Genomic DNA, 115,343 nt, shown 5'->3' on the forward strand with positions numbered 1-115,343 from the left:
TCCGCTTCATTGAACAGGCCCGGAAAGAATCACCCGACAAACCCTTTTTCCTTTATCTTGCCTATAATGCACCGCACTCGCCGCTACAGGCATGGCCGGAGGATATTGCCAGGTACGAAGGCGTGTATGAGAAGGGCTGGGACCAGTTGAGGCAGGAACGTTATAACCGGCAACTGGCGCTGGGGCTAATCAAAAAAGAGTGGGAGTTATCGCCACGCCCAGGTAACATTCCGGCGTGGAACAGTTTAAATGCAGAACAGAAGCAACTCGAAGCGCGAAAAATGCAGGTTTATGCCGCGATGGTGGATCGGCTCGATCAAAATGTCGGGCGGTTACTCGAAAAAATGCACGAATGGAAGATCGAAGATAACACACTGGTGTTGTTTTTGAGCGATAACGGTGGCAGTCCTTACCATAGCCCTAACGCGGAAAAGGAACAGGTTCAAAAGGGCCTTTTACCTGGAGGAAGAGATGCACGTTGGGAATACGGTTTACCATGGGCTAATGTAAGCAATACACCTTTCCGGTTCTATAAACGGAATCAACATGAAGGTGGCAATGCCACGCCATTGATCGCAAGGTGGCCGGCGGTCATCAAAAACTGCGGGGGGCTGACGGACCAGGTTGGCCACATCATTGACCTTATGGCAACGTTTGCCGACGTGGCGGGCTTGGATTATCAAAAGGAGTTCGCCGGCCAGCCCACGCCACCATTCGGTACCAAAACATATGACGGTAAAAGGAATCTGCAGCAGTCAGGTGGTGATCCTATCCCGGAATTGCCTGGAAAGAGTCTGCTTCCAATTCTTGCGGGTCAGTCGTGGGAGGAGCACCAGGCGTTGTTCTTCCAACTTGTTAACCACCGTGCTGTGCGGGCCGGCAATTGGAAGTTGGTCTCGCATGATGGCCAGCCATGGGAACTTTATGATATTGCCGCCGACCGCACAGAGTTGCGCGATCTCACCGCACAACAAAGTGATAAGGCGCAATCTCTTGCGCAGCAGTGGGATGAATGGTGGCAGACCGTCGGGAACGGCGAAAAATATCGCGATAACCCCAGCAATCCTGGCAACTACAACCGTGAAGCAGACAAAGCTGCTAAAAGAGATGTAGGGAAGCGCAAACCAAAGGAATGATCAAGAGAAATGGGTCAGCATGAAGAAAAACATCAAAGAGAGCATAATAAATAATAAAGATGAAACTATCATTATTAACATTAGGAATAGGCATTTTGATTATAACAGCAAATTTTCAGCTTCCGCAGAAAAAAACGGGCATTACAACTTCAGCCCAGGAAAAAATTACCCTTGAGCAGCGTGTTTTAGGACCATCTAAAGAGAGGATTGGAACTAATACGGGAGGAACGGCTTTGAAGGTCTCTAAAGGTAGTGATAATTCAAATGTAAGGTATAGTAGAAGTTTCTCATTTTCTCCTCTGCCTCTCTCTGAGATTAAACCTAAAGGATGGATCAAACAACAAATGCTAAGGGATATCACTTCGGGCAATAGTTCATATCTTGAACAGATGCGAAAATTGGGTGCTCCTATTTCCATACTTTCTGAAAAAGGAGGGTATGGGGAATTCGAAGGAAACTTTATGGATGCGGTTGTTCGCAATGCTTTTTTGACAGGTTCCAAACCGTGGTTGGAGAAAGCAAAGGGAATTGCTGATTATCTTATAGCGCATCAGGATGCTTTGGGCTACATGGGTAGAAAGAACCCGGGAAATTTTAAATCTTTGGCTCAGATTGAAGGTGAGCTTTGGGGGCAATGTTGTTTTTTGCGTGCTTTTTTAGCCTTTTATGAGTACAATAAAGAGAAGAAATATCTGGATGCCGCTAAACGTTCGGTTGACAATATGATCTATCTTTTTGGAGAAAAATCTAATCGATATTTTGTTGGGGAGAGTAGTATGGAGGGAGGAGCCCGCGCACACGGATTAATGTATATTGAAGTACTTGAAAAACTGTTTCAGTTGACCGGTGATAAAAAATATGTAGATTTTGCCTTTCGGTTATACGAGGATTACAGTAATTCTATAAACTTGAAGAATATTGATAGCCAGATGGATTATCTGTTGGATGCTAACCTCCCCTATCTTTATCATGCCCCCCACGCTGCAGAACATGCCCGGGTAGTTTATTGGTTATCTACATTGAGTAATGATCCGAAGTTCAAAAAGGCAGCACAGAACAGTTTGAAAAAGCTCAAACAATCTCTTTCTCCATCAGGAGGATTGATTACTGATCCTAATATACTGGAAAGCGTAAATGGAAAATATGGTTCGGCTGATCTAAGATATGAGTATTGTTCTATTACAGAATCTGCAATCAGCTTAGAGTCTGCATTTCAGAAATTTGGGGATGTTTCTTTGGCGGAAGAAGCAGAAAATATCGTGTTCAATGCTGCGCAGGCTGCACGTTTCGCAGATGGTAAAGCCAATGCTTATTGCTCAAAGGACAATCAAATGGAGGCTGTAGGATCACCGGATAATCATACGTTCCGGTATCAATATGCTGCATGCCATCGTATAGCTTGTTGTGTCTATAATGTAGGTCGGGTAATGCCTCAATATGTGGCAAATATGTGGATGAAAGATGCCGATGAAAGAAGTTTAGTGGCTGCTTTTTACGGTCCATCTGTAGTGAATACACAAATTAAAGGAGTATTCGTTGGTATTGAACAGGAAACGATGTATCCTTTTGAAAACGAAGTGGAGATGATCGTTAATCCTTCCAAAATGGTTTCTTTTGATATTTTGTTGCGTAATCCATCCTGGTCAAAAAACACTAAAGTGTGGGTTGATGGAGCAATAATACATCATGAAGAAGGCTTTATTCGTTTATCGAAACAGTGGAAGAAAGGAGATAAAATAAAGATTTCTTTTGACCCTCGTATAAAAGTGAATTCAAGCTATAATAATGAGCTTTACGTCAAACGGGGAGCGTTGCTATATGGCCTTAAAATCAATGAGAAAAAGGAGGTCACCAAAATTTGGGATAATAGCGACTTTGCAAACTATGATATTGTTCCGACAGATAGTAAAGAGGTTGACAGATACAATGGATACAAATTGCCAGTGGATACTCATGTAAAAATACTAAGCGATACCACCCTGTTTATTTATAATAAAAACCTTGAAGCATCTCTGAAATTCCCTTTTGATAATCCTTACGGTAAAATAACGGGCAGTTTTCTATATAAAGGGAAAACCATACAAGATGAATTGGTACCGATTGGATCTACGATATTGAGAAGGACAACATTTTCTGCAGAAAAGATAATAAAGAATTAAACTATTAGTATATAAGATTAAAAAATATAAAGATGAAATCGATTCAAAAAGCTTTGTTAATATTGTTCGCCATGGTAAATGGGTCAATGATATATGCCCAGAGCGCAGAAAAGCGCAACTTTGTTATAATAATTGCGGATGATGCTGCATGGAATGATTTTGAGGCTTATGGAAACAAATCCATTCGTACTCCGAATATCGATCGTTTGGCAAATGAAGGTTTGAAATTTACAAATGCATTTTTAACAACAAGTTCATGCAGCCCAAGCAGGTGCAGTATAATGACTGGGCGATACCCTCATAATACAGGTGCTCCTAATTTAGGAATGCCCTTGCCGCCTGATCAGATTATATTTCCCGGGGAATTAAAAAAAGCAGGTTACTATACTGTTTCAGCAGGAAAATGGCATTTGGGCCCCCCACGTATGGAATTCGATACTATTTATGGAGGTGGTGGGCCAAGTGGTTGCGGATTCTGGGAAAAAGCGCTTCAAAATCGTCCCAAAGAACGGCCTTTCTTTATGTGGCTTGCGGCAATCGACCCTCACAGGCCTTATGAACCCAATATTATTCCTGATCCTCATAAGCCTTCAGATGTAATTGTTCCATCTTACCTGCCAGATAACGATTCTACACGTAAAGACTTGGCCTTGTATTATGATGAAGTTAACCGGCTGGATAGTTATGTGGGCAAGGTTATGACATTGTTGAAAAAACAGGGTGTTGACAGGAATACCGTTGTTATATTTATGTCTGATAACGGGATGCCCTTTCCGCGTGCCAAAAACCGGCTTTATGATAGTGGTATAAAAATGCCGTTTATTATACGCTGGCCGGATCGCATAAAACCTGGGACAGAGTCTTCCTCCATAATTAGTTCGATTGATATTGCCCCAACAATATGCGAGATGGCCGGATTGGAAATACCTGAGCCGGTTCAGGGGGTTTCATTTGCACCGATATTAAGTAATCAGAGTAAAATAACACGTGACGAAATATTTTCCGAGCACAATTTTCACGATTACCAGGCCCACGAGAGGGCAGTTCGTACTAACCGGTTTTTGTACATCAGAAATGCCTTTCCCGAATTGAATGCGAGTCCTCCTGCCGATGTAGTGAGGGGTATTACCTATCAGGAAATGATCAGGATTTATAAGAAAGGAATGCTCAAAGAAAACGAGACGGATTGTTTTATCAAGCTCCGGCCTTCTGAAGAGTTATATGATGTTAACAAGGATCCGGAGCAGTTAAATAACCTGGCAATAAAAAACAACTATTCCGATGTTTTGCAGAAAATGCGCCGGAAGCTTGATCAATGGATAGCAGAAACAAAAGATGTTATTCCTGCAAATCCAAAACCGGATGGAGCCGATCGCATGACAGGTATATCATTACGTAAATTGTAAATAAATTTAATCATTATGAAGCCAACATTAAATGCCGTAATTTATTCAACTTTAGCATTAAGTATTTTTACCTCCTGTGTCAGTATAAATAAGGATTCAAAAAAGGTTTTGAAAGAACCTAACGTGGTCTTTGTTTTTGCTGATCAGTGGCGGGCCCAGGCTACCGGTTTTGCAGGCGACCCCAATGCAATTACGCCGGCGATTGATCAATTAGCTACGGAATCAGTTGTATTTTCAAGAGCTGTTTCCAGCACACCTGTATGCTGTCCCTACCGGGCAAGCCTCCTTACAGGTCAATATCCGCTGACCCATGGAATTTTCATGAATGATGCACCGTTAAACCCGGAGGCAAATACCATGGGAAAGATTTTTAAGGGAGCAGGGTACAATACTGCTTACATCGGGAAATGGCACCTTGACGGACATGGGCGATCCAGTTATATACCAACGGAGAGAAGGCAAGGGTTTGAATACTGGAAGGTACTTGAATGTACACATGACTACAACAATTCCCTTTTTTATGCCAATGAAGAAACTGTTCCATCTAAATGGGAGGGGTACGATGCATTTGACCAAACTCTCGATGCGCAGAATTATATAAAGGAACATGCGATGGATAAAAAGCCGTTTTTGCTGGTTTTATCTTGGGGGCCACCTCATGATCCATACCATACAGCCCCGGAAAAGTATAAAGAAAAGTATAAAAATTTTGATATACAATTAAGGCCAAATGTACCGGACATAGATACATTAAAGGCAAAAAATGCGCTTAGGGGCTATTACGCTCACGTCAATGCATTGGACGATTGCCTGGATATGTTGTTGAAAACCATCGACCAGTCGGGAATTGCTGAAAACACAATTTTTGTTTTTACTTCTGACCATGGCGATATGCTGTATTCATATGGCGGAACCAACAAGCAGCAACCTTATGATGAATCCATTTTAGTTCCGTTTTTATTACGGTATCCTAATTTACATGGTAAGGAAAAGCGAATAATTGACGCTCCTGTTACTACACCTGAGATTTTACCAACTCTATTGGGCTTATGTAACATTAAAATTCCGAGATCGATAGAAGGCAAGGATTTGTCAAAGTATGTAAAAGGTGAAAAAGAGTTAAAGGATAACCCGGTTTTGATTTCATCCATTACTCCTTTTGGGCAATGGGACAGGAAAAGAGGGGGGACTGAATACCGGGGGATCCGAACAAAAAGATATACCTATGTTCGAAATTTGAATGGCCCATGGATGCTGTTTGATAACCAATCCGATCCTTACCAGCAAAATAATCTGATTGGAAATCCCGAATATTCGAAATTGGAAGGAAACCTTGAGAAAATCTTAAAACAAAAACTGAGAGATACCAACGATGAATTTTTACCGGGCCAGTCATATATTGAGAAATGGGGCTATGTTGTGGATGAAACCGGGACTATTCCCTGGAAATGGTAAAACTTTTAAAAAATGGTATAAAACATCCCACCCGTGTGGGTTATGGTATGATTAATAAGGATATATATTATGAAAACAGTGACTTTAATAAGTAGCATACTCTTTCTTGCGGTACAAGGCATGGCGCAGCCGCTTCAGGTACTGCCTTTAAATGAAATAAAACCAGATGGCTGGCTGAAAAATCAGATGTTGAGGGATATCACGGAAGGATATATTTCGGCCTATGACAAGATGCAACCGACCATGCAGCAAAATGTTTTTGGACCTAAGAAATCGAAGAACTATTCTATTGACAAGGATGGCAACTGGGAGGCTCGGCGTGAAACATGGTGGCCCGGGGAACACGAGGGCTATTTTGCGGATTTGGTTATCCGTAATGCTTTTCTGACAGGGCATAAAGCCTGGATTGAAAAAGCACGGCAAATTGTCGAATCTGTTGTCAAGTATCAGGAGCCCTCCGGTTACATCGGGATTTATGACGAAGAATGCCGTTTAGACAACTTATTAAACGAAAATGGCGAGTTATGGACCCAAAGCCGGATGTTGGGTGCACTGCTTGCCTATTATGAATTTACACATGAACAAAAGTATTTTGATGCAGCTAAAAGGGCGGTAGATTATACAATAGCCCGTTACACATCAAGCGGGAAATCATATTTTCAACAGCCAACACCCAATGGAGGGGGACTGACGCATGGATTAATGTATTGCGAAACTCTGGAATGGCTGTATAAACTGACCGGGGATAAAAAATATTTAGATTTTGCCCTTTGGTTATATGACGATTATAGTAAAGCAGAGCCAAAGCTAAAAAACATCGATAATCAAATCAATAATTTACTGGATAAAGATCGAATGTTCATGGAACACTCCGTACATGTAATTGAGCATTTGCGAGTTCCTTTTTGGCTGGCATCTGAAACAAATAATCTCAAATTGCTACAGGCAGTAGATAACGTTTTTCATAAACTCAAATTGTCTCAGGCTCCGACAGGGACAATAGTAATAGATCCGGTCATTCACGAGAGTGTTGCAGGAAATTACGGATCGCCATATTTACCGTATGAATATTGTTCAATCACAGAGACTGTAATAAGCGGTGCATCAGCATTACAGAAATTCAATAAGACTGCACTTGCTGATTTGATTGAAAATGTAACATTTAATGCTGGGCAGGGAGCAAGATTACCTGATGGCAGTGCGATATCTTACGCAACAACAGATAACAGGCTGGATGCTTTGGAAAAGAATGGGTTTAGATATCAAATTGCGGCTTGCCATAAAGTCGCATGTTGTAACCTAAATGCCGCAAAACTTATTCCTTATTACGTAAGTAATATGTGGATGAAAAGTAAAGATGAGAAATCAATCTATGCAGAGCTGTACGGTGCTTCAGAGGTAAATACAAAAATTAATGGTGTACAGATCAATATCAAAGAATCTACAGAATATCCTTTTGAAAACAGAATCACTTTTACGGTATCCCCGTCCGTTAGGAATGAATTTTCATTATACCTGCGCAATCCGGGGTGGTCAAAAAATACAAAGGTTACCGTAAAGGGAGGAATAGTAGTTAGAGAAGGAGGCTATTATAAAGTTTCAAAAAATTGGCAGAAAAATGATATGGTTGAGGTAGAATTTGATGCGCCGGTTGAGGTGAAACGATTTACCAATAATGAGTTTTATTTGAAACGTGGAGCGCTGATTTATGCTATGAATATTGATGAAAAAAAGAACGCCACAAAAGTATTTGATGAGGGTTTTTCCAATTACGACGTAGAACCATTAGAAAAATCGCAAGCGGATATTATATTTCAAAAATTACGATTACCAGATAATGCTGATATAAACTTTTTAAAAAACCCAAAAATGTTTACTTATGAACGCAATCCCAAATCAAATAATGAATATCCCTTTGATACCCCTTATGGTTATATCAAAGGTTTATTTGTGAATGCGGGCAAGAGTGACGAAAGATACTTAGTCCCTGTTGGATCTACAGTTTTGCGTAAAGTAACATTTAAAGAAAAAAGTAAATAAGTTGGCTTCCTTGTATCATTAAATTATAAAACTTTTGATTATGAAGCGAACATGAGATTTTAGCACACACAGGGGCATGTAAATAAGAGTTGGTAACTTTCTACAAACTAACATATTATGGAGAAAGTATCAGAATCAGCCCGGACTGTTGAATTTGAACAGTTGATCAAGCGGGGTTGTGGCTTGGACGTTCACGAAAAGAACGTTGTAGCGACCATAGATGGAGAAGGTCTGGTCAAGGAGACCAGAACGTTCGCCACCTACACCAGTTCTTTGAATGAATTACGCGATTGGTTACGCGAACATGGCGTTAGCCATGTTGCCATGGAAAGCACCGGGGGCTATTGGAAACCTGTCTTTAACATCCTTGAGGAAGATTTCAAGGTGATCCTGGTCAATGCCAGGCACCTGAAGAATGTTCCCGGCCGGAAGACGGACAAGAAAGACAGCCAGTGGATCTGCAAGTTATTGCTGGCCGGCTTACTGAAAGCGAGCTTTATTCCACAAGAGAAGATCCGTCAGTTGCGGGATATGAACCGATACAGTACCAAACTGACCCAGCAGTTGGCCTCAGAGAAGAACCGGATACAAAAGATCCTGGAAGACGCCAATATCAAGCTGAGCAGTGTGGTGAGCGATACCTCGGGAGTCGTTGCTACTGGAATCATCGATGGGTTAATGATTGGGCGAGAAGACCTGGAAGCTTTGATTGATGAACTCTACCATGGCAAGCTGAAAGTAAGCAAGGCAGAACTTTTACAGGCCATTACCGGAAGAATGACCGATCACCATCGGTTTATGCTGAAGCAGATCAAACACCATATGGCTTATCTGGGATCACAGATTGCCGTGCTACAGCAAGAAGTAGAGCGGCTTCTGGAAGAAGACCGGAAAAGCATCGAGCTGTTGAAGACCATACCTGGCATCAATACAGTAATGGCCGTAAAGATGCTGGCCGAGATTGGGACAACGGTTGAAGAGACCTTTGGTAGTCCCAAACGGTTGGCCAAATGGACCGGTATCTGTCCGGGTAACAACGAGAGTGGTGGCAAGAAGATGAGCGGACGGACGACACACGGCAATAAGTACCTGAAGAGTTTGCTGGTAGAGGCTGCCTGGGCAGCGACACGAACCAAGGGAACTTACCTGCGGGCCAAGTACGACAGCATGGCGGCAAGGAAAGGACGTAAAAAGGCGCTATTGATAATAGGACATAAGATCCTGAACGCTGCCTACATTGTTCTGACCGCCAGGCTGTCTTACATGGCTTATCCGGTGGAGGAATTCGAGAAGAGACGTAACCAAAAGCGTATCACCCATTTGCAAAACGAATTAAAGGGATTGGGCGTCAGCGTCTGATCCTGCTAATGAAAGCCGATTAGTTTAGGTTAGGCCCCGCTTATGAAACAGGTGTTGCACAGCTAAGCACACAGGGTTGAGCTTAGAGCTCGAAGATGAAATTTTACAACTCTTGGCTGTGCTTTATTAACAAAATTATAAACCCGTTGACTTTGAGTAGTCAACACAAAATTATTTATAGATGAAAAAACTATTAATTCTTTTAGTTGGTAGCTCCGTATTATCAGGATATATACCAGAAAAAAAGGAATCAATCATTGACAAAAAGCCTAATATTATATTTATTCTTACGGACGACCAGCGTTGGGATGCTTTGGGGTATGCCGGAAATACGATAATTAAGACTCCCGAGATGAATAAGCTGGCCAGGGAGGGAACATATTTTAAAAATGCATTTGTAACAACTCCAATCTGTGCCGCGAGCCGGGCATCCATATTAACAGGAATGTATGAGCGGACGCACGGATATACCTTCCAGCAAGGGCCATTAAAGGAACCATACATGCAACTCAGTTATCCGGTAACCTTGAAACAGCAAGGGTATTATACCGGCTTTTTCGGGAAACTCGGAGTCACCTATAAAGATGCTGTAAATCTTTTTAATGTTGCCGATATTTATGACCGCAATGATAAATATCCAAACAGGAAAGGTTATTTTTACAAGACCATTGGTCAGGATACAGTTCATCTTACCAGATATACCGGTTATCAGGCGCAGCAGTTTATTCAGAATGCACCTACAGATAAACCATTTTGCCTTTCGTTAAGTTTTAGCGCACCACACGCACATGATAAAGCCCCGGAACAGTACTTCTGGCAGGAAAAATCAAATCAGCGGTATGCCGATGTGGTCATTCCTCCTTTTTTGTTGGGAGAGGATAAATACTTTAATGCATTGCCCAAAGAAGTGCGGGAAGGTTTTAACCGGTTACGGTGGACCTGGCGCTTCGACACTCCTGAAAAATATCAGTATAGTGTAAAGGGATACTACCGCATGATTACTGAGGTGGACGATGAAATAGGCGAACTCAGGAAAGTATTGGAAGAAAAAGGAATAGCCGACAACACGATTATCATTTTCATAGGCGATAACGGTTACTATCTGGGAGAACGCCAGTTGGCCGGCAAGTGGTTGATGCACGATAATTCGCTGCGTGTACCATTGATGGTTTATGATCCAAGGGTAAAAAAACACCATGATGTCAGTGACATGGTACTCAACATCGATATAGCCAAAACCATTCTCGATATAGCCGGCGTAAAAGCACCTGGAGAATATCAGGGCATTAGCCTGCTCCCATACGTAAAAGGTAAAAGACCGGAGACGGTTCGTGAAGCTGTTTTATTTGAACACCTCTGGAAATTGCCTCAGATACCATCGAGTGAAGGGATCAGAACCAAAAAGTGGAAGTACTTCAGGTATCGGTTTATTAAAACTCCTGAAGAACTGTATGATTTGGAACGTGATCCGATGGAGACAAATAATCTGGCACAAGATCCAAAATATAAAAAAGTGGTTGATCAACTGCGCAAAAAATGCGATGCCCAAATAGCTAAATACACTAAAGCTAAACTGGTTCCAGACATTATCCCATCTGAAAAGATTGACATGTCATTTTGAAAAATACAATATCAAAATGAATAATTTATAAGATTATAATTCAGGCATGAAGCAAATAATTCTTACTACATTTACTATCCTTATTAGTTTCAGTTTTCTTTTTGCTCAAAATGGTAGTATTCAGAGAACAGTATCCGATCAAACTACCAACGATAAAATTCCGTTTGCAGCAGTTACACTTATTTCAGATAATGAATCTCTTCAGAATGGGCATATTTCTGACCGAGATGGTTCATTTTTCCTCAACAATTTAAAGCCAGGCAAATACAAACTGCTGGTTTCCAACAAAGAAGTTGCAGAGATTTTTTATCAGACCACCGATTATTTCAGGAATGGTGGAATCGTTGAATTTGGAATAAGCTAAAGTGAATATATTATGGCACAAAAACATCGACCTTTATCATCTGTTTTAATCAAACCCACGGGTCCGGATTGCAACCTGGACTGTACGTATTGTTTTTACCTGGAAAAGTCAGAATTATTCAAGCAGACTCCGGTTCATCGCATGAGTCCTGAAGTTCAGGAAGAATTGATCCGTCAGGTGATGCAACAGTCGGGCGACAACGTGTCGCTGGCCTGGCAGGGCGGTGAACCAACGCTGATGGGATTGGATTTTTATAAACGGGCCATTGAGCTGGAGAAAAAGTACGGGCATAACCAGATGGTCGGTAATGGCTTACAGACCAACGGTATGCTGCTGGATAAAAACTGGGCTGCTTTCCTGAAAGAATATGACTGGTTGGTGGGCATTTCGCTCGATGGGCCGGAACACATCCATGACCGGTACCGGTTCGACAAAGGACAGAAAGGTACTCATCGGCGGGTAGAGGAAAATGCCATCATGCTTCAGCAGGAAGGGGTTGCAGCCAATGCCATGTGTGTGCTTACTTCCTATTCTGTTCAATTTCCTGATGAATTGTACGCCTATTATAAAAGTTTGGGCTACACATTTATGCAGTTTATCCCGATTGTTGAAACCGATAAAAAAGATCCTTCAAAAGCAGCTCCTTTTTCGGTATCAGCTGTCGATTACGGCAATTTTCTGATCCGGATGTTCGATTTGTGGCTGGCCGACTTTGTTAATGGAGTTCCGACCACTTCTATCCGGCATTTCGAATCGGTTTTTCATTCGTATGTAGGAATGGAAGCGCCGGAATGCACCATGATGAAAGAATGTGGCCCTTACGTGGTGATTGAACACAACGGGAATGTTTATAGCTGTGATTTTTTTGTGGAACCTAAGTGGAAATTAGGCAATGTGATGCATGATCGTATTATCAATATGCTGAACTCGAAGACCCAACAGACATTTGGGGCAGCCAAAGCCGTTTTACCGCGCGAATGCCGGCAGTGCAGCTGGTTACGCAATTGTTACGGCGGATGTACCAAAGACCGCATCAAAGATCCGGCAGATCACCACCGGCCACGGTTCTGCACAACCTATAAAATGTTTTTTAAACATGCCGATCCAACGCTGAAACAGTTGGCCGCACAATGGAAGGAACAGCAAGCCATCCATCAGGTAAAACAGCAAACCGGAGGCGTTTACAATGCTTTCGATGATTTTATGAAAAAGTAGTTCGTTTAAAATTAGCATAGACAAAATCATGATTAATCGTAGTTCAGTATCTGTTTTAGCATTTTTAATGCTTTCGTGTTCCGGGAACAGGGAAAACAAAACTTCCTCCGGGGTTAATAGTAATTCGTTAATAGAAAAGACCGAGGCTGTTGTCCCTATTTCGGCGGATGGAATGGTTTATTTTAAGGGTGGCACATTCAGGATGGGTTCATTAAGTGGTACTCCGCAGGAACAACCTGTACATGAAGTTAATATTCAATCTTTTAAAATCGATAAATTTCCGGTTACCGTAAAGGAGTTTCGCCGTTTTGTGGAATCTACCGGCTATACAACTGATGCGGATAAATTTGGAGATTCCGGTGTTTTCGATTTTAATACTTCAAGCTGGGTGTTGGTTCCGGGTGCAAATTGGCAATATCCTCTGGGGAAGAATTCACCTCAGGCAGAGGATACTCATCCGGTAACACAGGTTAGCTGGAACGATGCAGTAGCCTATGCCTCATGGGCAGGTAAAAGGCTTCCGACTGAGGCCGAATGGGAATATGCAGCACAGTGCGGCGGGAAAAGCACATCAAAATTTAGTTGGGGTGACGAACTGATCAAAAATGGGAAATACCTGGCCAATGTTTGGCAGGGAAATGACCTTTTGGCCAAACAGGATGCTGATGGTTTTAAGTTGACATCACCGGTTGGTTATTTTGGAGAAACACTCTGTGGTTTGACAGATATGGGAGGCAATGTTTGGAACTGGTGTTCGGATACTTACAAACCTTATCCGGGAAGTACCTTTCCGGATCAACAAAATACAGAATTAAAAGTCATCCGGGGAGGTTCGTTCTTTTTCGACCAGAACGGAGAAAACAGTTACTCCATCACCGGTCGCTCATCCAATACTCAGGAAACATCATTGTTCAATACCGGGTTCAGGTGTGCTATGAATGCGGAGTAGGTTTCAATGAAACTGAATTATTAATTTATAGGTACAGATTGTATTAAAATCTGACCAGAATTAAAAAATGCTTATTCAACTCTGATATGAAACGGATAATATATAAATATTTTCAAAGAAGGATTGCTTCTGCTGTGCTTCTTGTATTTGTTCTCGGTGGATGCCATTCAAATCCAAAGAACCCGGATAAAAGTTCAGCCAAAAAAACAGATTCAGTAGGGATGGACAATAACCTTAGTTGCTGTTCGTCCGGTCTGCCATCCCGGCCTTTCATGCAAGCCGCAGATACAGTACAAACTAACAACCGATTAACGAAGGAATCCACGCATGATAATATGGTTTACATTCCGGGAGGAAGCTTTGTGATGGGTGGGGATTCGATTTGGGGCAGGCCCGATGAGTTTCCCCGGCATAAAGTGAAAGTATCTTCTTTTTACATGGATAGGCATGAAGTATCAAATGCACAGTTTCGGGCTTTTGTGGAAGCTACTCATTATGTGACAACAGCCGAACGCAAACCAGATTGGGAGGAAATAAAAAAGCAACTTCCTCCAGGGACACCTAAACCAGCGGATAGTCTACTGGATGCTGCTTCTCTTGTGTTTTCTCCGCCGAATCATCCGGTCTCGCTAAACAATGTTTCAGCTTGGTGGAAATGGGTGACTGGTGCAGACTGGAGACATCCGCAGGGCCCCAAAAGTACCATTGAAGGGAAAGACAATTATCCTGTGGTACAGGTTTCGTGGGATGATGCAGTAGCGTATGCATCATGGGCCGGGAAACGTTTACCTACGGAAGCCGAATGGGAATACGCTGCACGGGGCGGAAGCCCGAATTCGATCTATCCGTGGGGCAATGAGCCCGTCAATAAAGGCGCTGTTAAAGCCAATACATGGCAGGGAAACTTCCCCAATGAGAATACCCGGAAAGATCGTTATTACCATGCGGCGCCGGTTATGTCGTTCGAGCCAAACGGTTTCGGGCTTTACGACATGGCAGGGAATGTGTGGGAATGGTGTAGCGACTGGTACCGTCCGGATTACTATTCAATTTGCGCAAAACAAGGAATTGTAAACGACCCCGAAGGGCCTCAGGATTCCTTCGACCCCGATGAGCCTTATGTCCCTAAACGGGTAGTGCGTGGAGGTTCCTTTTTGTGTACAGACCAATATTGCTCAGGTTTTCGTGTTGCGGCACGGATGAAAACTAGTTGGGATACAAGTTTGGAACATACTGGATTTAGGTGTGTGGTTTCCGTAAGGTAGGATCAGGAAATTTATTTAAATTAAAACCTAAAATGAGGCTTTTCTTAAATTATACTCACATTAAAAGTAAAAAATTTCAATTGCTATCATAAATGAACAATGAATAACCATCGGTTATATCAGGCCAGATACTTAGGTAAAGCGCTTAATTTTAAATATACATGAAACGTGCTTGAATACGTCACCAAACTGCGAAAAGAAACGGACGAAGCAATAGACCGCATCGAATCATCAGATTTCAATATCCTGAAAAAATCATTGGAAGCTTCTCATGTGCTTGCAAAGGCATTTGATCAGTTGAAGGCTTTTATCCTTTTATACCAATTTAAAGATGAGGAGGAGGAAGTCACTTTTTTCAAAGAAATAAAGCCTAAGTTGTGTTATCGTTTAATTTATTACAGAAAGCTTTACAATATCGAAATGAACCGTCCTGCAGGAGTGGACAAACAAAAAGAGTACTTAAGCGAAGAACTAAACGAGATAAACAAGTATAACATTAAACGGCTGGACTTTATCCGGTATTACCGTTCCGGTGCTACCCACTTGGATTCTTTGTATTTTTTGCGGGGGAAAACAGATACAGAACAATACCTGGAAACATTTTATTATGAACTTGACCCGAATTTTTCTACTAACTACGATTTTAAGGTAGCAAAAATATTGTCCAACGACATACTTTCGGCTTATCTGATACATGAGATAGAACGGTTGGATAACAATGGGATAACTTCTCTCCCTTCAGGATTTCCTTTAATTAAACTAACCTGGAGGGGTACAAAAACGGAACTGATGGAACAGCTCTACTGCTGGGACAGCGCCAGTACCTTTGGAAAAGTACCGCTCACGCAATTGTCTGACTATATTCAAAATGTTTTTAACATCCAGCTCGACAAAAACCTGTCACGCGCATTCAGCTACATGAAAATTCGTAATGTCCCTACCCCTTTTTTAGACAAACTGAAAGATGCACTGCTCAGGCGTATGGGCAGAAGGAAATGAATAACTGATACCGAGTATCTGTTCATTTTTTCATGGCTGTTTCTCCCCAAAGCAGTCCTGTAAATCATTGAATAATAAGCTGTCGGAAATTATTTCAAAAAAAGTAGCACCGACTTCCTTATCAGTCATGTGGATAGCACATAACTTTGCAGTAATTCAATGAGTTACAGCAATGTTTATAGATAAGGAATATTTCGAAAGTTGGATGCAGCGTATCATGTCGAGGCTGGACGATGTCGTTGACAAGCTGGACGATTCCGGTGAGGAAGTTCCTTTATTTGATGGAGAGAAACTGCTGGATAACTACGACGTTTGCCGGATGCTCAACATCAGCAAGCGAACATTGCAACGTTACCGCTCATCCGACGAACTACCTTTTCAAATGATCTATCACAAGACTTTTTATAAGGAATCGGATGTTTTGAGATTTATTGAAAGCCATTTCAGCCGTTTCCATGCAAAGCGCAATAAGAAAAATAAAAACTGATTTATTTGTTTTTTGCTTTTCCCGCTTCGTTGATAAACGGTGCGGGTCAGACCATAAAAAGAAAAGTGCCGGTATCAATTTACAGTACCGGCTCTTTTCGCCAGTATGCTATACTTTCAATCCTTTTGAAACAATGGGATTATCCGGTTTCGCCGAATAACCAATACCGGCGATAACAATTCGTCCGTCAGAAGCTTCTGCAATTTTCTGCAAGCGTTCCGGTATTTTAGCCGGTCCTTCCGGATTTTGCTCCACGGTTGTAAGCATTTGTTTGCTTACCGCTTCATTGTCCGAAATAGCATTTCGCCCTTCCGTTTCACCGTTGGATTTTAGTGACTGCCGGATTTTTCTTTCCAGTGTCGACAGTTCAACTTTTAAAGCAGACAATTCCGGTTCCCTTCGCCAGGTACTTTCCACCACTTCTTTTAGAACGGGAATGTCTTTTAACAGTCGTTCGTTATCCGCCTTATACCGTTCCAACAGGCGCGGCATATTATCCACCAAAGCATGCAGAAAGTTTTGCGAAGCCAGCTTGGGGTCAACTGCCATCTGCCCGTTATTGTAATGATAGAATATTTCACCGTCGCCACGAACAGAGAAGCGGTTCTGTATGAAATCAAGACCGTCTTTATTGGTTGTTTCACTTTTCACATAAAGCGTAAAACGGTACAAATTTCCAATCGGCTCATGTGCACCATGTGTCCTGGCTGTATCGGCAATTTCATTCAGCTTTTTACCGATTATGTTGAAATCACTGCCGGTAACGCCGTCCAATTGTACCAGGTTATGGTATGAACCATCTTCGTTTGTCTGGACGCGGGATTTAAAGTTTTCCACATCTTTGGAGATACGCTCAATAAGTCCCATATTCTTTTCAACCGTTTGTGTAATGTTCTCCAACTTATACCGGCTGGATGATTTACCCCTGACAAAAGCTTGGCGTTCGCTTTCCAGGGCGGCTATTTTCTTTTCCAGCCTTGCTTTTTCCAGCAGTTCCGTATTGCCTGATAAAATGGCCACATATTCGGAAAAGTTCATGCCGCTTTTTTCGTCCATCGCACCTTCATCAATGGTACGGCAACCCAGGCTGTTGTTTTTTAGCTGGCGGATAAAAAGCTGCTTGTTATGCAATAACCCAAACTTATAGGCATCCAACGATTTTTCCACGGCATAAAGGATAACGTCTACCTGGTTCCCGGCAACCGTTTTGGCTATTTCGTTGCCCCTTCGTATGGCCCGTCCATCGCGCTGTTCCAAATCCGACGGACGCCAGGGGCAGTCCAGGTGATGGACGGCTACGGCGCGTTTCTGGGCGTTTACGCCTGTTCCCAGCATTTCAGTAGAGCCAAACATCACCCGGATTCTTCCATCGTTCATATCGGCGATCATCATCTTCCGGGCTTTTTCAGTTTTTGCCTCCTGGATAAAACGTATTTCGTGTGCCGGGATGCCGTGATCTTCCACCAGTTTACGCTTTATTTCGCTGTAAGCGTTCCATTCCCCCGGTTTATAGGTCCCCAAATCGCTGAACACGAACTGCGTCCCCTTATGCCCGTTGTACTTCCGGTAATAACCGGTAATCATCCGGGCGCAGTGGCTCGCCTTGTTGTCAATGTGGTCATCAAAACGGGGATCGACCATGCGCATATCCAGTGACATTTTTCGGGCATAATCGGTTGCGATCAGCATTTTTGCCTTTTCTTCCCGCTCGTTCAGGGGGGCACGGTACAAAAGTGTTGCATCCCCGGTTTTTGCAAACCGGACCAGCCGGTTAATGAAATCAACCTGGTCTGGTGTTGGAGGGATGTTGTGCAGGATTTCGCTTTTCTTTGGACGGTCGATGCCGATGTCGGCAGCCGTACGGTAGTCGGTGATCTCGGCATAGAACTGCGCCAGTTCCGGTACTTTAATGAAATAACGGAAACGCTCTTTTTGCACGATTTCATTGGTAACCGAAAACTCGTAGTCAATACTTTTTTTTGCAAAAATAGCGGCCCATGCGTCGAATGTCCGGATGTCCTGCCGTTCCAGTTCCTTTGGCCGCAGGTATTTGAACAGCAGGTACAGTTCCGTTAAGGAATTGGAAATGGTGGTTCCTGAAAGAAAAGTGGCGCCCAAATCCCTGCATGTGCGTTCCTGTATGGTGCGCAGTGCAAAAAGCATATTCAGCGCCCGCTGGCTGCCTTCGGGGTTGCCCAGCCCTGCTACCCGGTCGTGCCGGGTGGTAAAGGTCAGGTTTTTGAATTTGTGCGATTCATCCAAATACAGATGGTCAATCCCCATCAGGCGGAAGTCCACGGCATCATCTTTCCGGCTTTCAATGTTGAAGGTAACCTGTTTGAGTTTGGCTTCCAGGTTCAGTTTACGTTTCACACAACCTTTCAGCATGGCGCGCGAAACCTCTTTGCCCTGCCCTTTGAGGACTTCCAGGTTTTCTTCCACACTGTCGAGCTCCGCCTGCAAGATATCACGCTGGACCTCCGGCGACTGAGGAATCATAGCGAATTGTTCGTGCGTAAGGATTACGGCATCCCAGTCGTTGTTCTTTATCTCGTTGAAAATCCGTTGCCGGTTTTTGGGCGTAAAATCCTCCTTGCCCGGGTACAGGACACGGGCATTGGGATAGGCTGTGCAGAATGTTTTGGCAATCTCGTGGATGTTGGCTTTCAGCCCGGTAATCATCGGCTTGTTCACCAGCCCGAGGCGTTTTTTTTCATACGCCCCGCAACACATGATAAGCGTTTTGCCGCCACCGACCTCGTGGTCGCAAATACCGCCGCCGTTGAGCTTGTCCATCCAAATGGCATCCTTCTGGCTGCGGTAAAGGCTGTCAATGCCCAGCCCTTTCAGGTCAAGTTCCGGAAAGTTTTGGTGCGAACCATCATAAGCCGGACGGACAAAACAGTTGAAGGTGCGGTTATACAGGCCTGCCAGCCGGTCTTTGAACTCCGGCGACTGTTCCCGGAGCCAGTCGGAAAACCCGTTTCGCATCTCATCGATCTTCGAATTGGCCAACTGAATGGCTTCCCCGTCCCGGACCTTTACTTCCTCGCCGTCCACCAGTATTGTTTTGGTGATGTCCGGAGAGGTGTTTTGTAAAGCATGTTTCATCAGTGCCAGCCCGTCGAAAGTACGGTTTTGTGATTTTACGGCATACTGGTCGGTAATCTTTATATTTGTACGGTCGGATCGGACACTGAATTCATCACGGCTGGAAGCGTAGTGAATGGTAACTTCGGTATCAAAAAGGTGCGAAGCATATTTGTTATAAATGCCTGTCGGGATCCAGCGTTCACCAAGATTGAAATCCAGGTCGTCGAAGGCAATGGGTTTGGGGGTAGCTTCCCGAAGGGCGCGTAGCGATTCCTCAGCTTCGCGGTGCCCGGGATTGCGTTCAAGGAAACGTTCCGTTTCGTCCGCTTTGGAAATAACGTTGCCCGAAATAAATTGATCGGCCACCTCATACCCGCCAGTCATAGGGTTGAAATAAACCGTTCCTTTTAGTTCTTCTTTCAGGTCATCCACCGTGTTGCCGGTCAGTGAAGCCATATAGCCCAGGTTGACCCCGGCATACTTGTTGAGCGAAGCAGCCAGCGCCTCATGCGGGTTATCAACAGAAGTGACCTCGTTGGGATTGAACGCTACCGGGCGGTTAAAAATATCGGCTTTTACAGCTTTGCCGTCGATGTAGCGTTCCAGCGATAAAATTTCCGTTCCCCTTGCATCCATTTTAACCAGGTCAAGGTTCTTCTTGTCATTGAGCAGCCCGAACCGGCGGGAAAAGTCATCATACAGGTGGTTCAGCATGTCGCGAAGGGCGGGATTGGCTTCCATCCGCCCGGCTTCGTTACGGTAGAGGTGGTGATAAGTGTCCCGTATCTCAATGTAGAGGGATATTTTCTGCTTTTGGATGGCATTAATGTCCAATGGATGGAACATGGGCTGTAAGCCTTCGATATTCCTTAAATAGCCGATACGGTTAGCCTGGTCAGAAACCAGCGAACCTTCCCGGTAATGGGCCAACAGTTCAGTTTTGAACGGTACGGGCTTCATTACTTCTTCCCGCTTGAACTGCTCCCGCTCTCTTTTTAAGCTTTCAGGCTGTTCTTCCTTCCGGACACCGTTTTCGGGGTATTTTTTACCATTTTGGAGAAGTTCTTCTTCCTGCTGCGTTTCCTTTTGCATTCCCTGGTAATGCAACCTTTCACGCCAGTCCATAAAAGGGATTTCCTGCCTGGCCTGTGTTTTGGGCTGTTGTGCCCTTCTGCGGCTGAAACGCCCGTGCTGGTTGCGCTCTTCCTGGGAAAAGCCGAACAGGTCGTAAAGGGTAAGCAACGGTTCCTGCTGAACGCTTGACTGCGGGGCCGCTTTTATAACCGGCTGCTTGATCCCGGATGAACCCGTTTGTTCATTCTTTTGTGATGTGCTTTGTTCCGGCAGTTGCGGGGCATAAGAGCGGTACAAATCCAGGTTAAGGTTTTGCGAAAAATCTTCTGTAAGCATTCGTTTCAGGTCTTTGGCAATTCCCTCCATTCCGCCACTATGCATGAATACCATTGCCGGTTTGCCGTAAGGGTCGGTATCGGCTTTGGCATCGGTATGGACTACCCGGTCGAAGGTTTTAAAACTGTTGCTGACCGGTATGCCGTTGGACAGGGTGCGCGATTCGATGAACTCCTGCTTACCGCGACCTTCCGGGGACTGGTCCGGTTCTTCCCTTTTTTGCAGGACAATGAAATCGCTGCCGACTTCTGTGCCTGCATGTTCTGAAAACAGGTTGTTGGGGAGCCGGATAACGGAGACCGGCTCGCAGCGGGACATCAGGTACTCCCGCACCGGACGGTTTGCCGGGGCGTTCAGCACCCCCTGCGAAGTAATGAAAGCCACCAGTCCGCCCGGTCGGAGCATATCCACCGATTTCAGGAAAAAGTAGTTGTGGATGGAACGCGAGGCAATTTTTTTTGCCGGGTCGCTGCCGGAAAGAAAATCGGGGTCGAACACGGCCACATCCCCGAACGGGATATTGCTTGCTGCTGCATCGTAATAACCGGCATACTTTTTTTCGATGCTTTCAAAGCCCTGTACCCTAACCTTGTCTTCCGGGTGAAGGTGCTTGAGTATCATACCGGTTACGGGGTCTTTTTCAAAACAGGTTACTTCGGTGTCCGGGGAAAGCTGTTTAAAGGTCCGGGCAAATATGCCTGTCCCGGCGCTTGGGTCGAGCAGGCGGGCCGGTAGGATTCCACGGTCAAGGAGTGCACCGGCCAAAGCATTTACGACTTCCGGCGGGGTGTAGAATGCTGTCAGGATGGAGTTTTTCAGGCCGTCGAAACAGCGTTTGTACTCTTTATCATCCCGTGTATTTTCCCGTAAAACAGTATGCAGTTCATTTAGAAGCGAATTGGCTGAGCCGGTAGCCGGGACCGGATCGAGTATTTCCTTAATTGCGCCGAAACCGGAATAGCGGGCAAGTATTTCCTTTTCCGCGGCTGTTGCATGCCTGCTCTCCCTGTCAAGGGTAAACGCCGTTCTTATCGCGTCGATGTTTGCCCGCAGGTGCTCCTTTTTATTGTAAGCCATCTTCGAGCAGTATTTGGACAGTTCCTGTCAGCTTGGTATATAATCCATCGTATTGCGGCGAACCGTCAAAGTCATCCGAAAGGTTGTATTTGTCCAGTACTTCACTGCAAAGCGGTAAGATTTGAAGGGCAATTTCCTTTGCCCTTTCTTCAGCTATCTCGTTAGGGAACTCGTTCCACAGGATATGGACAAGGGTGTTGTAAGGGGAAAAGTGCAGGCCCCGGAAAAGTACCTCTGACGCCAGTTCCCCTGCCTCAGTATGTGTCAGCCCGTCTTTTATGGCATTGCTGTACGTTTCTGCCGCAGCATCAGCGCGTTCCCGGATAAACGCCGTGTCGCCGGCACGGTCGGGGTGATTTTCTTTCAGATAGGAAAGAAAGGATAAGCCGTAATAGGACAACTCCTTCCCGGTTCTATTTTTTGAATTTTTCATGATAACGGATATTTAGTGGTTGAAAAAAAAGGAAGGTATACCAGGCAAAAGCGCCCCGGGTTCCCACCCGGAGCGCACCACTAAAATATCCGTTATCCATCAAACAATAAACGAACAAAGAAATGTTATGCCTATCGAAGAAAGCAGCGGACTATTCAGTGGCAAATATAACCATTCCCGGTTGAACTTATCTTCTTTGGGTTTGAGCCGGAACTGGCTGAAATCCGGAATCAGATTCTGATACCGCTTTTCTTTTCAGCCGGCTTGCGTACCTGCTGTTCCATCTGATTTTCCGAAGGCGTTTGCTGTCCCTGTTTAAGCGGTTCCCTGACATTCCTGGTCGCTTCGTTGGTTTTGCCCTCGTTATTGACGGCAACCTGTGTTTTACTTTCTTCAGCAGGTGTGACTTCTGTACCCTGCTTTCTGGCTTTGTCGGGGTTCCACCTGAAAAAGTCGAATTTCATCTTTTCGGGATTGGGTTTTACCCATGCATTGAACGGCTCGCCTTTCTCATCTTTCAGCATACCTTTTATGTACGTGGACTGGCCTGCTTTGAGGGATTCCTGCTGTTTTTCGGTCAGCTCAACGCCAAGCAGTTTTTGGGGAATAAACAGTTGCTTTTGTTTTTTTGTTTCCCCTTCCGGTGCGTTTTCTTTCTGCTGGCTCCGGACTTCCTTGTTCTCTTTTGAATAGCGGTTACGGTCGAGCCCCTCGTAGGTGAAATCAAACTTTTTGTCCGAAGCGTTGATTTGGATATACCCGTCAAAGAAACGGCCTGTGCGGGAAACCATTTTTTCGATAAGCACCTTTTCACCTGCGCCGAGCCTGCTTTGCTGGTCTTCGGAAAGGTCTGCCCCCTTGATTTTGTTGGGAACGGAAATGTTTTCCACCGGCAGGGCTTCGAGCTTGTTGGTAAGCCGGTCAAGTGAAACGAAAGCCGGGATTTTTTGTCTGGGTGCAGGTTCCAGTTCAATCACCCGGCCTGCGTTGAAGGACTGCCGCAGGTTCTCCTTATCCTTTTCGTTTAGCAACACCCCGTGAAAAGGGGCATCCAGGTTGGGCTTTTCCTGCCAGTAATGCGGGATGATTTTGAGCGAGCCGTCGGCCTGTTCTTCCAGGGATACGCGCCCTTTGGTCGGAACATGGGTGCCCGCTTCCAGTTCCGGGTTCATGGAAATCATTTGCGGGGATTTGTGCCCGTAGGACATTGCTTTCAGGTGTGGCTCCAGATCGGCGGCATTGATACCATATTTTTGAAGTTCCTGCCGGTCTATTTTACTGACATCCATCGGCTGGAAAGCGCTTTGGGATGTGTCCTCCCCGCCACCCTGCGTTTGTTTTGGGTCCTGTTTCTGTACCTTTTCGAGGTACTCTGCCGGGTAGACACGGTGCAGTTCCAGTTCGTGGGGGTCGAGGTTGATTTTAATAAGCCTGTCCAGCATCTTTTCTGTCACCAGGAAAAATCCCGTGTGAGAGGGTTGCTGCGCCTGTTCTACCATTTTTTTGAAGAACGCCTCCAGCATGGCTTCGTTCGTATTCACTGCAAAGAGGCTGCTTTGGTTTTTTGCTGTCGGTTCCCCGGTCTGGATGCTGCCTTTTTCATCCATACCGGTAACGGCTTTCACTTTGCCGTCCTTTGCATCTTTGACGAGCAATACTTTTTTGCCGTCGTTACTGATTTTTTCGTCCATCTTACGAATGTTTTTAAGTTCTGCACCACTATTGATGCATGGACGAAAATAAGTGTAACTTTCTGTCAAATAAATGGATATATGAATTATGGCAGTTTGAGGAACTGTAGTGGTGGTTTGTGGCGTAGAAACAGGGCGCTTTGGTGTGAATGTATGAATAATGGATATTACACAGAAAATATTTCTCAACACAACTGCAAAAATAGACATTTTTTTGTCTATTTTTGCAGTTGCAGTGCAATCGAAACGGATACTAACAGTAAATATTCAGTAAAGGAATGGGTGGAAGACCTTCAAAAAAGGGCGGGATAACCTTCGCGCTTACGGAAGTTACCGGAGCATTTCCAATGTTGAAGCCGGATACCGTCAAAAGAAGCCTGACCCGCCTGACAAGTAAAAGAAAAATAAGTTCTGTCTGGAATGTTTGTTTTGCTAACGGTTTTCGTTAATGGTGTCGTTGGCGATTCGAAGCACGAACCTGTCATCCCGCTACAAAGTTTATTTGATGTAATATCCTTGAAATTAGCACTATCCGCCAAATGCACTATACACGCTGTTTTTTGTTTTTATGTTCCGTTTTTCTTTGTGTTACTATTCAAATTTTTTCTTTAACAATTTTACCCCAATTACTAAAAGCCAAATTATCCAAAGTGTACTACCAACAAAACCTGCAAAACCAATTACAGGAATATTAGGCATAACTGTTGCAAAAAGTTCTGTTTGCGCTAATAAGTAAATTAAAGATGAAATGTAACCGAGCCAAATTGTCCATTTTGGAAATAGTTTGAGTTGTGCAAAAGCAGAAGTCATCATAATTGTCCAGGCAATAGTAAATAACTGTCCGATGTGTTCGCCTAAAACTACGCCACCATATTGGTGTACAATTTGAAAGGCAACTTTACTGGCTTCTTTCGCCATTTCATTTCCTGATACAAAATTGTTGGCTAACACAGGCACTACAAAAGTCCAACGCAATAAGCCAATTATTTGTACTAACAAACCAATTACACCCAAAGTTGTAGCCCAACGAACAAAGTAAAACTCTTGTTCTAACTTTTGTCCTATCAAAACGCAGGCTTCCAAGAGTGGCAATCCTAAAATCGCAAATGCCCACCAATTCCATATTAAGCGAATTCCACCTTCGTGAAATTTTGTTAATATTACCGCTGTTTCTTGTCGCAGGATGTTTGGATAGTCAAAAATGATTGTCAAGATGGTATAAGGGACAAGTACTCCTATTGCACCAATAATCAGTAAAATGCCTATTGTTTTTTCCGTTTTCATAGTGAATTAAAATTTGAATGAGTAACTAATACTTGGTGTTGGGTTAATTTTAAGGTCTTGTCTTCCGGCTGTAAGAGCAATAACTCCCAATCTAAAATTCAAACCTTTCCAAGCGTACCAACGGAAACCTGCCTCAACTGCAAAAGCATTTTTGTTTTCGTATTCTCTGGTTAACCCACGTAAATAAGATACCCCAACATAAAATGAAGAAGGCATTTCTTTTTTGTCCACCGGCAAAAACCAATATGTCAATCCTGTTTTAAGAAATTCTGTAGTTACGTCACTTGTAAAATTAGTAACATAATAGCCACCGTGAATAGACAATTGGCGTTGCTGGTATTCCAAACCAATTGACGGATTTCTAAATCCATTGATGCTAAACTGGTGCTTGGAAAATGGTGTTTGTGCGAAGGTTGTACTTGTCAACACAAGCATTAAAGCCAAAAGGAGATTTTTTTGCATATCGTAATTTATTTTTGTTTACGATGCAAAGCTCTCTCAATCGAGAAGCAATCTGCCAGACAAATGTCTAAAAGTTATTTTTGACTATATTTTATTTCTTAAGCGGCTCAAATGTCTTGGTGTGATGCCCAACATTGATGCAATACAATATAAGGGTATTTGCTGCAATAATTCAGGTTCTTCCCTCATTACTTTTTCATAACGTTGCTCGGCAGTTAATGTAATAAGGTCAAACTTCGCTTTGTCAATACAGCATATTTGCCATTCTATGAGTTTGATGTAAAAGTCTTTGAAACTTGGAGTTTGATTTTGTAATTCGATTATATCCTTTTTGTCAATAATCCAAAGTGTAGCATTTGTCAAGGCTCTAATATTTTCCCTTGCTGGTGCTTCAGTCAGATAAGTTAATAATGAAGCCACGAAAGTATTTGGCAAAGAAATATATGTGGTTCGTTCTTCACCCTGTCCGGTAATAGAATAGTACTGAAACTGTCCTGTTTCAATAAAGCCCATTTGTGAAGATTTCTTGCCTTCTTTTACAAAATAATCACCTTTGTCAAACTGTTGTTTTTTAAAGCAACTTACTATTTTGCAAATGTCTGTGTCGTTAAAACCTACACTTTCAAAATATGATTTTAGTTTTTCCATTTGCTATCTGTTGGTGTCGCTTTAAAATTCTGACTAACGTTTTTCACCAAGTTTGTTAATCAATTAGTTGCAAATCCAAAATCCTCTTTGGTCGGTTCAAATTTAGCAATTTGTTTTTTGACTCTTACCACCAGTTTTAGCTTTCTTTTTCATCTAAGAATAAGTAATCCGTTGGTGGTTTATAGGGTAGTTTATTCACAATCATGTTTCAAAGTATTACTGCAAGTTTTCGGGTTGTGGCACTTATGGCTACAGTTCTTCCTTTTCTGTAACAAACTTACAAAAAAAACATAGAGTTATTGGTTTCAAAATATTGTTAAAACGGCTGCGCAGCCACACTGGTTACTGCCCCTGGGGTTACAGGGAATGCTTTTGTCGTCTCTGGAAAATTAGTTTGAGCCATCTCGTCATTATTGCTTTTGTGGCAACAAATAACAAAGCGTCGGATCATTCTTTATCCGGCTCAACTCATCAGAGACAATCTGTTTTGTTTCTTCCTTGATGCGGTTGTAATTGTCCTGAATCATCTCTTTCATACGGTTAACACCATTCCCGTCCACAAAATTGGTTATAATTGGAATTTGCTTGTATCCTTGGGCTTCGGCGGAAACCTTTGCACGGTCCATTACAATTTCGGCATGGAAAATCTTTTGTTCGATGCGTTCATCAAAATTATCGGCAACCGCCCCGACAAACATGCCCTGCGTAAGCGTGGAAATTTTACTGGCCGGGATCAGGCTGTCCAACTGGGTACTGACAGAAGTTGATTTATCGTTGCGGTTGATGGTCATCGACTGGCGTTTCTGTAAAATTTTACCGAAACGTTCCGACAGATTTTTGGCCGTATCGCCCACAACCTGGCCGGAGAAAATATTACCTACGGTATTCATTACTACGGCTGCTTCCTTATCTCCGTAATCACGCTTTAACTGTGAGAAATCCTGGAAGCCGAGCAATACAGCAACCTTGTTGCTCCGGGCTGTGGCAATCAGGTTATCCAGCCCTTTGAAATAGATAGTAGGTAACTCGTCGATGACAACCGAGCTTTTTAACTGTCCTTTTTTATTGATAAGTTTTACGATGCGGCTGTTGTAAAGGCCCAACGCTGCACCGTAAATATTCTGACGGTCGGGATTGTTCCCTACAACCAATACTTTTGGGTCGTCGGGATTATTGATGTCCAGCGTAAACTCATCGCCCGACATTACCCAATACAATTGCGGTGAAATCATCCTCGAAAGCGGGATTTTAGCCGAGGCGATTTGTCCCTGCAACTGGTCCTGCGCCCCCGACATCCAGGCGTCCATAAAAGGAGAAAGGTAGTTTTCCAGTTCGGGGTAACTGGTCAGGATGGGGAAAATATCTTCATAGCGCTTGTTCAGGAACTCGACGGCATGGGGAAACGTGCAATACCGGCCTTCCTTGTATATGCGTAAATACCAAATAATGGCAGCAAACAGGATAATCGGCGATTCAACAAAAAAGTCGCCCTGCTTTTGCACCCATGTGCGGTTCAGGTTCAGCATGATGGTATAGGCGCTTTCATAGGCATCGGATATATCGCTCATAAACGAGGGATTAATGGGGTTGCACCGGTGCGAGCGTGCCGGGTCATCGAAATTGATGACATAGAAAGTCGGTACTTTCTTGTAACCGCGTTGGTTCTTCAACAGGTGGTTATAGGCAATTGTCGAGAGGTCGGGGAACTTGAAATCATAGATATACAGCGAATACCCTTTTTCTATCTGCTGCTTTATGAACTGGTTGATCACCGCGTAACTCTTACCGGAGCCGGGTGTCCCCAATACAATACCTGCCCGGAAAGGGTTTACCACGTTTATCCAGCCATTGTTCCATTTCTTTTTGTAATAGAAACGGGTAGGCAGGTTCACCGAATACCCGTTTTCAACCAGGCGCGTTTCCTGCATAAAGGATTCGTTCTCGGTATTGAAAACATCGTCCATCATGTTGTTTTTCAACAGACGGCCCATCCAAACACCGCCGGCCAGCAGGCAGAGATAACCGGCAGCCATAGCAAGGATGTAGAAAGCTGTTTTGGCGGTAAGTGGTAACGGCACGTCAAGCAGCCACCAATTAAAAAAGAAAAGGACAAAGCCAACAAAAAGGATTGCAGTAATGTTGTTCCAGGTGATTTTTTCCTGCTTGACCCCTTTTGTCCCGAGACAGGATAAAGTCAGGAACACCACTGCGAAAAGTTTTGTGTAAAGGATGTTTTCAAATAGCCCGGTAGTGCGGTTGAAATTCAGGAGTATTTTATCTGCTACGCCGATATTGATGCCCCATCCGACCATGGACTGGTAACAAAACCAATAAATATTGATGGTCACAAATAAAATACTCAGTGCACGCATAAAGTCCATAACCTTTGCCAAAGCTCTCAAATCATCTTCCTGTTGCATATTATTAGCTTTTTGATGTTCGGAAAGCGAAAGTAGAAAGGCTTTAAGGTCGGAAAGTATGGTTCTTCCCTGCTGGCTGTTTTTGGCGTAGCAATGGCAGCATGTGACCGGGAGTATTATTGAAAAATGTATTTCATATTTATCTCGATAAAAATGTATTATAAAGTCACTTTTATCTTGATAAAAGTGTATATTTACATCAAAATCAAATGGATGAATAGATGTACCGGGAATCGATTGTCAGCTTAAAAAATTGGAAAGAAGATAAATTCCGTAAGCCGCTTATTGTCAGGGGCGCCCGCCAGGTGGGGAAAACGTGGCTTTTACAGGAGTTTGGCCGCATTTCTTATTCGAAATTCGTTTACGTGAACTTCGAAGAAACTCCGGCATTGCAGAATATTTTCTCCAAAGATTTTGACATTGAGCGAATCATAACGGTACTCCAAATACAAGCCCGAACAACAATAACAGCAGAAGATACGCTGATTGTTTTCGATGAGATACAGTCTGCAGAACGCGGGGTGACTTCTTTGAAGTATTTCTGTGAAAACGCCCCGCAATACCATGTAATTGCCGCTGGTTCCCTGCTTGGAATGGGTTTACACAGCCAGGTTTCATTCCCGGTTGGCAAGGTTGATTTCCTCGATTTACGCCCCTTCTCGTTTTACGAGTTCCTGCTCTCACTGAATGAATCGGCGCTGGTTGATGCTTTGAAGCAGAGAAACTGGAGCGTTGTTTCCATCTTTACTGAAAAACTGAAAGAATACCTCCGTTATTATTTTTACGTGGGGGGAATGCCTGAAGTCGTGGACGCTTTTGTCCAAACCCGTGACTGGCAGCTGGTACGCCGTATCCAGAACAGGATACTTAACTCGTATGAAGGTGATTTTTCAAAGCATGCGCCCAACGAGACCGTTCCCCGGATTCGGATGGTCTGGCAAAGTATCCCCTCGCAACTGGCCAAGGAGAATAAAAAATTTGTATATGGGGTTTTAAGGGAGGGCGCCCGCGCCAAAGATTTTGAGTTGGCCATCCAATGGCTGGTGGATTGCGGCTTGCTGCTGAAAAGCCACCGGGTATCGAAACCGGGAATCCCGCTGGCTGCATACCAGGATATTTCCGTGTTCAAGTTATTCCTGCACGATGTCGGTTTGCTTGGCGCCATGGCAGGACTGGATGTACGGACAATTATTGAAGGCGATGAAATTTTTACTGAGTTTAAAGGCGCCCTCACCGAACAGTATGTGATGCAGCAACTGCGCTTGAACGGCGAACGTTATGTAGGCTACTGGACAAACGAACGGAGCACCTCAGAAGTTGATTTTGTCATTCAGGAAAAAGGAAAGGTTATCCCGGTTGAAGTAAAATCAGGCGAAAACCTGAAAGCAAGAAGTTTCCGGTTGTTTTGCGAAAAATACGAACCTTCAAAAGCTATCCGGACGTCATTAACAGATTATAAGGAAGAACAATGGATGACAAATGTTCCGTTGTATGCTATTGGCGAAGGAAGTTTGTAAACAGCTATAAAAATGGTTTTGAGATATATGGTTTATTTTTTATTGCAGAAATGCACTTAAAGTACATATATCCTCAAAAATATAAACCAGTAACGAGTCTTTCTTCATCTTCAAAAACATCCAATTTACATCTGCCTCCCATACCTGCGTTTCTTTTTCTTTCGTTTTTTGCGAAGCTGTTGCTGATTTTCCTGATATGGTTCCGGTTCCGGCGAGAAAATTGAAAACAGGCTGCTGATGGCGGATTCAATATGCCCGGCCTGATTGTTGGCCGGTGAGAACGGTTCAGCCAAAGGCGTGAACGGTTCTTTTTCTCCCACCTGTTTTGTGTGCCCCTCCGCTGTAGGGGACTCTCTAAACAGGTCGTTAAGCACATTGGCCGAAAATTCTTTACCCAGGCGGGAACCGTTCATCACGCAACGGGTTTGATGGTCGATAAAAGTTACCCCCGTAATCCGCCCTGTATTGTTTCGCCGGAGATAAAGGTCAATATCCTTTTCACGTAACTTTTGGCGCAGCTCCGTTTCACTGCGGGCTTCGCTTAATGCCCCGGCAACCAATGGACTTAAGCGTTCCCGGTATACCTTTTCTTTTACCTGGATGGCGGATTGCTCCATCCGCTTTTCAAGGGCATCAAAGCCAACGGTTTTCCCGAATGCAGATGATTTGATTGGAGTACCGGCTTTGTTGCCCTCAATGTCCAGCGCCGAATAGAGCAATCCCCGGTAAGGCTTCCCGCTGCGCGTTCCCTGTACTTCTTCTACCCCAATGTTGTAGAGGGATAGCAGGGCGCGATATTCACCCATTGTCTGGAACCGGTACATAGCGGCTGCCTGTTTGATGACCGAACCGATCTGCTTTTTCAAATCGCCTTTCTCTGCATCGACAGGCTTAAACTGTCCTTGTTCAGACTGTTTCTGTCCTTTGGCAGGATGCAAACCATATTTGCGCTCCAGCTTTTCGGTTATGGCGACACTCCGTAAATTGCGTTTGCTGTCGTTGATTTTTTTGCCTTCGCTGTCCACCTGTAATGAAACAATATGGATATGTTCGCGCCCGATGTCCGAGTGTTTGAAGATAAGATATGGCTGTGCGCCGTAACCCATCATCTGCATATACTCACGCCCGATGTCCGCCAGCCCGTCATCCGTCAGCCTGTCATCCGGGTGCGGGTTAAGCGAAATATGGATGACGGGCTTTTCCGTCCGGTAATGCGAGGGCAACCAGCGGTTAAAGGCTTCGGTGCACGCTATGACGCTAAAACGGCCATCTTCCGGTTCCGGGATAATATTCGATGCAAGCACGGTTCCCAATCCTTCGCTTACCTTCTCCTGGTTGTAGGCAAGTGCGCCGTAGATGTCTTTTCCGGTGGTTATTCTGGCAATCATGTCAGCTTATCTTTCAGGTATTTTTCCTCAAACCCTTTTGTTAAGGCGATGATTTGTTGCCCGGTTGCGGCCAGTTCTTTGGTCAGTTCTTCCAGTTTAAAGAGCAATGCCAGCGCTTTTTTATGCGAAAAATTACTGTGCAGTTCTTTTACCACCTGGTTGTAATTAGTACCCACTCCACGAAACTGGGCATAAAAGGTGGTCAGTTTAGCCACGTATTCGAGCGCCGCCCGGTCGGTTTTAACCACGCGGAAAGGCTGGCCGAATACCCGGGCCTTAACAAAAACGGCTTTTGCTTTTACCCCGGATTGTTCAAATAATGTCAAAAAACGGGCATATTCACGGGCGTTAAAGCGTACCATAACGCATTCTGTTACGGGGTCGCTTTTGGCAGGGCGTCCCCCTTTTCGCCTTCGGCTATTTGTATTTTCCTGTTTCATCTGCCGGATATTTTAGTGTTTCAAAAGTCCGGTACCATAACACAGCCATTGTAGCTGTCCTTATCAAAAAGCAGCGACTTTGGAGCCTGCTTTTCTCCCCTTGCGGGCAAGCGGTTTTGGGTTACGCGAAATGAAATGAGTAACCCAAAACACAGCTTGCTATTTGCCACGTTGCAAATAAATCTGTCCGCCATTAGGACAGATAAATTGACGGGCTGCAAACAGGACTGACAGCAGCCTGACCGGTTACCGGTATCGAACCGGAGGCAAAATTACCGGTCTTTTCAATTGCTTGAATATTACATGATTGTGCCAAAGATTGCCACTTTGGAGCCAGAAGCTGCCACTTTCCTCAGCGCCTGTTGAAGCGGGGTTTTATTGGGTTTTATTTGCATGAGATTAAAAATATGACCGATTATGCAAATGACTGATAGCAGGATAAAATGGCTGAAAAATCTTATGAACAGTGGGATGAGTGAATAACTTCTCAAAAGGCCGGATATAACACTGTATAGTTGGATGATTGATAAATAATTGGATATACGACTGGCCAGACAGCGAGACATTCAAGCATTCAAATCTTAAGACGGCCAATCATTCTTTTACCCTAATAGCCATGTGATTACACAGATGTCTTGGCTGGCTATCCACCCAACCAGTCTGCAAATCAGAAGTATAAACAACTGTATGTATAACTTATTAAATGATTAAAAATGGAAAAGAAAAATTTGTGTATTGCTTTCTCCACCCAAAAAGGAGGAGCAGGAAAAACAACCCTGACCGTACTGGCAGCTTCCTACCTGCACTACGTGAAAGGTTACGATGTGGCAGTAGTAGATTGTGATTACCCGCAGTACAGCATTGCAGAAATGCGGGAGCGCGATTTAAAAATGGCCACAGAGGACGATTATTACAAGTCGCTGGCATACCAGCAGTTTACCCGTTTGGACAAGAAAATGTACCCGGTGATCAAAAGCCTTCCCGAAAAAGCGCCGGAAGCTGCAGAAGCGCTAATGTCCAAAGGCAAATACGACATCATATTTTTTGACCTGCCGGGAACGGTCAATAAGGAAGGGGTAATTTATACCCTGTCGCTGATGGATTATATTTTTTCACCCATCAGTGCCGACAGGGCAGTACTTGAAAGCACCTTACGTTTTGCCTCCCGCCTGAACGATAACATCATCACCACCGGGAAATCCAGGGTTAAAGGGCTATACTTAATCTGGAACCTGGTGGATGGCCGGGAGAAAACGGATTTGTACGAAGTATATGAACAGGTCATAGCAGAACTTCACCTTCCGCTGCTGAAAACCTTCCTGCCCGACAGCAAGCGTTTTCGCCGCGAGCTTCCCGCTTCACATAAAGCCCTGTTCCGCTCGACCATGTTCCCGGCCGATAAAGCATTGCTGAAAGGAAGTCACCTTGACTCCCTTATGAATGAAATTTTGGAAATCATTAATAATCAATGCCATGGACAAAACCTTTAAAAAAGAAGATATCAACGAAAAAGCGATTATCGCTTCTTTCCTTCAGGATGAGCCAATAGACCATGATTCGCTGATGCGGGAAAACAACGAAGAGGCCGGAGAAACGCCTGCCCAAAAAGCGGAAATATCCAAAGAAGAAATCCGGCGCAAACGTGGAAAAGAGCAGGATTATGAAACGCTTTTTGTCAAAGAATCCCCGGTTACCGCAAGAACAGGTAAGATGGTGTATATCCGACGCGATTTTCATGATACGATCCAGGCTGTATGCCGGGTAATCGGGAACAATGAAGTGTCATTGTCGGGATACATCGACAATGTGCTGGCCCATCATTTTGAGACGTACGGTAATGAGATTACCCGTCTTTATAACGAAAAACATAAAGGAATAAACATTATTAAAAACCTGGAAAAATGAGAAAACTATTCAGAAAGAAAAAGGTTGCTGCCAGGCAACCCCTGGACCAACAAGATGTGAAGTGTATTCCCCTTAAAGAGGTGGATTACGAAGCCCTCTTTTTCAAAGAGTCGGAAGTTAAAACGCGCAACGGCAAAGTGGTCTATATCCGTAAGGAATTCCATGACCGCATCCTGAAAATCGTCCGGGTGATCGGCGAAAACGACCTGTCCCTGTTCAGCTACCTGGACAATGTACTGGAACACCATTTTACCATGTTCCAGGATGATATTACCCAGTTGTACCGGAAAAAGAATACTGATATTTTTTAATACAGCGGGAAAACGATTTAAACTCCATCAGCAGATGATAACTATTACATCTTATACCGTACTGGTGTTGCTGGTTGCTTTTACAGTGCTCTACGCGCTTTGGACCATGTTCTTTTTCATCTCCGAAAACCGGCGTTTGCGGAAGGAAAACAGCGAAGCAATGCTTAACGAACAGGGCGAAAAAAAGCGCAAAGGCGATATTATCGGCAAGAGCCATTTTGTCCTCAAAGAACGCATTCCGGCGCCACAAACTGCCAAAGAACCTGACAATGTAAAAGATAACGGGAAAGAAAATATATTTGTCCCGTCAGATGTACCCAAAGAACATTCCCGGATCATTCCGGCGGATGAGCTGGACGAAGTTTTTGGCGATGTTCCTCCCGGCCAGGCCAACCCGCCGCTCGACATTGACTGCCCGATGCCGGAAAAACCGGACAAGGAAGATGAAGAGAACCAGAACGAGGAGGAAGAATACGAAGCCATGCAGGTTTCAGGCCGCTTGTTGGCCGAGGGAATCAGTTTTGAACAAATGGGCGAAGCCTACCGCACCGTGGTACACAATCCAATTCTAACAGAGGAGAAAAAAGAAGAAACAGGAGGTGTTCTTCTCAACCTGAAGCATACCGATATGTTTGAGGCGATGGTTTCAGGTAAGCCCGAAAGGGAAGACAGGGTCGGCGGATTGATCGATTCGTACCTGAAAGCTTTTCATCAGCGGAAAGCTGAACAGCCGGGAGAAAATAAGACTCCCGCGGCCCCTGTTCCCAAAGGGTTTGACGTCCGAAAGTATGTTTAACACATTAAGTACAAAAAGATGAAAAAGCGCGATTACGGATAGGCCGGTTTCATTTCACACGACCACTAAAATATCCGAAAAAGACAAACATTTTATTCACCCGGGGCGGAGTGTAATTAGACCCGTTCCATAAACAAAGAAATCAGTATGACAAAAAAGAAAATCCTGATGCAGGCAGCCTTTATCGTGGCTGCCGTTTCAACCGCATTTGCACAAGGCGATGGCACTGCCGGAATAACGGAAGCCACCAATATGGTCACCTCGTATTTTGACCCCGGAACCAAGCTGATTTACGCCATTGGCGCGGTGGTAGGGCTTATCGGCGGGATCAAAGTTTACAACAAGTTCAGCTCAGGAGATCCGGATACCAGTAAAACCGCGGCCAGTTGGTTCGGCGCATGTATCTTCCTGATTGTAGCCGCCACCATCCTGCGCTCCTTCTTCCTTTAAGGTCACAGACCCCTTTATTATTCATCAAAATAGAATAAAATGGAGTATAATATCAACAAAGGAATTGGCAAAAGCGTGGAATTTAAAGGTTTGAAATCCCAGTACCTGTTTATTTTCGCTGCCGGGCTGCTCGCTGTTTTCGTAGTGTTTGTCATTCTCTACATGGCAGGTGTCAGCCAATGGGTTTGCATCGGTTTCGGGGTGATTGCCGCGTCGGTACTGGTATGGCTGACCTTCAGCCTGAATGCCCGTTACGGGGAATTTGGACTGATGAAACTCATGGCCAAAAAACAGCATCCCCGTTACCTGATTAACCGGAAGGTTCTCCGTAGCCTTTTCCAAAAAGCAAGAAGGGAGGTTGCAGCATGAGGAATATCATGAAAGCAACGACCATCGAAAGCAAGTTCCCGCTGCTGAGCGTTGAACAAGACTGTATCGTCAGTAAAGACGCCGATGTAACGGTCGCTTTCCGTGTAAGCCTGCCGGAACTGTTTACCGTGACCTCGCCCGAATACGAAGCCATCCATTCGGCCTGGGCAAAAGCGGTTAAGGTGTTGCCCGATTACAGTGTAGTACAAAAACAGGATTGGTTTGTCCGGGAAACTTACCACCCAAAAACGGATGACGGGGAAATGAGTTTCCTGTCCCGAAGTTACGAACGCCATTTTAACGAGCGGCCTTACCTGAACCATGATTGTTTCCTTTACCTGACCAAAACGACCAGGGAGCGGATGCGGATGCAAAGCAATTTTTCATCGCTCTGCCGGGGCAATATCATCCCCAAAGAAATCAATAAAGACCATACGGTCAGGTTCCTGGAAGCAGTCGGACAGTTTGAGCGGATCATCAACGACAGTGGTTTTATACGCCTTACACGGATTACAACCGATGAAATTGTCGGGACGCCGGAAAATGCCGGGCTGATCGAAAAGTATTTTTCGCTTTCACTCGATGATACCACCTGCCTGGAAGATATGGAGCTGGGAGTGGACGGCCTCCGCATAGGCGATAAACACGTTTGCCTGCATACCTTATCCGATGTGGAAGATTTACCCGGAAAGGTAGGCACGGACATGCGTTACGAAAAACTGTCCACCGACCGGAGCGACTGCCTTTTGTCATTTGCCTCCCCGGTAGGTTTGCTCCTGTCCTGTGACCATGTGTATAACCAGTATTTATTTCTGGACGACAGCGCGGAAAACCTGCGGAAGTTTGAAAAAAGCGCCAGGAACATGCAGTCGTTGTCGCGTTACAGCCGGGGCAATGCCATTAACAGGGAATGGATTGACCTTTACCTGAACCAGGCCCATTCGCTGGGGCTGACTTCCATACGGGCGCACTTTAACGTAATGGCTTGGAGCGGGGATGAACAGGAACTAAAGCATATCCGTAACGAGGTAGGTTCACAGCTGGCGCTGATGGAGTGCAAGCCCCGCCACAATACCGTGGATGCGGCTACCCTTTACTGGGCGGCCATACCGGGCAATGCGGGCGACTTTCCGGTAGAAGAAAGCTTTTACACCTTCATCGAACAGGCGCTTTGCTTCTTTACCGAAGAAACCAATTACCGGTCATCCCCGTCGCCTTTCGGCATCAGGATGTGCGACCGGGTGAGCGGTAAGCCAATCCACCTGGATATTTCCGATCTGCCCATGAAAAAAGGGATTATCACCAACCGGAATAAATTCGTGCTTGGGCCCAGCGGAAGCGGCAAATCGTTCTTTATGAACCACATGGTCAGGCAATACTACGAACAGGGTACCCATGTTGTCCTTGTGGATACCGGGAACAGCTACCAGGGATTGTGCGAAATGATTCACCGGAGAACCCAGGGGAAAGACGGGGTTTATTTCACCTATACCGAAGAAAACCCGATTTCATTCAATCCCTTCTACACCGACGATTCTGTGTTTGATGTGGAAAAGAAAGACAGCATCAAAACACTGCTGCTTACGCTTTGGAAAAGTGAAGACGACAAAGTGTCCAAAACCGAAAGCGGCGAGCTGGGAAGCGCGGTATCGGCTTATATCCGTCGGATACAGCAAAACCGGAATATTACACCCTGCTTCAATACGTTCTACGAGTACATGCGCGATGACTACCGCCGTGAACTGGAAGAAAGGGAAATCAAGGTAGGCAGGGACGATTTTAATATCGACAATATGCTGACCACACTGAGGCAGTATTACCGGGGCGGGCGCTTTGATTTCCTGCTGAACTCGGATAAGAATATTGACCTGCTGTCCAAACGCTTTATTGTTTTCGAGATTGATGCAATTAAGGAAAACCGGGAACTTTTTCCCGTGGTGACTATCATTATCATGGAGGCTTTTATCAACAAAATGCGCCGTCTGAAAGGGGTCCGGAAACAACTGATAGTGGAAGAAGCCTGGAAAGCCATCGCTTCGGCTAATATGGCTGAATACCTGCGCTACATGTGTGCGCCCGTAAAGGTTGCTTAGTAAATATCCCATTAGCAAGGGATTAAGTAAGTGTTCTTTGAAAAACTTATCATCAGCCGCCTACCTGAATCGTGAAAACTTAAGCGACCGGGGAGCGTAGCATGGCGGAAAAGTCATAAGCCAGTCAGTTACCAGACTGCCGCTGAATGGCGAGATGAAACAATAGATATGAGGATAAAGACCATACTGTTTGAAAGATAGTCCGAGTTGTCTGAACGGAGGCTATGACGTAAGGTAACTGAAATCGTCATACTGTGATACTGCTTTGGTGTACATGTACGAAGCCAGCAAGAACTTATCGCAGAACAACCATAGTAAATGGTAAAGGACGGAAGTCATATCCGACAATCTATTATGCTAATAGTTACTAAGCAATAAACGGGGATTGCCTATTCCCTGAAAGCCGTAAGGCTATTAGGTTTTAGACCTATGAAAATCAGGAGTGGCAACGGAGCCTCCATAGTAGTCCGAGCAGGGTAATGACCTGTACATGGCAAAGGGAGGCAGCTAATTTTCTTTAATACAATTAACGGATTATGTGAGAGACATTATGAGAAGTCCAGAGAAAGTATTAAACAGTCTGAACGAACACAGTAAAGATTCAAGCTACAGGTTTGAACGCCTTTACCGGATTCTGTTTAATGAAGAGATGTTTCATTTAGCCTATCAGAAGATAGCATCAAATGAGGGCTGTATGACAAAAGGTTCTGACGGCAAGAGTATTGACGACATGAGCTTGTCTCGGATTGAAAACTTGATAGCATCGTTGAAAGACGAAAGCTATCAGCCCCAACCGGCACGACGGGTAAATATACCGAAGAAAAATGGTAAAACACGCCCGTTAGGAATACCGTCTGCGGACGATAAGCTGGTGCAGGAAGTGACACGGATGATTTTGGAAGCCGTTTACGAGGGATATTTTGAATACACCTCGCACGGTTTTCGTCCTCATCGCAGTTGTCATACCTCACTTTTACAAGTTCAAAAGACGTTCACAGGGGCGAAATGGTTTATTGAGGGCGACATCAAAGGGTTCTTCGACAACATCGACCACGATGTATTAATTGACACCCTGCGGAAACGCATATCGGATGACCGTTTCTTACGCCTTATCAGGAAATTCCTGAATGCCGGATATATTGAAGATTGGAGATTTCACAAGACTTACAGCGGAACGCCGCAAGGGGGTATTGTCAGTCCCATACTGGCGAATATATACCTTGATAAATTAGACAAGTACGTGAAAGAGTATATCCAAAACTTCGATAAAGGAGGGAAAAGAAAACCGGGAAAAGAGCGTAATGATTTTGAAAATGCGCGAAAACGTACTGTGAGAAAGCTGAAATCTGCAAAAGACGACGCTGAAAAGAAAGCCTTGGTCGAAAGACTGAAAGCTATTGAGAAAGAACGTGCTGCATTTCCGAGTTGTGAGGAAATGGATGAAAATTACAAAAGACTTAAATACGTGAGATACGCAGATGATTTTATTTTGGGAGTGATAGGCAGTAAAGAGGATGCCAAGCGAATCAAAGAAGATATAAGAAATTTTCTTGCCGATAAGCTATGCCTCGAACTGTCCGAAGAAAAAACACTCATTACCCATACGGAAAAATCTGCAAAATTCCTCGGATTTGAGATTATGGTAACGAAGTCCGACCACCAGCGACGGGATGTACGAGGACGTTTAAGAAGAACCTACGGCAAACGTGTTCATCTTAAAATAGGCATGGGAACGGTAAGGAACAAACTTCTGGAATACGGCGCAATGGAGATGAAAGCGCGAGCCGGAAAAGAAGTCTGGAAACCTAAATGCAGACCATACCTTATTTATAATGACGACCTCGAAATCCTCGACCGGTATAACCGGGAATTAAGGGGATTCTGCAACTACTACTCAATAGCAAACGACTGTGTACTGTTACATAACTTCAGGTACTTTATGGAGTATAGCATGTACAAAACTTTCGCAGGTAAGTACAAAAGTTCGGTGCGGAAAATCAATGAAAAATACCGCAAGAACAAAATATTTACTGTGAGGTATACAGCGAAAGGAAAGGTTAAAGAAAGGTATTTCTATAAAGAAAGTTTCAAACGCAGAAAAACAGCTTTCGCCCAAAGTTGCGATTTACTACCGTACTCTATCCATGACATCAGTACAACCAATCTTACGGACAGGTTAAAAGCTGAAAAGTGTGAATTGTGCGGTGTTACGGACAAGCTAATCATGCACCATACCAATAAACTCAAAAACCTGAAAGGTAAAGAGAGTTGGGAAAAGTTGATGTTAGCACGTAAGCGCAAAACGATTGCGCTATGTAGAAGTTGTCATAGGTTGCGACATGAGGGAAAAGTATAGACTGAGTAGAATTGGTGGAGAGCCGGATACGCTGAGAGGTGTAAGTCCGGTTCGGGGGCGAGTGCCGGGAAACCTGTCGCAGAAATGCGAAAATAGGCGCCGGGTACTTAGCCTACATAAGACCGTCCGTAAATATTTTGGCGAAGCCATCGTGGTCACACAGGAAGTGGACGATATTATCTCCAGTCCAGTGGTAAAAGAGAGTATCATCAATAATTCGGATTGCAAGATACTTTTGGACCAGCGCAAATACATGAACAAGTTCGACCAGATACAGTCCCTGCTCGGACTGACGGAAAAAGAAAAGTCGCAGATTCTTTCCATTAATATGAGCAATGCGCCAGGCCGCAGGTACAAGGAGGTCTGGATAGGACTGGGCGGCGTTCAGAGCGCAGTCTATGCTACAGAAGTTTCAGCTCAGGAATACCTGACTTATACCACCGAAGAATCGGAGAAGATGGAAGTCATGCAGCTTGCCGGAAAACTGGGCGGTGACATTGAACTGGCCATCAAGCAACTTGCTGAAAGCAAACAGTAAAAAAAAACATACGATTTATTTAAGTGACCAATCAGATCATATCCGGGATGCAAGCCTTTACGGTTTTGCGGGCCTGCTCTGTCACAAGAATAATGAAGTACTTCAACTTTTCCCTTGCGGGAAAACATTACAGGACTGGGATTAGCATCCCCATGGAGTTGATCCCGGCCCTTTCAATTCAAAGTGTCAAACAAAAAGAAACAACATGAAACGAATATTTTTAATTGTATGTGTGGTCCTGACAGGTTTTTGCTATCAGGCCAAAGCGCAGTGGGCGGTTATCGACCCGTCTAACCTGGTACAGAACATCCAGCAGGTGGTCAAAACATCCTCGACTTTGTCCAATATGGTCAGGAACGTGGAGGAAACGGTAAAGATCTACGAGCAGGGGAAGCAATACTACGACGCACTGAAATCAGTTAACAACCTGATTAAGGATGCGAGAAAGGTGAAAAGGACCATCGAGATGATCAGCGAAATCGGCGACATGTACATCACCGGGTTCAACAAGATGGTGGCCGACCCCAATTTTACCGTTGACGAACTGGCCGCTATCTCCGCAGGTTATGCCAAACTGATGGAAGAAGGGGGCGCATTGATAACCGACCTCAAAAACATTGTAACAGGCGGCAACGGGCTTTCCATGTCGGACAAGGAGCGCATGGATGTGATCGACCAGATTTATGACCGGATGCTGGACTACCGCAACCTGACCAGGTATTTTACGCAGAAAAGCATTTCTGTTTCGTTTATCCGCGCCAAGGCAAAAGCCGATACGGACAGGGTGCTGGCGCTTTATGGCAGTCCGTCGGAAAGATACTGGTAACAGGTAAAGGTTGTTTATTATGGAATTTGATAACCTGCACCAGGTTCTAAGGAGCCTTTACGAAGATATGATGCCCCTTTGCGGCGACATGATTGGCGTGGCAAAAGGGCTGGCCGGGCTGGGCGCTTTGTTCTATGTGGCATACCGCGTCTGGCAGGCCTTAGCAAGAGCGGAGCCAATCGATGTATTCCCGCTGCTCCGCCCGTTTGCCATCGGGCTGTGCATCCTCTATTTCCCAACTATTGTACTGGGGACCATCAATGCGGTAATGAGCCCGGTTGTTAAAGGTACTCATTCGATTCTGGAAACCCAGACTTTCGATATGCAGGCCTACCAGCAAAAAAAGGAACAACTGGAATACGAGGCCCGTGTCAGGGAAGGGAAAGCGTGGCTGGTGGACGATAAAGCATACGATCAGAAACTAAAAGACCTTGGCATATGGGACACCCCCGAAATCATCGGGATGTGGAGCGAAAGGTTTTGGTACGACATCAAAATGTGGTTCCGGCAGGTGGTCAGGGACTTAATGGAGCTGCTGTTCAATGCCTCGGCATTGATAATAGACACGATACGGACTTTCTTTCTGGTGGTGCTGTCCATTCTGGGGCCGGTTGCATTTGCCTTTTCCGTGTATGACGGGTTCCAGGCAACCCTTACCCAGTGGCTTGCCCGCTACATCAGTGTTTACCTGTGGCTACCGGTCTCCGACCTTTTTTCGGCGGTACTGGCACGTATTCAGGTTCTGATGCTGGAAGCCGATATCAAGCTGCTGGAAGACCCCAATTATATTCCTGACGGTTCTAACGGGATTTACATTGTGTTTATGCTCATCGGCATCATCGGGTACTTTACGGTTCCCACCGTGGCCAACTGGATCATCCAGTCAGGCGGTATGGGAAGTGCGAACCAGACGATCAATAAAACCGCAGGAAAAGCCGGAAGTTTCGCAGCAGGAGTAGCAGGGGGCGCCGCCGGAAATGTGGCCGGTCGCCTTGTAGGACGGTAATCATAACAATTAAAAAACAGAATTATGGAATTTAAGAGTTTGAAAAACATAGAGACCTCATTTAGGCAAATCCGGTTTTTTGTCCTTGTGTTTCTCTGTCTCTGTACCGGGATAACCGTTTATTCGGTGTGGAACGCTTTCAGTTATGCCGAAGCGCAACGGCAGAAAATCTATGTGCTTGACCAGGGAAAATCCCTTATGCTGGCGCTCTCCCAGGATATGGAGCAGAACCGGCCGGTGGAGGCGCGCGACCATGTTGCCCGCTTTCATGAATTGTTCTTTACCCTTTCACCTGACCGGGGAGCCATTGAATCCAATATCACCCGCGCCCTGTTCCTTGCCGACCGCAGCGCCTACAACTATTACCAGGACATGCAGGAGAAGGGGTATTTCAACCGGGTTGTTTCTGGAAATATCCAGCAGGTCTTGCAGGTGGACAGTGTGGCATGCAACTTTGCCGGTTATCCGTACACGGCGGTTACCTATGCCCGGCAGCGGATTATCCGGTCGAGCAATGTAACCGAACGCTCGCTGGTGACCCGCTGCAACCTGATAAACTCGGTCCGCAGCGATAACAACCCGCACGGGTTTACCATCGAGAAATTCGAAATCCTTGAAAACAAAGACATCCGGGTGTTGGACCGGTAAAGTATTATGGCAAAAAAACAAAAGAGATTCACTGCCATCGGAGAACGGACGGAAAATCGTCTCCGGCAGTGGTGCGGGAGGATTCCTCCCGGTAAAAGGATTGTCGTCGTACTTAGCCTTCTTTCCCTTTTTACAGGGCTTTCGCTTTACGTCACTTTTTCATCCCTGTTCAATTTCGGAAAAGATGATAGGGCGAAGCTGAACTTCAGACATATCGAAGGCCTGCAACTGGAATTATTAAAGGACAAACGGAACAAACCGGACAGTTTAAAAACAACAAATGAATTTTATTATGAGAGAAAAAGAAAATAATAACGGGACAAAACCGGCGGAGGAAGAAAAAAAGCCACTCTCGCCCCAACAGTTACAAAAACGGAAGAAAATGGTGATTTTCCCGCTTTCCTTCCTGCTGTTTGCCATCAGTATGTGGCTCATCTTCGCGCCACCTGCCGATAAAAAAGAAGAAACCGGGGATGTCTTTAATACCAATCTTCCCACGCCAAAGAAAGGCGGTATTATAGCCGACAAGCGGGACGCTTACCGGCAGGAAGCCATCAGGGCCAAAGAGCAGGAAAAGATGCGCTCTTTGCAGGATTTTGCCTTTATGCTGGGCGATGGAACACCGGAAGAAAAGACGTCACCCGGAAATGCGGGACTTCTGAAGGCCCCTGAATCTTCGGGAAGCAGTGTCAAACCTTCAAGCCTTAAAAACAGTTCGCCGGGAAGCAGCCGGACCAGTGCGTTCCGCTCGTCTGCCGGTCAGTACCAGGATATCAACCTGCAACTGGGCAGCTTTTACAAAGAGCCTGCCCCCGAAGCAAAGGGTCAGGAACAGTCCGTTTTGGAAGAGCGTGTCCGGGAACTGGAACGGCAACTTCAGGAAAAGAACGATGCGGAGCAGCAACTCGCCCTGGTAGAAAAATCCTACGAGATTGCCGCTAAATATATGCCTGCTGATAAGAAAACTGCAGAAACGGTAACTGCTCCCGTCTTAAAAACAGCAAAACCGGAAAAGAAAACCGTTTCCAGCCCGGTCTCGCAGGTTTCCGGTAACGTGATTTCATTATTAACTGCTCCCGTTCCCGATTCGGTATTTATGAAAGAGTATGCCCAACCCCGGAACCTGGGGTTCCATACGGTTGCCGGCAGTGAGCAGGCAACGGAAAAGAACAGCATCAATGCCTGTATCAGCAAAACCGTCACGGTTACTAACGGGCAGGAAGTCCGGTTACGCCTGCTGGAGCCTGTACGTGCAGGGAAAATGCAGATTCCCGAAAATACGCTTGTATCCGGTTCCGCCCGGATTTCGGGCGAACGGATGAACATTGAGATAACCCATATCCAGTATGCCGGGAATATCATCCCGGTTAAAATGGAGGTTTTCGACCTGGATGGCAATCCGGGCATTTCCGTACCGGGTTCGGAAGAACTCAATGCCGTAAAGGAAGTGGCTGCCAATATGGGCACCTCAATGGGGAGCAGTATTACCATCTCCGACAATGCCGGTTCGCAACTGCTGGCGGATCTGGGACGGGGCATTGTCCAGGGGGCTTCACAATATGCGGGCAAAAAGATGCGGACGGTCAGGGTTACGCTCAAAGCCGGGCACCGGGTATTGCTGCTCCCTTCCATGCAGTAAACAAGGCTTATTGCCACTAAAATATCCAAAACAAACAAGTTTCATTTTAAACAATCAGAAATATGAAGAAAATTATTTTGATGTTGGCGTTCGCAGCAATACTATTTGCGGCCAACGCACAGGAAAAACCCACGACAGGGGATTATTTTAACGGGCTTACACGTCCGCTGACTTTCGATAGGATGATTCCGCCCTACGCGCTGGAAGTAACCTTTAACAAAACTGTTCATATTATTTTCCCGTCGGCCATCCGCTATGTGGATTTAGGCTCATCCGACCTGCTGGCGGCCAAAGCCGACGGTGCGGAGAATGTGCTGCGGGTGAAAGCGGCTGTCCGGGACTTTTCACGGGAAAGCAACCTTTCGGTCATTACCGAAGACGGGGCGTATTATTCTTTCAACGTAAAATACGCCGATGAGCCGGTCAAGCTGTCTGTTGAAATGGCCGATTTTATCCACGACGGGGAAGCGGTTAACCGGCCCAATAACTCGCTGGATGTTTACCTGGAAGAACTGGGGCAGGAATCGCCGCTGCTGGTCAGGCTGATTATGAAATCGGTTTACAAAAACGATAAACGGGAAATCAAGCATATTGGTTCCAAACGTTTCGGCATCCAGCACACGTTGAAAGGGATTTATACCCACAACGGGTTACTGTATTTCCACCTCCAGTTGAAAAACTCGTCCAATGTCCCTTTTAATGTGGATTTTATTACGTTCAAAATTGTGGATAGAAAAGTGGCCAAACGCACCGCCATCCAGGAACAGGTGGTCTATCCGCTCCGGGCTTACAACAACGTTCAGGAAATCGGGGGCAAAACTACCGAACGGACTGTTTTTGCCCTGCCTAAATTTACCATCCCCGATGATAAACACCTGCTGGTTGAACTGCACGAAAAACAGGGCGGTCGGCACCAGTCGTTTTTTGTGGAGAATGCTGATCTGGTCCGCGCCAAAGTGATTAACGAATTAAAAGTGAAATGAGGCAGACAGTAATTTTTTACGTTGGAAATTGAAAGTTACATAACTGACCGGGTTATATTGGTGCCGACGGAACGAGACAGAAATTCAAAATTAGGAAAGCGTTCATAAATTGGACGCTTTCCTTTATTTAATAATTTCGCTTTGGGAACGATTACCGTTACAACCGGAAGCGCTGTAAGCAGTTATCCTTTTGTTGCCGATCCTGTCCGTTTTAAAAAAGAGATCAATACCCAAACAGGCTGAATGAGTATAAAAAACATATGTATGGTCAGCCTAATTCTATTGAAGGGTTTTATCTTGTTCTTCCTTCATTACCCGTTTTTCAGCCTTTTCCTTTTTCTTCTTCTTCTTTTTGACTTTATCATCGGCCATAATTTCTTTTAGGGAACGGATGGTAACGGGTCTCTCCCGCTTAAAACGTTTGAAGTATATTTCTTCAATAAATTGTGGCAGTGGGGCTTTCCATGTTTCCTGCTTATGGTTGTCTATCTTGCCCAACTTATCAGGATTCAATCCTAACTCACGGGCCATCTGAACGTGTTTATCGGGCAGCTTATGTTTCTTTTGGGCAATAACCCATTTTTCTATTTTTGCATTTACAGCCATATCATTGAATTACAATGCAAAGATACCTATTTGCCTGAAAGCAAGAAAGCAAATAGCTTATAAATGGCTTTTTGTTACTTTTTCTCCCGCTACAATTAACCGGCTCATGGAAAAAGTAACGGGCGGTTCGCCCGTCCTTATTGGGGTCTGTTCTTGCTGATTTGCCCCGTTTCCATTACTTCCCCGTTTTCAACCCGTTCAATCTCTCCATAACTAAATCCCATTAAAGGAATAGCTATGTGTGCGATATAGATTTGATATTCTTCGTCGGTTTCGTGATTTTTGCCTGTCAGGTTATTAAAAATGACAGGGACAGAGCAATTATCCTCACTGGTTAAAATTGCTACTGCGTTTTGCCTGATTTCCTGTTTCATGATTATTTGTTGTTTTGGCGTTCTTTTTCAGAAATATCCCAACTGTCCCGGTATTTGTCGTCTGTAATTTCCAGATAGTGGAGTGAGCCAAACCCGTCGGAAAGGCGGGCGAATGACCAGTTGCATTCATATACTTCATCGCCCCACCGGTGTGGTTCGTCGAAGCGTACTTTTATTTGTACAGCGTGTTGGTCTTTTGTAATTTCTTCAATCACACCGGTAACCATCATACCCGTAAAAATGCACTTGCAACGTTTCCCTATCATGCTATTGTTTACTTCTTCCGGTTTCATGTTTGTATTTCCTTATTGTGTTGTGGGGGATTTATCCCCCGTGGTTAATGGTTATGCTGATAATCTCCTTTGAATGAGGGGCATGTTCTTTTCCACAAGCTTAATTATCCGGTTGTGGTACTTTGTATTCTCATTACATAGCCCTCTGCTCTGGAGTACCAGTAATTTTGCAAGGGAGAGCTCGACGGTCTCTAACCGCTCGTTATTGATACGGGCAGAAAGGATTAGCGAACCGGGTTTGAGGTGGTAATCATTGGTAAAAACACAGTGGTGCAACGCATCGCCTTCCCGCATCACCTCCTCTACACTTTCAAGAACCTGCACCTGTATCAACCCGTCGGTGAACCGGATGCCAAAAAAAGCGGATTTCATTTTCTGAAATTTTGCTTCATCATCCAATGCCTTCTTTCTTGCTTCTTCCCGGCGTTCCCGCTCCATATATTCCTTTTTTTCTTCACGTATTTATCGTGTTCGGCTTTAAGGTCAGCCGGGCATACATATTTGGCGTTGTGCAGGTCTTTGCCAAAGAACCGGAGCAAATCCATGTAATCGCACCACAGGGAAGCATCCCCTGTGTTATAGCCGCTACGGATGCAAATACGTATGGATGCCCAGTAATCCGCAATATTGCGGGAGGTATTGTAAGCGAAGAATTTCAACAGCCCTGTTTGCCCGGTTTTCAGCAGTGTTTCCGCTTTGTTCTCCGTCAATATGTATTGGAACAAGTCAAACGGTGTGAGGCCATAAAAACGTCTTCCATACCCGCTTCGTTTGATTTCAGGGATTAACTTTTGGCGTGGATAGATGCAGGTCGGGATGATGTTGTACAGGGGCTTCTCCGGTCGTATTTCGAGCGGGCTGCCAAAACTCCATGTATGCACAAAAAATCCCGTTGGCCTCAACCGGGACATTGTTGCATATTTGCCGTCAGGCGCAATCCATCGTTGCACTACTTCCGAATGAAAATACCGTGCTTTCGCCCCAACCTTTGCCCTGTAGTCAATGTATATGAACCGCAATACCTGAAACCCTGCGCAAGCCGTAACGATACAGAGGTACTGGTAATCGTCGAATACGCGTTGCCTTGTATCTTTAACAACCAGCTTTGTGTTGCATTGCGGGCAGGTGCAATGCTTTTTTTCTGCTTTATCAGTCCATGAATGCCCGCATTCCATGCAGGATATAACACCTGTTTTTATCCTGCGCCCGATATGTTCTATACAGTTCCTGTAGCCCCATTTAACCTGTGCTTCGGTAATGGGGGGCAGTTTTTTGCTTAATGCCAAAACTTGTTTCTGAAATTTATTTCGTGGTTTCATCGGTCAAAAATCAAATAAACATGGTTGAATGTTAATCTCTTCTTTTAGGGCTTTTTTTACAGGCTGTTTCAGCTTGTTGTATGCTTCGTCCTGTACCCGCTGTATAGCATCTTTGCGTGCCTGCTGTTTTTCTTCTTCGGTCAGTTCAACCACATGGTTGACCACCACATGGCAGTTAACCGGGTTGCCTGTTCCGATGTTGTCCTCATCATAATAGTGCACCGCCATTGAATAGATTTCTTCGTCAGCAAACCCATTACAGCCACTTTTCTGCACCGTATTCAGGATGTAAGTAATGCAATCCTCTAAATTCTTTTCAGGTTTGGAATACTGGAGCGAGAACAATGCATCGCCCTCTGCCCGTTGATCTAAATAGTGTCTTTAAGAAAACTACCCGTTTTTTTCGAAAGGTGTACATAATTATATGTAATCGGCTTGTTTTTTCGGTTACTACCACTAAATTTTTTAGCCTGTTAATTGGTTGCCGTAATTTTCGCCACCGAAAATTGGGTTTTCGGTGTAATTTTTTAGTTTCCAGGCATAATTCTCCCTTTCATGTTTAATTTTCATGTTTTTTCCTTGAACCGATTTTACTAAGCAGCTTTCCTAATCTGCTTGGTGGGCGCTTCAAGCGCTTCACGCTCCAACTTCAGGATTTGTTTCCCAATTTTCTTGAGGTTGTAGGCGCACACGCCCAACCCGATGTACTTTTTAAAATGCGCATAACTCCGGTCGGGACAACGGTCGAGCCCCCGGTGTTCCAATTCGTTGATGTTTGATTCGATCGCGCTGTGCTTGTTTTTCAGTTTTTTAAATGACCTGCTGCGTTCTTCCTTTTTCTCTTTTTTGTTGCGCTTCCCAAGTTTGGGGATGATAACCTGGTCAACTTCCAACTGAAGGGTTTCCTTGTTTTCTTTTAACCAGTAGCCTTTGTCGAAGCTCCACGATGCGACTTTATGTTCTGTTAAAATCCTGTCGGCCATTTCGATAACAATGTCCCGGTCTTGTTGTTGTTCCATTATTTGGTAATCCACGATCAGCCCCCACTGGTCGGTGGTGATGTTCAGTTTTTTGCCCAGTTCAACACTGGGGTTCATCTTCCCTTTTGTAATCCACTCGGTGTAGGTTTCAAATACCGAAAACATCTTTTCTTCATGCGGAATGGTTTCGCCTTTTAATATACGCCTGTCGACCAGGTCAATATGCTTTTCAAGAAGTTCCATGTAGTGCTCCAACGTAATGATCAATACCAGATCGCCCATGTCCGTTAGCGGGAAACCGGACTTTTCTTCGTTTAGTTTTTTGAGCAATAACCTTGATTTATTGAGGTATTCTTCGGCCGCGGCAACTACTTTTTCTTTCTTGTTTTTGCCTCCTGAACGGTTGGCATGGCCCAAATTGCGCATCAACTTTTTCAACTCTGTACGCCAATTGCCGATCTTGCGCCAACCTCCAATATCCTTATGTTTGTTCATTATCCTTGAAACGGTGCCGATGCATTTTCGGGCACAGTCCCACAACAGGTTGTAGTCTGTGGGGAAATGAACATTGCTTTCAACAACAAAACTATCTGATTTTAAGCGCAATGCTGTATGTTCTTTTTTTTTAAACACCTCTCCATGCCCAAAATCCAGGATTACCTTGTTTAATTCCCAAACCATTTCATCGCTAAGCAGGGCGACATTGTCATAAATATTCTGGTATTCAAACTCGATACGTTCAAAACCAAAGCCCTTTTCTACGCCCATCAAACACCGCATATTGTGGTGGTTGTTTGCCTGATCGTGCAACACATCATAACTTAAATTCAAACACAAGCGAACCTGGGCCAAAACAAAAATACTCCATAGGTCCATTCCTGTCCTTCCCGTATTTTTCTTCCCGGAATTGATATGATCTTCCAAAATACTGAATATCTCTTCGTTGTATTTCTTGTTGCAATAGATCGCCTTCAACGCTGCTAAAAGTTGATCTAAAGCATTCTTGCTTTTGGGATTAATATAACGTGAGTTTTGGGTTAAGCGACTAATGGTAAATAGTTCAGGAATAAATACTCCCGGAACCTTATATTCTTATTTTTAACCGATGGTTTATGGTCAAGGAACGAGTATGCAGCAAGGCCTGCCAGGACATTGACCATCGCATTTACCGGGCTTCTGTGTCTTGAATGCTCTATATCACAGATATGCTTTAGCAGATCGATGACCGATTCGATCACCCCCCGGCTTTGCAGCCACCTCTTGTCTTCGAAAAACATTAACTTATTTTTCATGTTCTTTTTGGTTTTTGTAATCAACAGGAGCCCTTGTCTTGCCAATGCTTCCCGGAGCTTTTCACTAATGTAGCCTTTGTCCCCGAAAAGCTTTCCGCACAGACCTTTACATAGCTTGACGCCCAATTCAAGGTTGTTGTCCGCCACATTTCCGGGGGTTATAATGAAGGAAACAATCTCCCCAAACTGGTTGATGGCCAAATGCAGTTTCAAGCCAAAAAACCAACCTGTCGAGGTCTTCCCCCTTTTGGCCAGCCCTTTAAAAACCTTGTGCGAATGTATCCGCAGGTTATGGCAAACCACCAGTTTGGCCGAATCAATGTAATAAGTTCCGGTAACTGCCCCCATCCTGCAGGCCAGCAAAAAACAAAAAAGGTATAGCAGCATCCTGGGTTTGAGTTGGACAAAACGGTTGTAGGAAGGCAAGCCTGGAAAATAGCCTTTCAGGTGTACCTCTACAAAGTACCTGTAATAATATTTGAAACATTTGCTCCCCTGTAAATGGTAAAACATTTCAACGGCCATCATCTCACTCATTGATAACCCGCAGGGGACTTTGGATTTTTTGTTTTGCAATACCACGGGTATTAATTTATGCTCTATTTCTTTCTCAAATTGTTGGCAGAAATCATCGGCACAACAAAAAATTTCAATTAATTTTAGTTCCAAATTTTCTGTCATGGGAGCTTTGTTTTATGTTTTGCACTTAAAAGCTCCCATTTTTTTAAATACAATCTCTATTGAACTATCATAAGTTATTAACTAATAGCTGTTTATATCCAAAACTCACGTTAATATAAGTAGCTTCGATTGGCAATTGCCCTAACCCCAATTGTTGTTCGAATCTTTTTCTCATGGTTCAATCTTTTTTTGTCAAGTGGTCAAAATATCCTATCCTCATGTAATAATACCCTGAATATCTGCACTATAATCAACTTATCAAAACAATTAACCCAAAAGATTCAAAAAAGATATCAATACTATATTGTTGATCTATAAATTATTGCAGGTTTTCTTAGAGACACTAAATAAGCCTTTATAGTGTTTTTGAAATGATTTGATGCTTTCATTTTTTTTGAAATTGTGGGGCAGGGATACTACCCCGTGTGAAACATTTGTATTAATCCAATCCGAAATAACAGGCTAAACGCTGCTCTTTTGACCTGGGAAATATCCAACCTGCGATTTTTTCTCCCTTAAATGTCAATCTGTTGTTAAACCGCCCGCCCATCGCTTTGAGTTCTTCCCTGATTGGTTTGGTATCCCCGAAAACTGCGACCGCTTTGGCTGAATACTCAACCATTGTGCAATTTGCCTTGTCTTCTCCTTTGGGGTTATTGGGGGTTGTCCCGTTGAGCTTATTGATGTGTATATTATCTTCGTTCCCTGCGGTATAGGAAAATTCCTCTATCGTGCGGTTCCGGTCATACACGGGTACTTTCTCAATGATCCACCCGTGATATTTGCTTTCTCCCAAATAATACCCTGCACCCATCGAATACTTTTCCCGGTGTTCGTACTGCCCGTTGTATCCTGCTAACCAAGCTGTTTCTTCAAAGTGTTCGGCATGTTTGCGCATTTCGGAAAAGATGTCCCTTTTGTGCGTGGAAAATCCTAAAATGACGGTGCGCCGGGTACTGCTTGCAAAGTAGTCGGTTTGCATGTCGCTTTCGTCCTGTTTGAGCCGTGCCACGATGACCGCCTGTGCGTTTTCGGGAAATATTCCGGCGAAGCGTTTGCGACCGGCTTCTTTAACTCCTTCCACCCTTGCCCTTTCCCTTTCGGCTTCGTCCGCTTTTGTTTTGGCTTTCTCCTGTGCTTCCTGAAGGAGTATGGCGACCTCAAAAGCGTCCATAAATTCGGGGTTTAAATCATCATAATACCTGCCGATGCCGAATTTTTTGGATAGTGGGTTTAGTATATCCGTTCTGTCCATGTCTTTGGTGCCGGTATTGACAAGATGGTACAGATACCCCCTGTTTTCAATGTGTTCCACCTTACAGACCACGTACCGGGATTCACTCATGGCATAGCCATACCCGATAACAATTTGATTTTCTTTCACCACCTGTACTTCCGTATCTGTGGTAGTTCCCCCAAACAATGAATAATACTTTGCCATAGTTTTAACTGTTAAAAAATTAATGAAACCAGCAAAGCCAGGATAATTAAGAGAACCACGAGAGAGACAAGACAGGAAAGCAGTTGTCTGATGACAGCCCAACCGAGGTATAAGCCCAACATTACCCAAATGAACTCCGTTCCCCATACACAGAACCCCAAAACCACCAAAGCGATTTTTACTACCAATTTTATGTTGATTGGAAGGTAGGCAGATCGTTGTTTCCTGTTTTTTTCAATGCTTCTCATAATTTCTGACTTTTTTTTTATGCCGTATCGGAGCCGGTGAGGAGTGACCGTGTTTCAGGGGCATGGGAAAGTAGTGTTTAGCCGTTGTCAAATTTTTTGCGAACAAATACGCTCGCCCGAAGGGAAAGAGGAAGATTTTTCGCAAAACCGTCAGGCTTGAATTTGCGGCGGCGTAAAGAACACGGAAATACTTTCGCACCTGAACGCGGTCACTCAAAACCGCTTTCCGCATACTCTGCTGAACGGGGAAGAAATTATACAGGGAGAAGCATTGGAAAAACTAAACTGTAGATAACCTGCGATTTCAAAAGTAAATCGCAAATAAACTCCAAGGACTATAATGCCTCAAGTGGCCATTACTGTGCCAAGGACTGCCAGCAATATGCTGTATGGCAAATAGTTGAAAACTATTTAGCTACATTTAGCTTCACAAAAGAGGAAACAATAATATATTAAAATATGGAAATTATTAGTCTTGATACAAGGGTTTTCGATTCGCTTGTCAGTCGGGTGGAAACATTGGCAAAAAAAGCCGGGATGTTGGACCGGAAAGATAAAGATATGACCCTTTCCGACTGGCTGGACAATGAGGACGTGTGCCGGATATTGGGTGTAACCAAGCGTACACTGCAAAACTACCGCAACAGCGGTATCCTGTCGTATTACCAAATGAGGTATAAAGTTCTTTACAGGCCTGGAGATGTGGAAAAGTTATTGGATGCATCATATAAAAACAACAGTCATGAAAAATAGCCTGTTGAATAATTCCGACCCGAGGGTGGCAGAACTGTTTAAGCAGTTGGAGCAGATCAAAGATACCTTTGAACGGTTGGAAAAGGATAACCGTCAAACCTTTGGCAAGGAACATTTTTTGAATGACAGGGAATTGTCTGGAAAACTGAAGTTAAGCCGCCGGGCATTGCAGGACTACCGTGCGGCGGGTATTTTTCCCTATTACCTGGTAAACGGTAAGGTTTTATACAAGGAGAGTGAGATTGAAAAGGCTATCAACACGGCGCGGAAAAGCAGCCCGGAGATTGAAGACCTGGTATAAAGAAAGAGTAACCGGAAAAGGTTGCTCTTTCTTTTATCGGTTTAGCGCTTAATTGAGTATCAGGCCAGTCTGTGTCAAATTCCATAGCACAGTCCCATGTACGGTACGGCTTATCACCCACGCCCGGAACACTTCCGCTTTTTCGGAACGAATACGAAAAGCGAGGGCAACTATCATTTCAAGGTTGTATAATTCAACGGTTTTTCCAATTGCGGTTTGATGGTGCAATACCACATTCTCCTATTTCAGCAATCCGGCTTTCAGTACAGAGCGGATATGGTTCCCGACAGTCGGAACAAAAGTGCCAAAAAGGTCAGCGATCTGGTGTTTTGTAAGCCATACGTTGCCATGCATCTGGTTTACAGTTACGGCATTCCCATTTATATTGATTCTTCCTGTATTCATGGCTATTATTTTTTTGATTGTTTGTTTTTATTGGGGTTTACTGTTTTGTCCTTTAGCCTGAAATTCTGATTAAGGCTTATACCCACCGGCATCCGCTGATCTTCAAAAAGCGAGTATTTATTGCTGATATTACCGGAGAGGGCTTTCATATCCTCATTTACTTTTGTATCGGTGATACGCGCGTAAACCTGTGTGGTGGTTATAGAACTGTGCCCCATCATCCGGCTGACGGTTTCAATGGGGACACCCTGCGAGAGGGTAATATGCGTCCCGAAGTTATGACGCGCCATGTGGAAGGTAATTCGTTCGATATTGCACATTTTTTCTATTTTACGGAAGTGGTTGCACATAACAGCCAGCGTTTTTACATTGAATATTTTGCCGCTTTTCCGTTCATGGCGGTATTTTTCAATGATTTGGCGCGGTATTTCCAGCAAGCGGATGTTGCACTCGGTTTTTGTCTTCTGACGGTTTATCTTTATCCATAAACTGCCGTCGGCCCCGGTTTTCAGGTGTTCTTCCGAAAGGTTGAACAAATCGGCGTAAGCCAGGCCGGTGAAGGTCGAAAAGATAAACATATCCCTTGTGTGGCAAAGGCTTTTGCTGTCAATATGCAGGTTCATCAACCGGTCCAGTTCTCCGGCTTTCAGGTGGCGGCATTTGCGTTCGGGCTGTTCCGGGATAAAAGTGACAAAGGGGTCGCGTTTGAGCGTTCCCTGGCTTACCGCACGGCGGACGATCTTTTTCAGGTTGATCAGGTGCCCGGATATCGTGTGCTGCGCCATCAGCCTGTCCTGCCTTAAAAACAGGTCGAAGGCATCGATAAAGGCCAGGCTGAGGCTGCGGAGCGTTACGTCTTCCGTACCGTATTTTTCCCGCAGGAATATTTCCAGTAATTCGTATGTGCGCACATAATGGTCGAGTGTTGCCTGTACCCTGTCCACGCCAACCCGCTTTTGAAATTCCTCATTGTGTTCCTTAAAGAGTTTCATCAGGGTGATTTGTTTCCTGCCGATACCTTTCAATGCGTTTTTTACCAGTTCCGCTGTAACGAAGCCGAGGGATGTACGCAGTTCCCTGTAATGGGCCGTAATTTCTTCTATCAGCTTATCTATGCCCTGGTTGACAAAAATGGCGTTTCTGCTCTTGCCGGTAGCCCGTCCGGCTTTGCCATCCCATACGGATGGGTCAACGGCTATCTTCGTGCCTATCTGCGCCACGCTTGTATCGATGGTTACCCGGCACAAAAGCTGGCACCTACCGTCCTTTTTCGTTTTTGTCCGGTTGATGTAAAACATCACGGCGAACGTGCTGCGGTGTTTACTGCGTCCTTTCAATATTTCTTTGGTTTCCATCATCCTTAATCCGCTAATTGGTATTTGTCGCTTATCCGTTCTTCAAGCTTGCCCATGTCCTCGCTGATCTTATCGTTGGTGATTTTCGCATAGATACGGGTGGAACGCAGGTCGCTGTGCCCCAGCATCCGGCTCACCGTTTCAATAGGGACTCCCTGTGACAGCGTGATTTCGCTCGCGTAGGTGTGCCTGCCCATGTGGAAGATAAGCCGTTTTTTTATCCCGCATATTTGGCCGATTTTCTTCAGGTTAACGTTTAGTTTGCCACAACTCAACATTAAGAGCAATTTTCCTTCAGGGGCCAGGGCCCTGTACTTTTTGATGATCTGTAAAGGAAATTCCAGCAAGGGGATTTCGCAGGGTGTCCCTGTTTTCTGCCGGGTGGTTTTAATCCAGATCACCCCGTCTTCTGCTTTATACAAATCTTTTTCCGAAAGATTGCACATATCCCGGTAGGCAAGCCCGGTAAAACAGGAAAACAGGAACATATCCCGTGTCAGGTAGCGGTTGGGATGGTCCAAAGGAGTGTTCATGATCTTATCCAATTCGGCACGGGTAAGGTATTTTTGTTGCGGTTTGGGACGTTCCGGCGCGTAGTTGATGAAGGGGTCGCTGGTTGTGATGCCTTCGCAAACCGCATACTTAATCATTTTCCGCATCCGGGTTACGATTCCCAGGATCGTATTCGGTTTTAACTGTAATTCCACGCGCAGGTAAAAGTCATAACTGTTGATGAAAGCATCGTCCAATGCGGAAAACGGGACATCCGAAACTTTAAATTTATGTTTCAGGAAGTTTTTAAGATGACGCAGGGCATTTTCATATTCAAAGCTCGTGTGGGAAGTGCGGTTTACCCCAACCCGCTTGGCGAAATTCGTGTTATGCTTTTCAAAATACTTCACCAGCGTTTCCTGTTCGGAGGCAATGCCTGAAAAAGCATTTTTCACTTGTTCCGCCGTTGCTTTTTCTTTGACGGCGACAATCTCCTGGTAATGGTAACTGACGGATAGGCGTATTTTGTCCAGTTGCCCGTTGATTTCAACAGCTTGTTTGCTCTTGCCTTTACAACGTCCGAAAGGGGTATCCCAGAGGGATATGGGTACGTTCATCTTGGTGCTGAATTGCACCATTGTTTTGCCGACGGTAAGACGTCCCATGATGGGGCATGTCCCGTCGGGTTTTCCCTCATTCTTTTTGAGGTAAAATGATAATTTGACTGCTTGTTTCATAACCCTGTTTTTAAATTTTAAAATTAACTGTTACAGAGTCATTTGTAGTTATGCAAAATGCAGCGTGTCAGCACATAAGGCACCGGTTAGCGCTTGTTTTTCAACCTTTTTGCCGATGACCGTTAAAGATTGTCGATCTTTCGCAGGAGAAAGGTTGATGAACTGCTTTATTTCAGGCTTTCCGGCGTTCTTTATTTTCTTTTCCACAACAACCCAAAGGGCAATACATAGGTAATGGAAATTCTGCCTTAGTGCGTGTTATCCTTCCATTTCAGGGGTTGGAAGAATATAGTGAAATAACGCAGTTATACTCTAATAGCCAGCACTTTGTATTTAATTATCTGAGGTTTTCTTTTTGAGTAATACATATGCCACAGTTTTGAAGCGAAGTGGTGCTAATATTGCCTATATTTCTGAAAGTTTAGGTCACAATGATTTGAAAACGACAGAAAACTATTTAGCATCTTTTGAACGGGACGAGCGAGTAAAGAATGCAAGCTTGTTAACCAACTTTGGAGAATAAGCAATATGTTTGTTTTATAAAAATAATCCCATGGCAATACACATCAACATCGAGAAATTGATATCAGGAAAAATCGTTGAAGGAGAGCGGATAGAGTACAAAAAAGGTTGGAATCCTGCGGCGATTTACCGGACGATTTGTGCATTTGCCAATGATTTTGAAAATATTGGTGGAGGTTATATCATTGTTGGAGCGGAAGAAGAAAAAGGAAGGGCAAAACGCCCGGTTGCCGGTATTGCAACGGATGAATTGGATTCCATTCAGAAGAAGATGGTTGAATTCAATAAAATGATAAATCCCCACTATGATCCTAAAATCAGTATTGAAACAATTGATAATGCCTCAATTCTTGTAATATGGGTTCCCGGAGGAAATCAACGGCCATATGAAGTTCCTGAAGATGTTACCATTAAGAAGGATAAAAAATACCGATACTACATCCGAAGATATGCAAGTACTGTTCAGGCAGATAAGGACGAACGGGATGAACTGATAAGTCTTACCCGCCAAACGCCTTTTGATGACAGGATTAACACTCAGGCAAGTGTTGAAGATATTTCTCCTTTGTTGGTCAGGGAATATTTGCAGAATGTGAAAAGTTCACTGGTCGATCAAATCGAAACAACTCCAATAAATGATATTTATCGGGCAATGGATTTGGTAAGTGGTCCTGATGAATTACTTTATCCGAAAAATGTTGCTTTGATGATGTTTAATTATCGGCCGGAAAAATTCTTTCCCTATTCCCGGATTGAGATTGTTGAATTTCCTAATGGATTGGGTGATCCAGTATTTTATGAGAAGCCGACAATAACAGGCCCGGTTTATTTACAGATACAGAAAGCACTTGGACAGTTGGAAAGCATTGTGTTGAAAGAGCGGATATATAAATTGCCTGACAGGGCAGAAGCGCAACGGGTATGGAATTATCCTTTCCGGGCTTTGGAAGAAAGCGTTGTGAATGCCTTGTATCACAGGAATTGGGAAGTTAGAGAGCCGGTTGAAATACGGATTTTGCCGGATTGCATTGAGATTGTCAACCAGGGAGGTCCCGACCGGAGTGTCAGGATGGAAGAGCTACAAAAAGGAATTATTCACAACCGGAGGTATCGAAACCGGAGAATTGGCGATTTTCTAAAAGAATTGGACATGACTGAAGGCCGGGGAACAGGTATTCCAATCATCCGCAGGGAAATGGAAAAGAACGGCTCTCCTGAACCCCGCTTTGAAACAGACGAAAATCACAGTTATTTTATAACAACACTTCCGATACATTCAGCCTTTTTAGACCGAAGTGATGCTTCAAATGGGGTTATAAAAGGGAAAGATCAACCTATTCAAATAGCTGATAATAAGTACTATATGTTTTTTGTTGGTGATGATAGTGCTATAAATGGGGTTATAAATGGTGCTTTAAGTGAAGCTATAATCAATGAATTGGTAAATGTGTTGAGAATAATTCACAGTCAAAAAGGAATCAATAGAATAGAACTTATTGAGCGAATAGGAAAAGCAAAAACTACCATAGAACGGTATCTAAAAATTCTGAAAGAAAATAATCTGATTGAATACAGAGGAGCAAAGAAAACCGGGGGTTATTTTCTATCGAAATATGCGTTAGATAAACTAAAGAACTAATATGCCCCGACGTAAGCAATACAAAATATCAGCCAGGCAAACGGCAATTTATGATGTTATCGTGGCCGAGCTTCAGCAGAATCCTGAATTGGCCGATTACGACATGGGCACCATCGAAATATCCATAAAGAAGAAAATTACTCCACGGATTCAAGATATTGATTCGGCGATAGCCAACCTGAAAAGATACATCACCATTAACAGGGAACACATCCAGACCATCAACGGCGAAATGATTGTATCCAAAAAAGATATTGCCCGAATGCTGAAAATCTCGCGGCCAACCCTTGACAAATGGATTAGGGAAGAATTTATAACCCCCGTTCAATCCAGTGTTTTGTCGGATACAAAAGTCTTTCCTCCCGATCAGATTTTGAAACAGCTTCAAAACAAAAAGAATAAAAAATAAAATAAATTTTTCAGCTTTACATCTGTTAAGATTGACATAATTTGTCATAAACAGGTAAATAAAAAAGTGCCATTAAAAACTTTACTTAGTTAAGTTTGGTTCGATTTGTCTTTAATTGTCTTATTCGTGTAAAGTTATTTATCTATTTGATTATCAATTATATTCATCTTTATTTTACGCCAGAATTTAATCAGTACTACGTGTAAAACTAAATTTGAATGCCATGTCAAACATTATTCTAACCACGCCCGATGAGCTGCGTGCAATTGTAAGCGAAGCGATTTCCGGCGCTTTTCCCAAACCGCCATCCAACCCGTCACCCATCGACACTATCACGCTGACCGATGCCCTGGAGCTGTTGAAAGAACACGGTTATCCAACCTCCAAAGCCAAGATATACAAACTAACCTCTTCCGGAGATATTCCCTGTAAGACCTACGGGAATAAACTGGTCTTTTCGAGAAAGGAATTGTTGCTGTGGGCAGAGAACCAAACAAAACCCAAACACGATTCAAGTAAAATCAGCCTGACATTAGCACGGAGTGCCAGACTTAAGAGATAGCCGCGATGAAAGGAAAAATAAATGATTGCGGAAAATACATCCGCATCGGTACTGTATTGTATAAAACGGTACAAAGGCCTCTTATCAGCGGCGATTATAAGGTTGAGGCCAAAGGAAAAGACCGGAGGGAGATTGAATTTTTTGCCAAGTTTGTTCTTTGCTCTAACAATGAACGAAATCCGATCATCATTCCCAAAGAAGAAGTGCGATTCTGGGTTCGCAAAATCAATCCGGTAGAGAAGGATAACATTCATCTTCGGGAACAGATGGCGAGTGAAATACCACACTTTTTAGACTTTCTCCTTCACCGGGAACTCTCTTCACAAAATGAATCTCGGATGTGGTTTCATCCATCGACCCTCGACACACCGGCATTACAGAAAATCAAAAAGTACAATACCAACAAGATTGAGATAGAAATGGCAGCTTATTGCTATGAGGTAATGGAAAGTTTGAAACAAACCAAATTTCGATGCTGCCCCAAAGACCTTATGGATGTATTGCGCGAATCAGGGTTAAGAGCGGATATTAACACCATCCGAAACATACTGAAAGACAGCTGGGGACTAACGTCTGAAAAGAATGGAGACTACTTTTTTTATCTCATAGGAACAAATGGAGAATTGGTCCCGGTGAAAAGAAAAGGACGTTATATGGAAATTGAAATCACAGTAGTGGACAAAATCCTGTTGTAATGTTGGGTTTTATATTTAAAGCATTGATTAATAATGAATTTAATGCTACAACACAGACACAACAAACCCACAACAATTTTCATTTTGTTGAGCTCTGACCGCAACAAATCAGACTTTTGTTGTGCCCTTGTTGGAGGTGTAATTTATTGAAAATATGAACATTACGGCGACTTACAACAAAACAACAAAAATTTGGCAATTATGACCCTGAACGAAATAAAGCAAATAAGTATCCGGCAATACCTGGCTGGTTTTGGAATCTACCCGGAGAAAGACCATTCCCATTACGGGATGTATCATTCTCCTTTCAGAGAGGACCACGACGCAAGTATGAAAGTGGACTATCCCAAAAATCTGTGGATAGATTACGGAACCAATGAAGGAGGAACATTGATTGACCTAGTAATGAAAATGGAACATTGTTCTCTACATAAAGCCATATCTATATTGGAACAAAAATACCGCTCTACGGATGTAGGTACCTACCAACGAAGCAGCAAACCTACAAGCAGTTTTTCTTTTCACCGGGGAAAAACAGATCCGGACTTGAAATTACAGGATCCGTCGATAACAATCCTGAACGTCCAACAGATCAGCAACCCGGCATTAATTGAATATCTGAATGAGCGCCGAATCAACATTGACATTGCCCGGATTCATTGCCGCGAAGTTCATTACTCGATAAATGATAAACCTTATTATGCTGTCGGGTTCCAGAATGACAAAGGAGGCTATGAGCTGCGAAGTAAATATTTTAAAGGATGCACTTCGAAAGACATTACAACGGTACAGCGAAATAAGAACCATTGTGTGCTGTTCGAAGGGTTTATGGATTATCTGAGTTTTTTAACGATACAAAGGCAGAAAAATGTCCCGGTAGATGTGATTGTTCTCAATTCACTCTCGAATCTTGGAAAAGTAAAAAGTACGCTCACAGCTTATAAAGGAATCTTCACATTTTTTGATCATGACCAAGCGGGAAGAAAGGCTGTTCAGGAAATCCAATCAGACAGCAACAATGTCAATGACCTGTCCTATTCCTATTCCGGGAGTAAAGATTTAAACGAATACCTGTGCCTAAAACATAAACCGCAGATGAAGCAAGCTCAAATATTGAAACAGTCGGGACTGAAACGGTAAAATGCCATCCTGAAGGCAAACATTGGGTTTACTTATTCCAACTGCAAGTTTCTTTTAATCAACAAATCAATTTTAACTTTTAAAATACTCACAATGAAGAAAATGAATTTTATTCTACAAAGTAAAGGCGGCAGCGGCAAATCGATGCTCACCTATTTCCTGGCGCTAAAAAATGAAGACAATCCCCAAACCTATTTTATTGATTTTGACAGCTCAGTAAAATCAAGTACGCAGCAGCTAAAATTCCTGCAGGGCAAGACTCCAGCCCGCTTTGCAAAAATGAATTTACTGGATGAGCGCGGTAAAATTGATCGGCAGCGGCTGTTTGAAAACCTGCAGATCCTCGCACAAAAACCTTATGAGGAATTCTTTCTTGACTTTGGCGCACCCGAAAGCGAGCAGTTTACCTCCCTGTTTTCAAAAGATTATACCATCGAAGAATTTAGGCAGATTGCCGATGAACTCGATGTTGAATTCATCTTCAACATTGTTGTGGCAGGAGGCAGCGCCTACCTTCCCTGCACCAATTACCTGAACAATATTGCCGGTCTAAACCAACAGAATTTCAGAATTGTCATCTTTATCAATGAGTTTTCATTTCAGAATTACAAATCACTGATTGCAGAATTAGAAAACTATGCAAAAGCCAATTCAGGCAATATTAGCGGGGTCAACTATTTTGGTGATTTTGATACGGATGCTGCCCCTCATAAAAACATCCTGAGGTACATTTCTGAAGGAAAGGGAATGAACGCATACGTCTTTATTGAGAAAATTAAGATTCAAAAAGAACTTCAAAAATTACCGTGATGGAGCATGTGAAGATTGATTTTCAACGAATGCAGGCCGAGTACTTTCTGAAATACGATTACCGGTTTGACGAGACAGCCCTGGCTATGTTACTTATTTTGAAAAAAGAGCAGGAACAGAACTTTGTTTTTCAAAACACAGCGTTGAACAAGGCCATCGATAAAATTGAAGATTCTCAACGAACTTTAGCGCTGGATCGAGAACACCCGCGCTGGCAAGCATTCTCATACGGCCTTGGGCGGTTGGGTTTGCCTTTACTATTGGCAATCTCTTTCCTAGCTATCTTTTACGTGATCCATCTAAGCAATCAGAACCAGGAAACAATCGATTCGGCCAAACTCCGGTGGTATGAAAACTTTTATCAATCCAATATTGAAAACAGGGAGACCAAGGCCATTAAAGAATATTTAAAGGCAAATCCCCTTCCTGAATAATTTTAAATGATCAACGAAATGAACGAATTTTTAAAACAAAAACTACTGGAAAACAAGGCAGGGATTTATTCCTTAATTGCCCATCATTATGCTGACCGGATCAATGAAATGGGTTGCAGCCTTTTCAGGGATTGGTTAAGTGAAGAATTGTCCATAGATAAAAGCAGGATAAACGTCACAAGCCTATATTCAGCGGCTAGACGGGAGAAAAAGAAAGATAAGGGCAAAAGCAAAACAGATGAACTTCAACCTGGACTCGAACCCAAGCAGAAAAGTGTTAATCCCGGTTCGACTTTTTCTGATCCCGGCGCCATGCTGTCTTCTGTAGATAATATCACTGAAATGTAACTCATCTGTAGTCGGCCGAATAACCAATACTGCATAGTTCTGAATAGGAATAAATAAAAATCAACAGGAATGAATAGAAATGGATATTTCTGCATAAAAACAGGTAATTTATTCATTATTAGTTATATCCGTGCAATATTATGCACTTTCGTACCTCAATGCACTATTTCATTTCGTTCATCTCACCAGCTTCAGCACCCCACGAGTGCGTGTTTCGTACCTCGCACCCACTCTTTTCCCCACCCACGACAAAGGTATTTTCGCTTATTCCCTGAAAATCCCCTGTCCTTAAAACACCAGACATTATCCATTATCTTTTTTATCCGTCTATATTGATTGTATTACAAGGCCAAATAAAGATTTTGAAGTCACTTTGAACATTCAATGTGGAAGTTGGGGCAATGGAAGCTGTGTGCAAATTGTGTGCAAATAAAGAAAAAAGCAGTTACAAAATATTTTTGTAACTGCTTCTATTTCAATATGTGGGCCCAACTGGGCTTGAACCAGTGACTCCCTGATTATGAGTCAGGTGCTCTAACCAACTGAGCTATGGGCCCTAAAATATATTCTGCCGTTTTATCCAATCCGGAGATCAGTCTCCCGCTTTCGGGAACAGGCTGTGATATTGCTTTTACGTAGTTCCGATTTTCGGATTGCAAGTTTACAACATTAGCTGAAAATACACAAGCAAAATGTTAAAATTCGCCCGACCTTATTCTGCTTCATTCGTTTTATCGGAGCTATCGTCAATGGCTTCTTTCGCGTCTAAACGACTAAATAAACGCCAGTAGAAAATAATGATGCTGAATATGCCAATGGTGATCGCCGAATCAGCCACATTAAAAACCGGACGAAAGAATAGAAACTCCTGCCCTCCCCAAACGGGGATCCATGCCGGGTAACGGCCCGAGATCAGTGGAAAATAGAACATATCGACGACTTTCCCGTGCAAAAACGAAGCATATCCGCCTCCTTCGGGAAACATGCGGGCAACCTCTCCGTAGCTTTCGTTAAAGATCATCCCATAAAAAGCGCTGTCGATGATATTACCCACTGCACCGGCAAAGATGAGCGAAACACAGGCAATAAAACCCATCGGGATATCTTCTCTTTTTGCCAGCCTGAATAAATACCATCCGATACCGGTTACGGCAATAATCCGGAAAATACTCAGAAAAATCTTGCCGTATTCGCCGGCAAACTCAATCCCGAAAGCCATCCCGTTATTTTCAACAAAATGAATTAAAAACCAATGACCGATCACGGAAAATTCTTCGCCCAGATACATATTGGTTTTTATCCAGATTTTCAGTAGTTGATCAACTAAAAGAATCAGGAAGATAATCAGAATTGACTTTGTTAATTTTGTCATGTTATCAGGTATTCATAAAAAAATGATTGGAAGAACGCATTTTTCCAATCATCGTCGTGTAACAGGTGGTTTTAATTACTTTTGGTTATTCTTGGCGTCAATGCTCAAGGTGGCATGAGGCACGGCACGCAAACGTTCTTTCGAAATCAGTTTCCCGGTTTCCCTGCAGATTCCGTATGTTTTGTTTTCGATACGAACCAGGGCTGCCTGCAAATGCTGAATAAATTTCAGCTGACGTTGCGCCAGTTTACCAGCTTCTTCTTTCGACAGAGTAGCAGCGCCTTCTTCCAATACCTTAAAGGTTGGCGAAGTATCCTGGGTGTCATTTCCATCACTATGTGTAATCGAATTCTTATACATTTCATAGTCTTTCTGAGCTTTTTCAAGCTTACCTAAAATAAGCTCCTTGAATTCCGTTAGCTCAGCATCCGAATATCTGGTTTTTTCTGTCATAGCCTCAAAGATTTAAGTTCGTTATTCCGCTATTAATACAATAGTCCATTCGGTTTCTAAATTATAAAATAAATTTGAATATGAACAGGTCATTAAACATACCTGCATCCTTTGTTATTCCTTTTTTTCAACAAGAATGCAAGCTTCCACATCCTGATCAATTTCAACCACAGTTCCCGATCCGTTTTCCAACCGATCAACCAGTATCAAATCATGCGCAAGGGTTTGGCTGCTGATGTATTCTTTGAAGTTCGCCACAGCATCGTTATAATACTCGTGCTTAACGATTTTCAGAGAAATGCGGTCAGTAATTTCAAAGTCGCTCTCCTTGCGTATATTCTGTATTTTATTGATGAACTCGCGTGCAATGCCTTCCTGCTTCAGTTGGTCGGTTACATGAATATCGAGGGCAATGGTCATTTCGCCTTCGGTAGCCACCAGCCATCCGGGAATGTCTTCGGTGGTGATTTCCACGTCGTCGGTTGCCAAAGCCACTGTTTGACCCTCGACACTCAAGGTGTGGACACCGCTTTTTTCCAGTTCGGAGATGTCAGTCTGGCTGAATTGGGAAACCGAAGCGGCAATCTGTTTCATGATTTTACCATATTTCGGGCCCAGTGTTTTAAAGTTGGGCTTAATTTTCTTTTTGATGATGCCGGCCGTGTCGGTCAGGTACTCTACCTCTTTCACGTTCACTTCGGAAAGGATGATATTTTCAACCGCCCCGAATTGCTCCCGGAAACGGGGATTCAGAACGGGAACCATGATTTTTGCCAACGGCTGGCGCACTTTCAGCTTTTCCTTCCGCCGTAAGCCCAGGATCATAGAAGAAGTGCGTTGGGCAATATCCATTTTCTGCTCCAGATCCCTGTCAATCAGCGACTCGTCAGCCATCGGGAACTCCGCCAGGTGTACGCTCAGGTCGGGCTCTTTTCCGGTGAGCTTATTCAGGTCGGTGTACAGTAAATCGGCATAGAAGGGGGCCATCGGGGCCGATAGTTTGGCCACGGTTACCAAACAGGTATAAAGCGTTTGATAGGCCGAAATCTTATCCTGATTATATTCGCCGCCCCAGTAACGTTTGCGGCTCAGGCGGACAAACCAGTTGCTCAGGTTTTCGTTTACAAATTCTGAAATGGCACGTCCGGCATGGGTTGGCTCGTATGTTTCGAGGCTTTCACCCACTTCTTTGATCAGCGAATTCAGCAGGGAAATAATCCAGCGGTCGAGTTCCGGGCGTTTGGCTACCGGAATTTCAGCTTCCTCAAAACGGAAACTGTCGATATTCGCGTACAGTGCGAAGAAGTTGTACGTGTTGTATAAGGTTCCGAAGAATTTGCGGCGTACTTCGTCCACCCCGCCCAAATCGAACTTCAGGTTGTCCCAGGGCTGCGAGTTGGTAAGCATATACCAGCGCAGCGGGTCGGAGCCATATTTTTCGATCGTTTCGAACGGGTCGACGGCATTGCCCAAACGCTTCGACATTTTGTTGCCGTTTTTATCGAGCACCAAACCATTCGAGATGATGTTTCGGAAAGCTACCGACTCATCAATCATCGTTGCAATGGCATGAAGCGTAAAGAACCAACCCCGGGTTTGATCGACTCCTTCAGCAATAAAATCGGCCGGGAACACCCCACGCCCCCTCCCCGGGTTGTATTTTTCTTTGTTTTCAAACGGATAATGGTTCTGGGCATACGGCATGGCTCCCGAGTCGAACCAAACGTCGATCAGGTCGGGTTCGCGGAACATTTTTTCGCCGTTGTCGGCCACCAGCACAATATCGTCAACATACGGACGGTGCAAATCTATTTTTTCGTAATTCGTTTTATCGTATGCTCCCGGAACAAATCCTTCGTAAGGATTTTTGCTCATCACCCCGACTGCCACAGCTTTCTCGATCTCGGCATACAAATCTTTTACTGAGCCGAAACATTTCGTTTGACTTCCGTCTTCGGTACGCCAGATGGGCAACGGTGTTCCCCAGAAACGCGAACGGCTCAGGTTCCAATCCACCAGATTTTCGAGCCAGTTGCCAAAGCGACCGGTTCCGGTGGATTGCGGTTTCCAGTTGATCGTATTGTTCAGGGCAATCAGTTTGTCTTTCACCGCCGTGGTACGGATGAACCAACTATCGAGCGGGTAGTAAAGTACCGGCTTGTCGGTGCGCCAGCAATGCGGATAGCTGTGCTCATGTTTTTCAACCTTGAAGGCCTTATTCTCTTTTTTCATCATCACCGCGATATCCACATCAACGGTCGGATCGTTTTCATTCAGCGAGTCGTCGTATTCGTTTTTCACATAACGACCGCTGAATTCGCCGTAGGTTCCGGTGTTCACGTTGGAGGCAACAAATGCCGGATCGAGGTCTTCCAAGCGGTAAAAACGTCCTTTCCGGTCGACCAACGGCTGGGTTTTTCCTTCTTTGTCGGTTACCAGCAACGGGGCAATGCCGTGTTGTTTGGCCACACGGTCGTCGTCGGCGCCAAAGGTGGGTGCAATGTGCACGATACCGGTACCATCTTCGGTGGTTACAAAGTCGCCGGTGATCACGCGGAAAGCATCGCCATTCGGTTTTACCCAGTTGATAAGCTGCACGTAATTCACGCCGGCCAGTTCTTCCCCGGTATATTCAGCCAGAACCTGATAGGGAATTTTCTTATCGCCAAACACGTACTCATCAAACGAGAGTTCGGTATTTCTCGGATCGAAATGGCTGTACAGCAAGTCTCTTGCCAGGATAACCGTCATCGGTTCTCCGGAGTATGGATTGAATGATTTCACCTTGACATAGGTAATTTTCGGGCCGACACACAGCGCGGTATTTGAAGGCAGCGTCCAGGGGGTTGTTGTCCAGGCCAGGAAGTACAAAGGCGTATCCACACCCTCGTACAGGAACTCCGACTTTTCGTCGCGAACGACGGCAAACTGGGCAACGGCCGTGGTGTCTTTCACATCGCGGTAGCAGCCCGGCTGGTTCAGCTCGTGCGAGCTCAGGCCGGTGCCGGCGGCAGGCGAATACGGCTGGATGGTGTATCCTTTATACAACAGGCCCTTGTCGAACAGTTGTTTCAGCAACCACCACACCGATTCGATGTAACGGTTATCGTAGGTGATGTACGGATCGTCCATATTCACCCAGTATCCCATTTGCCGGGTCAGCGCTTCCCACTCTTTGGTATATTTCATCACCTCGCGGCGGCAGGCTGCATTATATTCTTCGACGGTAATTTTGGTTCCGATATCTTCCTTGGTGATTCCCAGCGTTTTTTCCACACCCAACTCAACCGGCAATCCGTGCGTATCCCAGCCGGCCTTGCGGTGAACGCGAAAACCTTTCATCGTTTTATAGCGGCAAAACGTATCCTTAATGGCCCGGGCCATCACATGATGAATACCCGGCATTCCGTTAGCCGAAGGTGGCCCTTCGTAAAAAACAAAGGTCGGGTTGCCTTCCCGGGTTGAAATACTTTTGTGAAAGGTATCATCGTCTTCCCATCTTTTCAGCACATCTTTGTTGATTTGGGAAAGATCTAATTGCTTGTATTCACGGAATTTATCGCTCATCGGATTCCTGTTTTGACCAAATTTTAAAAAGAGTACAAATATAGAAATTTTTTGGGTATGGCGGACAGGAGGCCCAAAATGGACGGGCAGTCCGTGGAATTTTTAACGCCGAATAAAAGTGATACGGTTGAGGGTGAAAAAAACCACACGTGGTTTTTGGAGAAACCACAGCAGGTTTTTTTTACAGCAATTCGCCTTCTCAACAAAAACAGTTAAAAGCCAAATTCTGGGTACTTCCTTCTTGAAAACATTATTCCGGATAAATATTTCTTCCTGAAACCGATCGTCGTCCGGTTCTCTTCTGTCATGCAGAGTGAATCCCTCAGTTCGCAATACAACGAATGTCTTAAATTTGTAAAAAAAGAAAATATGGGACACGAAGCACTTAAACTGGAATTAATAGAATGGCTGACCAAATTGGAAGATAAGGATACAATTGATTATCTGAAAATTGTCAAAGATTCGTCGACTTCGGGGAAAGATTGGTGGCATGATTTGAATGAGCAGCAGAAATACAGCATCCAGCAAGGTTTGAAAAATATTGAAGATGGGAGATTAACTACACACGAAGACATTAAAAAAAAGTATGGCCTCTGATTCCAAGATCCTTTGGACACAAAATGCCATTTCTGATTTGGAAGCCATACTTAGCTACCTCGAAAAAGAATGGAGTAAAAAGATTTTCAATACCAGCAGAGATACCGATCGATTAAAGAGAAAATGATATATCACTGACAGCAGAGAGTTTCACTTGGAAAGAAGCTCTCCATTGCAAAAAAGAAAAGCCTGTCCCGGGTGGAACAGACTTTTCTTTAATTATCAGATGATTTATGTTTATGCGTTTGGATCGGCCGCTTCGCCCGAAACCGGAACGGTGGCTACACCAACAATGCCGACATCGCCCATCACATAAGTTTTCGGGCCAAGTTTCATGTCTGAATTCATCATTTCGTCCCAGCTGACTTCCTTCCCGGTGTAGGCCGACACACGTCCCATAATGGCAACCATGTTGCTGATGGCTGTCGCTTCGGCTTCGTTTACGGGGATGTTTTGGCGGATACAGGTCACCAGGTCGATGTGTTCCTGCACGTACGGACTGATTTTCACGTTCCGTTCGGGCTGCCCGTTGGCATCCAGCGGATAGGGGTACTTAAACAGCTCGGCGCCGGCGGCGTCCCAAATGGTGTCTTTGCAGTTCGACGAGCCTTTGGTGCCCATCACAAACTCGGAAACATTGTTGGTACAGCCGTTAATCTGCCGGCACATACTGTGCATGTGCATCCCGTTGTCGTATACAAAATCAACACTGAAGTTGTCGAACTGGTCGCCGGTTACACGGCGCTGGCGCGAACCAAAGCCAACGGCTTTTGACGGGTATTTCCCGGTAAACCAGTTGATCACGTCGATGTTGTGAACGTGTTGTTCCACAATGTGATCGCCCGATAACCACAACCAGTTCACCCAGTCGCGGATCATGTATTCCATTTCGCTCCAGTCGGCATTGACATTGCGGTGCCACAGTTTCGACTGGTTCCAGTAGCAGTTGGCACCGACGATCTCGCCGATGGCGCCGTTGGCAATCTGTTTGTACACCTCGATATAATCGCGCTGGTGGCGGCGTTGCGTACCGGTAACAATTTTCAGCCCAAGCGATTCGGCTTTTTTGGCCGAGGCCATGACCTGGCGGATACCAACCGGGTCGACAGCGACCGGTTTCTCCATGAAAATGTGTTTGCGGGCTTGTACGGCCGCTTCGAAATGCTGGGGACGGAAATGTGGAGGTGTAGCCAGAATAACCACATCAACACCCGAATCGATTACCTTTTCGAAGGCATCGAAGCCAATAAAAATGTTCTCATCGGCAACCTCCTGGTTGGCTTGTTCTTTCAGTTTTTTCCGGCAGTCGTTAATACGATCCGGGAAAACATCGCCCAAGGCGTGGATGGTCAGGTTGGGGCCTGCGCTGAGAAAATCGAGAGCTGCGCCCGAGCCGCGTCCGCCGCAACCAATGACGCCGGCTTTCAGCGGTTTGCCGTCAGGAGCCTGGTCTAACAGGGGAGGCAGGTTCAGTTCAACTGCTTTTTGTTTTTCGGCGCACGAAACCAAGGCATTGGCGCCAATGATACCAATAGCTCCCGCTGCAGCGGCATTGGTCAAAAACCGTCTTCTCGACAGGCTGGATTGTTCATTCATGATAAATCAAGTTTAGTTTGTATGGTATAAATTGAATTTATTTTTAATGTTCATGATTCAGTTACCGGGTATTTCCTGTTTGCTCGTCAAATTCGCAAACCACGCGGAATCCTACCGTATTCACATCAGAATACCACCAAATACTTTTGGGAAGCTGTGGGTCTGTTTTCAGCCAGGCCTCGCTTTGGGTGTAGCCGCGGGCAGCGCTGCGTAAGTCGCCCGGCGTACTTTTAAAGGAACCTCCCCGGACAACGCGTTCCGTTCCCGCGGCAGGACCTTTGGGGTTGAGCGCGCCATCGGTAAGTTGTTGATACGCATCCGGGGCATACCAGTCCTGGCAAAATTCGGCCACATTTCCCGGCATATTCTTCAAACCAAACGGATTGGCCCGCACCACATCGGGCAGTTGAGTCCTGGCCAGGCTGTTTTTCTCATAAACCACAAAGGAATTGATGTAGGTCGTATCGGCGCCAAACAACTTATTCCACAGTTTGTCGGTTGAGAATTTTTTGGGATCGCCTTCAAAGAAATACGGTGTTTGTGTACCCGCGCGGCAGGCATATTCCCACTCGGCCTCGGTTGGCAGGCGATAGTTTTTACCGGTAACTTTCGACAGCCAGCGGCAATAGGTTTCGGCAGCATTATAGCTCATGGTAATGGCCGGACGTTTCCCCAGTCCCCAGTTCTGGTCGGGCTGGCCGTACGGCGGCGTTGGCCCTGTGATGGCATCCACTTCGATGTCGGTCCGGGAACCTTCGGTATCCGAACTACGCCCTTCGGCCCCTGTTTGTGCATAAAAAGCCAGGTATTCATCCCAGCTTACTTCCACTTCACCCATGAAAAACGGACTCAGTTCAACCCGCTTCTGCGGGCCTTCGTCGGTATTCCGGTAGGGCTCGTCCTGCGGACTTCCTATGGTAAAGCTGCCTCCAGGAATGGCAACCATTTTGAATGAAACCGTTGTGTTCGGAATTTTCTCGGTGAAGGATTCATGCACATTCACCGCTGTTGCTTCAGGATAAACTTCCCGGTTAATTTGCACTCCTTTTCCAAAACCGACATTGCTTTCGTGTTTGGCATTCGGATTAAAGTGCCCGACAAAAAGGTGGCAATTGATACAGCGAAGCTCATCTTCGCGCTGCGAATAATACAGGTGCGCCTCCTGCCCTTCTTTAGTCAGCGCCAGGGGAAATAAATTGACGTGACACTTGATGCAGGCTTCTTTATACACGAAATGCTGCGCCTCTTCGACCGTTGATTTGGCCTCCCAGTTAAAACTTTCGTGGTCCTTGAACAGGTAACCGTAAATGTCTTTCATCCCCAGACGGGCTTTTTCTTTCAGATAACCATGTCCTTTCGGGGGCAAATGGCAGTCGACACATTTTACCTGAATACCCGACGGATTGTCGTAATGCGATGACAATTTCCACGACTCGAATACGTGCGGGTGCACGTGGCATGATTCACAAAACTCGTTGGTAGAGGTATATTCAACTGACCGGTTAAACCCGATCAGGACAAGGATTCCAAAGGAAAATCCGATAAATAAAACAAGCAAAATCCTCTTTTGGAAAAATTTGCGCAGGCTCATAAGCATAGTCATTTTCTGGTTAATCGTTTATTAAGTAGTAGCCACCAAATTTAGTAAAATACTTATTTGAACCGACTTAATCCTGTAAAAAATGCGGATAAAACGAGTTGTTTTCCGGGAATCAGCCTGTAAAAAAAGGTTGCCGGGACAGCAACCTTCTGGGAATAACGAAAAAGGGAGTTCGGAAAGTTTCAAAAACAATTTAAAATTACCATTCTCTTCCCGGATTTGAGTTATTTTCTGATTACAAGACCATTACAGAAATATTAAAAAATCAGCATAGGTTTGAGACGATTATGAATAATCAGCATAAAATGATGTATCTTTTATGTTGTCAACTAACATTTGAAAGCCCTGACGATGAGAACACAGGCAACAAATCTGTTTAATTGCTTTCTGGAGCTGCTTTTCCCGCGTATTTGCGTGGTTTGCGGGCAACGGTTAATTCAAACCGAACAACATCTTTGCCTGAGTTGTCTGCTCCATTTGCCCCGGACCAACTACCATAAACAAGCCGGCAATGTGATGGAACAACTGTTTTACGGACGTATACCCGTTGAAAAGGCAGCTGCCTATTTCGAATTCCGGAAAGGAAGCGATTATCAGAAGATCCTTCACCGCCTAAAGTACAGCGGTCAAAAGGAAATGGGCGAATATATGGGCGAGCGGTTTGGATCGGAGATTTCAGAAAGCAAAACTTTCAGGGAAATCGATTTAATTTGTCCGGTACCGCTTCACCCAAAAAAAGAGCGAAAGAGAGGATACAACCAGAGTTATCACATTGCACTTGGCCTGTCGAAAGCCTTAAACACCCCGGTTGACCACACCAATTTACGGCGAACCATTTACACTGATACCCAAACCCGCCGGTCGCGATTTAATCGCTGGCAAAATGTTGAAGGTATTTTTGATGTCGCAGATCCGGGACTGTTTGATGGCAAACACCTGGTTCTGGTTGACGATGTTATCACCACCGGTTCAACCCTGGAAGCCTGTACCACGGCCATTTTAAAGCAATGTCAGGCAAAAGTCAGCATCCTCACGCTGGCCATTGCCTGATTTCCGGGTGCGCTCATTCCAGGTAAACACAGGAGCCACGCGACACCGACATCACGGCAAAGAAGCCAAGAGCGCCGTTACTGATGTTTCCTTTCACGTTGGCTGATGGTCCGCTGAAAATGGGTACTTTACCGTTGATCTCCTGTTGCAGGGCATTGATAAAATCATAGTATTCTTTCGTTATACCCGCTATCTCGAGCATAATGACATCGCCGGACTCAACCAGCTCATCTTTTTCTTCATCAAAATATTGAACCATCGCCCCGTCAATCCGGTTGCCATTAAAAAAACGGTCGTCAGCAGTCCAGTAATTACTAATCGTATCGGTAAATAAAACGCCGTTTTTATACACCTTGAACAAATAATAATCTTCGGTTTCACCAGGTTCGTCGGCATATAATTCAACTTCCCAACCATCCCAGCGACTGTTGTATGTTACACCAACAGCGTCGACTTGGGTAACCTGTTTCATCAATGTTTCGGCGGCGTAGCTTTCCATGATCCCGTCTTCATTAACATCAACCTGTTCGATGCTCAACCGGTATGTCCGCCCGGGAACACCGGCATAGTCATCCGGGGTAAGATAAACGCCCGGAGTTGCCGGATCTTCAACCAGTTGAATATTGGCTGTACCGTCGCTGAGATGAACAATGGCCCCCGACACAACGGGTGTTTCCTCATTGTAAAAGTAAGGCATCGATTTCGTGAGGTACACCGCATGGGCCTTCACGTCGTTGGTAATTTCGCCAAAAACCACCAGCCTCGATTCTCCGGCCAGCTCCAGGTTGATATCAACCCGCTCGGTACAGGATTGGAAAAACAAAATCGTTATAATAATGATGGCAGCGTATTTCATGATGTTTAAAATTTAAAGTTATAGGTAACCGATGGAATAATGGGGAACAAATAGGTCTTCTCAGCATATGTTTCCTTTGGATTTTCTTTATCCTGTTTAAAGTTGAGGACCCAGGTATTCTTTCGGTTGTAAGCGTTATAAAGCGAAATCACCCACTCTCCGGTATACTTCCGCTGATGTTTGTTCCGGTTTTTTATGGCAACCGACAGGTCGAGGCGATGGTAATCCGGATAACGGGCGCCGTTCCGTCCGGAATAATAAGGAATAATCGAGCCGTTTATTTCATAGCGCTGAATAGGTAAGGTAACCGGTTGCCCGCTTGCATAAAGCCAGTTGGCAGAAACGGATACCCGTTTGCTGAGTTCATAGTTCAACACCGTACTGACGTCGTGTGGTTTGTCGAATGGCGCCAGATAGGTTTCGCCGTCATTAATTCCCCGAATGGTCCGCTCGGCCCGCGACAAGGTGTAACTCAGCCAGCCGCTTAGTCGTCCCTCAGCCTTTTTCAGCATAAATTCAATTCCATACGAACGTGAAGTTCCGGTACGTATTTCACCTTCCAGGTACTTGTTCAACAGTAATTCGGCATGATCGGCAAAATCAATCGTGTTTTTCATGTCTTTGTACCAGGCTTCGGCTGACAACTGGTACTCACCTTCACGAAGATTTTTAAACAGCCCCACGGCAAATTGATCAGCCACCTGCGGCTCTACATTGGGACTGGCCGGAAACCAAACATCCAGCGGACTGCCGGCCGTTGAGTTGGTCGCCTGCTGAATGTACTGCCGCGTACGGTTGTAGTTCATCTTAACCGACAGGTCTTCGGCCAGGATGTAATTGATGCCAAGCCTTGGCTCCAGTCCGAAATAATTCTTGTACACATCGCCTTTCCCGTAGTAGGTTGAATCAGCCAGCTCGTAATCTTCGTCGAAATGATAAACGGTTGCATCGCCCACATTCTGAAAGAGCGAGGCACGCACGCCATATTTTATGATCAGTTTCTCGCCAAGCCGAAGTTGATGAGACAAATAACCGGCATGTTCGAGCGACCGGGTACTTTCGACCTCGTATTCCGAAAAAATAGACTGGCTGCCTATTCCCTTTGCCGATCCGGGATCAAAGCCATGATAAAAACTTTGCAAGCCAAACTGGAGGTTTTGTTCGGGGGTAATAAACCACGAAAAGTCAGCTTTCAGTCCGGCATCCTGTAAATCCGACTTCCAAAGCCAGGCCTCCGGCTGGTCCTCGGGTGTTCCCAGTTCATAATCATAACGGCTCCAAACAGCAGTCAGATTCATAAACAACTTTTGGCTGTAAATGTGGCTCCAGCGCAGGGTAACGGTTTTGTTGCCGAATCCCATCCCGAAGTCGGGGCTTTTCATGACATCGCGCCCAAAATAACCACTTAGGTACAAGCGGTTATTCTCGTTAAACCGGTGGCTGAGTTTCATGTTGGCATCGTAAAAATAGAGTTTGGCGTCGCGAACATTTTCGTCGCTTGCCAGCGGCAGAAACAGGTCCATATACGTCCTTCGTCCCGAAAGAAGAAAGGTAGTCCGGTCTTTCTCAAGCGGCCCTTCCAGGGTAAGGCGGCTCGAAATCGTTCCAATTCCGCCGGCGCCGGTAAACTTTTTGGAGTTCCCGTCCTTCATCCTGACATCGAGCAGTGACGACAAGCGTCCGCCGTACTGGGCAGGCACATCGCCTTTGTAGAGTTTCAGATCGTGAATGGCGTCGTTATTAAACACCGAGAAAAAACCCATCAGGTGAGAGGCATTGTAAACGGTCGCCTCATCCAGCAAAATCAGGTTTTGGTCGGGCGTGCCGCCCCTGACGCTAAAACCGGATCCTCCTTCGCTGGTTGATTGCACGCCCGGCAACAACATCACTGCTTTAATCAAATCAACCTCGCCCATTAACGCCGGGATGGACTTGATGGTTTTGGGTTGCAGCTTTTCTACACCCATCTCCACGCGGGTAATGTTTTTGTCTTTCCTTTCGGCAGAAACCATCACTTCCCCGATTTCTTCCGACTCGGGTTTCAGTTCGAATTCAATGATCATGTTGTCCGTTAATTCAACGCGCCGCTCTTCGTCCCGGCACCCGATAAAAGAGCAGACCAAGGTGTACGTTCCGGGCAACAGCGAGATGGAGTAAAATCCGTAATTGTTACTGACGACGCCGGCTCCTGTTTCTTTGATGTAAAGATTAGCTCCAATCAGTGTTTCACCGTTTTCGGCATCTTTGATGTGCCCGCTGATCACCCGCCGGTCCGACTTATTATCCTCATCGGCAAAAGCATAGCTAAATCCGGCCATGAATGGGAATATGGCCAGCATAAAAAAGAGTTTTCTAAACATTGTTTACTTGTTTTCAGATAATTATTCGTTTGTTTTCTTTGGCTTCCATATAAGACCAATATTTTATCAAATCGTTGCAATTTTTTTGAAATAAAATTGCAAAAAAATCAACTCTCTTTCTTAATTATCTGAAATTCAAACTTATGCGCGAATAAAATAATAACAAAAAAAACTATTTTCCGAAGCGATAAACCAAACAGGTACTGATGACATTGTTATACTGGTCGTCCCACCAATACCAAAGAATATCGGTTTCGAGTTCCCGGACAGGGAGGAAGGAATACGCGAGGCGTAAATCGAGTGAAAGGCGGTTAGTCAGATCGAAGCGGCCTCCGATGAAAGCCTGATAGTCAAATTCATTAAACTCGTGCCGGTCTTCTTTAGGGAATAAGCCGTAATTGCCATATTCGGCGTTCTGCACCAGATACCCGGCCGAAAGCCCCAGGAACAGCGAAATTTGCTCGCTCGTACGAAATCCGATGTAAACCGGAATATCCATATAAGCCAGGCGCATGGTGTATTTTTCCTTTACCGGCTCTCGTTCATCCGGCTTTTTCCGGCTTCCTTTCTGCGCATATTTGATTTCCATACCGGCATACACCACAGGCGACAGATCGGTTTGTACCCAGCCACCCAGAATAAAACCCGGCTTATGGTAGCCTTTGGTATTGTCGCCATCCACCTGCGAGGCGTTCAGTCCGCCGATGAGTCCGCCGTAAAACTGCTGGGCCCTGATGGAATGGCCCGACAGCAACAAGATGATAATCAGAAAATACCCTTTCATTCTTTTGTAAGCATTTCTTTCAGTTTTGCGACACCGGCCCCTGCCTTTTCTTCAATAAAAGTAACTTCTTTGAGGTAAACCGGCGGCCTCTCCGGATCAATCACGATGACGGGTATCCGGTCGGGGGTATAATTTAGCAGGCCGGCGGCCGGATATACATTCAGCGAGGTACCGATCACCACGAAAATGTCGGCCTGAGCAGCAATTTCGATTGCCTCTTCCATGGCGGGAACTTCTTCGCCAAACCAAACGATATGCGGACGCAACTGGCTTCCTTTTTCACACTTGTCGCCCAGGTTCAATTCCCAGCCATCCAGTTCGTATACCAGGGTTGGGTCTTTGGTGCTGCGTACTTTTTTCAACTCACCGTGTAGGTGAAGCACCTTGCTGCTTCCGGCCCGCTCGTGCAAATCATCCACATTCTGTGTGATGATGTAAACATCAAAATCGTTCTCCAATTCAGCCAACCCTTTATGACCGGCATTGGGTTCACAGTCGAATAGTTGTTTGCGTCTCTCGTTGTAAAACCGGTTAACCAGTTCCGGATTTTTTGCCCAGGCCTGAGGCGTAGCCACATCCATCACATCATATTCCTCCCAGAGTCCGCCCATATCGCGAAAGGTGCGCAAGCCGCTTTCCTGGCTCATTCCGGCGCCGGTTAAAACCACCAACTTCTTCATCTTCTGATTTTTCACTAAAGATAAAAAACTTTGCAGGTTTGACGCATAAAAAAGGGAGGAGAACTGTACAGACAATCCTCCTCCCCTGCTGAATATGGATTCGGGTACTTAACGATACTCAACCTTGACTTATATCGTTTTTAAGCTCAGCGTTTCGCCCCGGGGAATATTTACCCGGTACAAAAAATACGTTTTTATTTGTTTGGGTTGAAGATCGGGAGTTCCGGCTACTTCGGGTTTTGAAATTCCGGTAAACTCAAATAAGGGATTCGAAACCGGCGTTGTTGCTTCGGGCAAGTCCAGTTTCCATTCGGAACGAATGACACAATCGCCACCAATGGATGAGTAAATCGTGGCTGAGTTTAACCGGCCCTGATCCCAATCTAAATCTACTGTAAAACCGCCGCGCGCTTTTAATCCGCTTACGCTTCCTTTGTTCCAGACAACCGGCAGGGCAGGCAGTAAATGAAGGGCTCCGGCATGGCTTTGCAGCAACATTTCGGCAATACCGGCCGTAACGCCAAAGTTACCGTCGATCTGGAAAGGAGGATGCGCATCGAGCATATTTTTATACATTCCGCCGCCGGCATACTGAATATTGGTTCCATAACCAATGGGCGTAAACAGGTTGCTGATAATTTTCAGCGCATGGTCGCCATCCAGCATACGCGCCCACATATTGGTTTTCCAGCCCATCGACCAACCGGTCGCCTCGTCACCCCGGCGCAACAACGAATTACGCACCGCTGTAAACAACTCAGGCGTTTCCCAGACATTGATCTGGTTTCCCGGATGAAAACCATACATATGGCTCAGGTGACGGTGGTGCGGGTCAACTTCTTCGAAATCTTCATTCCATTCCATCAGAACACCTTTGTCGTTCACCCGGAATGGCTGCAACTGCGGAATCAGGCTGTCGAGTTCGGCTGCGAATTCGGGATCGACATTCAGTATTTCAGCCGCTTTCCGGCAATTGTTCAGCAGTTCGTTGGTCATGGCCAGGTCGCAGGCCGGACCGGCACAAACGGACACCTGCCTGCCGGTTTTCGGGTCAATAAATTTATTTTCGGGCGATGTGCCGAATTTTGTTTCCAGGTAGCCCTTTTCATTTTCTCCCAGCATACCGATCACGAAACGGGCCGCTCCTTTCATCAGGGGGTACATTTCGTTCAGGAAGGATACATCGCCGGTGAATAAATAATGGTCCCAAACATGGTTCAGCATCCAGGGGCCACCCATCGCCCAGTTGGCCCAAACCGGGTCGCCTGTTCCCTTATCGCCGACAGGCGGGCAATGTGCCCAGATATCCCCGTTGTGATGCGTCACCCAACCGTCCAACCCGTAATACGACTCGGCAATGGCTTCACCTTTCACCGAATTGGCCCTGATTAGTTGCATCAAGGGCCCGGTCAGCTCCGAAAGGTTGGTCGCTTCGGCAGGCCAGTAGTTCATTTGCAGATTGATATTTTGCGTGTAATTACAACTCCAGGGCGGGCGAACAGATTGGCTCCAAATGCCTTGGAGGTTGGCGGCCTGCGTTCCCGGGCGCGAAGTAGAAATCAACAGGTAACGCCCGTACTGAAACAAGAGGGAAACCATGTTGGGATCTTCATTTTCCCTGAATGAAATGATTCGCTGATCGGTGGGAATGGTATCGGCAGACGTGTTGTCACCAAGTTGAAGATTGACCCGGTTGAATAAGTCCGTATAATCACGAACATGATTGTTTTTCAGTTCGCTCCAGCCTTTTGAACCGGCGTTTGCCAGAATATCGCCGGCAATGGCAGCATAATCTTTTCCTTCCAGTCCGGGCGATTTGAACGGTCCGTTAAAGCTGGTCGCAGCAGCAATGAGCACAATAGCTTCTGTTCCGTTTTTCAGGCTGATCTTTTCATCCTTCAACGAAATATCTCCTCCCGAAGCCATCACCCGGATGCCAACCTGTGCCTTCATGCCTTCTCCGTCCCAGTCGTCATACACCACGGCATCATCGCCGGTGAACTGGCTCCGGTAGTTGGGTTCAACGTGCTTGGGGGCCTGAACGATCATTTTATACACATCGCCTTCCGATTCGATTTGATAGCGCAACAAACTTTTCAGACCAAGTGAAAAATTAAGCTGACCGGCTTTTGATGAAGTCAACCGGATCGCGATCACCTGATCGGGGAAACTGGAGAATAGTTCCCTCGTAAAGGTCGTTCCATCCGCCTCGTAGCTGACCCCCGCCGTCGCATTTGAAATATTGAGATACCGGTTGTAGGCTGTAACATTTTCGTGGCCGGTTTCGAGGATCAAATCACCAAGCGGCTGATACGATTGTGAAAACGGCCCCTGGATATGCCGAATAAGCTGATCGGCTTCGGTATATTTCCGTTCGCTGACCAGTTCGGCTACCTGTCCGGCATAACCGGCTGCATCGGGATTGGTAAAATCTTTGGGATAGCCTGACCAGAATTCGTCATGGTTCAGACGAATGATTTCGTGATCGGGTTTGCCAAAAACCATGGCGCCAAAGCTGCCGTTGCCAACAGGAAGGGCTTCCATCCACTCGCCGGCCGGTTGTTGATACCATAATTTTAGATCGCCGGTTTCTTTGGGTTGCTGACAGGAAAACAAAAGAAATAAACTTAAAAAAAGGATTGAGGTTGATTTGATCATGATTAGCAGTATTGGTGAAGCTCAAAAATAAGTTCTTTTTAGGAAGCAGACATACCATATTTGATAAAAAACGGGTGAAAAATATTGCAGTTAGCCAATAAAGAAAGAATGTCCCCGTTTTTTATCGCCAATTTGATGTTCCTGTTTATTGGGCCATCTTATATACCTCGCTGCCAGCCAAAAGGAAACAACCCAGTCCGTAATCTTCGAAATCGGGCATGCTGGTGTAGCTCACTGGTTGGCCGTCTTTGGGTTCTTTTCCGGTTCCTTGTAAAAAACCTAAAAACCCGTTTTCGTGGACTGCTTCAGCGGACATACCATTCCACGCCTTCTGGATGACCGGTTTGTATTTGGCTTCATCCACCAGGCCGTTGTTTACCGCCCAGGCCATCCCGTAAACAAACAAAGCAGTTCCTGAAGTTTCTTTACCGCCAAAATGATCGGGGTCGTGCAGGCTGACATTCCAGAAACCATCTTCGCGTTGCAGCGGCAGCAGCGCTTCCAGCATTTGCAGCAAGGTACTTTGGTATTCGTCGCGGTGCGGGTCGTTGGGCAAAATGTCGATCACCCGCACCAGAGCAGCTACCACCCAGCCATTTCCGCGCGACCAATAGCAGTCTTCGCCATTCGGTTCGGCGTACGGAGGCAGAAAATCTTTGTCGCGCCACCACAGGCCATCCTCCGGGTTCCACAATCCCTGGGTCACTTTTGTATCCATATACATCTCATACATACGTTCCGAATAGGCCGTATCACCCGTCAAGACAGTTAGTTTTGCAAAAACCGGCATCGCCATTTGCAGCGCATCGATCCAGTTCCAGTCATCTATTTTATCGGTGACCATCATCGAGTCGATGGACGCTTTAATGTCGTGAATTCGAACAGAATCTGTCTCAATTTTGAACAGGTCGATATAGGTTTGGCCGCAGCACTGGTTATCGGCATTACGCGTAGTCACCATGCCGTCGCGCAAGCTCCAGTTGTGCGCTTCGCCCCACGAAACCGCATAATCCAGGTAGGCCGGATCGGGTTTGATTTTGTACAACTCCATCAAACCTTCGTAATAAACCGCCCGCGTCCAGATATTACTTGGCCGCTCGCGGTTGGTAATGATACTTTTACCCGTATCGGGCCATTTTTCCATGAAGTATTGATTGGTCAGCACCATCTTATCCAACACCTCCTGTTTGGTCGGAAATTTCTCCGTTGCGGTCTGACAGGCCGTGAACAGCACAGCCAGTATCAGGTAACAAATCATTGCTCTTCTCATTGTACTTATTTGGTTTAAAAATTCATTCATCAATTATCAATCGCCAATCATCGATCCTTAGTTCCCATCCGGTTTCAGTATATCGGCAGCCGGGCTTTCGGGCCAGAAAAAGTTTTCGAACGAATCCGGCTCGGAAGGGTTAAATCTGTTGAATTCATCGGCCACATAGTTTGCCAGATCCAGTTTCTGGTCCAATATCGCCTGCACGACACACTTAGCCAGTTCGTAAGCTCCATACGGGTTGAAATGGGTATCGTCGGCCAAGGGGCGCTCTTGTCCGGGATAGGTATGGGCCGGATAGTGCACAAAAGCCTTTTTAGAGTTTTCGGGACCGAGCGCTTCATACAATTCTTTACTCATGCCATTCAGGTCAATTACCGGAACATCTTCGGATTTTCCCAACTGCCGCATGGCTTCGGGATAATCTTCCAGCGTGTTCACAATTTTCCCCTGCTCATCAAACTTGCGGCGGTTGGTGGGTGTCACCAAAACCGGATTTCCGCCTTTCTTACGTGCCTCCTGGATAAAATTACGCAATTCGTCCTGGTACGTAGTAAATGGTTCCAGATAATTACCACCCGGCTTCTGGTCATTATGGGCAAACTCCATGAACAGGTAATCACCCGGCTTCATCAGGGATAAAATCTTCTCAAGACGATTTTCGCGCTGGAAAGCTCTCAGCGTTTCACCGGATTCGGCATAATTGGCCACCACGATTTCCGGCTTCAGGAAACGCGGGAACATTTGTCCCCATGATGCCCAGGGCTCGTTTTCCTGGTCGGTTACCGTGGAGTTCCCGGCCAGAAAGATCACCGGCAAATCGTTTGCGGGCTCAATCTCAAGAGACGAAACACAGGGCTTCGGGCCGTTGAATTCCAGGGTAAGTTTGTCGTCCCAGTTCAGGTAAGTCATCTCGCGCGGTTTCCGGCGAATTTCCAGCGTGTCGTTAATGTGCGGGGTACGCACATCCACCACCATGGTTTTTATAACGACTTCGCCTTTGGCAGTTTGAATATTTTCGAGCATCAGACGGCGCGATTCGGCTTTCACAGTTGTTGCAGCTGCCTCAACCGGATTGCCCAAGATCAGCGTAATTTTGTAGCTACCTTCCGGCAAATCAACAAGGAAGTAAAACGGTGTGTCTGAAGCGATCCAATCGCCGGTAAGCTCGTCTTCTCCTTCCTGATTTACTACCTTAACCGGATTGTCGCTGATAATCCCAAAGCCTTTTTCGGGCGTATAACTGTTTTTTTCTGTGACTTGAGTGAAGCCCTTTTTTACAGGTCCGTTGCCAAAATCAAACTTCCAGTTTGTTTGTTTCTTGCCGGTTGCCTGGTGTTTTACCAGATCCAGCGTGGGGCGGGTTGGTTTTTTCATATCGTCGCCGATATAAAAGCCGGGATGTGGCGGCTGGTTGTAGGCCACATTCTGCCAGGCCATGCTCAGGCGGTAAACGGGGTCGTGCATTAGGGTAATAAAGCGATGCTGCGTTGGAATGGTTGTTGTGTAAATGCGCAGCGACTGGTTATCAACCGTTCGCCATACCACTTCTTCGCGCCAGTCGCCAAACAGGTCGGCGCTCAGGCCGGGAGTCGATTTTGTGCCATTGTTGCTCCGGCAGCCGTCGGCCACCAGTAAGGTATGGAGTTGCTCGTTTTCCCAGTCCCATTTCATCACCATGTTTTTATCGAGCAATTCACGCAGCAGGTCGCCATCCCACCATACAGCAAAGTTACAGCTGCGCGGGGTCGTTTCCGTGATCTTTTCCCCTTGGGCATTCCACATGCCGTTGATACCGGCGCCAAAGGCCCAACATTCGTTTCCGGGGAAACGCGGGTCCACATTAACAGAAATGCCCCGGCCAGGTCCTTCGCCTTTGTCGCCACCCGAATCAGCGGCTTTCACCGAAGCTACTTTCCAGAGGACTTCTCCGGTATGTGCATCGCGGAAGTTCATGCCTGCATCGCCGAATCGTTCCTGGATATTGAACACCTCAAAACCCGGGCGGGTAGGATCGAGATCGGACAGATGCAGGGCATCGGCATGGCCCAGGCCTGTAGCATGCAGCCCCGTTCCGTCGTGGTCAATCGCTGCCGCCCCGTAAATGATTTCATCAAAGCCATCGTCATCCACGTCGGCCACGCTCACGCTGTGGTTTCCCTGGCCTCGGTAAGCACGGTTGCCGGGTGTGCCGTCGTCACTATCAAACAGCCAGCGTTCGGTAAGTTTCCCATCGCGCCAATCGAAAGCCGCCAGGGTGGCCCGGGAGTAATAGCCCCGGCACATCACAATCGAAGGGCGCTTGCCATCCAGATAAGCCACGCAAGCCAGGTAGCGTTCAGAACGATTAGCATTCCCATCGCCCCAAACTTCTTTCATTTCGTTCGGGGTGGGGTTCAATTTTGAAAAATGCCTGCCGGGCACGTAAGGCACTGTTGCCAGAGCAGCGCCTGTCAACCCGTCAAAAACAGTGAGGTACTCCGGTCCGCGGACAATGTGCCCGTCTTTGTTACGATGGTCCGCATCGGGATCGCCAATGACTTTTCCGGCGCCATCAACCGTCCCGTCGGCGGTTTTCATCACCACTTCGGCGCGTCCGTCGCCATCAAAATCGTACACCAAAAATTGGGTATAGTGAGCTCCCTCACGGATATTTTTCCCCAGGTTGATGCTCCAGAGCAGGGTACCATCGAGCTTGTAGGCATGAAAAACAGGTTCATTGGTAAACCCGTGGTGGCTGTTATCGCGTCCAACCCCCGTCATATGCACCACCAGTTCGTAGTCGCCATCGCCATCCAGATCGCCGGGAGCAATGTCTCCGGGCGAGTATTTCTCCGGAGTTTGCAAGGGGACGGTTAACCAAGGCTGCACCTCACCGGTTTTTGCCAGGCTGTACGAACCCTCAGCCTCGGTCTCCTTTCCATCAACGACCGGTTTAACGTAATACGTGCAGACTCCGGTTGGTAAGCCGGCAATATCCATCAGCGAAGTTACATCAGTTAAAGGTTGATCATTCAGCTTTACCTCAGCGGCACTTTCAGCCTGCCGATACAGGTTGAATCCCACGTTTTCAGGATCGGAAGCCAGCAAACGCCAGCTTACAAAAACACTGTCTTTACCGGCTTGCACTGCCACCAGCCCGCGCGACAAATGTTCCATCTGACGTTGGGCAACAACCGAGAAACTGCAAAAGAGCAGAAAGATCAGAATAATTCGTTTCATAATGTAATTAATCTTTATTGTTAACACGCCGCCAGCAATTAGTCATTGATTCGGTTTACATAGCCACTGAGCGGACAAGCCTTGAGTTGTTTTATTTTTTGAGAAAGGATTTTGGCATTCAACCGGGCGCCGTCAACATTGGTGTGCGTGTGATCTCCAGTAAAGAACGTGCTAACCGAATCAGGCCCCAACGTTTCATATTCAGCAGCTACAGCTTCATTCAAATCAATAAAGAATGCGCTGGTTTGTTCGGCCACCTCACGGGCCCATCTTCCATACATATCTGAGGCGCGTTTCACTTTTCCGTCCTCCCATTGGTTTCGCGGAATCATAGAAACGACAATTGGTATCGCTCCTTTGGCCTGCGTGTCGCGAATGTATTTTTTCAGGTACCAGCCGTAGGTGTAAACCGTTTCTTTGGAACCATCTTCACGTGTCACTTCCTGCGTTTCGTCGCCAATACCCCGCAGCGAACCGCGAAATTTCCCGGCATCAGGACGGGCGCCATCGTTGTGCCCAAACTGCATCAGGACAAAATCGCCCTTGCCCAGTCGCGAAACAAGGTCAGCCCACAAACCTTCGTGCAAAAACGTCCGGCTGCTGCGTCCGCCACGCGCTTTGTTGATAACTCCCACCCGGCTGGTGTCGAAAAAGGCAGTCAGCTCGCGACCCCAGCCCACGATTTTGCCGTCGCCGTTGGCAACCGTTGAGTCGCCAATCAAAAAGATCTTCTTTTTTGCGGGGAAGTTAATGGAAGGATTCTCCAGCAGGTAGTCTTTCAGCGGACAGTTCTCAGCTTCGCGCAGGCCCTCCGCAATCAGCGAAGCCGCCAATACAGCTCCTTTAGCCGAGGTATGCGTATGATCGTGCTGAAAAAATAAGTTGTCCGTCACCTGCGCTTCTCCCAGCTTTTCCATCGCCAAAGCCATTTTTTCATTCAGATTGATGAATTCAACCCCTTCGGCCAAGGCCACCTCTTTGGCCCACAAGCCATAACTTTGATCGTTTCGCGGCACGCGGCCATCCTTCCAATTGTTGCGCGGAATGGGCGACATAACCACCGGAATGGCCCCTTTTGCCTTCGCTTCGTTGATGTATTGCAGGAGGTACCAGCCATACGAGTGTACGGTTTCGTGCTCGCCGGTGAGCAGGTTGTCAATCTCCGCGCTTTCGTCGCCAATGCCGCGAATGGTTCCACGGGCGCGAAGCGTATCGTTGAGCAGGCCGGCATCGTTGTGGCCAAACTGCATCAGCACATAATCGCCCGGTTGAAGCCTTTCTAAAACAGGCGCCCAAAGCCCTTTGGAGCGGAACGTACGGCTACTGGTTCCACCCAAAGCATGGTTTTCCACCTGAATCCTGCTGGTATCAAAAAACTGTACCAACGGATCGCCCCAGCCCCAAAGCCCGCCGGAGCCATCGCCCCACCCGTTTTTCACGGTTGAATCGCCAATGGTAAAAATGGTAGGCTTACCAGTTGCTTCCGGCAATCCGAAAGCCAACAAGCAACTTACCAGAAAAAAACTGATCAATTTTATCATTTCAATGAAAGTCTTAGTTTCTCTTTTTTTTGATGATGCTGTCTAAAAAGTTATTGACCGAGTCATCCTGTCCGGCAACCGCCGGATCAGGATCTCAAACCACTGATAAACAGACCCCGAAATAAATTCGGGGTGACTCGAGCCAGAGATTTGTGATTTTTTAGACCGCGCCATAAATATGTTCTATTTGTGTACATCCGCTTCGATTTCGAACACAAAAGGCGAGGCTGTTTGGAATTTTCCGCCTTGTGAAGCGACAAACAAATGCGTGGGTCTGCCGTTCTGCATCAGTACCTGTGGCCGCTCAAACCGACCGTATTTGCGTAAATGCTTGGGTGCTTCGGGCTGATCAAAGTAATGCGAAACCCCGAAATAGCTGATTTTTGGCTCCGACCAGCGAATGCCATCGTCCGACTCGAGGATGATGCCCACCTCATGGTCAAAACACCCCATATCGCGCGCCAGCATGTAAAACGTCCCATTCTCCCGAAACACATTGCCATCTTCGAGTTGCCGGTTGTTGCCCAATGCCGAGTAATCGATGATCGGATTTTCGGCGTAGCGGACGTACGGTCCCTCCAGTTTTTCGGCAATGGACAGCCCGTATTTGCGGTTTCCACGGATAGCCGGATCAACCGGATTGACATATTCTTCGTCGTTCCAGCCTTTGTAATACAGCCAATACTGTCCGTTTGGATGTTTCAGAAACGAAGGGTTCGAGGTGCAATGATCATCCCAGGCCCCTTCTGCGCCCGCCTCCAACAGTGGTTTGTCGGGCCGTTTCCACGGGCCGTTGAGCGATTTGGCTGTTGCCAGACCGATTCGCTTGGTATTTGTTTTTCGGTTCGAATTACCAATATAAAACAGGCAATACGTGCCATCAACCAACTGAATATGCGGGTTGTGGCAGGTGGTGCCATCCCAAAAACCTTCGCCACGCGGTGCCAGGATGGTTTCAATTTCGCGGTAAGGGCCGGCCGCCTCATCAGCAACCGCATGTGCAATCTCCGAACTGTTAATCCAGCCGCCCATGCCTTTTTCAGCGTTCCAACGCGAAAAAAACACGTGGAACTTCCCGTCGGGTGCAACAATCGGGCTGCAGCCCCAAACGTAATAGCCATCGAGTTCCAGAATTCGCCCCATCGGTTTCAGCCGTTTAGAGAAAGCAGAAATATCCTGTTTCCGGTAATTTTTACCGGGAACGGATGTTGCCAAACCAGTGCCCCCTGAAATCAGCAGCGCCCCTCCGGCAAGTAAACTTTGCTGTATGAAATCACGTCGTGTTTGCATGGTCAATTCCTCTTTTATTGAACGGGCATTTTCTTCATCAGTACCCGCTTATATTTTCATCTATACGGAAATTTATTTTCTCCTAGATGGAATTTTTTTTTCTCCTAGAAGAAAATTTATCGCCATCAGGATGTAAAAATTCCTAAGATAAAGGCGCTACCTAAAAAGTCATTGATCAAGTCATCCTGTCCGGCAACTGCCGGATCAGGATCTCAAACTACTCATAAACAGACCCCGAAATAAATTCGGGGTGACCGACTTTTTGGACAGCGCCTGTCATACTATCGTGAAAGGGTTACCCCCATCAAGCCAATAATTACTTCGTTGGCAATCGTTTCCAAAGTCAACGAAACCAGTTCTTTTTCCGGATCGAGCGGAAGGTCGAGCAAAGTTGCCATTCCGCCGTCCACATAAATCGGGTCATTCGACATTCGTCCGCCCATCTCGCCGGCGTGGTATTTGCTCACATCGCCGGTTTTCAGGCGTACCCGCCACGGACGGGGCTGCCGGGTGTAAAACGCCCAGTCATCGATAAACAAATCCTGATCGAGCGGAATCAGGTTGTCGGGCAAAACCAGGTCGAGCAGATCCTCTGTTCCATCGGCATAGCCAACACGTATTTGTCCGTTCAGCACGTAGGCCTGCATGTGATAGGTGGAAGCGGCCACCAGGAAATAGGCCTTCGATGCCTTGCCGCTGAGCGGAATGCTGACCGAAGCCGGGTAATTATCCCACAAAGTGGTAAAGGCGATGTTGTTGGCATCCTTACTACCGGGAGTTGCGAAAGGAATACCCTGCGGAAGGGTAAAAGTGCCGCCGTTGGCCGCAGCCAGCGAGCGGATTCCGCTGTCGTCAATCACCGAAAGGTCGTTTGGGTGGCACCACTGCCCCATCCCCTGCGTGGGCACTTGCAATGTGGTGTATTCCCAGCGCGGCGAAAGGTATTTTCCGTAGGCGAAGATGTCGCGCACCTTTTCATTAAAGCCGTCCGTCATCGCAACGGCACGATATTCCTGCCCGGCCGGATTGGCGATGTTCCAATTGATGGCACGAAGGTCATACGTCTTTTTTTCGCTTCTGACTTCAATTTTATTCGTTCCCAATGTGGCCACCGGCGATTTAAACTCGTATCGGGTTTCTCCTTGAGCGGGGATTTTTACGGCCCCGGTGTTGTTGCCATTCACCCAAAGCTCACCGGCAAGGGGTACATCCGTATGATTCATCAGATCGAAAACAAGCAATTCCGAATCCGGATGATTGGCGATTTCAACAGGCTCGACCACCTCCAGTTCCACCGGAAGCCAAAAGTGCATTTCGCCGGATAAAACCGGAACAAACAAGGTTTTGTTGCCTTCCGAAGTCGAGACAGTTCCGCTTAAAACGCCCTTACGAACTTGTGCTCCCCGGAGCACCGATTGCGGATCGTATATTTTTTCGCCTTCGAAGGGCAATTTCAAATGAAGCACTTCGCCCCGGGCAATCTTTGCTGCTACTTTTTCTGTAGTCAGCTCCTCTCCCGCCCATTCAATTTCAATTTCGTAAGCAGGGGCCACTCCGGCATCAATCCGAATTCGCGGAACCGACACCGACTCTCCGACCAACTCAAAGTCGGTTTCGCGGCCATTCAGCCGAATGGACTGCACCCGGTTCGATGGGGCCTTCACTTCCAGCAACAGGCGGATATTCTTTTTCAGTAAGTTTGGTTTGATGGTATAACTATCGGTATTTCCTTCGCGCTTGAAAGAATACGCCATATTCCGGGTTTCGATCTCCGCAAAATCCCAATCCGCAGGAAATCCGGGGCGGATGGTCAGCCGGTCATTCATCAGGTCGGGAACGATGCCGTACATTCCCTGCACCAAAGCCCGAACGCCCATGGACACCGGATCGGCAAAGTCGCGGGAGGTTTCTCCGCGGGCTGCATCATAAAACGAAATCTGGGTGATGTTGCCCGGCCCGGAGCCCAGGTACATGGCATCGAGCAGCGCCCCTTTGTAAAGCTTGAAAGCCTCGTCCGGGCGGCCGGTTTGCCAGTAGGCCAGCGAAGTATGGACGATCTCGGCAAAAGCTACATTGTTGATCGACCACATATAGGGCTGCCAGTTGGTGCTTGCCACCACGTGATTGGTCGTGTCTTCCAGCCCTTTTGCCAGAACCGGAATGTGCGTCAGTTCCGTGTCGATGTATCGTGTTGCCTGGTACGCCTTGAACGGATCGTGAACATCGGAGTCAATCGCATGATAAATGGTCCACACCGCAGCGTTGTCGTGCCGCATTTCATGCCCCATATTATCTTTGAATTCAGCCCACCAGCCTTTCTCCGGAATCCAAAGTTCACGGTTCAGCGCCTCGATAATCAGCTCCGCCTCCTTCGCGTAGGTCGAAGCATCTTCTCCTAATTTTTTGGCAATTTCTGCCGCCATTTTGTTGGCCCGGTAGTTATAGGCCGACGAGTGGGTTGCCTTTCCGCCATTGTACTGAAGGGCATCGGAAGCCCAAATGCTGCAATAGCCGTCGTAAAGACCATCGTTGTCCGGGTCAAAGGTGTTTTTCTCCCAGGCGAGATGGCGCTTCAGGGCCGGAAAGATTTCGCGGGCATAATCCATGTCGCCGGTCCAGTTCAGGTGCCACAACAGCTCGTCGAAAAAAACCAGGTTCATGTCGTAGTGGTGCATGATATCGGTCCGGTTGGGGCTCCGGCAGATGTAGCCATTGCTGTACATTGGCGTGCCCCATGTTTTCGCGGCACGTGCCTGATTCAGCTCTTCATCCTGTAGGTGCGGTAAGCTAACCGGCACACCGGTCACCTGCGAGTTGATGTAGCCGTTGAAGTGGGTACGTGCCCGGTCGTGCAGGCCAAGCAGGTCAGCCAGATAGGCGGCCCGCCAGCCGGTGAGCGGCATTCGCCAGCCAATGGCTCCGTGCAAATAGCCGGGATCTTCCCACACGGCATCCTCAGCCCCGGAGAAAATTCCGCCCAATGTATTCAAATACGGATCGGGCGTATATAGTTTCAACGTCGAAGCTATCTTTTCGCGATAAGCAACGCCTTTGTTGAAAGCATCGGCCAGTTTGTTGTACGCGAATAGCGCGCAGCTCTTCGCGTTATGCAATTCAATGTAAAACGGCTCAGCACCAATTTCGTATTCGGCGATGATCACCGGACGGGAAGATTTCTCAGACTGAAGCAACTGTTCCAGATCGTCAATCCGGTTGCCATCTGCTTCGCGAATGTTCGTGCCTGCGGGATAGGTGGCGGTGATGCTTTTGGAGTTCGCATACACCTGCGATGCGGGGCCCGCCGGTTTTTGCCGGCTTTCGGGATTCTCATAAGTTTCGTCGTCGGAAACCGATTTGGTAACATGTCCATACCAAACAGTAGCCTGATGGCCGGTGATTTCGAAAACATTTCCCTGACAGTTGGCCGGTTTAATGAAAAAACTATCTTCGGGGTCGGCCCCCAAATCGCCTTCGCGGCTATACCGCTTGTTATTGGCCCCGCCGTAAATCCACAGAATCTTTGTTCCATCGGGAAGCCGGTCGGCAATGTACCTGACAACCAAACCATCGCCGTCGGCCAAAGCTACGGCATCGACGGTGAGCGTGCCATCCCCCAATAAGTTCTTGTCTTTCAGAATATAAGTGCGCTGTCCGGATTTGAAGCGGGATTCGACAGACTCCAGATCGCGAACCCAGCTTTTCCCAAACGGTGTTGAAATGGCCATATACACACTTCCGCCCAGGTAGGGCATGTACAGCCCAAATTCGGGAAAATCGCTTGTTTCGAAACGAAAACCGGTATTGGTTCCGTATATGGCACGGGTGAACCGTTTGTCTCCATTATGAATGACAAACTCTTCGCCATCGGGCTTGTACCGGAGCTCCCGCTCTTTTCCCTGCCACCAACGGGCAGGATCGATCGGTTGCGCGCCAAGGTCCCAAGCTATGGCAGCGAGCAGTATGGTTACAAAAAGCTTCCGCATTATCTACTCGTTTCGTAGTCCGAAATAAAAATAAAGCGTTCGTTTCACCGGTTTTTCCATCACGTTTAGTTCGCCTGAGGGACCGAGATTCCAGGTGTCGTTGCTGATGCCCATCGCGAGCTTGGTTCCAACAGGGGGAATGCCATCCAAAAAGGAAATGTTCCCGACAGGCAGTACCGGGTAGTTTTTAGGTCCGGAAACGCCGTAGAAATCGAACAGGCGGACAAACAGATCGTCTTCCTGGGCAACCACGGTAAACTTGCCATCTACGGTGTTGAATTCAATCCACGAAACATCGGCAAAGTACCCTTTAAACTGCGGATGTTCCCAGGAATTATCGCCCGGCAAAATATTGTTGTACATACGTTCAAATACATCCAAACGCCCCCCTTGCAAGCGGTTTTTCCACACATGCGAAGGCCCCTGTCCTAACCACTTGGCGCCAATCACATCCGACTCGGGAAAGTTGAAGCTGATGCCGGTGAAATATTGGTCGCCTTTAACATGATATTCGTAATCCAGTTGCAGCCAGCCACTGTTGTACATGGTCCAGGTAAACGATTTCAGATCGCCGGAGTAGTTGAATTCCAGCACATGCGACTGCGAATTTGAGCGTTGCGAGAAGCCAATCAGTTCGGCAGCGCCGCTAACCAGCACAGGGCCGTCGGAGAACGGGAGGGGCAAGCCAAAATCATTATTTACCGCCTGAATTGTTCCTTCCTTTTTTCGGAATGAAACTGAAATTCCCGAGGCCTTCATCGTTAATAAACTATCATTTTCAGTTAGTTCCACCCCCGAACTGATGATATCCCCGCCATCTTGCTGTTCAATCGGTAAAATGTTGTCCTCTTCGATTCCCTGGGCTTTCAGCTTTTTCAGCCGTTCTTTTTCCGTTTCACTCAATTTTTTTTCAACCAGTTGAACCACGGCGTTGGTGTTGCCATCGGTTTTCCAGCTCCAGCAATAAATTTCGTCGCCCGACGGAGCAAAAGCACGCAACAGCAGGGCATCGTATTGTTTATAATCATCCGGTAATTCCAGTTTTATCTCTCCTTTTTGTACCGGTTGAATGTCGGGGCCGGCCACTTTCCCCTCCTTCATCACCTTCCGGTTGGAGCCGCGCTGCCCGGGCAAGCCGAAATTCACGAGTTGCCATTCAAAACGAATAGCCTTCAGGTTGGTGAAATGATGGCGGTTTTCCACCGGAATACGTCCATCAAATCCGGCTGGCAGTTTATCGATCTCAATTTTTACCGGGCTGTAAATTTCGCGCATGGCATAAAAGCTGCCTTCTTTTTCACGATGCGGCCCTACCAGTCCGTCGGGGGCATTCACCCGGTTGGCGTCGATAAAACCGTCGAGATCGGTCCGCACCAAACCTTCATCGGCCAGTACCCATGAAAAGCCGCCGGCCGAACGCCCGGAATTCCAGAAGAGCTCCCAGAAATCACTCAGGGAAGCGGCTCCGCCTCCATCATCCTGGGCATGCAAAAATTCGGTAGGCATAAAAATCAGCCCTTCTTCGAGGATCTTTTTCGAAGAATAGTAATTTTCGTAGTGGTTGCAATCAATGCCATTAAAATCGTTTCCCGGGCGGTGGTGGGCATGAATGACCGGCCGGTTCGACGGATCATAAATGGCGTAATCGTCATCCAGTTCTTTGTTGGTTCCGCCTTCATTCCCGTTGCTCCAGAAGATGACCGACGGATGGTTCACATCGCGGATAACCATCTCGCGCACCAGCTTGCGGCCAACTTCCGTGTCGTAAGCATTTTGCCAGCCGGCCAGTTCATTGAGCACATACAGGCCCAGCGAGTCGCAGTAGTTCAGAAAAGCTTTATCGGGCGGGTAATGGGCGCAACGAACGGCATTCATATTCATCTCCCTGATGAGCAGCACATCATTCAAATCGATGGTTGCGTTGACACAACGACCGGTTTCGGGCCAGAATACATGCCGGTTAACCCCTTTCATTTTTACTTTGACGCCATTGATATAAATGCCGTCGCCCTGCCTGATTTCGATGGTACGGAAACCAAACTTTTCGGTCAGTTCGTATTGGCTTGCCTGCCCTTCTTTTAAACTCACTTTTACCGTATACAGGTTAGGTGTTTCTGAAGTCCACGTTTTGGGCTGTTTCACTTGGCACGCGAGGGTTACCGGCGAATCGCCGGCCCCGGCTTTGGTTTCGCAACTCTGCACACGATTTCCTTCCACATCGAAAATTTCGGCCAGAATCGTTTGCTTCTTTTTTAAGCCCACCGGAAACACGTCCATCGAAAAACGACCATCGGCTTTGGCGTTAATGGCTACGCGGTCGATAAATTCCTGGGGCACCGCTTCGAGGTAAACCGGTCGGTAGATTCCGCCAAAGATCCAGTAATCGGCAAAACGCTCGGCACGGTTCACGGAGTGGTTGGATGACATTTTTTGAACCGTCACTTCCAGTTCGTTCTCCTGTCCGGCTTGCAGCTTGTCAGAAATATCATAGCGAAAACGGTAAAACGAGCCTTGATGAACCGAACCAGCCAGTTCACCATTAATTTTCACTTCCGTGTCGGTCATCGACCCTTCAAAGACAATGAAAATGGTCTTGTCCTTCCAATCCTGCGGAACCGGGAACCGGTGTTTGTAAATTCCCGTTTCATCCGAAAACTTAAACTTTTTGCCATAGGTCCGGTAGTCGCGACCATAGTCGTATTCGCCAAAACCCTGCTGCTCCCAGTGCGAAGGCACTTCGATGGTACTCCAGAAGCCGCTTTTTCGCCCCGAAGTGCAATAAAAATCCCAGGTGACCGTGTTTTCATTGTCGGTTCCCGACAGGTATTGGATTTCCTTTTTTTGAGGAGAGGCCCAAACCGTTAGGCAAACCATGCAGACCAGGGCAAAAACAACCGTTCGTTTATACTGATTCATCTTTTTCTTTTTTCAGGAGAGTTTTGTGCTGACGTCAAGTCAAACTACTGATTTATAAGTTATCATGGGGTTTTTAGCTGAAGCGGCGTTAAACTGACCGGCCCCAACAAACCGGATGGCAGCGGCTCCCAACGGGCAGCCGTGAACAGCCCGTCTTCTCCCAGGTTTTCGCGTTTGCTGGCCGCAAAGTTGATGTTATAGAATTTCTTGTAGTTCACCCCCTTTTTATCCATATCGATGATGCGGTTGGCCATCAGGTTCGATACCTGGATTTCCAACTCGTTGGATTCCTGCAAAAGGGCTGCATCCAGGGTCAACTGATAGCTTGGTCCCACCAGCATTCCCAACTTTTCACCGTTCAGATAAACGACAGCAGCAACCTCCACCTCACCCAAATCTAACCGATAAGCCGGGGCCTGCACTTCGGGCTTCTTAAATGTCGTTTTGTAAGCTGCTGTTCCCGAGAATCTGGCCAATTCATCCGACACTTCGGGCCACGATTTCAGTTCGCTTGTCTGAAAAGCTTCGGGCAAAGTTGGCCCGCCTTTCAAAAACGACACGGTCCAGTTACCCGCCAGAGGTATTTTTGTTTCGGATAAACTCCAAACCGGGTATTCGTCTCCTTTAATTTCATACGGATACCATTGAAGGATCAGCGTTTCTCCCGGAGCCAGTTGCACATACACTTTCGACTGGTTTGTACCGTTTTTTTGCGAGCGGGCCTTTCCCATGGTTCGGTTCATCGGGTTGAACCAGGCAGCTTGTTTTCCACTTGATTGAACCGTGACCCATTGATCAACCTGTTGATCACTCCAATTAGTCAAAAAATAACAGGTACCTTCGTTACGCTTCACCCGGTTAAACCATAAGCCAAGCTGAGCGGCTTCTTCGGGAAACACATTAACCTGGGTTAACAGCGCATCCACATCATTGCTCATCAGTAATCGTCCGTTTTTAGTTTCACAGGCAAGCAGTTGCCCTTTGGATTCGAAGGCAAACGATTGTTTCAGATCGTCAAATGCCTGCTGGCGGGTTTCCAGCTCAGCCAGGCCAGGCACATCCACTGGAAGTTTTTCGTGGAAAATGACCGTTGCTCCCGCTTTGGCCAGGTCCGCCAGTTTTTGGAGCGTCTCAAGCGGCATGTATTCGCAGCGAGGCACCAGGATGGTTTTGTAGGTAGCGCCAGGCGCTTTCACCCGGTTATTTTCCACCGTCAGTTTTTGGATCTGTTTGTCCGAGATATAATCGAATGAATATCCTTTTGCGAGCAACTCGTGGCTGATCTTTTCGGTGACGGGCTCGTGCGGACCGCCAAAATGTTTCAGCATGCTGCGTCCTTTCTCCGACCAGCTGTCGTAAATGGGGAAATACAGCAACAGGTCGTTGTCTGGAATCGATTTTTGCATAAACGACTGGCAGTTGGCCACATAGTCGTTCAGCGCTTTCAGGTCGTCCCACCACGAGTTGGTTGCCCCAAAATGCACCGAGGCATAAAACAACCAGCCGGGCCAGGCTTCGTCCTGCGGCGAATACGGTGTGCCGTGATACACAATATGGTTTACCCCGTGAGCCAGGTAGCGGTCGAAATTTTGTTTGGCATCTCCCAAATCCGACAAGAAATGCTCGTTGAGCCAGGTAGCGGCCTCGCAGGCAATGAGCGGTTTGCCTGAGACATGGCCTGCCGAAGTTGCCATTTTAATACGCATAGGTTGTGTACCTTCGGTTTCGGGAATGTCGCTGGCCTCGTACAAATCGAGAATATTGGCCGGCGAACCGTGAGCCTGGTTGCGGATCGTTGCTCCGTGGGTTTTGGCCCAGTCGGCCCAAACCACCGTGAACCGGTCGAGCAGCAGATCGGAGATGGTTTCACGGAAATCGCACAGTACCCGGCTGTTCAATTCTTCGGAACCATTACCGATCAGTGAAGATAAGTGATGTTTCAGATTGTACCCGCGGCGGGCCTCAAACTCTTCGAAAAACAACGGCGTCCAGTTCGATTCTCCCTGGGCATCGTCCACTTCGTACGAGTCGTTAAAAAAGGCACGCAGCCCGGTGAGGTCAATTTGGATTGCTTTGTCGTCAAAATCTTTCAGAAACCTGCGGGCAGCTGTTTCCGAAAAATGGTCGATCACGTTTCCTTCGCCACCCGTACCGGCACGTTCCACCATCTTGCCGTGCCAGCCCTGGAACACCGCGTATAGTTTCCAGTTACCGGCAGGCGCGGTCCAATCCAGTGTTCCCTCGGCGGCAACCCGGTCGGTCAGCTCCAGAATTTCTCCGGCATCGCTGTAGGCCATCAGGGTTTGCAAGGGAAGCGGCTTTTCAAAACGTACCTGGTCGAGAGCCAGTTCCTGCAAATCAGGATTACTGCTGACCGGGAATTTCACTTCCGAAATATCCACCTGTTTTCCGACAGCACGGACCAGGGGTTGCTGGATAAATTCCACCTTTTCTGTCAGCCGTTCCCCTTCTTTCAGGCTGAATTGTTTGAATTGCACATTTTTACAAGCGTCTTCGGCCTGTATCCACGGCCCGCCAAAAGGCCAGCCGGAAGCATTGGCCAGATCAATGCCCAAATCCAAGCGTTGTCCTTCCTTCAGGGTATGTTCAAAAACCTTCATCCACTCGTCAGACTGAAAACTGATGGACAAATCTTCAGAGCCTTTTACATCATAAATGGGAGTGATCTCTACACCTCCAAAACCAGCTTTTTGCAACTCTTCCATGTTCGTGGTCAGGCCGGCGGGGCTCACAGCGCTGCCGTGCCACCACCAACGCGTCCAGGGTTTGGTTTCATGGGTGATTTCGGGCCAGGCAACCGTTTGTGGTTTTTGGCAGGCATATAATCCGGCCAAAAGCATGACCGACAGGATGAAGTGACTGAGTTTCAAAGTTTGATTATACCTCATTTGTTTCAGGTTTTTTGCCGCTATGACGTGACAAGCAGCATCTGGTTTGTATATTCAGGATTTTGATGAGTAAAACTAATTCATTTTATTTCAGGCGGGCTTTCATTTGAGCAGCTTTATCTTCTTTAAACTGCTTTTTATAGATGAGATAAAGAAAGTTGATTACCTGTTTGTCATCGGGAAAATCGACCAGTGATTCTTCCAGAATCAAACGGGCCTTTTCATATCCTGCATTGATACGCTCAAGTCTTTTCTTTGTTGTAAGATAATCCTCCAGCCGGGCATCCTTCATCTCCCCGTATCGCTTTACCTCTTTTTCATTCATCTCATCGGTTTGTTCAAAACAAGTAATACCCAGCATTTTTTTCGATTGGTTATCATCGGGAAAAAGCTGCTGCATTTGCTCAAACCGGGCAATGGCTTCGTCGTATTTTTTGATTCGTTCCAAAGAAAAGCCTTGAAGGTACAAGTAGTTTTTATTTCCGGGAAAGGCTGAATTCAATGTTTCGAAGGCATTGGCTGCCTTTTCGTATTGCCCGGTATTGAAATACAGGTAAGCCAGTTTTTTATCAAACTCAATCTCTTCGTCCGGGTATTTTTCTTTGCCTTCGAGCAACACCGATTCGCTTTTGGCAGCATCGGACATCCCTTCCCAGGCATCGGACAGCAGACGCAGGCTACGGCCCGCATTATAATTCAGTTCGGCGCATTCCTGTAAAAAGGGAATGGCCTTTTCGTATTGTTTGATGCGCACATAATTGGCCCCGGCCCGGTAGATGCTGATTGTATCGATTACTTGCTGTTCCCTGAAAGCTTTGGCTGCAGCCTCAAAAGCTTTGGCTGCAGCTTCGTATTGCTCCTGGGTTTCGGCGCTGATTCCGTCACTCTTAAAAACTTCGGCGGTTTGTGCAGAAGCAACGGTCATAAAACTTAGCAAAATCGCCAATGGACTGAAAAACTTCTTCATTCTCCTCATTACAATCTGGTTTAAAAAAACAGCTTTACAAATTTCGGCAGAAAGGCGCTTATACAGCAGTAATTTTGTACGGATTTCCACGATAAACTGTTTTTCTTTCCAAATATTTAGTTATTAAGAAGTGTTTTACTCTACCAGTCCGTTCAGGTAAACTTCCAGGTTGGTGTAAGCTTTGCCGAGGGTGTATTGGCCAGCATCGGCCGGGTTTGCGGGATTAAGTCCCATGCGCCGTTCCCATTTGTCGGGCATACCGTCTCGATCGGCATCCAACGCCGGGCTACGTGTCCATTGTTTGGTAGTAATACCCACCGGTAATTCTTTTTCGTCGGGAATAATCTTCCCTTTTTTACCGAAGGAGGCCAGCTCTTTCATCAGAAAACGGTCAACCGCATCGCGTTTGGGAAAACTGGCGCCGGCGTTCCGCAAAACCTGGGTTAAGGCAGGACCGGCCGACACAGCCGTCAGCTCGGGAAAGTTACTCACAGGCGTTTCCAGCCAGCTAACCACCCCGTATGCCTCGCGTTTCAGTACCTGTCCATCGGCTTTACCGTTAAGGTTATCGTCAAATAAGTTATTTGCCGCGTAAATCGAAAAATTCTCATTCCCTCGGGTAAAGGGCTTCCCTTTGGTGTCGGGCCCGGCAATAAAGTAATTATCAGTGACTACGGCATTTGATTTATACTGTGACTCGCCTCCCAGGATGTAGCCGTCACCGCCCCAGTTATACACCACATTGTTTACAAACTGGTTGCGCCCCTTCGTTTTGACGTTGCGGGTATAATTATCGATGTACAGGTTACGGAACATCGTGGTGCCGCCTTCGGTTTGTACCAGTCCGCCGCAGGAATGAGGTTGCAGGCCCTGCGCAATGATGGAATTTTGCACGGTCACATTCACCGGGCCGTCTACCACTTTCATGGAGCTGATGGAAAAATTTTCGTCGGTGCCCCACGACACCGACAGGTGGTCGAAAATCATGTTGTGCCCCTGATAAATGGTAATGGCGTCGATGCCCTTGCCGGCAGCTTTGCCGGTACGCACGCGGATGTAGCGGCAAATGAGGTTATTGGCGTTGGTAAACGACAGGCCGTTACCGCACAGGGTAATCCCCTCGCCCGGTGCTGTTTGTCCGGCAATGGTCAGGTTCTCGGAGAAAATCAAGCGATCTTTCAGATGTATAACCCCGCCCACCTCAAAAACCACCATCCGGTTGGGTTGGCTGACCGCGTCACGCAACGAACCCGGACCGGAATCGTTCAGGTTGGTCACGATATGTACTTCACCGCCGCGGCCGCCACGGGCATATTTTCCGAAACCTTCAGCGCCGGGGAAAGCAGGAGTCTGAGCGGAAACAGAAACACTTGTCAGTAAAAACAAAATCACAAATTTGAATGAAGTCATGTTTAATCAGATTAACTAAAATGAATTTGACGAGGCTGTATCAAAAGTCTTTAATAGAGTCATCCTGTCCGGCAGTTGCCGGATTAGGATCTCAACCTGTTGAATGACAGGCCCCGAAATAAATTCGGGGTGACCAGATTCCCAAAGATTAAAGACTTTTGATACAGCCTCGTCAAATCAGCTTAATCCTGAAGAGAAGATGATCTATTTCTCCAGGTCGTAGTTCACAAAATATTCTCCTGCCATAATTTTGGCGCGGATGGATTCCTGTATCGACTCGGGGTATTTCGGTACCACGCGGTCGGCCACAATCGACCAGTCGTTGTAACGGTTGGCCATCCGGATCATCATTCCGTAGGCGCGTCCTTCTGCTGCATATTCAATGATCATTTCATCGAGCAAAGCCAAATCATACAACTTGATACGTTCTTCTTCGGTCAACTCATAACCGTCGTTGGTGGGTTTGGGCAAGACGGTTTGCGTGGCCCGCACAGAGCCCTGTATGCCAATATTCGGATACGAAGCATTGTCGATCCAATGCTGGTAACGTGAGTCCCAGCCTGGCAGCGAGGTATCTACCCTCAGCGTAGTGAAACGCCCGGCAATACCGCCCGTGAGAATGGCGCCTGCAGGGTCCCAGTTGCCCAGGTGGTTTTCGGCCTCAGCCAGCATAAAATGGAGGTCGTGTGCGCGGAAAAGCGGGATACTGGCATCGCTCTGGTAAGGTTGTCTCCAACGAAAATTACTGTGATATTTGGTCATAACCGTATCGGCCCCGTCCTGAACGGTAAAATACGTGCCATAACCACGCGTATCGTTGCTGTTGTATTTGCTCATGGCATGCGTAGTCGGTTTCAACAGGAACTCTGCCGGATAACGACGGGCAAAATAGGTAATCAACCGGTTGGTTTGGTTGTTTGAATGGTCATAAATGATCGACGTAATCGCCTCGCGGCTATAGGCGCTCCCCTCTGCAAAAACACGGTAATAGTTTGAAGTAAAACCTGCATTCAACCGGAATTTATACCCGTCGGAAAGGAAAACCTCACTGAGCAGCGAAAGAATTTGCTCGCGAACCCATTCGTATTCAACGCCTTTGATCAAACACAATTCGGCACGCATACTCAAATAGTCGGGAGTAATGTAGTTCCACACGTTATAGGCCCCGTCAGTCGGGTTTTCCGGATCGAGCCAAAGGCCCCAGTTCATCACTTTTTTACCGTCAATCCCGTTAATCCCGTTATCAATCAGATCAAAACACTTGTCCACCACGGCATTTAGTGAGTTTAAACCGGTGAAGATACTCCCGTCGTTCAGGTCTTTCATTTCGGTCAGCGGATCGTCAAAATAAACCGCTTCGCCGTAAATTTTACCCAGCGTCAGGTAGGCCCAGGCTTTAATCCGCAGCGCACTGCTGATCATGGCCTCGAAATTGGTCTCGGTACTGGCATCCATAGCATCACCCACTCGTTCCTTGTATTCAAACATCTTGTGAAAATAGTCGTTGCAAGCGATAATCACTGCATAATAACCTCTTGGATCGGCAAAAGAGTTGTTACTGATATCATTGTAAAAATAGATGTCCCACAACTCCTGCGGAGCATTGCTTGTCGGTTCCAGGAAATTGGCACGGGTATCAGTCAGGAAGATGGCCTGGTCGCCCACTTCCTGCATCTTGGTAATGATTCCCAAAAAGCCCGTGTACATTTCGCTTTGGGTGCTGATGTAGTCGCCTGAATTAATGATATCGTCCGGGTTGGTATCGAAATAATCGTCACACCCGGCCACCATGAATAGGACAGCCAGTGAAAATACTGTTTTCAACAGGAATTTCATCCGGAAAATTATAGTTAAACGTATTTGTCTCATAAGAATTAGAATTTCAGGTTAAAGCCAAATTTTACCGTACGCGGGAGAACCACTTTTCCGTAATCGACACCTTGGATAGCATCGTGGTATGAATACGAGAACTCGGGGTCGAGGCCCAGGTAATCGGTCCAGGTGAACAGGTTTTCGGCCGTTGCATAAATCGTTCCTGAGCGGAAGAAGCCGAGCAGGGTTTTGTCGAAGCGGTAATCCAGGGTGATATTTTTCAGCTTCAGGTACGAGGCATCTTCGATCCAACGCGAAGAGAAAGCGTTGTTTTCCATCGGGTCGCCATAGAAAGCGCGAGGCACATCAGTTACCTGTCCGTCAAACTGCCAGCGATTTATCGCTGCACGCGACTGGTTGTTGAAACTGTCCATGCTTTCAATTGAACGGCGTACACCGTTATAGGCATCGTTACCCACCGAGTAAATGAATTCGGCCGAAAGGGTGAAGTTGCGAAAACGCACCGAAGTGAATAAGCCACCAAATAAATCGGGGGTAGCCGAACCAATCAGTTGCTTGTCTTTGTTATCGATAACATGGTCGCCATTTACATCTTCATAACGCACATCGCCGGCAGCAAAGGCATCGCCGCGCCAGTTCGACAAACCTGCGGTGCTGGCCTCGGCCTGAGTAGAAAACACTCCTTCTGCCACAAAACCATAAAAATTGTACGGATTTTCTCCCACGCGGGTAATTACCTGGGCGCCGTCGCTCAGGGTGATGACACTTTCGTTCAGATCGCCCAGCGAAGCAACTTTGGTTTTAGCCGAGGCCACATTACCTCCCACTACCCACTCAAAATCCTTACTTTGGAGCAGCGAGGCGCGCAGCGAAAACTCAATGCCCTCATTGTCGATGCCGGCCGAGTTATCGTAGTACCCTTCTGATCCGAAAACCGAGGAGATCGGTTGCAGGAAGAGCACATCGGTTGATCTGGCAGAATAGTAGTCAACCGACACATCAAAACGGTGGCGCAGCACAGTCAGGTCGATGCCCGCATTAAACTGTTTGGTGCGTTCCCAGCCCAAACCTGTGTTTGGGATGTTTGAGCGAACGATACCCGACAATGACAGGAATGGGGCACTGTGGTAATAGTTTTTCGCGTAGTTGGCCGAGAACCGGCTGTTGCCGGTGAGGCCATATTCGGCACGTAAATCCAAACGGTTCAGGAACGAAGAGTTCATCAAACCTTTCAGGTTTTTCGACATGAAAGTGACTCCGGCCGAAGGGAAAATACCAAAACGGTCAGTATCCAGACCTGAAGACGAAGAACCGTCAACGGCCACATTTGCCGAAGCCTGAATCAAGCTGTTCCAGGTATAATCTCCGTGAGCGTAAAAGTTCATCCAGTTCCACTCGTTGATGTAACCATAAAAGGTGGCGCTGCCGCTTTCCACGTAGTCCAGTGTCCGGTAAAAGTCACTGGCCGTATTGTAACCCGATCCGGCATCATATTCGCGGTTGGTGGTCAGCAATTGCACCCCTGCCGATAAGTTTAGCGCATGCACCTCGCTGAACACTTTTTGATAGTAGGCATTCAGGTTGAAGAACATATTCCTGGTTTCGCCAACACCGGTGCGTACCGAGTTTTCAGCCAGGTTGTAATTCATCGGCACAATGGTCTGAGTTGTACGGCCCGGGATAAACACGTTTTCCTGAATGTAATTGTAATACGTACCAATCACACCCGTCATTTTCAGGTTTTCATTCCAGGTATAGGTCAATCCCAAACGCAGGTTTACATCGTATTGCTTGTTGGTAGCATCCATCGTATTGACAATGGCTACCGGGTTACTTACACCAAAACGAAAGGTATCGTATTCGTCCAGGATATTTCCGTCTGCGTCTTTTTTGTACGGACTCAGCAAAGGAGACTTGTTATAAGCAATCAGTACCGGATTGGTAATAGGTAGCAAGCCTTGTTCCTGGAACTTGCCCTGCATGTACGCCAGCCCAACGGTAGTGAGCAGCTCCAATTTCCGGTTGATCATGATGTTGGTATTGATCTGCGTGTGGTAACGATCTTGCTTGGTATTGTCAACCACCCCTCCGTTGCGCATGTATCCCAGGGCGATATCGTATTTGGCTACCGCGTCACCTCCTTCCACCCGAAGGACATTATCGCTAACCACCGAGGGAGCATATACTTCTTTCTGCCAGTTGGTGTTATTGTTGTACAGATAATTGTAGTAATAATTCGGATCGTCCCTCAGAAAAGGGAAACGGCCGAATAATTCCTGCATATCATCATAATAGGTCATGCCCACGTCCGAAAGGTATGCTTTATAGTCGGCGACTCCCATTAACGGCAAGGTTTTGTTGTTCCAGTTCAGTCCGTACTGGCCCGAAAAGGAGATCCGGGTATCCAGGTTATCCGACGCAGTCCCGTCAGTTTCGATCAGGATCACACCATTGGCGCCCATGGAGCCGTAAATAGATGCATCGGCGCCTTTCAGCACCGTGATGTTCTGAATGTCATTGATATCGAACGAGCTGAGGATGCCCCTGGAATAACCACCAATGACCGGCGAATCTTCGGTATCCGTCAGGTAGGGTACACCGTTGACCACAATCAGCGGCGTATTGTTGCTTACCAACGATTTGATCCCGCGCAGATTCAGGTAGGCGCCTTCACCGGGCATTCCCCCCTTGTTCACCACACGCAGTCCGGCCAGTTCTCCCTGCATGGCGCTTTCCAGAGAAATCCCTTCACCCAGGTCTTTTTTGGAAATATTGTCGGAAGCTGCAAACTTTATTCGTTCATTTCCCTGGCGGAAGGGTAAAACTATTTCCTCGTTGTATTTTGATTTCTGACCGGAAACCAGCACCATTTCAACGGTGGTACGGTTCTGAAGGGGTTGCGACATTTCGTAGTATCCCTCGGCCAGTATCGTGATGATTCCTTCCGGGTTGGTCGTTTCAATTTCAAATTCCCCGGATTCGTTTGTTTGCACCGCACGCTCGGCGCCCGTTACCGAAACCACGGCATTCTGCACGGGAAGTTTATCGGGGCCGGTAATCCGCCCTTTCACGATAACTTTTTGCGCCGACAGCCCACAGGCAATGATGACAAGCAAAACTGTCAGTATTGATTTTATATTTCTCATATTCGACTATCCTTAATCCATTAATAATTATTGGTGGTGGGCCGCAAGGTCCAGCAATAGGTGATCAACCGGTTTCGGGACCCGGTTCCCTGGGTCATGTCGTTACTCACCATTTTGATTTTGATTGGCTGCGGCTCTGTACCGGTAACGGTTACAATGGCAATTTCCCCTCCATCGCAATCGTAATAATTTGCCCGATTCGAGGTAGCATACCAATCCCTCCACACATAGCCTTCCGGGTAACCTATCGCAGTACGGTCGTAGTGGATGTTTGGATTAAGGGTTTGTTTCACCAGTTCATCATTGAAATAGATATCCAAGCGGAATGGATACTTGTCTGAGCGGAATCCCATGCGCAGGTAATACTCACCCGGGGGTACCATAGCCACCGATACGGTACCGTCTTCGTTCAGGCTAATACCCGTAACCTCAAGCGCTACGGGCAATTTATTAGCCTCGGCCTCAGGCGTTGGGTATGCACGCAAGACTTTGTAAGAGACAAAAGGCCAGGGCCCTAACGGACCAAAACCACCGTTGTCCCAGATATCCGGAGTTTGCAGGTTGGTCCATTTGAAGTACAGCTCTTTCTCTTCGGCAGCACAGTTTTCCCAATAATAAAAGCGATTTTTAATCCTCCAGATCACCACGTTGTTGGGAATTTTAAGTTTGGTAACGTAATAAGCTACACCATTACTCAACTGAACCGAGTTTGCCGTATTCACTTTCTGCACAGTCGGTTTCCACTGTGTTCCCGAAGTAGATGCAGAAGCTCCCTCCTGATAACCCGAGACAGAATAAATATCCGTTTCACCGTCCAGCTCTTCCGGAGTCAGCGCCCGGCTATAGAAAACCGATTTCACGATCCACTCCCGGAATTTGATGGTATCGGCGCTATTTGGTTTCCGACCCAGCGCTTGCTGAACATCGTTGTAAGCATTGTCCAGCGCTTGGGTGATCAGTTCATTGGATGGAATTAACATAGTGGACGAAAAATATTCCGAACGCATATTCCAGGTAAGCGTACCCCCTGAGTCGTAGCGGTCCATCAACAGATTTTTGGTGACAAATACCGAGTCGTACACCGTGTTACCGGTAAGGTCAACTCCAACCGGAATACTGTTCTCCCGGTCGAATACCCGTTCTTCAAAACTAAATACCAGTTCTTTGAATATTGAATAGTCGTCGCCCAAATCCTGCAACACTTCGTAAAGGGATTTTAGCGCGAAAATGGGATCTTCCATGACATAGATGTAGCCGTTTTTTGCCTGCACTACACTTTTCAGCCTCGATCCGGCAATATACACTTCACTGCCAAGTACACCGGTCAGCACAGTCACATCCAGGTATTTTCCGTTCCACATCTGGATCGAATAACCGTTGGTAAGTTTCGATGGGGTCATACCCAGATCGCAAACGCTGGTAAGGGCAAAAAATTCGGGGTCTTCAATAGTCACTCCGCTCAGGCTCCCGTTTGGATATACCAGCACGGTAAAGAACTGGTTTTTAGCGTCCATACGATTATAAACGCCCTGTTCTGCAAATAAGCCGGAGATGGTGCTGAGGTCGCTGTTGGATTTTATGTAATCCTGCACACTGGTGCCAACTACTTCAACAACTTCGCTGTTTACCACGACATCTTGTCGGGAGTAATGATCGTTCCACTTATCGCTGCACGACACAGCCAGAAAAAACGCCAGGACTGCCATTATGAATAAATATCTTTTTTTCATCTTTCTCTGTATTATTCAAAAATCGGAATGAATTTCACGTAGTCAAGCTGAAGCCTGTACACATTGTTGGTTGTAGCCCTGGGATCCAGAAGTACAATCTTGAAGTCATGAGATGAAGTGGTGTCGAATCCAATTTCACTGAACATCGTCAGGTTATAGATGCCCACCGTAGCTTTGGCGCCATCATACACGTACACTTCCTTACTTTGATTGTCGAGGCTAAACTGACATTTGGAACCGCCGTTGATGAATTCTGAGAGCGATCCGGCACAGGCATAATACAATTCCACCTTGTATTTTCCTTTCAGCAGCACAGGGGTTTGCATCTTCATATGTCCCATATAGCCCAGGTTAACAACCAACATATCGTTCAGGTAAGCGCCATAGGTGTTCACGGTAGCGCCACTGTTAGCCTTGGTAAGCAAGTAGCCTATACGTCGCCAGGAACCTGTACTTGCCGACGAGTAAGCTTTCCATTCGAAGCTGGTTATTGCGTCGCCGGTCAGATCAATCTGGTGTTCGGCACTTTGATATTGCTGATAGCAGTCCCCCAGGTTATTGGCAGCACCGTATGCATTCACCACCGACTCAATATCGGGGAAGGTGCATAAGTCCCAAATTACAGTCATCGGATCGGGCGAAATAACCGGCATCAGGTTGTTTACTTCGTGAATAATCCCGTTTTTGGCCAGAATATCCGTTTTTCCGTCCACCAGGGAAGTTCCTGTGTCCGAGTTCCGGGTGTAGTTGAGATAGAAATTACCGTCAACACTATTGGTCGACAATACCTCGTTTATAGCCTGAGTACTCCAGATGATGGTAGAGTCGGCCGTTCCAAACGGGAACAGGTCTTCGACATATTGGGTTTGGCTGAGGAGGTGATAACCAATATATTTTCGCAAAGCATTATCGTCGCTGGTATAGTCGGAACCGGCTCCAAGCGTGCTAACCAGGTCATTCACGTTATTTACTCCCAACTGGGCAAAGACCTCGTTGCTAACGGCAAACAGGGTAAAATTACGTTTAATGGCAGTAGCCCGGCCAAAATCAGAATAAATAGTATCGTAGGGTGTATCGAGACGGTTTTTCCAGCCCGACAGTTCAACCGCATCTTTAAATATTGAATAGCGATTGTTTTCTTCCAGCCGGTCATACAAGGTTTCCACCAAGGGAGTGAGTACGCTGTTGAGAACATAAACCAGACCGTTTGTGGTTGGGTTGGCCAACTCGGTTACCCGGGCTTCCTGATTTATAAAAACCGAATTCAAGCCTCCACCTCCATCATCTTCGAAGGAAACAGACAAGTAATCCCCCGAAACGGTTGGCTTGGTTAATTTTCCACCAATCAGGAACTCTTTCTGGGCAATTTCGCCATTGATCATATGGTACTGTACCAGGTTGCGGGCATATTCCTTACCCATATCTTCGATGGATGAAATGCCCAATCTGGTATAAAACGCCTGTACGCCCTGATTGTCGGGAACAAACGAGGTATAAGTCTGACTTGCCTGGTTAACGGCATTGTACAAATCGGCATAGTGCAGAATCTCCACCCACTTCGAAAAATCCTCCGGGCGTGTATCCAGGTATGCGGATGTCGGAAAAACATCGTAGGCCTGGAAGGTATTATCCTTGTACGGGTCTTCGCAAGAGAACAGGAAGAACAAAGCCATACAGATGGTCAAATATCTATTCATGTGTTTCATCTTTTTCATTTTACAATGTCGTAATACGGATTCTGCTGTAACAGTCTGTTGTTCAATAGTTCGTCAGTCCAGACGGGCAAATAAAGAGCGTTATCGTTATTCAATACCGAGCGGACCCAGGAATCGTTCGCGGTATTATTATATTCAACCACCATATTCAAAAGGAAACGTTCGCGATATTTGAAACCATTCCGTTTCCCGAAGCGCAGCAGGTCGTACCAGTGTTTTCCCTCTGCGGCCAGTTCCATGTTCCGTTCGTGCAGGATCAGCTCCAGCAAATCCCCTTCGCTCACTTCTCCCAATACAGGGTTGATCTCCGGAAGCCTGGAGCGGGTGCGGATCTGGTTGATCAGGTCAACCGCAACGGTCCAGCTTTCCTCCCGGTCGCTATTCAGCACCATGGCTTCGGCTTTCATCAGCATGATATCGGCCACACGGTAAACAATGAGGTTCGGATCCTGTTCGTCAGTCGTATTCCTGACCTGGTCCTGTACACCAATACCCGAATATTTCCACACATACCCATAACCGGCGCTCTGGTAATTGGCTGCCGAGGTGCTGGGAACAAAGCCTCCGTACAGAGTTCTCACAGCCTGGTTGACTCCGGTAAGAACGGTTTCTTCAATAAAGTCCTGCAGCATCCGTTCTGTATAAAGGTAGGTTGGCGTACTGTTTCCGAACAAAGTGGCCAGGTTGTTCGACTGGCTATAGGTTCTTTGATTCCATTGTATTTCAAAAATCGACTCGTTACTGTTGCCCGGGTAGTACATTTCGTACCATTTGGTCGGATCGCTTACAAAAACAGGACGGAACGATGAAGTAGCCGTCAGTATTTCGTTGCAGTGCAAAATGGCGCCTCCGTAATCTTCCGACCACAGGCAAACATCGGCCATCAAGGCGTGGAGCGCCCACTTGGTAGCCCTTCCTTTGGTTTTCCAATCTTCATCAAAAGTGGTTTTGGCGGCGCCGGTACCCAAAGCGGCATTTACGTCAGCTTTAATCTGTACTATAAGTTCAGCCTCTGAAGATTTTTCCTTTTCGTAGCTGATCTTGTCTGTTTCGTAGGGATCGAGAATCAGCGGAGCATCGCGCCAGTTGCGGACAATGTAGAAGTAGCTGAGCGCCCGAAGGAAATAAGCTTCGGTCATCAGCGAGTTCATCACCGACAGATCAAAGGTTTCGTCACGCTGCTGCACGGCTTCGGCATTGGCCAGCACCGAGTTGGCCATCCCAATGACCTTATAAAGCGGAGCCCAGCTGCATAAGTTCTCCTGATCGGGGTTAACCTGAAAAGTTTGCAGGTTACTGCCGTATTGGTTATAAACGCTTCCGCCGCGCAGTTCACCCCAGTCAATCAGGCGGGGAGCTGCATCGCGCAAATAGACATAACCGGAAGCCAGTACCGCTTCCACTTCCTCTTTCGAAGTCCAGTATTCATCACTCACTTGTTCATTTTCCGGGAGCACCGTGAGCCATTCATTACATGAGCTCAACAAAAAGATCCAAGCTAACAATAAGGCTGATATGGATGTATTTCGTTTCATAATTATTCCTCCCTTTTAGAAGTTAATGTTTACACCACAGGCAAAACGACGGGATACCGGCGTGTCAGACTCATCCTTTACCAAACCGGACGCTGAACCCGGCAACGAGACCTCCGGATCCTGTCCGGTGTATTTGGTCCAGGTGAACAGGTCGTATCCGGTGAGGAAAATATTGAGGTTGTTGATCCCCCAATTCTGACATATTTTCCGGGGAACATTATAGCTTACCGAGATGGTTTTCAAACGGATGTACGAAGCATTCTCCACAAAACGGTCGGAGCCCAGGTAATTGTACCCGTAGTCATAAAGGGCCCTCGGAATATCGGTATCATCGCCTTCGTTGCGCCAACGTTTCAGAGTAGCGGTACTTTGGTTATCTCTTCCGTACATCGCTTCGCTGTTCATTCGGGCCACGTTAATCACTTTCTGCCCTGCACGGCCATGTAAGAAACTGGTCAGCGTCCATCCTTTAAATTTTACCTGGAAGCCGCCACCACCGGTGAGCACCGGCATTCCATTCCCGATATACACAATATCGTACTTGTTAATTACTCCGTCGTTGTTGATGTCGGTGTATCGGGCATCACCGGGGTAAACCTTCAGGTCGCCGTTTTGCATCACAACAAAGTCGCCGTTCATATCGGTCATCAGGTTGCCATTGGCATCGCGGGCATAGGTTTCTTCAACATTCTGGTAAACCCCCTCGTATTTGTAACCGAAGAATGAACCAACAGGAACGCCAGCCTCCAAACGCTGGGCATAGTTACCGTTGTTGAAAGTATATGCCTCCTCGCTCAGGTTTTCGGGCAGTTTCACTATTTTGTTTACATTCCGGTTTACATTTGCATTGACCGAAATCCGCCAGTCTTTATTCTTATACAATTCATAATCTACCCGAAACTCAACCCCTTTGTTGGTCATTTCGCCCGAGTTGAAATACTTGATGGTGGCAAAACCGGTTGATGCCGGTATTTTTACATCTTTCTGCAGCAGGTCGCTGGTACGTTTGTTATACCAATCAAAGGTCACATTCATCCTCGAGTTCAGAAATGTGAAATCGGTACCCAAGTTGTACTCCTCGGATGATTCCCATTTCAGGTTATCGAGTTGGATCTTTACCGGGGCGATGGCAGCCATACCCATATAATTGGTACCCAAGGCTTCAAATGATCCGATGTAAGGCGCAGCCCCTGAGGGTGAGTTCCCGCTAAGTCCATAGCTCAAACGGAATTTGGCTTGATTAATCCAGGTCAGGTTTTGCATAAACTCTTCTTCCTGAGCATGCCAGGCCACACCCACCGCCGGAAAAAGAGCCCAACGTTCGGAGTTTCCCAGACTGGAGTTTCCTTCCATATTCAGGGTGCCCGATAGCATATAGCGGTTCTTCAGCGTGTAGTGAAAATTGGTAATTCCCGAAACACTCCGCACCTCGGAAGCCCCCGAACCAATACCGGTTACATCGCCCCCGGTAATGGGATCGGACAGACCCGGTGAGGCAGCGCCCGAAATGGTACTGCTGTAGCTTGAGCTTTGGGTTTGCGAAGTGCGCAACAGGGCAGTTGCAATCAGGTTATGTTCATCGTTCCAGTTTTTGCGGATCATCAGCTTGTTTTCGGTTTGCAGGGCAAACTTGTCCGACAGGTTATCAGTGCTTTGGTTGGCATATGAGCTCAGGCCGGTAACCCCGGTTGCCACCTGTGGGAGAAATTTCCGGTTTTTCACAGACCGCATGTTCATAGATGCCCAACCGGTGTAAGTGAGAACCTCCGAGATGTTATAATTTAAACGAAAGGTGATTTTCGACTCACGCTGCCCTGTCGTGTTGTACCCTTCTCTGGCCATGGCCACCGGGTTGTAGTTCTTCTTTCCGTCGAAAGCGCCCTGAAATTCTTCTTTATTTTGACGTGAGAAATACACATCTGTGCGTTCGCCGGTCAGGTCGTCAATCCAGTAAGGGCTTTTGTTTGGCATCTTCCGCATGGCTTCAGACCGAACACTCAACACATTGGCATCTTTTTCGGTCTGAGTAAAGGTAAAGTCGGCATCTACCCGTAAACGGGATGAGAAGTTGTAGAAAACATTCAGCGCCGAAGTAAAGCGGTCAACCTCTGTCCCAATCGTTGTTCCCTGTTCGTTGAGGTAACCCAGCGAAAAGCGGTAAGTAGCTTTATCGCCACCGCCCGACATGGCAAAGTTGTTGTCGCTGGTGAAAGCCGTGCGGCGCACTTCGTCGAGCCAGTTGGTGTTTACATTGTATTCGTCGAAATAACGCCAATTAGGGCTATAATTGATCTCGGGTGTATTATACAACAGTTCCAGTAAGGTAGCCGACGACTGAATTCCTTTGGCGTTGGCGGTATTCCAGATGGCATCCTGCATCAGGGCCACATACTGGTTTCCGCTAAGCATGGGGATGGGGTCGGGTTCGAACTTGGTAGTTGCTTTGGACGAGAAGCTGAAACGGGTTTTTCCTTTTGTTCCCCTTTTGGTGGTAATCATCAGCACCCCGTTACCCCCTTTAGTGCCCCAGATGGCCGTTGCAGCGGCATCTTTCAGGACTTCAATCGATTCAATATCGGTTGGCGAGATGTTCAGCAATTGTCCATAATCTTCTTCGTTGGCTGTGGCAAAGTTGAAATCTTCATCAATATCGGTTGAATACGGGATTCCGTCGATTACGATCAACGGTTCGGCATTCGCATTTAGGGTGCTGGTACCACGGATTCGGATGGAACTGCGGGCACCCGGGTCCCCTCCGGCGATGATGTCCACCCCGCCCAGTTGACCTTGTATCGCTTCTTCGATCGTAGTTACAGGTGAGAATTCCATGATCTCTTCCATTTTCACCCGCTGGGTAGCCGCGGTTTGCTCCCGCTCGGTAATCCCGGTAATCCGGTCAACCTGACGGGCTTCAACCACCACTTCAGTCATCACTTGCTCGTCCGGTTTTAATATGATGTCGATAGAAGATTGCCTGGCATAAGGTACTTTTTCCGATTTCATCCCCACAAAGGAGAAGATGATATTCAGGTTTTGCTCATTGGGGATCCGGATGGTGTATTCGCCGTTCATTCCGGTGGCCACCCCCGTAAGGAAGCGGTTCTGGCTGTTGGCAACAACCACGTTGGCACCGGGAACCGGCAGCTTTGCCCCGTCAACCATCTCGAACACCTTCCCGGTCAGGACTGAAGTCTGCGCCAGGAGTGTTCCCGCATTCAGGAGGAATACAAGGATTAAGAAATATTTTATTTTATTCATACAAAACAAGTTTCAAATGTTTTTAAAGAACGTCGCCGATGTAGTGTACGCCTCCGTCATCAAAGGCAAAGGGGAAATAATCATAATCGGCAACGACATGTACTTTACTGCCCTCGTCTAATCCGGGACGTTTACGTTGCACCCGAAGCGACAGACCGTCATCTTCAATAATTAACTGGCCGTAAGCAAAACTCCCGTTCACGATATAGGTTTCGCGTGAAGAATAAGCGCCGTTAATGCCGGAGCCGGGGTAGGGATAAGTGGTCATTCCGTTGGCTTCGGTGGAAGCAAAATAACCACGCAGGTAACTGGCCAGCAACGACTGGTTGGTAACCGCACCACTGGTATCTACCCCGGGGATTCGTCCTTCAGCAATAGCCTGCAGGATTGCTGCATTGGTAGGTACAAAAATAACCGCCCGCATACCGTTCAGAAAGTTGATCGTCCCGTTCGCCGCGTCCACCAAACCGGCATTACGCAACAGTTCGGAAAACTGATAGAACGGATAGGTCTCATCGCGGGTAATCGCCAACCGGTTTTGTACCGACGAAGTGGCGCTCAACGGGTGGAAAATTTCAGCATTATCGTAAGCATAGGCTTTTCCGTTCGTCCAGCCGGCGCCGTTGTTGTCAAACTCGGTGATGGTGGCAAAATTTACCGTGCTGGCCGGGTTGTCGAATTTTTGGTTGAAAAGTACGCTGGTAGTCAGCTTGCCATTTTTCACATACCAGTATGTAAACGGAATGTTGGTACGTAACACCTGTGTTCCCGAACTGTTAATACCGGTTCCACCGGTAACCGTGTGCAGGTTCACAATTTCGGTCATTGCCGCCGTACTCATGGTTGAAAGGTCACCATCATAATCCGACCATAGCTGCCGGTCAATCAAAGAAATGCCTCCTTCGTTCATCTGCATGTTGTTGGGAATCATGGTTGTCAGTGTGACATTATTGCCGGAAAGTCCGACCAAT

Annotated in this window: 88 protein-coding genes, 1 tRNA gene and 1 pseudogene (2 of these 90 only partly in view); 41 read left to right on the plus strand and 49 right to left on the minus strand. The window is 46.3% G+C overall.

Annotated elements, in window-relative coordinates:
* From AC6H3C_RS23135 to AC6H3C_RS23195, 13 genes are all read left to right on the plus strand, one after another.
* Positions 1-1,136, plus strand: the 3' portion of a protein-coding gene (locus tag AC6H3C_RS23135; protein WP_497517965.1) for an arylsulfatase. The gene continues 520 nt to the left of window position 1, outside the view; 1,136 of the gene's 1,656 nt are visible here — the last part of the coding sequence; its start codon lies off the left edge, out of view; the stop codon is at positions 1,134-1,136.
* A gap of 59 nt (positions 1,137-1,195) precedes the next feature.
* Positions 1,196-3,295 (plus strand): beta-L-arabinofuranosidase domain-containing protein, encoded by a 2,100-nt coding sequence (locus AC6H3C_RS23140; protein ID WP_497517967.1) that lies wholly within the window; start codon positions 1,196-1,198, stop codon positions 3,293-3,295.
* A gap of 32 nt (positions 3,296-3,327) precedes the next feature.
* Positions 3,328-4,701: a sulfatase family protein gene (locus AC6H3C_RS23145; protein WP_497517969.1), complete on the plus strand. Its 1,374-nt coding sequence runs from the start codon at positions 3,328-3,330 to the stop codon at positions 4,699-4,701.
* Between the two features lie 15 nt (positions 4,702-4,716).
* Complete coding sequence (locus tag AC6H3C_RS23150; protein WP_497517971.1) at positions 4,717-6,156, plus strand: sulfatase family protein; 1,440 nt, start codon at positions 4,717-4,719, stop codon at positions 6,154-6,156.
* A 69-nt stretch (positions 6,157-6,225) separates the two neighbouring features.
* Entirely contained in the window at positions 6,226-8,196 is a 1,971-nt protein-coding gene (locus AC6H3C_RS23155) for a beta-L-arabinofuranosidase domain-containing protein (RefSeq protein WP_497517973.1), read from the plus strand.
* Between the two features lie 117 nt (positions 8,197-8,313).
* Positions 8,314-9,555: an IS110 family RNA-guided transposase gene (locus AC6H3C_RS23160; protein WP_497517975.1), complete on the plus strand. Its 1,242-nt coding sequence runs from the start codon at positions 8,314-8,316 to the stop codon at positions 9,553-9,555.
* Positions 9,556-9,736: 181 nt separating this feature from the next.
* A complete protein-coding gene (locus AC6H3C_RS23165) occupies positions 9,737-11,176 on the plus strand; it encodes a sulfatase family protein (RefSeq protein ID WP_497517977.1) in 1,440 nt (479 codons plus the stop codon).
* A 46-nt stretch (positions 11,177-11,222) separates the two neighbouring features.
* Positions 11,223-11,540 (plus strand): carboxypeptidase regulatory-like domain-containing protein, encoded by a 318-nt coding sequence (locus tag AC6H3C_RS23170; protein WP_497517979.1) that lies wholly within the window; start codon positions 11,223-11,225, stop codon positions 11,538-11,540.
* Positions 11,541-11,552: 12 nt separating this feature from the next.
* Positions 11,553-12,755 carry an anaerobic sulfatase maturase gene (locus AC6H3C_RS23175; protein WP_497517981.1) on the plus strand — a complete coding sequence of 401 codons (1,203 nt, stop codon included), beginning with the start codon at positions 11,553-11,555 and terminating at the stop codon, positions 12,753-12,755.
* Positions 12,756-12,783: 28 nt separating this feature from the next.
* Positions 12,784-13,704: a formylglycine-generating enzyme family protein gene (locus AC6H3C_RS23180; protein WP_497517983.1), complete on the plus strand. Its 921-nt coding sequence runs from the start codon at positions 12,784-12,786 to the stop codon at positions 13,702-13,704.
* Between the two features lie 86 nt (positions 13,705-13,790).
* A complete protein-coding gene (locus tag AC6H3C_RS23185) occupies positions 13,791-14,969 on the plus strand; it encodes a formylglycine-generating enzyme family protein (RefSeq protein ID WP_497517985.1) in 1,179 nt (392 codons plus the stop codon).
* Positions 14,970-15,137: 168 nt separating this feature from the next.
* Entirely contained in the window at positions 15,138-15,968 is an 831-nt protein-coding gene (locus AC6H3C_RS23190) for an RteC domain-containing protein (protein WP_497517987.1), read from the plus strand.
* Between the two features lie 172 nt (positions 15,969-16,140).
* Entirely contained in the window at positions 16,141-16,455 is a 315-nt protein-coding gene (locus AC6H3C_RS23195; RefSeq protein ID WP_497517989.1) for a helix-turn-helix domain-containing protein, read from the plus strand.
* 108 nt (positions 16,456-16,563) lie between these two features.
* Here the strand turns inward: AC6H3C_RS23195 and AC6H3C_RS23200 are convergent, their stop codons facing one another.
* The 7 genes from AC6H3C_RS23200 to mobC form a co-directional block, all read right to left on the minus strand.
* Positions 16,564-22,035, minus strand: coding sequence for a helicase-like domain-containing protein (locus AC6H3C_RS23200; RefSeq protein WP_497517990.1), 5,472 nt, complete (start codon positions 22,033-22,035; stop codon positions 16,564-16,566).
* Positions 22,022-22,468 carry a DUF1896 domain-containing protein gene (locus tag AC6H3C_RS23205; protein WP_497517992.1) on the minus strand — a complete coding sequence of 149 codons (447 nt, stop codon included), beginning with the start codon at positions 22,466-22,468 and terminating at the stop codon, positions 22,022-22,024. The genes AC6H3C_RS23200 and AC6H3C_RS23205 overlap by 14 nt, the downstream gene beginning before the upstream one ends.
* A 230-nt stretch (positions 22,469-22,698) precedes the next feature.
* Complete coding sequence (locus tag AC6H3C_RS23210) at positions 22,699-24,159, minus strand: DUF3945 domain-containing protein (protein WP_497517994.1); 1,461 nt, start codon at positions 24,157-24,159, stop codon at positions 22,699-22,701.
* A gap of 591 nt (positions 24,160-24,750) precedes the next feature.
* Positions 24,751-25,443, minus strand: a complete 693-nt coding sequence (locus tag AC6H3C_RS23215; RefSeq protein WP_497517996.1) for a DUF4386 domain-containing protein — start codon at positions 25,441-25,443, stop codon at positions 24,751-24,753.
* Positions 25,444-25,449: 6 nt separating this feature from the next.
* Positions 25,450-25,905 (minus strand): hypothetical protein, encoded by a 456-nt coding sequence (locus AC6H3C_RS23220; protein ID WP_497517998.1) that lies wholly within the window; start codon positions 25,903-25,905, stop codon positions 25,450-25,452.
* A gap of 84 nt (positions 25,906-25,989) precedes the next feature.
* On the minus strand, positions 25,990-26,553 hold the full coding sequence (locus AC6H3C_RS23225; RefSeq protein ID WP_497517999.1) for a Crp/Fnr family transcriptional regulator: 564 nt from the start codon (positions 26,551-26,553) through the stop codon (positions 25,990-25,992).
* Positions 26,554-26,963: 410 nt separating this feature from the next.
* Positions 26,964-28,973 (minus strand): conjugal transfer protein MobC, encoded by a 2,010-nt coding sequence (gene mobC / locus AC6H3C_RS23230; RefSeq protein ID WP_497518001.1) that lies wholly within the window; start codon positions 28,971-28,973, stop codon positions 26,964-26,966.
* Between the two features lie 221 nt (positions 28,974-29,194).
* Here mobC and AC6H3C_RS23235 point away from each other — a divergent pair, with 221 nt between their 5' ends.
* On the plus strand, positions 29,195-30,490 hold the full coding sequence (locus tag AC6H3C_RS23235; RefSeq protein WP_497518002.1) for an ATP-binding protein: 1,296 nt from the start codon (positions 29,195-29,197) through the stop codon (positions 30,488-30,490).
* 125 nt (positions 30,491-30,615) lie between these two features.
* Here the strand turns inward: AC6H3C_RS23235 and mobB are convergent, their stop codons facing one another.
* A complete protein-coding gene (gene mobB, locus AC6H3C_RS23240; RefSeq protein WP_497518003.1) occupies positions 30,616-31,878 on the minus strand; it encodes a conjugal transfer protein MobB in 1,263 nt (420 codons plus the stop codon).
* Positions 31,875-32,318, minus strand: a complete 444-nt coding sequence (mobA, locus tag AC6H3C_RS23245) for a conjugal transfer protein MobA (protein WP_497518005.1) — start codon at positions 32,316-32,318, stop codon at positions 31,875-31,877. Before mobA ends, mobB begins: the two co-directional genes overlap by 4 nt.
* 713 nt (positions 32,319-33,031) lie before the next feature.
* Here mobA and AC6H3C_RS23250 point away from each other — a divergent pair.
* The 15 genes from AC6H3C_RS23250 (at position 33,032) to traN (ending at position 46,238) form a co-directional block, all read left to right on the plus strand.
* Positions 33,032-33,808 carry a ParA family protein gene (locus tag AC6H3C_RS23250; protein ID WP_497518007.1) on the plus strand — a complete coding sequence of 259 codons (777 nt, stop codon included), beginning with the start codon at positions 33,032-33,034 and terminating at the stop codon, positions 33,806-33,808.
* Complete coding sequence (locus AC6H3C_RS23255) at positions 33,792-34,223, plus strand: DUF3408 domain-containing protein (RefSeq protein ID WP_497518009.1); 432 nt, start codon at positions 33,792-33,794, stop codon at positions 34,221-34,223. The genes AC6H3C_RS23250 and AC6H3C_RS23255 overlap by 17 nt, the downstream gene beginning before the upstream one ends.
* Entirely contained in the window at positions 34,220-34,534 is a 315-nt protein-coding gene (locus tag AC6H3C_RS23260; RefSeq protein ID WP_497518011.1) for a DUF3408 domain-containing protein, read from the plus strand. The genes AC6H3C_RS23255 and AC6H3C_RS23260 overlap by 4 nt, the downstream gene beginning before the upstream one ends.
* A gap of 34 nt (positions 34,535-34,568) precedes the next feature.
* Entirely contained in the window at positions 34,569-35,330 is a 762-nt protein-coding gene (locus tag AC6H3C_RS23265; protein WP_497518012.1) for a hypothetical protein, read from the plus strand.
* 147 nt (positions 35,331-35,477) lie between these two features.
* Positions 35,478-35,780 (plus strand): DUF4134 domain-containing protein, encoded by a 303-nt coding sequence (locus AC6H3C_RS23270; protein WP_497518014.1) that lies wholly within the window; start codon positions 35,478-35,480, stop codon positions 35,778-35,780.
* Between the two features lie 39 nt (positions 35,781-35,819).
* The gene (locus AC6H3C_RS23275; RefSeq protein ID WP_497518015.1) at positions 35,820-36,149 is read left to right on the plus strand and encodes a DUF4133 domain-containing protein; all 330 of its coding nucleotides are present in this window, start codon (positions 35,820-35,822) and stop codon (positions 36,147-36,149) included.
* Positions 36,146-38,242, plus strand: a complete 2,097-nt coding sequence (locus AC6H3C_RS23280; RefSeq protein ID WP_497518017.1) for a TraG family conjugative transposon ATPase — start codon at positions 36,146-36,148, stop codon at positions 38,240-38,242. The genes AC6H3C_RS23275 and AC6H3C_RS23280 overlap by 4 nt, the downstream gene beginning before the upstream one ends.
* Positions 38,243-38,936: 694 nt before the next feature.
* On the plus strand, positions 38,937-40,598 hold the full coding sequence (locus AC6H3C_RS23285; RefSeq protein ID WP_497518019.1) for a reverse transcriptase/maturase family protein: 1,662 nt from the start codon (positions 38,937-38,939) through the stop codon (positions 40,596-40,598).
* Positions 40,582-41,136 carry a TraG family conjugative transposon ATPase gene (locus AC6H3C_RS23290; protein WP_497518021.1) on the plus strand — a complete coding sequence of 185 codons (555 nt, stop codon included), beginning with the start codon at positions 40,582-40,584 and terminating at the stop codon, positions 41,134-41,136. The genes AC6H3C_RS23285 and AC6H3C_RS23290 overlap by 17 nt, the downstream gene beginning before the upstream one ends.
* Positions 41,137-41,341: 205 nt before the next feature.
* Positions 41,342-41,962 carry a DUF4141 domain-containing protein gene (locus AC6H3C_RS23295; protein WP_497518023.1) on the plus strand — a complete coding sequence of 207 codons (621 nt, stop codon included), beginning with the start codon at positions 41,342-41,344 and terminating at the stop codon, positions 41,960-41,962.
* 19 nt (positions 41,963-41,981) lie between these two features.
* Positions 41,982-42,968 (plus strand): conjugative transposon protein TraJ, encoded by a 987-nt coding sequence (gene traJ / locus AC6H3C_RS23300; protein ID WP_497518025.1) that lies wholly within the window; start codon positions 41,982-41,984, stop codon positions 42,966-42,968.
* 24 nt (positions 42,969-42,992) lie between these two features.
* On the plus strand, positions 42,993-43,616 hold the full coding sequence (traK, locus tag AC6H3C_RS23305) for a conjugative transposon protein TraK (protein ID WP_497518027.1): 624 nt from the start codon (positions 42,993-42,995) through the stop codon (positions 43,614-43,616).
* 6 nt (positions 43,617-43,622) lie between these two features.
* The gene (locus tag AC6H3C_RS23310; protein ID WP_497518029.1) at positions 43,623-43,928 is read left to right on the plus strand and encodes a TraL conjugative transposon family protein; all 306 of its coding nucleotides are present in this window, start codon (positions 43,623-43,625) and stop codon (positions 43,926-43,928) included.
* Entirely contained in the window at positions 43,909-45,255 is a 1,347-nt protein-coding gene (gene traM / locus AC6H3C_RS23315; protein WP_497518031.1) for a conjugative transposon protein TraM, read from the plus strand. The genes AC6H3C_RS23310 and traM overlap by 20 nt, the downstream gene beginning before the upstream one ends.
* 62 nt (positions 45,256-45,317) lie before the next feature.
* The gene (traN, locus tag AC6H3C_RS23320) at positions 45,318-46,238 is read left to right on the plus strand and encodes a conjugative transposon protein TraN (protein WP_497518032.1); all 921 of its coding nucleotides are present in this window, start codon (positions 45,318-45,320) and stop codon (positions 46,236-46,238) included.
* A gap of 279 nt (positions 46,239-46,517) precedes the next feature.
* Here the strand turns inward: traN and AC6H3C_RS23325 are convergent, their stop codons facing one another.
* The 9 genes and pseudogenes from AC6H3C_RS23325 to AC6H3C_RS23365 all read right to left on the minus strand — a co-directional run bounded on the left by AC6H3C_RS23325 (position 46,518) and on the right by AC6H3C_RS23365 (position 53,224).
* Positions 46,518-46,844: a hypothetical protein gene (locus AC6H3C_RS23325; RefSeq protein ID WP_497518034.1), complete on the minus strand. Its 327-nt coding sequence runs from the start codon at positions 46,842-46,844 to the stop codon at positions 46,518-46,520.
* A 137-nt stretch (positions 46,845-46,981) separates the two neighbouring features.
* The gene (locus AC6H3C_RS23330) at positions 46,982-47,218 is read right to left on the minus strand and encodes a DUF7688 family protein (protein WP_497518036.1); all 237 of its coding nucleotides are present in this window, start codon (positions 47,216-47,218) and stop codon (positions 46,982-46,984) included.
* A gap of 2 nt (positions 47,219-47,220) precedes the next feature.
* A complete protein-coding gene (locus AC6H3C_RS23335; RefSeq protein WP_497518038.1) occupies positions 47,221-47,511 on the minus strand; it encodes a DUF7258 domain-containing protein in 291 nt (96 codons plus the stop codon).
* A gap of 51 nt (positions 47,512-47,562) precedes the next feature.
* On the minus strand, positions 47,563-47,883 hold the full coding sequence (locus tag AC6H3C_RS23340; protein WP_497518039.1) for a PcfJ domain-containing protein: 321 nt from the start codon (positions 47,881-47,883) through the stop codon (positions 47,563-47,565).
* Entirely contained in the window at positions 47,880-48,830 is a 951-nt protein-coding gene (locus AC6H3C_RS23345) for a PcfJ domain-containing protein (RefSeq protein ID WP_497518040.1), read from the minus strand. Before AC6H3C_RS23345 ends, AC6H3C_RS23340 begins: the two co-directional genes overlap by 4 nt.
* Positions 48,831-48,833: 3 nt before the next feature.
* A pseudogene (locus tag AC6H3C_RS23350) lies at positions 48,834-49,196 on the minus strand (PcfK-like family protein); the annotation flags it as partial.
* A 227-nt stretch (positions 49,197-49,423) separates the two neighbouring features.
* Positions 49,424-50,878, minus strand: a complete 1,455-nt coding sequence (locus AC6H3C_RS23355; RefSeq protein ID WP_497521291.1) for an ISNCY family transposase — start codon at positions 50,876-50,878, stop codon at positions 49,424-49,426.
* Positions 50,848-51,783: an IS982 family transposase gene (locus AC6H3C_RS23360; protein WP_497516243.1), complete on the minus strand. Its 936-nt coding sequence runs from the start codon at positions 51,781-51,783 to the stop codon at positions 50,848-50,850. Before AC6H3C_RS23360 ends, AC6H3C_RS23355 begins: the two co-directional genes overlap by 31 nt.
* A 439-nt stretch (positions 51,784-52,222) precedes the next feature.
* Positions 52,223-53,224, minus strand: coding sequence for a hypothetical protein (locus AC6H3C_RS23365; RefSeq protein ID WP_497518041.1), 1,002 nt, complete (start codon positions 53,222-53,224; stop codon positions 52,223-52,225).
* Positions 53,225-53,931: 707 nt separating this feature from the next.
* On the opposite strand from AC6H3C_RS23365, the gene AC6H3C_RS23370 reads away from it, so the two are divergent.
* Together AC6H3C_RS23370 and AC6H3C_RS23375 are read left to right on the plus strand one after the other, a co-directional pair.
* Positions 53,932-54,225, plus strand: a complete 294-nt coding sequence (locus tag AC6H3C_RS23370; RefSeq protein ID WP_497518043.1) for a helix-turn-helix domain-containing protein — start codon at positions 53,932-53,934, stop codon at positions 54,223-54,225.
* On the plus strand, positions 54,215-54,526 hold the full coding sequence (locus AC6H3C_RS23375; protein ID WP_497518045.1) for a helix-turn-helix transcriptional regulator: 312 nt from the start codon (positions 54,215-54,217) through the stop codon (positions 54,524-54,526). The genes AC6H3C_RS23370 and AC6H3C_RS23375 overlap by 11 nt, the downstream gene beginning before the upstream one ends.
* A 240-nt stretch (positions 54,527-54,766) precedes the next feature.
* Here AC6H3C_RS23375 and AC6H3C_RS23380 read toward each other — a convergent pair whose 3' ends face one another.
* From AC6H3C_RS23380 to AC6H3C_RS23395, 4 genes are read right to left on the minus strand one after another with little or no spacing between them, the layout of a single operon-like run.
* Positions 54,767-54,931: a hypothetical protein gene (locus AC6H3C_RS23380; protein WP_497518047.1), complete on the minus strand. Its 165-nt coding sequence runs from the start codon at positions 54,929-54,931 to the stop codon at positions 54,767-54,769.
* A gap of 5 nt (positions 54,932-54,936) precedes the next feature.
* Positions 54,937-56,289, minus strand: coding sequence for a site-specific integrase (locus AC6H3C_RS23385; RefSeq protein ID WP_497518049.1), 1,353 nt, complete (start codon positions 56,287-56,289; stop codon positions 54,937-54,939).
* A gap of 2 nt (positions 56,290-56,291) precedes the next feature.
* Positions 56,292-57,515 (minus strand): site-specific integrase, encoded by a 1,224-nt coding sequence (locus AC6H3C_RS23390; protein ID WP_497518051.1) that lies wholly within the window; start codon positions 57,513-57,515, stop codon positions 56,292-56,294.
* 48 nt (positions 57,516-57,563) lie between these two features.
* Positions 57,564-57,722 (minus strand): hypothetical protein, encoded by a 159-nt coding sequence (locus AC6H3C_RS23395; RefSeq protein WP_497518053.1) that lies wholly within the window; start codon positions 57,720-57,722, stop codon positions 57,564-57,566.
* A 346-nt stretch (positions 57,723-58,068) separates the two neighbouring features.
* Here AC6H3C_RS23395 and AC6H3C_RS23400 point away from each other — a divergent pair, with 346 nt between their 5' ends.
* From AC6H3C_RS23400 to AC6H3C_RS23435, 8 genes are all read left to right on the plus strand, one after another.
* Entirely contained in the window at positions 58,069-59,676 is a 1,608-nt protein-coding gene (locus AC6H3C_RS23400; RefSeq protein WP_497518055.1) for an ATP-binding protein, read from the plus strand.
* Between the two features lies 1 nt (position 59,677).
* Positions 59,678-60,085, plus strand: a complete 408-nt coding sequence (locus AC6H3C_RS23405) for a hypothetical protein (protein WP_497518057.1) — start codon at positions 59,678-59,680, stop codon at positions 60,083-60,085.
* Positions 60,086-60,308: 223 nt separating this feature from the next.
* Positions 60,309-60,647: a helix-turn-helix domain-containing protein gene (locus AC6H3C_RS23410; RefSeq protein WP_497518059.1), complete on the plus strand. Its 339-nt coding sequence runs from the start codon at positions 60,309-60,311 to the stop codon at positions 60,645-60,647.
* Positions 60,648-60,652: 5 nt separating this feature from the next.
* Positions 60,653-61,342 carry a primase-helicase family protein gene (locus tag AC6H3C_RS23415; protein ID WP_497518060.1) on the plus strand — a complete coding sequence of 230 codons (690 nt, stop codon included), beginning with the start codon at positions 60,653-60,655 and terminating at the stop codon, positions 61,340-61,342.
* Between the two features lie 201 nt (positions 61,343-61,543).
* Positions 61,544-62,482 (plus strand): DUF8464 domain-containing protein, encoded by a 939-nt coding sequence (locus AC6H3C_RS23420; RefSeq protein ID WP_497518061.1) that lies wholly within the window; start codon positions 61,544-61,546, stop codon positions 62,480-62,482.
* Between the two features lie 93 nt (positions 62,483-62,575).
* Positions 62,576-63,292 (plus strand): P-loop NTPase family protein, encoded by a 717-nt coding sequence (locus tag AC6H3C_RS23425; RefSeq protein WP_497518062.1) that lies wholly within the window; start codon positions 62,576-62,578, stop codon positions 63,290-63,292.
* Positions 63,292-63,726, plus strand: a complete 435-nt coding sequence (locus AC6H3C_RS23430; RefSeq protein WP_497518064.1) for a hypothetical protein — start codon at positions 63,292-63,294, stop codon at positions 63,724-63,726. The genes AC6H3C_RS23425 and AC6H3C_RS23430 overlap by 1 nt, the downstream gene beginning before the upstream one ends.
* Before the next feature lie 18 nt (positions 63,727-63,744).
* Positions 63,745-64,074, plus strand: a complete 330-nt coding sequence (locus AC6H3C_RS23435; RefSeq protein ID WP_497518065.1) for a hypothetical protein — start codon at positions 63,745-63,747, stop codon at positions 64,072-64,074.
* A 483-nt stretch (positions 64,075-64,557) separates the two neighbouring features.
* On the opposite strand, the gene AC6H3C_RS23440 is transcribed toward AC6H3C_RS23435, so the two are convergent.
* From AC6H3C_RS23440 to ileS, 4 genes are all read right to left on the minus strand, one after another.
* Positions 64,558-64,631 (minus strand) — tRNA-Ile (locus tag AC6H3C_RS23440).
* A gap of 155 nt (positions 64,632-64,786) precedes the next feature.
* A complete protein-coding gene (locus tag AC6H3C_RS23445) occupies positions 64,787-65,446 on the minus strand; it encodes a lipoprotein signal peptidase (protein WP_497518066.1) in 660 nt (219 codons plus the stop codon).
* 75 nt (positions 65,447-65,521) lie between these two features.
* Complete coding sequence (locus tag AC6H3C_RS23450) at positions 65,522-65,899, minus strand: TraR/DksA family transcriptional regulator (RefSeq protein WP_497518068.1); 378 nt, start codon at positions 65,897-65,899, stop codon at positions 65,522-65,524.
* 114 nt (positions 65,900-66,013) lie between these two features.
* A complete protein-coding gene (gene ileS, locus AC6H3C_RS23455; RefSeq protein WP_497518069.1) occupies positions 66,014-69,466 on the minus strand; it encodes an isoleucine--tRNA ligase in 3,453 nt (1,150 codons plus the stop codon).
* 369 nt (positions 69,467-69,835) lie between these two features.
* Between ileS and AC6H3C_RS23460 the strand changes: the two genes are divergently transcribed.
* Entirely contained in the window at positions 69,836-70,063 is a 228-nt protein-coding gene (locus AC6H3C_RS23460; protein ID WP_497518070.1) for a hypothetical protein, read from the plus strand.
* Positions 70,064-70,300: 237 nt separating this feature from the next.
* Here the strand turns inward: AC6H3C_RS23460 and AC6H3C_RS23465 are convergent, their stop codons facing one another.
* Together AC6H3C_RS23465 and AC6H3C_RS23470 are read right to left on the minus strand one after the other, a co-directional pair.
* A complete protein-coding gene (locus AC6H3C_RS23465) occupies positions 70,301-71,659 on the minus strand; it encodes a Gfo/Idh/MocA family protein (protein ID WP_497518072.1) in 1,359 nt (452 codons plus the stop codon).
* Between the two features lie 61 nt (positions 71,660-71,720).
* Complete coding sequence (locus AC6H3C_RS23470) at positions 71,721-73,250, minus strand: SUMF1/EgtB/PvdO family nonheme iron enzyme (RefSeq protein ID WP_497518073.1); 1,530 nt, start codon at positions 73,248-73,250, stop codon at positions 71,721-71,723.
* 360 nt (positions 73,251-73,610) lie between these two features.
* Between AC6H3C_RS23470 and AC6H3C_RS23475 the strand changes: the two genes are divergently transcribed.
* Positions 73,611-74,309, plus strand: a complete 699-nt coding sequence (locus AC6H3C_RS23475; protein WP_497518074.1) for a ComF family protein — start codon at positions 73,611-73,613, stop codon at positions 74,307-74,309.
* A 13-nt stretch (positions 74,310-74,322) separates the two neighbouring features.
* On the opposite strand, the gene AC6H3C_RS23480 is transcribed toward AC6H3C_RS23475, so the two are convergent.
* From AC6H3C_RS23480 to AC6H3C_RS23580, 21 genes are all read right to left on the minus strand, one after another.
* Positions 74,323-75,165, minus strand: coding sequence for a DUF4249 domain-containing protein (locus AC6H3C_RS23480; protein ID WP_497518075.1), 843 nt, complete (start codon positions 75,163-75,165; stop codon positions 74,323-74,325).
* 5 nt (positions 75,166-75,170) lie between these two features.
* A complete protein-coding gene (locus AC6H3C_RS23485; protein ID WP_497518077.1) occupies positions 75,171-77,525 on the minus strand; it encodes a TonB-dependent receptor in 2,355 nt (784 codons plus the stop codon).
* Between the two features lie 172 nt (positions 77,526-77,697).
* Positions 77,698-78,309 carry a porin family protein gene (locus AC6H3C_RS23490; RefSeq protein WP_497518078.1) on the minus strand — a complete coding sequence of 204 codons (612 nt, stop codon included), beginning with the start codon at positions 78,307-78,309 and terminating at the stop codon, positions 77,698-77,700.
* Positions 78,306-78,989, minus strand: a complete 684-nt coding sequence (locus AC6H3C_RS23495) for an SIR2 family NAD-dependent protein deacylase (RefSeq protein ID WP_497518080.1) — start codon at positions 78,987-78,989, stop codon at positions 78,306-78,308. The genes AC6H3C_RS23490 and AC6H3C_RS23495 overlap by 4 nt, the downstream gene beginning before the upstream one ends.
* Positions 78,990-79,118: 129 nt before the next feature.
* A complete protein-coding gene (locus AC6H3C_RS23500; protein ID WP_497518081.1) occupies positions 79,119-81,647 on the minus strand; it encodes a glycoside hydrolase family 95 protein in 2,529 nt (842 codons plus the stop codon).
* Between the two features lie 145 nt (positions 81,648-81,792).
* Complete coding sequence (locus AC6H3C_RS23505) at positions 81,793-82,917, minus strand: glycoside hydrolase family 88/105 protein (protein ID WP_497518082.1); 1,125 nt, start codon at positions 82,915-82,917, stop codon at positions 81,793-81,795.
* A 57-nt stretch (positions 82,918-82,974) separates the two neighbouring features.
* A complete protein-coding gene (locus tag AC6H3C_RS23510) occupies positions 82,975-86,139 on the minus strand; it encodes a rhamnogalacturonan lyase family protein (RefSeq protein WP_497518083.1) in 3,165 nt (1,054 codons plus the stop codon).
* Between the two features lie 38 nt (positions 86,140-86,177).
* Complete coding sequence (locus AC6H3C_RS23515; protein WP_497518084.1) at positions 86,178-87,680, minus strand: rhamnogalacturonan acetylesterase; 1,503 nt, start codon at positions 87,678-87,680, stop codon at positions 86,178-86,180.
* 183 nt (positions 87,681-87,863) lie between these two features.
* Positions 87,864-88,970 carry a glycoside hydrolase family protein gene (locus AC6H3C_RS23520; RefSeq protein WP_497518085.1) on the minus strand — a complete coding sequence of 369 codons (1,107 nt, stop codon included), beginning with the start codon at positions 88,968-88,970 and terminating at the stop codon, positions 87,864-87,866.
* A 281-nt stretch (positions 88,971-89,251) separates the two neighbouring features.
* On the minus strand, positions 89,252-92,953 hold the full coding sequence (locus tag AC6H3C_RS23525; protein ID WP_497518086.1) for a DUF4450 domain-containing protein: 3,702 nt from the start codon (positions 92,951-92,953) through the stop codon (positions 89,252-89,254).
* A gap of 3 nt (positions 92,954-92,956) precedes the next feature.
* Positions 92,957-95,869: a glycoside hydrolase family 2 TIM barrel-domain containing protein gene (locus AC6H3C_RS23530; RefSeq protein ID WP_497518088.1), complete on the minus strand. Its 2,913-nt coding sequence runs from the start codon at positions 95,867-95,869 to the stop codon at positions 92,957-92,959.
* A 62-nt stretch (positions 95,870-95,931) separates the two neighbouring features.
* The gene (locus AC6H3C_RS23535; protein ID WP_497518090.1) at positions 95,932-98,778 is read right to left on the minus strand and encodes a glycosyl hydrolase; all 2,847 of its coding nucleotides are present in this window, start codon (positions 98,776-98,778) and stop codon (positions 95,932-95,934) included.
* 85 nt (positions 98,779-98,863) lie between these two features.
* Positions 98,864-99,754: a tetratricopeptide repeat protein gene (locus AC6H3C_RS23540; RefSeq protein WP_497518092.1), complete on the minus strand. Its 891-nt coding sequence runs from the start codon at positions 99,752-99,754 to the stop codon at positions 98,864-98,866.
* Between the two features lie 126 nt (positions 99,755-99,880).
* The gene (locus tag AC6H3C_RS23545; protein ID WP_497518093.1) at positions 99,881-101,155 is read right to left on the minus strand and encodes a pectate lyase family protein; all 1,275 of its coding nucleotides are present in this window, start codon (positions 101,153-101,155) and stop codon (positions 99,881-99,883) included.
* A 204-nt stretch (positions 101,156-101,359) separates the two neighbouring features.
* Positions 101,360-103,024: a hypothetical protein gene (locus tag AC6H3C_RS23550; protein WP_497518094.1), complete on the minus strand. Its 1,665-nt coding sequence runs from the start codon at positions 103,022-103,024 to the stop codon at positions 101,360-101,362.
* Positions 103,025-103,029: 5 nt separating this feature from the next.
* A complete protein-coding gene (locus AC6H3C_RS23555) occupies positions 103,030-106,134 on the minus strand; it encodes a SusC/RagA family TonB-linked outer membrane protein (RefSeq protein ID WP_497518096.1) in 3,105 nt (1,034 codons plus the stop codon).
* A gap of 20 nt (positions 106,135-106,154) precedes the next feature.
* Positions 106,155-107,864 (minus strand): hypothetical protein, encoded by a 1,710-nt coding sequence (locus AC6H3C_RS23560; protein ID WP_497518097.1) that lies wholly within the window; start codon positions 107,862-107,864, stop codon positions 106,155-106,157.
* An 11-nt stretch (positions 107,865-107,875) separates the two neighbouring features.
* Positions 107,876-109,561: a fasciclin domain-containing protein gene (locus AC6H3C_RS23565; protein ID WP_497518098.1), complete on the minus strand. Its 1,686-nt coding sequence runs from the start codon at positions 109,559-109,561 to the stop codon at positions 107,876-107,878.
* A 14-nt stretch (positions 109,562-109,575) separates the two neighbouring features.
* Positions 109,576-111,114 carry a RagB/SusD family nutrient uptake outer membrane protein gene (locus tag AC6H3C_RS23570; RefSeq protein WP_497518099.1) on the minus strand — a complete coding sequence of 513 codons (1,539 nt, stop codon included), beginning with the start codon at positions 111,112-111,114 and terminating at the stop codon, positions 109,576-109,578.
* 15 nt (positions 111,115-111,129) lie between these two features.
* Positions 111,130-114,372: a SusC/RagA family TonB-linked outer membrane protein gene (locus tag AC6H3C_RS23575; RefSeq protein ID WP_497518101.1), complete on the minus strand. Its 3,243-nt coding sequence runs from the start codon at positions 114,370-114,372 to the stop codon at positions 111,130-111,132.
* Between the two features lie 22 nt (positions 114,373-114,394).
* Positions 114,395-115,343, minus strand: the end of a protein-coding gene (locus AC6H3C_RS23580) for a fasciclin domain-containing protein (RefSeq protein ID WP_497518103.1). Its footprint extends 1,283 nt past the window's final position; the window shows 949 of its 2,232 coding nt (coding positions 1,284-2,232); the start codon falls outside the window, past its right edge; the stop codon is at positions 114,395-114,397.

The organism is Gaoshiqia sp. US2 (genome assembly GCF_059705485.1).

What these genes read in the sequence shown, in the direction of transcription:
- AC6H3C_RS23165 (WP_497517977.1), top strand. Translation starts at nt 9,737, where the DNA reads ATGAAAAAACTATTAATTCTTTTAGTTGGTAGCTCCGTATTATCAGGA.
- AC6H3C_RS23375 (WP_497518045.1), top strand. Translation starts at nt 54,215, where the DNA reads ATGAAAAATAGCCTGTTGAATAATTCCGACCCGAGGGTGGCAGAACTG.
- AC6H3C_RS23250 (WP_497518007.1), top strand. Translation starts at nt 33,032, where the DNA reads ATGGAAAAGAAAAATTTGTGTATTGCTTTCTCCACCCAAAAAGGAGGA.
- AC6H3C_RS23510 (WP_497518083.1), bottom strand. Translation starts at nt 86,139, where the DNA reads ATGAAACGAATTATTCTGATCTTTCTGCTCTTTTGCAGTTTCTCGGTT.
- traN (WP_497518032.1), top strand. Translation starts at nt 45,318, where the DNA reads ATGAAGAAAATTATTTTGATGTTGGCGTTCGCAGCAATACTATTTGCG.
- AC6H3C_RS23475 (WP_497518074.1), top strand. Translation starts at nt 73,611, where the DNA reads ATGAGAACACAGGCAACAAATCTGTTTAATTGCTTTCTGGAGCTGCTT.
- mobC (WP_497518001.1), bottom strand. Translation starts at nt 28,973, where the DNA reads ATGCAACAGGAAGATGATTTGAGAGCTTTGGCAAAGGTTATGGACTTT.
- AC6H3C_RS23490 (WP_497518078.1), bottom strand. Translation starts at nt 78,309, where the DNA reads ATGAAAGGGTATTTTCTGATTATCATCTTGTTGCTGTCGGGCCATTCC.
- AC6H3C_RS23360 (WP_497516243.1), bottom strand. Translation starts at nt 51,783, where the DNA reads ATGACAGAAAATTTGGAACTAAAATTAATTGAAATTTTTTGTTGTGCC.
- AC6H3C_RS23435 (WP_497518065.1), top strand. Translation starts at nt 63,745, where the DNA reads ATGAACGAATTTTTAAAACAAAAACTACTGGAAAACAAGGCAGGGATT.
- ileS (WP_497518069.1), bottom strand. Translation starts at nt 69,466, where the DNA reads ATGAGCGATAAATTCCGTGAATACAAGCAATTAGATCTTTCCCAAATC.
- AC6H3C_RS23220 (WP_497517998.1), bottom strand. Translation starts at nt 25,905, where the DNA reads ATGCAAAAAAATCTCCTTTTGGCTTTAATGCTTGTGTTGACAAGTACA.
- AC6H3C_RS23235 (WP_497518002.1), top strand. Translation starts at nt 29,195, where the DNA reads ATGTACCGGGAATCGATTGTCAGCTTAAAAAATTGGAAAGAAGATAAA.
- AC6H3C_RS23565 (WP_497518098.1), bottom strand. Translation starts at nt 109,561, where the DNA reads ATGAATAGATATTTGACCATCTGTATGGCTTTGTTCTTCCTGTTCTCT.
- AC6H3C_RS23260 (WP_497518011.1), top strand. Translation starts at nt 34,220, where the DNA reads ATGAGAAAACTATTCAGAAAGAAAAAGGTTGCTGCCAGGCAACCCCTG.
- AC6H3C_RS23275 (WP_497518015.1), top strand. Translation starts at nt 35,820, where the DNA reads ATGGAGTATAATATCAACAAAGGAATTGGCAAAAGCGTGGAATTTAAA.
- AC6H3C_RS23310 (WP_497518029.1), top strand. Translation starts at nt 43,623, where the DNA reads ATGGCAAAAAAACAAAAGAGATTCACTGCCATCGGAGAACGGACGGAA.
- AC6H3C_RS23325 (WP_497518034.1), bottom strand. Translation starts at nt 46,844, where the DNA reads ATGGCTGTAAATGCAAAAATAGAAAAATGGGTTATTGCCCAAAAGAAA.
- mobA (WP_497518005.1), bottom strand. Translation starts at nt 32,318, where the DNA reads ATGAAACAGGAAAATACAAATAGCCGAAGGCGAAAAGGGGGACGCCCT.
- AC6H3C_RS23210 (WP_497517994.1), bottom strand. Translation starts at nt 24,159, where the DNA reads ATGGACGAAAAAATCAGTAACGACGGCAAAAAAGTATTGCTCGTCAAA.
- AC6H3C_RS23445 (WP_497518066.1), bottom strand. Translation starts at nt 65,446, where the DNA reads ATGACAAAATTAACAAAGTCAATTCTGATTATCTTCCTGATTCTTTTA.
- traK (WP_497518027.1), top strand. Translation starts at nt 42,993, where the DNA reads ATGGAATTTAAGAGTTTGAAAAACATAGAGACCTCATTTAGGCAAATC.
- AC6H3C_RS23420 (WP_497518061.1), top strand. Translation starts at nt 61,544, where the DNA reads ATGACCCTGAACGAAATAAAGCAAATAAGTATCCGGCAATACCTGGCT.
- AC6H3C_RS23465 (WP_497518072.1), bottom strand. Translation starts at nt 71,659, where the DNA reads ATGAATGAACAATCCAGCCTGTCGAGAAGACGGTTTTTGACCAATGCC.
- AC6H3C_RS23560 (WP_497518097.1), bottom strand. Translation starts at nt 107,864, where the DNA reads ATGAAAAAAAGATATTTATTCATAATGGCAGTCCTGGCGTTTTTTCTG.
- AC6H3C_RS23470 (WP_497518073.1), bottom strand. Translation starts at nt 73,250, where the DNA reads ATGAGCCTGCGCAAATTTTTCCAAAAGAGGATTTTGCTTGTTTTATTT.
- AC6H3C_RS23505 (WP_497518082.1), bottom strand. Translation starts at nt 82,917, where the DNA reads ATGAGAAGAGCAATGATTTGTTACCTGATACTGGCTGTGCTGTTCACG.
- AC6H3C_RS23570 (WP_497518099.1), bottom strand. Translation starts at nt 111,114, where the DNA reads ATGAAACGAAATACATCCATATCAGCCTTATTGTTAGCTTGGATCTTT.
- mobB (WP_497518003.1), bottom strand. Translation starts at nt 31,878, where the DNA reads ATGATTGCCAGAATAACCACCGGAAAAGACATCTACGGCGCACTTGCC.
- AC6H3C_RS23550 (WP_497518094.1), bottom strand. Translation starts at nt 103,024, where the DNA reads ATGAGACAAATACGTTTAACTATAATTTTCCGGATGAAATTCCTGTTG.
- AC6H3C_RS23495 (WP_497518080.1), bottom strand. Translation starts at nt 78,989, where the DNA reads ATGAAGAAGTTGGTGGTTTTAACCGGCGCCGGAATGAGCCAGGAAAGC.
- AC6H3C_RS23180 (WP_497517983.1), top strand. Translation starts at nt 12,784, where the DNA reads ATGATTAATCGTAGTTCAGTATCTGTTTTAGCATTTTTAATGCTTTCG.
- traM (WP_497518031.1), top strand. Translation starts at nt 43,909, where the DNA reads ATGAGAGAAAAAGAAAATAATAACGGGACAAAACCGGCGGAGGAAGAA.
- AC6H3C_RS23500 (WP_497518081.1), bottom strand. Translation starts at nt 81,647, where the DNA reads ATGATCAAATCAACCTCAATCCTTTTTTTAAGTTTATTTCTTTTGTTT.
- AC6H3C_RS23155 (WP_497517973.1), top strand. Translation starts at nt 6,226, where the DNA reads ATGAAAACAGTGACTTTAATAAGTAGCATACTCTTTCTTGCGGTACAA.
- AC6H3C_RS23280 (WP_497518017.1), top strand. Translation starts at nt 36,146, where the DNA reads ATGAGGAATATCATGAAAGCAACGACCATCGAAAGCAAGTTCCCGCTG.
- AC6H3C_RS23200 (WP_497517990.1), bottom strand. Translation starts at nt 22,035, where the DNA reads ATGGCTTACAATAAAAAGGAGCACCTGCGGGCAAACATCGACGCGATA.
- traJ (WP_497518025.1), top strand. Translation starts at nt 41,982, where the DNA reads ATGGAATTTGATAACCTGCACCAGGTTCTAAGGAGCCTTTACGAAGAT.
- AC6H3C_RS23265 (WP_497518012.1), top strand. Translation starts at nt 34,569, where the DNA reads ATGATAACTATTACATCTTATACCGTACTGGTGTTGCTGGTTGCTTTT.
- AC6H3C_RS23450 (WP_497518068.1), bottom strand. Translation starts at nt 65,899, where the DNA reads ATGACAGAAAAAACCAGATATTCGGATGCTGAGCTAACGGAATTCAAG.
- AC6H3C_RS23430 (WP_497518064.1), top strand. Translation starts at nt 63,292, where the DNA reads ATGGAGCATGTGAAGATTGATTTTCAACGAATGCAGGCCGAGTACTTT.
- AC6H3C_RS23175 (WP_497517981.1), top strand. Translation starts at nt 11,553, where the DNA reads ATGGCACAAAAACATCGACCTTTATCATCTGTTTTAATCAAACCCACG.
- AC6H3C_RS23140 (WP_497517967.1), top strand. Translation starts at nt 1,196, where the DNA reads ATGAAACTATCATTATTAACATTAGGAATAGGCATTTTGATTATAACA.
- AC6H3C_RS23425 (WP_497518062.1), top strand. Translation starts at nt 62,576, where the DNA reads ATGAAGAAAATGAATTTTATTCTACAAAGTAAAGGCGGCAGCGGCAAA.
- AC6H3C_RS23400 (WP_497518055.1), top strand. Translation starts at nt 58,069, where the DNA reads ATGGCAATACACATCAACATCGAGAAATTGATATCAGGAAAAATCGTT.
- AC6H3C_RS23485 (WP_497518077.1), bottom strand. Translation starts at nt 77,525, where the DNA reads ATGTTTAGAAAACTCTTTTTTATGCTGGCCATATTCCCATTCATGGCC.
- AC6H3C_RS23340 (WP_497518039.1), bottom strand. Translation starts at nt 47,883, where the DNA reads ATGAAATCCGCTTTTTTTGGCATCCGGTTCACCGACGGGTTGATACAG.
- AC6H3C_RS23330 (WP_497518036.1), bottom strand. Translation starts at nt 47,218, where the DNA reads ATGAAACAGGAAATCAGGCAAAACGCAGTAGCAATTTTAACCAGTGAG.
- AC6H3C_RS23255 (WP_497518009.1), top strand. Translation starts at nt 33,792, where the DNA reads ATGGACAAAACCTTTAAAAAAGAAGATATCAACGAAAAAGCGATTATC.
- AC6H3C_RS23405 (WP_497518057.1), top strand. Translation starts at nt 59,678, where the DNA reads ATGCCCCGACGTAAGCAATACAAAATATCAGCCAGGCAAACGGCAATT.
- AC6H3C_RS23195 (WP_497517989.1), top strand. Translation starts at nt 16,141, where the DNA reads ATGTTTATAGATAAGGAATATTTCGAAAGTTGGATGCAGCGTATCATG.
- AC6H3C_RS23480 (WP_497518075.1), bottom strand. Translation starts at nt 75,165, where the DNA reads ATGAAATACGCTGCCATCATTATTATAACGATTTTGTTTTTCCAATCC.
- AC6H3C_RS23160 (WP_497517975.1), top strand. Translation starts at nt 8,314, where the DNA reads ATGGAGAAAGTATCAGAATCAGCCCGGACTGTTGAATTTGAACAGTTG.
- AC6H3C_RS23270 (WP_497518014.1), top strand. Translation starts at nt 35,478, where the DNA reads ATGACAAAAAAGAAAATCCTGATGCAGGCAGCCTTTATCGTGGCTGCC.
- AC6H3C_RS23205 (WP_497517992.1), bottom strand. Translation starts at nt 22,468, where the DNA reads ATGAAAAATTCAAAAAATAGAACCGGGAAGGAGTTGTCCTATTACGGC.
- AC6H3C_RS23345 (WP_497518040.1), bottom strand. Translation starts at nt 48,830, where the DNA reads ATGAAACCACGAAATAAATTTCAGAAACAAGTTTTGGCATTAAGCAAA.
- AC6H3C_RS23380 (WP_497518047.1), bottom strand. Translation starts at nt 54,931, where the DNA reads ATGAATACAGGAAGAATCAATATAAATGGGAATGCCGTAACTGTAAAC.
- AC6H3C_RS23575 (WP_497518101.1), bottom strand. Translation starts at nt 114,372, where the DNA reads ATGAATAAAATAAAATATTTCTTAATCCTTGTATTCCTCCTGAATGCG.
- AC6H3C_RS23145 (WP_497517969.1), top strand. Translation starts at nt 3,328, where the DNA reads ATGAAATCGATTCAAAAAGCTTTGTTAATATTGTTCGCCATGGTAAAT.
- AC6H3C_RS23370 (WP_497518043.1), top strand. Translation starts at nt 53,932, where the DNA reads ATGGAAATTATTAGTCTTGATACAAGGGTTTTCGATTCGCTTGTCAGT.
- AC6H3C_RS23415 (WP_497518060.1), top strand. Translation starts at nt 60,653, where the DNA reads ATGAAAGGAAAAATAAATGATTGCGGAAAATACATCCGCATCGGTACT.
- AC6H3C_RS23335 (WP_497518038.1), bottom strand. Translation starts at nt 47,511, where the DNA reads ATGAAACCGGAAGAAGTAAACAATAGCATGATAGGGAAACGTTGCAAG.
- AC6H3C_RS23545 (WP_497518093.1), bottom strand. Translation starts at nt 101,155, where the DNA reads ATGACTTCATTCAAATTTGTGATTTTGTTTTTACTGACAAGTGTTTCT.
- AC6H3C_RS23535 (WP_497518090.1), bottom strand. Translation starts at nt 98,778, where the DNA reads ATGAGGTATAATCAAACTTTGAAACTCAGTCACTTCATCCTGTCGGTC.
- AC6H3C_RS23530 (WP_497518088.1), bottom strand. Translation starts at nt 95,869, where the DNA reads ATGAATCAGTATAAACGAACGGTTGTTTTTGCCCTGGTCTGCATGGTT.
- AC6H3C_RS23555 (WP_497518096.1), bottom strand. Translation starts at nt 106,134, where the DNA reads ATGAGAAATATAAAATCAATACTGACAGTTTTGCTTGTCATCATTGCC.
- AC6H3C_RS23185 (WP_497517985.1), top strand. Translation starts at nt 13,791, where the DNA reads ATGAAACGGATAATATATAAATATTTTCAAAGAAGGATTGCTTCTGCT.
- AC6H3C_RS23520 (WP_497518085.1), bottom strand. Translation starts at nt 88,970, where the DNA reads ATGCAAACACGACGTGATTTCATACAGCAAAGTTTACTTGCCGGAGGG.
- AC6H3C_RS23515 (WP_497518084.1), bottom strand. Translation starts at nt 87,680, where the DNA reads ATGATAAAATTGATCAGTTTTTTTCTGGTAAGTTGCTTGTTGGCTTTC.
- AC6H3C_RS23215 (WP_497517996.1), bottom strand. Translation starts at nt 25,443, where the DNA reads ATGAAAACGGAAAAAACAATAGGCATTTTACTGATTATTGGTGCAATA.
- AC6H3C_RS23540 (WP_497518092.1), bottom strand. Translation starts at nt 99,754, where the DNA reads ATGAGGAGAATGAAGAAGTTTTTCAGTCCATTGGCGATTTTGCTAAGT.
- AC6H3C_RS23290 (WP_497518021.1), top strand. Translation starts at nt 40,582, where the DNA reads ATGAGGGAAAAGTATAGACTGAGTAGAATTGGTGGAGAGCCGGATACG.
- AC6H3C_RS23365 (WP_497518041.1), bottom strand. Translation starts at nt 53,224, where the DNA reads ATGGCAAAGTATTATTCATTGTTTGGGGGAACTACCACAGATACGGAA.
- AC6H3C_RS23385 (WP_497518049.1), bottom strand. Translation starts at nt 56,289, where the DNA reads ATGATGGAAACCAAAGAAATATTGAAAGGACGCAGTAAACACCGCAGC.
- AC6H3C_RS23390 (WP_497518051.1), bottom strand. Translation starts at nt 57,515, where the DNA reads ATGAAACAAGCAGTCAAATTATCATTTTACCTCAAAAAGAATGAGGGA.
- AC6H3C_RS23295 (WP_497518023.1), top strand. Translation starts at nt 41,342, where the DNA reads ATGAAACGAATATTTTTAATTGTATGTGTGGTCCTGACAGGTTTTTGC.
- AC6H3C_RS23150 (WP_497517971.1), top strand. Translation starts at nt 4,717, where the DNA reads ATGAAGCCAACATTAAATGCCGTAATTTATTCAACTTTAGCATTAAGT.
- AC6H3C_RS23285 (WP_497518019.1), top strand. Translation starts at nt 38,937, where the DNA reads ATGACAAAAGGTTCTGACGGCAAGAGTATTGACGACATGAGCTTGTCT.
- AC6H3C_RS23170 (WP_497517979.1), top strand. Translation starts at nt 11,223, where the DNA reads ATGAAGCAAATAATTCTTACTACATTTACTATCCTTATTAGTTTCAGT.
- AC6H3C_RS23225 (WP_497517999.1), bottom strand. Translation starts at nt 26,553, where the DNA reads ATGGAAAAACTAAAATCATATTTTGAAAGTGTAGGTTTTAACGACACA.
- AC6H3C_RS23460 (WP_497518070.1), top strand. Translation starts at nt 69,836, where the DNA reads ATGGGACACGAAGCACTTAAACTGGAATTAATAGAATGGCTGACCAAA.
- AC6H3C_RS23525 (WP_497518086.1), bottom strand. Translation starts at nt 92,953, where the DNA reads ATGCGGAAGCTTTTTGTAACCATACTGCTCGCTGCCATAGCTTGGGAC.
- AC6H3C_RS23410 (WP_497518059.1), top strand. Translation starts at nt 60,309, where the DNA reads ATGTCAAACATTATTCTAACCACGCCCGATGAGCTGCGTGCAATTGTA.